The following is a 111,054-nucleotide window of genomic DNA, read 5'->3' as shown; positions in this document are numbered from 1 at the left end:
GGTACGGAGGTGGATGCCGGCCCGTCCGATGAGCCCGGCGCCGACGCCGAGGCGGCGGGCCGAGTCGTGGTTGCCGGAGATCATGACGGTGGGCACGCCGGCCTCGGCGAGGCGGTGCAGAGCGGTGTCGAAGAGCTCGACGGCGGTGAGGGGCGGCACGGCACGGTCGTAGACGTCACCGGCGACGAGGACGGCGTCCACCCGGTGGGCGTGGACGGTGTCCACGAGGTGGTCGAGGAAGGCGGCCTGGGCTTCGAGGAGCGGGACGCGGTGGAAGGACCGGCCGAGGTGCCAGTCCGAGGTGTGCAGGAGCCTCACGATGCCGTCCCACCCCGCATGTGTGCCGCTCCTCGCCGCGTGATTCCCGTCCTGCGCCCACGCGCTCCGGTGCCGTGTGCGCCGTCCACGCTATCCCGAGCGGGGGTGTGAGCGGGGCCATACGACACCGAGCCGGCGCGCGACGCGAGACCGCTGTCCCTCACGCGTCGCCGTACGCCTCTCCGCCGGGCTCGAAGGTCGCCGTGCCCGCCGTCGCGTCGGCGAGCCAGGCGCGGAAGGCGGGGACGTCGGCGTCCGGGAGGCCGATCTCGATCGTGACGGCCTCGGCGTACCGCACGTCGCGGACGGCGCGCCCGGTGGCCCGCAGGTCGTTCTCCAGCTTGCCCGCGCGCTGGTGGTCGACGGTGACGGTGGCGAGCCTGAACCGCTGCCGGGTGATCGTGCCGAGCTCGTCGAGCGCCTCGCCGACGACACCGCCGTACGCCCGGATCAGCCCGCCCGCGCCGAGCTTCACGCCGCCGTAGTAGCGGGTCACGACGGCGGCGACGTAACGCATCTCACGGCGCAGGAGCATCTGGAGCATCGGGACGCCCGCGGTGCCGCCCGGTTCGCCGTCGTCGCTGGCCTTCTGCACGGAGGCGTCGGCGCCGAGCACGTACGCGAAGCAGTTGTGGGTGGCGGTCGGGTGCTCCCTGCGGACGCGCGCGACGAACTCCTGCGCCTCGGCCTCGTCGGCGACGGGCGCGAGCGCGCAGAGGAAGCGCGAGCGGTTGATCTCGGTCTCGTGCACGCCCTCGCGGGCCAGGGTGCGGTACTGCTCCTGCATCCCGCCAGCCTACGTTCCGTCCGGCCCGTACTCCCCGGCGGCCGGTTCGGGGACGCCGCCGCCCGTCCCGTCCTGACCTGCGAAGGGCAGCGCGCGGAGCGCGAGCGCCCAGCCGAGGCGGGCCTCTCCGCACTCGCTGGAGCGGCCGGTGAGCTCGGCGACGCGGCCGATGCGGTTGAGGACGGTGTTGCGGTGGCAGTAGAGGAGTTCGGCGGCCCGGGCGGCCGAGCAGCCGTGGTCGAGCCAGACGCGGAGCGTGGTGAGGAGGGCGGTCCGTTCGCCGCCGGTGGCGAGGACGGGGCCGAGGTGGACGGTGACGATCCGCTCGGCGATGTCGGGGCGTCCGCCGAGGAGCACCTCGGCGAGCCGCTCGTCGAAGACGGCGGCCTCGCCGCTGCCCGCCGGGAGGGTACGGAGGGTCTGCTCGGCGAGCCGCAGGGCGCGGCCGGCGTCGGAGAGCCGTTCGAACTCCGGGGAGATCCCGGCGGTGGCACCGGTCAGCTCGCGCAGGACGTCCCGGAGGGCGTCGGACTCGGCGGACCCGCCGACCCCGCAGGAACCGCCGACCCCGCCGAACCCCTGCCGGACGCCGCCGGAGCCCCCGGCCTCCCCGCCTCCGGCACCCCCCGCGCCCTGCCGGGCGGCGCCGGGGTCCCGGCCGGGAGCGGGTCCGCGGCTCGTGGCGGCTCCCCGGGCGGCGGCGGTGGTGCCGCGGCGGGGCAGGCGGACGATGCCGGCGTACCGGCCGGCCCGCGGGCGCCAGAACGACCACATCCCGCGGGTCTCCAGGACGGGCGCGAGGTGCGGAGGGGCGGCCGGGTCCTGGGCGGCGACCACGACGACGTACCGGTCCATGGCCGGGACGCCGAGCGCGGCGGCGGCCGCCGTGGCCACGGCGGGGTCGTCGGCGCGGCCGTCGAGGAGCGCCTCGAAGAGGGCGACGCGCCGGGTGTCCCGGCGGCTCTGGAGCTCCAGTTGGGCGAGCCGGTACTCGTCGGCCATGGCGACGGAGTACCGGTCGATGGTCTCCCAGACCCCGCCGGCCATGTCGAGTTCCAGGTCCCTGCTGTCGGCCTCGCGGCCGGCCCTGGCCCTGAGGTGTTCGGCCATGACCTGCCAGAGGACCCGGCCGCCGCGCCGGTAGGCCTGGAGGACGGTGTCGAGGGGGACGCCCTGCTCGGCGCGGCGGCGGCCGGTCACGCGGGCCGCTCCCTCCAGGTCCCCGCCGGTCGGGGCGAGGCCGCCGAAGTCCTCCAGGGCGCGCAGCAGGTTGTCGCGGCAGATCTCCCAGAGGTCCCGGCGGGTGACGGGCGCTCCGGAGGCGTACGTACCGGAGTGGGCGCGGATGTCGTCGACGGCCCGGTCCGTGAGCCGGTCGACGTCGGCGCGCAGTGCGGTGGCGAGGGCGCGCCGCAGGGCGGCGGAACCGGTGTCGGTGCCGACGGCGGTGGCGGTGCCGGTGCCGTGAGTGGTGCCGGTGACGGTGGCGGTGCCGTGAGTGGTGCCGGTGGCGGTGCCGAGGGGCGTGGGGCCGCCGTCGGAGGGTGACGCGGCGGCCGGTCGGTGCGTCATGTGCCGCACGGTAGCCCCGGTTTTTGGCGAATGCCACGGGCCGGGCGGGACGGGGTGGCCGCTGCCCAGCTCGGGGCACCGCATGGTGGGCATCTGCACATGGCGTCGGGCGGCGGGTGCGGCGGATTCTGGGCCGGGTCGGAACGGTGTGCGCCGTCCCCCTGTCCCCTGCTCGTCCGTGTGCCCCTCCCTGGAGCGTGTCATGTCCCTGAGCGTCGCCGCCGTCCTGGGCGAGTCCGCCCGCCATTTCCCCGACCGGATCGCGGTCGTCGAGGGCGCGGCCCGGCTCACCTACCGGGAGCTGTGGACGGAGGCCCTGCGCTGCGCCGCCGGGCTGCGGGCGGCGGGCGTGAAGCCGGGCGACCGGCTGGCCGTCCTGCTCCCGAACACGACGGAGTTCCTGCGCGTCTACTACGGCGCCCTCGCGGCGGGGGCGACCGTCGTCCCGGTCCACGCGCTGCTCGTCGCGGACGAGGTGCGGTACGTCCTGGAGCACAGCGGCGCGGTCGGCATCGTGAGCGGCGGGCCGCTGTGGACGGTGGCGGACGAGGCCGCGCGGGCGGCCGGGGTCCGGGCGTTCCAGGGCGCGCCCACGGCGGCGGAGCCCCTGCCGGCCGCGGAGCCCGCCGCTCCGCAGGACATCGCGGTGGTGCTCTACACGAGCGGGACGACGGGCCGTCCGAAGGGCGCCCTCCTGACCCACCTCAACATCGTCATGAACGCGTCCGTGACCTCGCGGGACCTGCTCGGCATCGGCGCGGACGACGTCGTCCTCGGCTGCCTGCCGCTCTTCCACAGTTACGGGCAGACCTGCGCGATGAACGGGACGCTCCGCGCGGGCGCGACGCTCGTGCTCATGCCCCGGTTCAGCGGCCCGGCCGCCCTCGACGTGCTCGCCGACGAGGGCGTGACGGTCTTCATGGGCGTGCCGACCATGTACCACGCGCTCGTGGAGGCGGCCGCGGGCTCCGACCGCCGCCCCGCGGCCCTGCGCGTCGCCGTCTCGGGCGGGGCGGCGCTGCCGGTCGCCGTCCTGGAACGGTTCGAGGAGACGTTCCGCACCCAGGTGCTCGAAGGGTACGGACTGACCGAGACCTCGCCGGTCGCCACGTTCAACCAGTCCCACCTGGGCCGCCGGCCCGGTACGGTCGGGCACCCCGTGTGGGGCGTGGAAGTGGGCGTCGCGGACGCCGCCGTGGAACGGGAGATCGTGTTGCTGGCCCACGGGGAGGTGGGTGAGGTGGTGGTGCGGGGCCACAACGTCTTCGCGGGATACCTCGACGACCCGGAGGCGACCGCCGCCGCGGTCGTGGACGGCTGGTTCCGCACGGGCGACCTGGGCGTCCTGGAGGAGGACGGGGGCTTCCTGCGGATCGTGGACCGGAAGAAGGACCTCGTGATCAGGGGTGGGTTCAACATCTACCCGCGCGAGGTCGAGGAGGTGCTCGTCCGCCACCCCTCGGTCTCGGAGGTCGCGGTGATCGGCGTCCCCGACGCCGCCAGGGGCGAGGAGGTCTGCGCGGTGGTGGTCCGCAGGGAGGGCTCGGCGCCGCTGACCGAGGGGGAGCTCGTCGAGTGGGCCGGGGAGCGGCTCGGCCGCCACAAGTACCCCAGGATCGTCCGCTTCGTGGACGCCCTGCCCCTGGGGCCGACGGGCAAGGTCCTGAAGCGCGCCCTGACGACGGGAACGGCCCTCCCCGGAAGCACCGGAAGCGCCGGAAACGCCGGCAGCACCGGCACCGCCGCCACCCACGACGTACCGACGGAGGGCTGAACCGATGACGACGGACGGATCGACGAGCACGGCGGCGGAGGTCCGCACCCCGTCGGGCGCGCTGCGCGGCACGCTCCGCGACGGCGTGGCCGCTTTCCTCGGCGTGCCCTACGCGCAGGCCCCCGTGGGCCGGTTGCGGTTCCGCGCACCGGAACCGGTCGGGCCCTGGGAGGGCGTGCGGGAGGCGACGGCGTTCGGTCCGACGGCGCCGAAGCGCCCGTACGCGCCGCCGCTCGCCGCGCTCCTGCCCGACCCCGACGTCCCCGGGGACGGCTGCCTCAACCTCAACGTGTGGGCGCCGTGGGAACGCGACCCGGGCGGCCGTCCGGTCATGGTGTGGATCCACGGCGGCTCGCTGCTCCACGGCTCCTCGGCGGTCCCGGTCTACGACGGCACGACCTTCGCCCGCGACGGCGTCGTCCTCGTCTCGCTCAACTACCGGCTGGGGGTGGAGGGGTTCGGGGTCTTCCCCGACGCCCCCGCCAACCTCGGCCTCCGGGACCAGATCGCCGCGCTCACGTGGGTACGCGAGAACATCGCGTCCTTCGGCGGCGATCCGGAGCGGGTGACGGTCTTCGGCGAGTCGGCGGGCGCGATCTCGATCGCCGCCCTCCTGACGTCGCCCCTCGCGGAGGGCCTGTTCCGGCGGGCCGTGCTCCAGAGCGGGCCGCCGGCCGCGCTGCCGCTCGACGCGGCCCGCGGGACCACGGAGGCGGTGGCCGCCGTCCTCGGCGTACCGGCGACGGCGGAGGCCTTCGCGGGCGTGGACCCGGAGCGGCTGCTCGCGGCGCAGACGGAGGCGACCGCGGAGGGATCGCCGCTGACGGACGGTCCGTCGTTCCAGGTGGCGGTGGACGGCGAGGTGGTGCCGCGCGACCCGGTGGAGGCGCTCGACGCCGGCGCGTCGGCGGAGGTGGACCTGCTGCTCGGGACGACCTCGGAGGAGTACCGGCTCTGGTTCGTGCCGGGCGGTCTCACCGACCGGATCGGCCGCCTCGCGCAGCGGTACGTCCTGCGGAAGGCGAAGGTCCCGGGGCGGACGGCGCGGGTGTACCGCGCGGGACGCCCGGACGAGAAGCCCGGCGAGGTACTGGGCGCGATCGTCACGGACAAGCTGATGAGACTCCCCCTCTACCGGGTCGCCGACGCGCGCCGGCGGCAGCGGCCGGGGGCGGACTCCGGCACGTACGTGTACGAGTTCGGCTGGCGCTCCCCCGTCCTCGGCCTCGGCGCCTGCCACGCGCTGGAACTCGGCTTCGTCTTCGACACGCTCGACGTGCCGGAGACGCGGGCGCTGACCGGTCCGGACGCGCCCCGGGACCTGGCGGAGGCGATGCACGCGGCCTGGGTGTCGTTCGCGGCCACCGGCGACCCGGGCTGGCGTCCGTGGGACCCGGCCCGCCCGGTGATGACCTTCGGCCCGGGCCTCCCGGCCGTCGTCGAGTCCCCGCGCGAGGCCGAACGCCGGGCGTGGGAAGGCTGATCGGTCACGGCGGAGCCGTCTTGGAGCCGTGTCGGAGCCGTACGGGAATCAGCCCGACGGGGCCGTACGGGAATCAGCCCGACGGGCCGTACGGGAATCAGCGCGGCGCCCCGCCGGTTCTCCCCGAGGACGATCCGAAACGCGCCGAGGAGAGGCAGCAGAGACGATGAGCGTCGACACCACGACCGCCGAGCCGACCGAGTACTCCGCCGAGGACGCGGTGCGCCGCATCCTGACGTCCACCGGGGACACCTGGGCCGTGGTCGGACTCTCCGACAACCGGCGGCGCGCCGCGTACGGCGTGGCGGAGTTCCTCCAGCGCTCCGGCAAGCGGATCGTGCCGGTTCACCCGAAGGCGGAGACGGTCCACGGCGAGCAGGGCTACGTCTCCCTCGCCGACATCCCGTTCCCCGTGGACGTCGTGGACGTCTTCGTCAACAGCGAGCAGGCGGGCGGCATCGCCGACGAGGCGGTCGCGATCGGCGCGAAGGCGGTCTGGTTCCAGCTGGACGTCGTCGACGAGGCCGCGTTCGCGCGGACGCGCGAGGCGGGCCTGGACATGGTGATGGACCGCTGCCCGGCGATCGAGATCCCGCGCCTGAACCGCGCCTCGGCGACCGACGCGCGGTAGCCGGACGGCGGCTCAGCGAACCGGCGGGATCGAGACGGCCATCGTCATCTCGGCCGGTTCGCCGCCGTCGTTGCGGTAGGTGTGCGGCACGTTGGCCTCGAAGACGGCCGACGTGCCGGCCGGGATGGGGTGTTCCACGCCGTCGACGACGAGCGTGAGGACGCCGGCGGTGACGTGCAGGAGCTCGGTCGTGCCCGGGGGGTGCGGGTCGGAGGCGCTGCCCTCGCCCGGCATGAGGGTCCAGGACCAGAGCTCCAGGGGGCCGCGCGCCTCGGTTCCGACCAGGAGCGTGGTGTGGCTGCCCGTGTCGGTGGACCACATGCGGACGGCCTGGCCCGGCGGGACGAGCCGGACCTGGGGGCCCTGCTCGTGGTCGAGGAGGGTCGTGATCGAGACGCCGAGGGCGTCCGCGAGCTTCACGGTCGTGCCGACGCTGGGGTTCGTCCTGGCCTGCTCGATCTGGATGATCATGCCCCGGCTGACCCCGGCCCGGGCGGCGAGCGCGTCGAGGGTGAAGCCCCGCTCCTTGCGCCAGCGCTTCAGGTTCCGGGCGAGCGACTGCGTGAGCTGATCGAGGTCCGACACGTTCCGTCCAATATTCTGGATGACATAGTTCAATGCAGTGAACTACGGTGGGCTGTACCCGACCGTTCACCGCACTGTACTGCGTCCCGCCGTACGGGACTGCGAGGCTTTCATGACCGCCCTGTTCGCCCTGGCCACCAGCCTGCTCTGGGGCCTCGCCGACTTCGGCGGCGGGCTCCTCACCCGGCGGATCCCCGCCCTCACGGTCGTCGTGGTCTCCCAGGTCCTCGCCGTCCTCGTCCTCGGCGCGGTCGTCCTCGCCACCGGCGCGTGGACCGAGGCCGACCCCCGGCTCTGGTACGCGGTCGGGGCCGGCGTCGTCGGCCCGGCGGCGATGCTCGCCTTCTACAAGGCGCTCGCCCTCGGCCCCATGGGCGTCGTCTCGCCGCTCGGCTCGCTCGGCGTGGTCGTGCCCATCGGCGTGGGACTGCTCGCGGGCGACCTCCCCGGCCTGTGGCAGGTCGCCGGCATGGCCGTCGCGATCCTCGGCGTCGTCCTCGCGGGCGGCCCCGAGCTGCGCGGCGCGCCCGTCCAGCGCCGGGCGGTGCTGCTGACCCTGGTCGCGGCCTTCGGCTTCGGCGCGGTCATGGCCCTGATCGCGGAGGCGTCCACGACGGTCACCGGTCTCTTCCTCGCGCTGTTCGTGCAGCGCGTCACCAACGTCCTCGTCGGCGGTGCCGCGTTGTACGCCTCCGTCCGGCGCGGCGGCCGCGCCCTGCCCGCCGGCGGCCCCTCGGTCATCCGCGCCGCGCTCCCGGCCCTGGCCTTCGTCGGCCTCGCCGACGTCGCCGCCAACGGCACCTACGCGCTGGCCGCGCGATCCGGCCCGGTCGCCCTCGCCGCCGTACTGGCCAGCCTCTACCCGGTGGTGACGGCCCTCGCCGCCCGGGGCGTCCTCAAGGAACGCCTCCGCCCGGTCCAGGCGGCCGGAGCGGGACTCGCCCTCGCGGGCGCGGTCCTCCTCGCGACGGGCTGATCCGCCGCCCGGCGCACCCTGTCCGTGCTCCTGCACGCCGGTGTCCGCTTCCCCATGGGGTGCTGCCGCGGTCCCGGCTACCGGCCCCGCACGCTCGGCGAAGTGCGCGAGCGGATGACGTACGCGCGCAGGACCGGTGAACCGTTCGCCCACGCCCTGGTGCGCCGCGAACCGCCGGAGAACGTACGGGGTGCGGCGCGGGGGGTCAGGAGGAGACGGCGGCCTCGGACGCACCGGACTGCTCGGCCTCCCAGGCGGCGAGCGCCGCGAGCTGCTCCGCCGTCACGCCGTCCGGGAGCGGCACCGGCGCCGGGGTCCGCAGCGGGGGCTGCCAGCCGTTCTCGGCGTCCCAACGGCGGACGACCTTGGCGGGGGCGCCCGCGACCACCGAGTGGTCGGGCACCTCGCCGCGGACGACCGCGCCCGCCGCGACGACGACGTTCCGGCCGATGCGCGCGCCGGGCAGGACGACCGCTCCCGTGCCGAGCCAGCAGCCGGGGCCGATGGAGACGGGTTCGGAGCGGGGCCACTGGCGGCCGATGGGCTCGTCCGGGTCGTCGTAGCTGTGGTTGGTCGAGGTGATGTAGACGTACGGGCCGCAGTACGTGTCCGAGCCGATGGTGACGGTCGTGTCGGCGATGACGTGGCTGCCCCGGCCGAGGACGACGCCGTCGCCGAGGGTCAGGACCGTCTCCGTGCCGAGGTCGAGGCCCGGCAGCATGCCGGCGGTCAGGGTGACCTGCTCGGCGATGATGCAGCACTCGCCGATCTCGATCCACCGCTCCCCGAAGACCGTGCCCTGCGGGAAGGCGAGCCGGGTGCCCGCGCCGAGGCGGCGGAAGCGCAGCCGCCCCGGGTGCTCGGCGGTGACGGAACCGGCCTGCTGCGCCCAGCGCCAGCCGCCCTGCACGGCACGGGCGACGACCCGGCGGCGCCAGGCGGCGAGCGAGGAGAACGTGTTTCTGTTCCTGGGCATCCGGCCACCGTAGTCGGCACCGTCGTGCCTGATCAGTGCGGTGCGCTGTGATGTCCGTCATGGGCACGGCATAGGGTGCGGGCGGGGGCGACCCCCGGGTGCGACCGTACGGCTGACGATCAGGAGCGAACCATGTCAGAGGCGTTGATCAAGGGTGTGGGCGGCAAGGAGCCGAGCGTCGACCCGACCGCGTTCACGGCGCCGACGTCCGTGGTCCTCGGCGAGGTGACGCTCGGCGCCCGCGCCAGCGTCTGGTACCACGCGGTGCTGCGCGCGGACTGCGGCCCCATCGCCGTGGGCGAGGACGCCAACATCCAGGACAACACCACGGTCCACGTCGACCCCGGTTTCCCGGTCTCCATCGGGGCGCGGGTGACGGTCGGGCACAACGCGACCGTGCACGGCTGTGTGATCGAGGACGACGTGCTCGTGGGCATGGGGGCGACGGTCCTCAACGGCGCCCGGATCGGCGCGGGCTCGCTCGTCGCGGCGCAGGCGCTCGTGCCGCAGGGCATGGAGGTCCCGCCGGGGTCGCTGGTCGCGGGTGTCCCTGCGAAGGTCCGCCGGCCGCTGACGGACGAGGAGAAGGAGGGCATCAGGCTGAACGCCGAGATGTACCTGCACCTCGCGAAGGTCCACGCGGAGACCTTCGACGCCTGATCCGGGGCGGTACGGAGAGGAGGGCGGCCCCCGGTCACGGGGCCGCCCTCCTCTCGCGTCGTCGTCCGGGCTCAGTCCGCGACGGGCACCGGCTCGGATGCCGTCTCGACGGCTTCCTTCCCGCGCTCCGCCGCGGCCTTCTTGGCGCGGTTCTTGATGACGAGCATCGACGCGGCGCCGATCAGGACCGCGAGCACGAGGCCCAGCCAGGAGAAGCGCTTGAGCCACGCCTCGGCGACGACGCCGACCGAGTAGATGACGGCCGTCGTGCCGCCGGCCCAGAGGATGCCGCCGAAGACGTTGGCGACGAGGAACTTCCAGTACGGCATGTGCAGGACGCCGGCGAGCGGGCCCGCGAAGATGCGCAGGAGGGCGACGAAGCGGCCGAAGAAGACCGCCCACATGCCCCACTTCTCGAAGGAGCGCTCGGCGAGCCCGATGTTGGCCTCGCTGAAGTGCTTCGGGAACTTGTTGCCGAGCCAGGCGAGCAGCGGCCGGCCGCCCTTGCGTCCGATGGCGTAGCCGATCGAGTCGCCGATGATCGCTCCGGCGCTGGCGCAGGCTCCGAGCACCCACGGGTTGATGTCGCCGTGCTGCGAGGCCAGCAGCGCCGAGCTCACGAGCACGATCTCGCCGGGCAGGGGGATGCCGAGGCTCTCCAGGCCGATCACCACGCCGACGAGCGCGTAGATCGCGACCGCCGGGATCGTCTCCAGCCACTCCTGTACGTGCAACGCGGTTCCTCCCGTGTCGGTGCACCCGGCGTGCACCGCGTCGGGCACGCCGGGGCAGCCTACCCGGTCAGGGTGTACGGACCTCGACTCCGATGCCGAGGCCGGGGTCGGCCGAGGAGGCGGCGACGCGGACGGTCCTGCGGCCGGTGCCGAGGATCCAGGCGTGCCGCGCGGTGTCCCAGGAGGAGAGGGAGCGGGCGGTGACGGGGACGGTCACCCGGCGGCGCTCGCCGGCCGCGAGCTCCAGCCGGCGGTAGCCGGCGAGGGCGGAGCGCGGCTGGTCGACACCGGTCCCGGTGAGGTCCGGGGAGGGGCCGACGTACACCTGGGCGACGTCGACGCCGGGGCGGCGGCCCGTGTTGCGGACGGTGAAGGTGACGTCGAGTCCGCCCGCGGCGCCCGGGGAGGCGGTGAGGTCCTCGTACCGGAAGGTCGTGTACGAGAGCCCGTGGCCGAAGGGGAAGAGGGGCACGACGCCCTTGGCCTCGTACCAGCGGTGGCCGATGTGGACGCCCTCCCCGTACTCCTCCACGCCGTCCTCGCCCGGGTAGCGGCGCGGGTCCCCCGCGGTGGGGTGGTGGTCGTCGGAGGCCGGGAAGGTCTGGGTGAGGCGGCCGCCGGGGTCGGCGTCGCCGAAGAGGACGGCGGCGGTGGCGGCGGCGCCCTCCTGGCCGGGGTAGTACATCTGGAGGACGGCGGCCGTCCGCGCCAGCCACGGCATGGTGACGGCCGAGGAGGTGTTGAGGACGACGGTCGTGCGGGGGTTGGCGGCGGTGACGGCCTCGATCAGGGCCTCCTGGTGGCCGGGGAGCGCGAGCGTCGTCCGGTCCTGGCCCTCGGTGGCGTCCTCGTAGGCGAAGAGGACGACGCTGTGCGCGGCGCGCGCGGTCCGCACGGCCTCGGCGACGTCGGCGGCGCGGCCGGCGCCGGTGACGGCGCGGAGCCGGAAGAGCTGGCCCGTGGGACCGCCGTGGGCGGTGATCCGCAGCTCGTGGGGGCCGGCGGCGAGCCGGAGGGTCGCGCGGCGGACGGTGAGTCCGTCGGGGGCCTGTCCGAGGAGGCCGCCCGCGAAGTACTCGGCGACGCCCTCGCGGACGGGGAAGAGCTCGGTGCCGTCGAGGGTGACCGCGGGGCGGGCGCCGCTGTAGTGGACGAGGAAGGTCCACTCGTCGGGGTCGGTCGTGGTGAGGGTGGTGGTCCGGCTCCAGGTGGCGCCGGAGGCGACCTGGACGCCTTCGAGGTCGGCGGCGGGCCGGAGGGGCGGGAGCGGGCGGCCGAAGAGGTCCTCTCCGACGGCGTGGGTGACGGTGGCGTCCTTTCCGGCCCTCGCGCGGAGGGCGTCGAGCGGGCTCCTGGCGGCGTCGGGGACGACGTGGGCGCTGCCGCCGCCGCTGACGAAGGGGACGGCGGCGGTGGGCCCGAGGACGGCGAGGGATCGGGCGGCGCGGCCCGTGAGGGGCAGGGCGTCCTTCTCGTTGCGCAGGAGGGTGGCTCCGGCGGTGGCGACGCGCAGGGCGAGGCGGGCGCCGGACGCGGCGTCGCGCGCCGGGCGCGGTGCCCTGGCCGCTTCGAGGAGCCCGAACCGTTCGCGTGCGGCGAGGACGCGGCGTACGGAGCGGTCGACGGCGGCCTCGTCGATCCGGCCGTCGCGGACCGCGTCGCGGAGGGCGGCCCCGTAGCGGGAGCCGCCGGGCATCTCCATGTCGAGCCCGGCGGAGAGGGCCCCGGCGGTGGTGTGGACGGCGTCCCAGTCGCTCATGACCCAGCCGTCGAAGCCCCAGCGCTCGCGCAGGATCCCGGTGAGGAGGCCGGCGTTCTCGGCGGCGTGGACCCCGTCGACCTTGTTGTACGCGGCCATGACGGCGCCCGCGCCGGCGGCGACGGCGGCCTCGAACGCGCGCAGTTCGGTCTCGTGCAGGGTCTGTTCGCCGACGCGGACGTCGACGGTGGCACGGTCGCGTTCCTGGTTGTTGAGGGCGAAGTGCTTGACGGTGGCGACGAGGCCCTCGGCCTGGATGCCCCGGATCTCCTCGGCGACGAGGTCGGCGGTGAGGAGCGGGTCCTCGGAGAAGGTCTCGAAGTTCCGTCCGGCGTACGGGGTGCGGATGAGGTTGGCCATGGGGGCGAGCAGCACGTCCTGGCCGAGGGCGCGGCCCTCGCGGCCGACGACCCGGCCGTAGGCGCGGGCGAGGCCGGGGTCGAAGGCGGCGGCCAGCATGACGGGCGCGGGGAGGGCGGTGGCGGTGCGGTGGACGCGGATGCCGGCGGGTCCGTCGGCGAGCCGGAGCGGCGGGATGCCGAGGCGGGGGACGCCGGGGACGTACCCGGCCTGGCCGAGGGTCGCGGGGTCGGCGGCGCCGTGGAGGAGGGAGACCTTCTCGTCCAGGGTGAGCCGGGCGAGGAGCCCGTCGACCCGGCCGCGTGGCACCGGGGCCGTACGCGGCGGCGCACCGGCCCCCGCGGACGAGGCGAGGGCGGGAGAGGCGAGGCTGGCGCCGCCGAGGGCGAGCAGGAGGGCGCGGCGGGAGAGCCGGGGGCCGCGCCGCCGGGTCCTGGGGCCGCCGCGGGGGTTCTCCGGGGCGGGGGTGGCGGGTGACGCTTCGTCGGACACGCGGCGGCTCCTTGGCGCGGGATGCGGGCCCGGCCCGGGTGCGTCCGTGCCCTGTCCGCACTATGCGTGACGGATCGTCCGATCCGGCTCCGGCGGCCCGGAACACGTCGGCCCCCGCACCCGGAAGGGGGTGCGGGGGCCGCGGCCGCTCCGGCTGGTCAGGAGTTCGGGCGCAGGGTCCAGACGACGGTCGTTTGGGCGCTGGGAACACGGGACCTGGGGAGTTGAGTAGCCGCACGGCATCTGACCTGCGAGTATTCGTCCCCGCGCGTCCCGAAGCGTCCCGGACGATCCCGCGCCGATGGGACCTGAGAACTCCCTGGCATAGGGAGGGTTCGCACATGCCGCCGTGATGAGGTCACGGCGGCCCCGCACATGCGAAAGGCCCGGAGTTGGAGCTCCGGGCCTTCCATGAGGCGGGGTTCCGCTGGACCGAAGTCCAGTCAGCGACCGGTGAGGAGCGTCAACTCCAACCCGGTCGAGTCCTTCGAACCAAGGACCCCGGTACCCCCGAATGCCTCGTCAGCATCAGGGGCCCGCCGCCGAGAAGTACCCCAACCATCCCGGCGCGAACGCCCCGATTATTGCAGCTCGCTCCCACGTGCTACAGGACTGGGAGCACCCTCAAGGACTTCTTTCAGCCAATCTCACAACCCCCTCGCGCCTCCCTAATCCCCGGAGCGGAGGCCACACGGTAGTCACGGGGCCACGTCGTGACGCAAACGATGTCCCCCCGACGCGTCGCTTTGCTGATCCGAAAACGGCACGCACGGGCCTTCTAGCCGCGCTGCCGCCCCTGTCCCGGCGTATGACCGCGCTCCTGATCGACGGTGACACCGATGACACGTACGCCTCCTGGTCGCGCCAGCGTGGCGGCAAGGACTCGGTGGCGGCCGATCACGCATGGACCGTCACCCGCGCCATCGCCGCCGCAGCGGCCCGCGCCGACTGGTCCCGCGCCGACTTCCTCCAGGTCATGCTCGACGGCCCGTACAAGGCCGGTGCCCATGCCAGGATGATCGCCCACCGGCGCGGCCACGAGCGCGCCGTGGAGTGGCTCTCCCGGGCCTGGGAGGGCGCCGCCAAGCACGTCGCGGCCACCGACACCATCGCCTCGCGCGCTGACTTCCACGCCTCGCTCGCCGAGCTGCGGGCACAGGTCGAGCGGACCCCGTGGACGGGGATCGCGGGCAAGACCGACATGAAGAACCTTGTGGCGCGCCTCGGCATCTGCGAGGAGGCCGGCGGGTGGGACCACACCGTTTCCGAGCGGGACCTGGCCGAGCGAATGGGGTGCGCCCGGGAGACCGCGCACAAATCCAACGCCCGCGTAGTCGAACTCGGTTTCCTCCGCCAGCTCGACCACGGCTCCTTCACCGATGGCGCCCGCTGGATGCTGCTCAAGCCGGTGCCGAACAGTTCGTCTCAGCGCTGGGCCACTACCCAGGGGCCGAAGGCTGGGGGGGCCTGAGTGGTCCAACCGTGAGACAGACCCAGGCGGACATCGACTCCCGCGCCGCCGCCCGGGTCATGCCGGAAGACGCCTTCGCTCACTTCGGCCTCGGGGGCAGTGGCCTCGCCGTCGTCGCCGCGCTCGCCGAGAACCCGAACCAGACAATCGAACAGCTCCAGGGCACCGCGTCCATCTCGCGCCCGACCGCGTACCGCGCCGTCGGCAAGCTCACCGGCCTCGGCCTGGTCGTGAAGGACGGCGAGACCTACTGCCTGTCCGAGCAGGCCATGGACGGCATCGGCGAGCGGACCGGGGAGTGCGCCGACCCAGTCCAGACATGGGAGGACGCCGCCGAGCGCCTGGGCACCCTCGGGTGCAACGAGCGGCGCAGGAGGCGCCACGCCGCCCAACGCGAGCACTGGATGAAGGTCCAGGCTCGCCGCGCCGAGAACCGCCGCGCCGCCGCTCCCCCGCGTCACCTGCACGCCGTGGACATGGACCTGGTCCGCGAGGACGGACTTGTCGTCGACCCGGTGTCCGGCAAGGTGATCGACGGCCTGCACGTCGCGGATGACGGCGGCTGGATCTGGCACGAGAACGAGCCCGGCCATGCCGAACTCGTCGCCCGTGCACGAGCCGCAGAGGAGGCATGGATGACCGCCTGACCTGCGATGTCTCACCGCTAGGCCACTCCAACCGAACGAGGAACCGGATGTTCAGGCAGCAGAAAGCCCCCGCCGGAGCGGGGGCCTGGATCTTGGGCTCAGGAATCGGCACCGGGCCGGTCGTACGTGACGGGCGGCTCCGGGTCGTCGGGAACCTGCGGTTCGCCGATGGCGGCCACGGCCCGCTCGTACCACTCGATCGGGACCACGGCTGCGACGTCGGTCGTGTACTGCCGGGCGATCACGACCCCGCCGCGCTCGCGGACATACCGCGTCACCTTCGCCCAATGCACCCGTACGTCGTTCGAGGTCAGTCGCCACATGCTCCGCATCGTACGGGCCGGTCGCCAGGATGAAAATGGTTGAGTAGGTTGACTCAACCTACTTTTTGAAGGCAGTCTCTCCTCCGGCACCACCACAGAACTTCAACCCGGCTCGACCGAGCGGGAGTTGAGAAGCACCACCACACCGGCCCGGAGCGCGCCGCCACCAGGCGGAAGGCCCCGGTGACTGGCAGCTCCTTGAGAACTCCATAGGCACCGTCAGCGCCTCCCGACCGGGAGGACAGCCACAGCGGCGGAGAACCTGCCACGGGCGGCCCCAGCGGGGTCTTCGGACGACGGATCGACACCGTCACCGCTCGCGCACCAACGACAAAGCCCCGACCAGTGCTGACACACCGGCCGGGGCAGCCGAACGCCTGACCTGAACAGGAGAACGACGTGAAGAAGGTACCGCCCCACGTCCCGCCCATCGACCGCGAGGGCGCCCGCACGGCCGCCGCGAGGATCGCCCGGCGGTGGTCGAAGTGACCGCGTACACGCCGGAGCGCTTCGCCGAGGTCCAGGAGGATGCCCTGGCCCGGCTCCTCGAATTCCTCTCCGCCGCCGGCGAGCTCGGCGCCGACATCACGATCAAGGTTCACGCCCCCGTCCCGGTCGAGCTCATGCACAGCGTCCGCGAGGCGATCGAGGCCCCCGGCTTCCGCTTCTCCGGTCGCCTCACCGAGGCCGTCGGCCACAGCGGCACGTCCACCGTCACCGTCACGGCCGAGCTCGCGTAATGGGCCTCTTCTCGCGGAAGTCCGAGCCCAGTTCGGCGCCGTCGCCGTCCGGGTTCACGGCCGAGCAGAAGGCCGGTCAGAAGAAGTGGCAGGACGCCTTCGCCGCCACCCGTACCGCCCGGAGCGAGCCCCGCCGATCGACGGAGGAGGACAGGTGGATTCGATGACCGCGACCCAGCTCAAGCTCCCTACCGGCTACGTCGTGACGCTCGACGAACGCCGCCTCCGGGCCGCGAAGATCCGCGCGGACCGGAAGAGGCAGGCGGCGGCGAGGCAGTGGCATCAGGTGGCCGCCGACTTCTTCGAGGGGCGGACGCGATGACGTACAACCCCACCCGCAACCTCTACGCCGACGCGATCTCCGCGCAGCTCCGCCGCCAGCGCGAGCAGGACGCCCGCTTCATCCCGGGCCTCACCGCGCCACTGCATCGGCGGATCAAGAACCTGCACCCCTTCTTCCTGGGGGTGCGCATCGCACGAGAAAGGAGGCCGCAGTGACGGACTCGCGTACGGGCCTCGCCCAGCTCACTGGGGCCCGCCAGAAGCTCGCCCTGGCCGTCGGCGGGGGCGCCCTGATCATCGCCGGAATCGGCTTCACCGGGTCCTACGGGGCCGTGGTCGACCTCGCGGTCACAAAGGGCTTCGGCAACTTCGCCCATGTCTTCCCCATCGGCATCGACGCGGGCATCGCCGTACTCCTGGCGCTCGATCTGCTGCTGACGTGGATCAGGATTCCCTTCCCTCTGCTGCGCCACATGGCGTGGCTGCTGACGGCCGCGACCATCGGCTTCAACTCCGCCGCCGCATGGCCCGACCCGGTGGCCGTCGGGATGCACGCGACGATACCCCTGCTGTTCGTCGCCGTGGTCGAAGCCGTCCGCCACGCCGTCGGCCGCCTCGCCGACATCACCGCCGACAAGCACATGGAAGGCGTCCGGCTCACCCGCTGGCTGCTCTCCCCGGTCCCGACGTTCCGCCTGTGGCGGCGCATGAAGCTGTGGGAGCTGCGCTCCTACCAACAGGCCGTCGACCTGGAACAGGACCGGCTGATCTACCAGGCGCGGCTCCAGGCCAAGTACGGGCGCGGGTGGCGGCGCAAAGCCCCCGTGGAAGCGGTGATGCCGCTGCGGCTGGCCAGGCTCGGTGTCCCGCTCGCCGACAGCGCGCCCGCCGGCCTCAAGGCGGCAGGGATCGAGTTCGAGCGGCGCCCGGCTCCCCCACCGGCGCCCGTCACCATGCCAGAGCTGCCGCCGTTCGAGGAGCACGCCCTGGCCGCGATCGAGGTCGTCGGCCCGGTGCGCGAGTACGCGGACACACCGAGCACGCCCCCGGCCCCCGGCCACGCCGAGGACGACTTCGAGGAGCCGCCTTCACTGCGTGCCCTCGTACCCGCCCGGCCACCGGTCCTCTCTGCGGACACGCCGCGCCAGGAAGTCCACGTCCGCATCCCGCTGGAGGAGACGCCCAAGCACGAGGAGACCGGACAGGCCGAGGAGGGACAGGCCGAAGAACCGGCCGTCGCGCCCGAGCCCGAGTCGCCGGACACGCAGGCGGACGGCGCTGCCGATGAGTCGACAAAGTCGCAGGTGCCGCCCGTCAGTCCGGAGCCGAAGAGTCCACTCGAAGCCCGTAACGCACGGGTGTCTGCGGAAGCGGCCAAGCGGTACACGGTCTACGCGGACGGCTGGGCTCAGATCCAGAAGGACAAGCCCGACATGACCTTCGCCGAGTACGCCGACCAGCTCGGCGTGTCCACCCGCACCCTGCGCCGCGCGCTCGCGGACACGGTCAACGCCTGACCGGCCACCTGGTGGTCGCCCTCGGATCGGACACACGGTTCGAGGACGGCCACGAGGCCGCCGGCCTCACCCCCGAAAACGAAAAGCGGCCCACCGAGACACGCCTGGACAGCAACTCGGTGGGCCTTCCACCTCACGAAGGAGGCACCCCCAGCATGACGCACATAGAGCACGGTCACGACCATTTCTCCGACCTTCTCCGCCATCACCGGGAGAAGGCCGCGCTGTTCGACGAACCCGTGCAGCAGGGGCTCGTCACCGCCGATGAGGCCGCGACCGCGCACGCCGAGCTCGAAGCCCTCTAATCCCTGAACCGACTCGAAGAGGACACCACCACATGACCCGCTGGATTCCTGACGCCTCCCTCGACGCCCCCGATGGCCACACGTGGATGCGTCCCGCGCCGGATGACTGCGCACGCTGCGACTGCCACACCGCCCGCGTCTGCGAGGGATTCCAATGGCACCTCGCCACGCTCCCCACCCAGCCCGACGGGACGCAGTACACCGAGCCGTGCCCGTGCGAGGAGAAGGCCCGGCAGCCCGAGGACCGTACGGTCGCGATCGAGCTGGACGGCATCCTGCGCCACCTCCCCGCGAAGCTCCACCGCACCGGGCTCCTCGCCGGTCGCCTGGTCACCGATCGGCTTTTCCGCGCCCAGTCCGCCATGGCCGGAGAGTGTCCGGTGCCGGTACCCATGGGACTCCATCACCCGACCGAGCAGACCGACCCTCGCCTGATCGTCATCGATAGCACGGGCCAGAAGTGGGTGATGGGCTTCACCGCCCAGCACAACCTCCAGCGCTACCGCATCACGGGATTCGCCCGGGTGCCGTAGCCAAAGACACCTTAGCCGCCAGAGGTGACCCAGCTCACACCCACATCAACTCCATTATCTCCAGGGGGAGTTGGGGTTCGGCAACTCTCTGACCTGCGGAAACGCGATGAATTTCTTGCAAGCTCTCGTCCCGTAGCGCTGCCGGAATGGTCTACCGTTTCCGTGACCGACCCGCTCTGATGGGGCGCGAAGCGCGAGGGCGACCGTTGCGACCGGCCACCCCCGCGCGCCCACTCTGGGCCGGGTCGGGTCCTGGAAGATCCGTTAAAGGCAATGGAGAGGGCTGGTCAAGCATGTCACAGCACGGCGCGAGAGGGCCACGAATCGGCGTGGTCACGGTCGAGGTGCCTGGATTCCTCGGCACGGTGATCGGGTTTGGCGGCGGAGCCGGCGCATGGCTGCTTCCAGATGAGGTCATGCCTCCGGCGCTAGCCGTGGTTCTCACGCTGATGCTCCTGTTCATCCGCATCCGCCGCTGAGCCGAGACGAAGCCCCTGACCCCTCCGGCGGGGGTTCTCGTCGTCTCCAAGACCGGTCAGATCACCGGGCGTGCGTCGGACGCCGGACAGCCCTGGGTCACGGCTCAACATCCAGCGCATGCACACCTACCGCGTTAGTCAGGCGCACGAACTCCATCGTGAGTTCGCCTAGGTCTTCGGCGCTGACCATCCCAATCTTGCCCTTCTCCTGCCGCTGCCCCTTCCTAGGCGGCTTCGCGGGGCGCACCGTAACCAGGGGAGTGGTGCCGTCGAGCTTGCTACCTATCCAGGTGCCGTGGACGTACTGGTTACGCCGCTCGAACGCAATTAGGCACTCGTTCATGAGCGTTTTGCCGTCCCGGGTGACGGAGGCGTCCCGCAAGTACCGAATGTTCGTCGTCACCGAGCGGCCCGCTTCCTCTCCGTGCGGAGGCACGCTAGCAACCTTGGCCGTCAGCCCAGCGATCATAAATTCCAGGCGACCAGCCCAAACGATCATCTCCCCAAGCCGCCGGTGCAGCTCGCTCAGCTCGTCGTCGGTCATCCTGCGAGGGTACGGACGCCAGCCTTCGGAAGACACGGTTTAAAGGACGGCGCCAACTGCCCCATCCGAGGCTCGGATGACCCAGCCGTACCCTCACCACCGCCGCGCCCGCTACGTTCGGCGCAGAACATCCCTGTCGTCGCCACGGTCACCGCGCCGGCCACTGTCATCAAGGACCCGTGAGAACTGGACGTTCGCCGCCCGGTGCCTCTTCTGCACTGGTCAGCACATACACGGCGCGGTCTGGCGAGGTCCCCGAATACGGACCGCGAAGCCCCCGCTGCCGCACCGGAGCCGTGTACTGGGTGATGCCGTCGTAGGTCGCGGTGGACCAGCTGTCTCAGTTCCGGCCCCCGAGCGAGAGGACATGAACATTCTGTGTATGTTGAGCGCCGCACTTCACGTCCCCAGGAGTCCACGATGACGCAACCGCCGCCGCCCGGCTACGGCTACCCTCCGCAGCCCCCGCAGTGGGCGCCGGTCCCTCCGCCGCAGAAGCAGAGCAACGGCTGGAAGATAGCCACCTTCGTCCTCGGCGGCCTGTTCTTCGTCTCCTGCACCGCCAACGTCGTCAACTCCTCCGATAACAGGGACGAGAAGCCCGACGCCAAGCCGAAGGTCACCCAGTCGGCCGACGCCAAGCCCCAGGCCGCCGCGCCCGCAAGCAAGCCGGCCGAGAAGCCGAGGCCGAAGGCCACCGAGCAGCCGCCCGTAACCGTCACGGCGGCCAGGGCCCCGTTCAAGAAGACCGTGCTGCACAAGAGCGACGACTACACCTCGATCAAGGTGACCGTCACCAACAACACCGATGAGAGGATCTCCGTCAACCCGCTGTACTTCGAGGTCAAGGACGCCGACGGCGTGAAGCACAACACCGAGATCTTCGGCGGGGAGACCGACCTGCACGCTGTCGACCTCTACCAGGGGGAGAAGGCCAGCGGCACCATCACCGTCAAGGGCACGATCACGGCAGTGAAGGTGTACTACCGCAAGGACGGCTTCGGCACCTCCTACAGCGCCCCCGTGAAGTAGCAGCCAGGCGCGGCCAGCACAAAGCCCCCACCCCGGGAACACGGACCAACCCGGCGGGGGCTTCGTCGCTGCTTGATCAGCTGAGGAAAGTCTGACGCCACTCCAGCGGCGACATCGTCAGCGCCGCTTCGGCCAGTTCTCGGGCGGACGCCGTCTTGAGGCTGTTCAGCGACGTGTCGATCCAGTCCTGCACCAGCGTGTTGCCCTGGGCCCGGTACTCCACCGCCTGCACCAGGCACTCCAGTTTGTCCGCGTCCTTGGCCACGATCGCCTCAGGGCTGTCGTTGGCCTCGTATTCCTCGACCACACGCTGAACCCCAGCCCTCACCGCTGGATGGGCGCGAGCGACTTGATCGGCGGTAACCGCCTCATTGCGCGCCGCCTCGATATAGCGGCGGCCGATGTGGGGGATGTCCCCGATCCGGGTCTCCTGCGTGTCGTGGAAGAGGCACATCAATGCGACCTTCGCCGGGTCTACGCCTTCCATCATGGCGAGGACGGCGCCGATGACCCCGACGCGGAACGAGTGGTCGGCAATCGACTCAGGGTTGTTGTTGCCAATGAACCACCATCCGGTCCTCTTGGCCTGCTTCATCACGCCCATCTCGAAGATGAAACCGGCCGTGCCGTGCGCCGTGTCGTCCGCCATGTGCTGACCTCCGCTCTCAGGTGTGATCACGCAAAACGTAGTGCACGAAATCGAGTTCGCGGCGAGACCTTTGGGAGATCCCACCCCCGTCCAGCACCCGCTCGGTACGCTCCTCAAGCTCCGCCGCCAGCCCCTTCGCCGCCGCTGGAAGCCACGGGTGCGCGGTCAGCAGTGCCCACAGGGTGTGTGCGTACAGGTCGACGTAGCCGGGTGCGTAGTGGAATCCGCTCACCAGGCCTCGAAGCAGCGTGACCGGGTCCCAGGCGGTGAGCTCGCGGTCCCGCATGAACCGGTCGTCGGACTGCGGCAGACGGACACCGCCGAGCCAGTAGGCCCAGTAGTTCAGGTTCGCGGCCTCGGCGGTGTCATCGCCGGCCAGGGAACGCTCGATGAAGTCCAGGAGTGGTTGCGGATCACCCAGTCGAGCCAACGCCGTCGCCGTCGAACGCGCCTCCGCCCAATGCTCCGACCATCAGCTACTTCAACACCCCTGTTATCCACCCGGACATCCAGCTCGTTCCGCGTGAACTTAGCGGCCATCCCGAGAAAGCCCAGTTCGAGGACGGCCGGGCCGCCGCCATGCGACCATCGGGCAACTACAGCGGCAGCAGCCATTACCACTGAAAAACAGGAAGCCCCTCCTCTCAGCCATGGCCAACAGAGAAGAGGGGCTTCCTTGCGTACAACCTCAAAGTGAGGAAGCGGTCGTACGCGGCTCCATGACCCGCCAGGACTTCGGCAGTGAGCCCGCCGGCCGCTTCACGGTGGTCGATGAAGTCGGCTCCCCCTCGTACTTCCCGTAGGACACATCGACGTACGGCCAGTCCTGATGCAGGGCGGTGATGACGTCGATACTGCGGCCGGGGTCGAAGGTGGCGTAGCCGCCGGTCTCGCTGAACCCGAAGAAGCCGGGCGGGAACTGGGAGACCACGAGAGCAGGGTCGGCGCCCTCGGGGTAGTAGAGGTGTCCCGGGACGCCCTGGTCGGTGGAGAGGAAGACGAACGGCTGCGCGCGCTGCTTGGTACTGGTCATGGGCAACAGCCTTGCGTACACGAATTCGTGGACGATAAAGCGGACCCTGGAGATCAACCCTTATGCTCCCGCCCAGCGCGGTACCCATTCGAGGGCAGCCCTCGCCGCCGCGCTCCCCAGGAGAAGCAGACATGCAGCACAAGACTCGTACCCTCCTCGCGACAGCCGCAGCGCTCGCAGCGTTGGCCACAGTGAGCGCCTGTGGCTCCAGCAGCGCCTGCGCAGAGTACAAGGAATTCGAGCAGAACCCACCGCGCGGACTCGACGCCGGCGAGTATCTCGACAAGGGAAAGGCCCTGGCCGACGCCTGCGCGAAGGAGATAGAGAGTAAGCAGAACCAGCCCTAGGGGTTGCCCCGCACCTGGAGTCATTTTCGCGAAATTTCGGGGGTGCTTAAAGCATCCCTCCACTCCACACAGGTAAGGAGAGAGGCACCCGTAGGACAGCCCCTGACACCCGCACATGCCCAACTGCGGCTCACGCGTAGCTAATGCCTGGCTCCAAGCTCACGCACAGCCCTGTGTAGCCCCTGATGACTCAAGCCATACGTCGCTCGGGCTATGCGTAGCTAAATCCCAGCTCCGGCGCACGCCTGGCTAGAGTCAGGGAGGGCTACCGCGCATAAATCTCAAAAATCAGGCAGTGCCCTGAATCCGCAGGCGTCAAGGACTCCGGCACGTGAACTTTCTCGCAAATAAATACGCAGCAGCGGAAAGGGCCCAGCTCCGAGAAGCAAGGGCCGGCGACGCCGCGTCAGCCTCTGAGGGTGATCTCGCCCCCCAGACTCGTCGAGCAGCGGGATACGTTCTGCACGGCATTGAGGATGAGCTGCCGAATATCGTCCCGCACGGCAGCGGCGGAATCTTCGATGGTGAGGTTCACGGCGATTTTCATGGCGAAGCTTCTTCTCCTGGTGCGGCAGAAATAGCGGTGCGTCAGACGATGCCGAGGAGGGCGTTCTCCTCCCACCCGTCGCCTTCATCGAAGTACCCCTCCATGGCCTTGCTGTCGGGTGCCCAGCCGCCTTGTGCGGCGATGGCGGAGCGGTCGTTGCCCGCCTTCTTGGACTCGGTGGCGAGGCCCCGCCGGGGGCTGTGGCCGGTGGGGCGGATGTCGAGGTCGGCGATCTCGCCGCAGCGGGTGATGACGTCGCCCACGGCTACCGGGGACAGGCCGCCGGACTGGAGCGTGGTGCCCTTCGAGTGGACGCGGCGGAACGCGAAATCGTCGGGGTCGTCGAGACCGGCCGCGTCGCACCAACGGCGCCAGGAGCGCACGGGGCAGATGGAGACGTCCTGGAGAAGGGGAACCTTGACGACGCGGGGCTTCGCCTTGGACACGCGGATATCCACGACCAGACCGCGCTCGTCCTCGTCCTCAGTGATGTCGCGTACGCGGAGGTAGGCGAGCTCGTGTTCACGGCCGGCGACGGCGAAGTGCATGGTCATCAGCGAGCGGTTCCGCACGCCGAGGAGGTTGGTGGGCAGAGCCTTGGAGATGGCCTTCATGTGGCGCACCAGGAGGGCGGGGGCCTTGCCGGTGCCGCGCTGTTCGCCGGCCTTCTCCATTTCCTTCACGAGGGCCTTGAGGAGTTCGCGGGCGAGGGCACCTACGTCGGGGTCGAGCTTGAGGCGGTGCTGCTTGCGTGCGGTCACAACGACACCGGAGATCCGCCGGTCGATCGTGGACGGCGCCGTGAGCGTCCCAGCCTTCTTCCCGGGTTGCTGCCAGAGCCAGTGGACGAACGCGACGAGGGTGCCCTCTTCAACGGCCAGGAGGGGGAGACGCTTTTCCGTCGTGAACTTCCGCCAGACAGTCCAGTCCTGTTCGTATGCGTTCCTCGTGCTCTCGGGCCGCTTGCCGTCTACGACCTTCTTGGCGGCGAGCCCGACACGGGCCAGGAGTTCGCGGGTTTCACTGTCGAAGTCTTCGGGCCTCAACAGATCGTTCGATCGCGGTCCGGGCACCTCCAGCGCACCCGGCATGTCCGCCCATGTCAACAGATATCCCTTTCATTCGATTCGGCAATGCAACCCTATCAATATGGCAGCTTATTTAGGCCCCAAGCTCCCTGAGGGTGAAGCGCTGATCTTGTGGCGCGAGTCACTCCCGGTCGGCGAGCCACTCCCTCAACCAGCGCGCCAACGTCCTGGTCTCCTCGCCGGTCAGAGCCTTCGAGCCGGTTGCGAAGATCTCGCCGGCCTCCACGGCGGACCACGGGATGCGCCACCGTGTAACAGAACCATGAGCGATAGGCACCACGAGCCATTTCGCGAACGGGTCATCGGCCGCAGGATGCGCGAGCAGCATCCCGACCACGGGCCCACAGTCGGGCCGTTCCCAGCGCACGACGCGCTGATGATGCATCTGCTTCCGTGTGAGCGGTCGACTGCGGCGCGCGGTGCGCTTGGACACGGGGGCCGAGTTCTCGGCGGTAATGAGCGTCATGCACTCATGGTCGTTACGGTGATTTTTTGACGCAAGGCAGTACGGGGATGGTCGCGTCCCTGCGGCCGACTACTGAACCTCATCTTCGGGCGCAAAGAGACAGCGGGGGCGGCATGCATCCCAGGGGCAATGCGCCTCGGCCGCTTCACGGAAGCACGCCAGCGCGCGCGGGGGAGCCTGGGAGGCCGGGGAAGCCGGAGGGGGCCCCGGCTCACCGTAGCCAGCACTCAGCCACGCGATACCCGAAAGTGCCACTGTGGTCAAACCGCCCCAAACCAAGGCAATGGCTCGAACTTCTGGTTCTCCGTAGACAACGATGACGGCCAACGGCCCGCCCATCGCGATCAATGCGCACAGCCCCCGCTTTGCAGCGTCTTTGAGCGGCAGTTGATCCGTCAACCAGAACACCAGCGCTGCCCATGGAAACCACAGCAGTACTTCCATCAAATGTCCCCCTCCTGTTCCCTGAACAGCCATTGGACCGGGCGGCGCGGTACCAGCACCGCCCGGCCCCGCCGTTCCTACCTTCTGGGAGCTATCGCGTTGATGCTCTCCGCCCAGGCCGCTGCCCAGTACGCGGCCACCCCCGCCGTCACCGTCAACGCCGTCCTTCCCCGCCGCCGCGTCGGCACCGCCTCCCACGCCACCGGGCCCCAGCCGAGTTCCTCCCGTACGGCCCGCGCTTCCTCGCGGAGTTCGAGAATCTCGGCCGTCCTCAGATCGCGGGCCACCTCCGCCACGACGCGTTCAGCCTCCGCGACCGCGAGGGCCGCCACTTCCGTACCCCAGCTCTCGACGTCCTCGCGCAGTGCCGCGACCTCCGCGCGGAGTTCGGCCAGGACGTCCACCGCTCCCGGCTCCGGCTGCGGGTAGTCCATCCACGAAACCCGAGGGTCCACGGGCTTCTCCTCGACGGCCGGTCGTTCGTACTCGGCCCACGCAACCCGAGGGTCTACAGGTCGCTTCGGCACGGTCAGCGCCACCACTCCGCCGCACACGACCAGCTTCGGCACCTCTGGCACCACGTACGTCTCCAGGGCCTCGCACACCGGGACCGGGGGCAGTTCCTCAGCGACGATCCGGCGCGGCACGCCCAGCGTCACTGGACGCCCGCACACAACCAGCTCGTGTCCGCAGCCGTGGCACCGCGTACCGACCAGCTCCCGGCACCGGCACTTCGGGCACCGCTGCTTCACCGTCTCGGCGGTGACCGCGTCCAGGTCGGCGTACTTCACGTTCTGGGTGCCGCCGTCCTCCCACGCGACAAGCAGCGTCGGCACCTTCTTGAGCGGGTTCACGCTGCGCACCGCACCGCGACGGCCGCCCACACTGACGACCTCACCGGGCATTGGCCGCGACTCGCCCGCTGCCATGCGCCAAGCCGCGCGGCGCTGCTGCCGGGTGAGCGGGCCCTGTCCAGAGGTCTGCGGCTCCTCCGTCTCCTCGGTGAACTCCGGGTCGGCGGAGACTTCCAGCGGCTCCCAGTCGGTGCCGAAGCGCTCCTGAATCGCATTGCCGGGGCGGTCGATGACGAACACCCGGCGGGCGCCCTTCTGTACCCACGTACCGGTGGTCTCGCCCTCCCGCGCGGGCTGGCCGCCGGCTGGGGGCTGCACCTTTTCTTCGGCAGCGTCGGTCTTCTCGTAGACGACCTGGAAGGGTTCGGGCAGCCCATACCAGTCGCACAGCCGCTCTACCGACTCCGTCAGCGTCTCGCCCGCCTGGGACGGTACGGCGTTCTGCTCGTGGTCCTGGAGGTGGAAGGAGGACGCGCCGACCCCGGCAGGGTGGAAGCCGATGCGGCACTCAATCTCCGGGTACCCGTCGAAGGTGACCGCGCGGAGCCGGTAACCGTTGGGGTGCCTCACCCAGTCGTTGACGTCCCGCACGCGCGCGATCGTCTGCGGCTCGGCCGGGACCGGAGCGAAGCCGCGCACCCGGTGGAGATTAGTGCTCACATCGGTGAAGCCCGCGTCCCTCAGGACCTCGGCGAACTCCGCCAGCGCCTCATCCCACCGCTTGCGGTCGGCGAGCTTCCGGGGGCGGCGCGGGTCGTTGTTCAGGACCGGCACCACGTTGACAGCTTGCGACGGGTCGTTGAGGACGAAGAAGCCGTCCGGCTTGGTCGTGTCCTGGTCGTTGTCGTGGTGCCCGGCGGCGGCCAAGACCTCCTTGGTGTGCCGAAGCTCCCAGCGAAGGGCGCGGGGGCGGGGCTCGTACCGCACGGCCGTACTCTCAGGCTCAGACTCTGTGTTCTCACCATCCGGGTGCGGCTGCTGCACCACGTACCCCGGCTGCTCCTCGGGCTCCGGCTCGACGACCTCGACAGACTCGGCGGCGTGCGCGTACCACGCGGCCTCCGCCTCCGCCTGGGTCTTGAACCACCACACCTTGCGGGAATGGGCAGGGTCGATGAGCTCCAAACCGCCCTGACACGAACACGTCGCACGGAACAGGCCCGGCTTGATGATCGGATTTCCCGGGAAGATACCGCCCCGGTGATCGCCCACCTCCAGGCCCACGGGCTTCGCGAGCGCGTCCACCTGTTCCTGGGTGACCTTGACGACACGTTGGCAGTGCTCCGGAAGCGTCTGCCGCTTGCCATTCTTGTCCGTGCGGACGCCCATCACCGACATGTTCCCGTGCTCATAGATCCGCTCGACGGTATACGGGGTGATCTGCTCGAAGAAGCCCGACATGATCAGGTCGCCGGGCAGCAACGGCTTCCCTTTCGCGTCCAAGGGCAGGTTCCAAGGGTTGTCTTCCACGCGGGTCACGTCCCGCTCGTGGACGTCCCGCCGGTCGCCGCCGCCAAGCGGGATCACCTGCCATTCGCTGTGGTTCTGCCCCTTGCACACGATCTGCTGCCTGTCGTCGAGACCGGCGACGATCACGAGCTCACCCGGCTTGAAGTCGCCCCACCCCTCCGGCACCGTTACCGACTCGGGCTGCTCCTCACCCGCGACCGGCGCCCACGCACGGATAGCGTGCTTCGCGTTGGGCCACGACAGGCCCGTGCACACCTCCGCGTCACCGTGGTAGACGCTGTACTTCCCGGCCAGCTTCACGACGCGGAAGACACGGCCGTCAAAGGTCGCCGCACCGCGCCCCTTCGCGTCCTTGGGCATCTCCAGTTCAACCGGCGCGAGCTTGCCCCGGGGCTGCTCCCCCGCCTGCGGTTTCACCTTCGGTGCGCGCCCCGCCGCCTTGGCTTCCGCCTGGGCCTCGCGCTCCGCCCGGGTGAGGGGGCGCACGCCGCCGCCGCCGATCCACCGCGCGTACTGCACCAGCGCCGCGTTCGCCTTGTCGACGTTCAGCCCGTCGGTGTACTCCGCCGGGACGAGGTCCAACACCCCGCCATGGAAGGCACCGTTGCAGACCGCGACATCGTGGCCGCCGACACGTACGCGGAGCTTCGGGGTCTCGCCCCGCCCCCACTGCCAGCCGGGCTCGCACTTGGCGCACCGCACCTTGGTGGTGTCGTACAAGCCCACGAGCTCAAGGGCCGTTTTCGGAATCCGGCCGAACGCACCGCACGGAATCACGTTCTCCAACGCGTGTTCGCGGGTGACGTCCTTCTCTCCGTCCCCGTAGGCAGCGTGGTACAGCTCCACCACCCGCCCGCGCTCCGTCCGGATACGCCATTCGTCGCCCCACTGCACGACCCGCTCATATCCCGGCTCCAACTCCGTGATCTGCTGCTCCGGCGAGAAGGGGAGCGGGCCAACCAATGCCGGGTGACGCTCGAACGGGGTCGACAGCTCCGGCGTCTCTGCGATCCCCTCGGCGACAACCGGCACGTCTTCCCCCAACGCGATCTGATCGGCGCACTCGTGGCGCGCGATGTTTTCGTTCTGGCCGGAGATGCGCTCACGGCCCCGGGCAACAGATTCGGCGTCGACGACCGGCCCACCGTTGTTGGCGAGCACCGCCGACACGACGTCACGCACGCACGTACAGTCGAACTCGCCGCAGTGGTTGCACGCGCACTCGTACATGACCTCATCGCCCCACGCCTTGAGAACGTCGGCAGGGGTGCGGTCCGTCTTGGGAGCGGTACGCGGCTTGAGCTTGAGCTGCCCCTTTCCGAACGGCTTCCACTCAGGCTTGCCCTTGTCGCGCTTGACTACGGCCTTAGCCATTGCGGTACGCGTCTTCTCATGCTTGGCCAGAATTTCCGGCGACGCACAGTCGTCCGGCAGGCGAAAGAGCGAGAACGAGAGTCCCCCATCTTCCGACGTGAACGCTTCCCGCACATCGTCGGACACGTAAGGGGTCCGGCGCGGCTCGCTCGTGGCCTGCTCTTCCTTGCGCTCCGGCAGACCATTCCACTGCGCGGCAGTGCGGACCGGTATTTCGTCCGCGACCGACTCCGGCTCCGGCTCAATGGCAGCGCAGGACCGAATATCGGCGAGCACATCGGAGAGCTTCGGCCGGAATCCCTGCTTCGCCGTCTTGCCCGACAGGTGGTAAGCGCAAGAGCGGTCCGCCTTGAATCCGAGACGGCCCCGGGTCTGCTCCCACGTAAGGAGGTAGTCACGATCCCCGGCAGACGTGTGCGCCATGAGCCGGACGGACAGCGACGGGGCGCCGTACTCGTCGCGTTCGACGCCAGTCGTGTTGAGCATCCAGCCCTGCGACTGCGCGGCAGCGACCAGTTCCATAGCAGTTTTCGGAAAGCCCCCAAAAATGGCAGAGCCCCCCCGGAACGTGAGTCATTTTCGAGAAACCCCTATCGACAAGCGTCGCACTGTCGCCGGGTACCAAACCGGCGCACCCATTTGGGCGCTAGTCGATTATCTCGAAAATCCCCGAAGAGTACCAGAGAAATAGAGCAGACGCGGGGTGAAGAATGCCACGATCCAGAATATGAGAATCGCAAAATTCTGCTTAACCCTAGCCGAATGTCCAGGGTGCTCCAACCTGAGGGAAATGGGGAATATGGGCCACCCCGGCCCTTAAGTCCATTCTTCCCGGAATTCCCTGCCTGGCCTTTCGCAAAGACACCGTAAATTGCATTGTCGGCAGTGGCCCTGAGAGCAGTGTCCGGACAGTATCACCTCGGCCTCTCTGATAGTCTTTTCCGCGAGAAACCCAGTCGCACTGGACTCTCATTGCGGCGCCGGGGTACCAACCCTCCTTCAGGAGCGGCCGGCGTCGCTTCTCTTTGTCCCCGTGGAAGGCGCCCACGACAGCGGCCGGCGCCCGGTGTCAGACCTCTGCGGCATGCTGCCGCGCATGCCTTCGCTCGACGATCTCCCGGAGAACCGCCGCCTCGCGCTGATGTGGGCATACGCCCTCTTCCCCGGCCTCGGCGTACTCCACAAGCAGATGTGGACGCTGCGGTCGGACCCGTGCCAGCCTCCTCGGGTCTCGCTGCCCCCACTCACGGCCCAGCGCGGCGACGACGGCCTGTTCCATCTCCTGCGCAGGGAACGGCTGCTCTGTTCCCGCCCGCTCCCGCCAGGGGCACCACACTGGTACACGCCCGGACACCGACCGAGGGAACTCCGCCTCCTCGCCGATTCGGTGATCGACCCGGTACACGTAGAACTCGATCTGCGGTGCACGGCCGGGATGGACTACTCCGACCAGATGCACAACTGGCCGCCGCCACCAGCGAAGACCCCATCCATCCGCCGCCTGCGCATGGCGCTGATCGAGACCCTCGGACCGGACTGCCACCTCTGCGGCCTGTACCCCGGCAGGATGGTCGACCACGACCACATCACCGGTCGCGTACGCGGACTCCTGTGCGCCCTGTGCAACAAGAGCGCCGACCTCTGCCTCCACCTCGCCGGCTGTCCGCAGGCGAAGTATCTGAACCAGCCGCCGGCCGCCCACCTGATGCTCGACTATCCCAAGAAGGAGGAGTACCGGCAGAAGCATCATGACGCGAAGGTCGCAATCCTCGGCTTCGATCCGTTCGACCGGCCGTGAGCGCGGCGGCCGGCATCACGGCTGGCACACTGCCGCCATGTACTCGACATGGACCGTGTTCGCCGCCGAGAAGGCCGCCAGCTTCGACTGGACACCTGCGTGGGCGCTGGGAGGCGTGTTCCTCACTGGGTTCTTCGGGCTCGCTGTCCAGCGGGGCCAGCGGAAGGCGGCGAAGGAGCAGGCCGAAGTCCAGGCGGCCCGCGACCTCAGCAAGTGGCACCGGGAGTTGCGCCGCACCTCGTACGTGGACTGCGTCGTCACGTACGAGAAGTTCCGCGACATGGTCGAGCCCCTCGGCAAGGCCCTACCCTGGCCCGTCAGCGCGCCTCTGAGCGGCGAGAAGGCGGCGGAACTCGACGCCCTCATCGTCACGCTGGACGAGCGCTATGTGGAGCTGTTCCAGAAGTGCCAGATCGTTCGGCTTGAGGGACCTGCGGCCCTCGCACACACCGCCCAGGGGCTGATCCTCTCCGCAGCGGACTTCCGGCACGCCACGAGGGAGAGATCCGAAGCGGCGCGAGCGGGGACCGGCAACGCCGAGGTGTCCACCTGGAACTCCTCGACCGAGGACATGAGGCGCACCCTGGAGGAGTTCATCGAGACGGCACGAAGCGTGATCGCGGTTGACTGATTCTCTCCGGCTCTGGCACCCGATGCGCCGAGCAGGTGACTTCTTCCCACGTCCGCGAGTCGGAGCCGTGGGCAGCTCGTTGACCGGGTATGGCGAAAACTCCCGCTCCTCCGGGCGCCTTGCGCTCGAAGGGCATCACCGACCGCGTACACATGCCCGTCGAGATGGCCTCCAACATCGCGCGGTTCCTCGCCACCGGGACCTTCCCACCCGACGAGGTCGAGCTGGCCACCGCGCACGCCGCGCAACTGCGGGAGTTGCTGCGACCGCACTGCGGCTTCGGGTACGCCTACAGCCGCTACCCCAGTCAGCGCCAGGAAGGCTGCTCCATCGCCGTCGACGACGCGGGGCAACGCTGCGAGGAGCACTCCACGTGGCCCCGGTGGGATGGCTCCGACCCAGACCCGGAGCGCTGCCCCGGCATCCCTTTGCACGGTGAGGGAACGACCTGGGTCGCGGAGGGTGCTGCGGTGCGTGTGTGGGGCGAGACATTCGAGGCAAACGAATCGACGACGGTGACGACCACGCGGTGCCCGTATCCCCGACGCCCAGATGGTTCCCCATGCCCACTGCACGACCCACGCCCAGAAGACCTATGCGGCTGGGGCGCAGCCGATGGCGAGGAGGCATGCACGGAGATCACCGCCTTGTACGGCTGTCCTCACCATCGCCTCGATCGCCTGGCAGCGGCCGGCGCCGAGATCCGGCTTTCGGTGTCATGCCCGCAATGCAACGCGGCAGCAGGCAGCCCCTGCACTGGACGCCCTGAGGCGTACAACGGGAACGTCCACGCGGCCCGGAGGAAGAAGACCGAGAAGCAGGTCGAGGAGATCCGCCGCTCGCTGCCATCAGCGCCTCCGCTGAATCGCTCCTGACGGCCAGTACAGGCTTCCTCACGCGGGCGCTGCCGGGCTTCGCGCCCTGCGCCGCTGTCTGTTCCCCACCCACACGCCGGAAGGCTGTCATCGTGGCGTCGGCTAGAGCGCATTTCGCCGTGCGGTCAGGTCGCTATCGGAGTAAACGCGCACCGCCTCAGCAAACCGGTTGAGCGCGACGGCCACCTTCTCCAGCGCCCGCTCGGTCTCCTGCCGCTCCTCGTCCGGGTTCGGAAGGATGACGCCCGTCTCGGTACAGCCGGGCGCAGCCGGTACGAGCACTCGCCCGTCGTCCTGCAAGATTCCGCCATCGCGGATCATCGTGATCGCGTTGCGGCGCAGCTTCCGCAGGCGGTTGAACGAGTCGTTGCAGACGTGCCTAACCTCCTGTGCAGCTGACAGCAGCTCATCGGATCCCCCCGATCACCGCCAGCCGTGCGACTACTCGGCGCAAGTCGTTGATTGATGGAGGCTCCGCCGGGATCGTCTCTTGGACGCTCTGATCGCCGTGGTTGTCGGGGGAGAGGAGAGACCTGATCCGGACCAGCACCCTGTGGATGTTGTTGACCCTGATCGACTGAATCACTGCCCATGCCCCATCGAGGTAGTCCAGGGTCAGCGTCAGCAACTCTTCGTAGGCGGCCCTCTGCTCGGCCCGCCGCTCCATGACGTATGCGCCGTCGATCTGCGCGTATGCGGCCTCGGCCCCTGCCGACCGCGTCGCACGCGCCTGAGCCAGTGCACCCTCGACCGCTGCGGCGGCCGTCCTGCGGGCGGCGACCAGCACCAACCAACCGCCGAGTAGAGACGTAGTCACCCCAGCGCCAGCGCCGATCAGCGCCGCGAGTACCGCAGAGTCCATCGCACCATCCTGTACCGACAAGTTCAACCGTCAAGCTGCTTACGGCACTCACACACGCTCGTTTGAGCGTTCCTGGCGGTGAGTGGGAGTCGGCACCTGGTCTCGCGGTTGCCTTGACCGTGAGCAACGAAAACGAGTTGATCACCATCGAGATCCGGGGACGCGAGCAGGTCGCCGTGGAAGCGGCCGAGAAGGTCGCGGCACTGTTCCTCTCCAGCGGTCCGGGCCGGCCGTACCGGATGCCGAGCAAGGACGAGGTCCGGGTCCTGGTTTACGTGAACGCGCAACGCGGTCCCGAAGCGGGTGGAGTCCCCGAGCCCGAGTGAGCTCGGAGCTTGAGTTCTGGGCACTTCACGTATGTGTCGTGACAGTTCGTGGGCCGACATCCAGGCCGACCATACGCGGAGTCAGATCAGGTGGGCGCCCGTACCCTCTCGTCATGAGCGTTGACGAGATTCCGCAGGGCGAAGAGATCCAGTTGATGGCCGTGCCCATCACGGAGGAGTTCGCGGAAGCCGCAGCCGAGGTGCTTCGGGGGTACCGAGAGCTGGTTGAGAAGTGCGTCGGACATCCAGAGCCGACCGAGGGTTCCCCCTTCATGGCGGAGGTCGCCAGGATCAACACCACTCCGGACCCGCTCGGCACGGCGCGAGGATCGCTTCATGCAATGCTGGTGGAGATTGCGGGCATGTCCTTCGACACCGCCATCGACCATATGCGGGCTCTGGAGCACGACATAGTCCGGAAGCCCCCGCCAGTCTGGTCGACCTTGGTCATGGCCCGCGCCGTGTTGGAGAGTGCTCTCCTCGTTGACTACCTCTTCGATCCGTCGATCTCTGGCGCACTTCGGCTGGCCAGGTGTGCCGGGCTGTGGCGCAAGGACACGGACCACAGGACCAATCTCGCGAAGGTGCTGGAGCGGGAGGACGAGGTAACGGAGGTGGATGCCTACGTCACGAAGGCACTGGACGAGTGCAACATCGTTGCTCGCCATAACGCCAAGGGGAAGCTCACCGGGTACAGCGCGGACAGCGAGGTTTCGCCCCTCGATTACAACATCACGGAGCGGGCGAAGGGCCGCCTGCCCTCGTGGATGCCGATGCCCTACGGCTTGCTCTCGGGTGCGGCCCACAGCCGGCCCTGGATGACCAACCGTGCACGGGTCGTCGCGGAAGATGGAAGCGGTCTCGTTGGCGAGGCCGCCACCGTCATGACCGCAGTCATGGTTGCTATGGCGTCGATGGAGATGTGCCTCAGGGCCTTGCAGGGCTACTTCGGCTACGCACTGGACACCGCCCTGGCCGAACTGGACGATTATCGGAAGCTCATGTCATTGCGTCTCATCGGCCTGGCACACGCATCGGGGTAGTTCTGGAGCCTGCCGCAGGATTCACCGTGGCCGAATTGGCGGTACCTGACCCGCTACCAATGTCACGTGGTCAAGGACCTCCGGCGGGGCCTCGTAGCGGCCGCCTTCTTCTGACACGCGACCGGCTGACCGGACGTGACGCTCGCGTACGAGCCCGCCGCCTGACCCTCCACTACGTAGCCCCCGTTCCCGTCGAGCGACGGCTCGTTCGCCGCGAACGCGGCTTCGGTGTCAGCGGCGTACGCCATCCTGGGTCCATGAAGATGCCCCGCATCAACTGCCCCGACTGCGGTCGGGATGTCGCCGCGATCCCCGCCGGCGTCGGACAGTGGAAAGTCATCAGGCACGACCACCCCGGGATGCACCGCGATTTCAAGGGCGCCCTCGTGTCGTGCAGCGCCTCGCTCCGGCCGGTGGAGCTGGCAGACGTCCACCAGCTCCTCCTCCCCGAGCAGAGCACCGAGAAGGAGGACCTGGCGCTCTTCTAGACGCCAGTTGGTCGCAATGGACCGCACTTGGAGGGCATCCGCGACACGAAGGTGCCCCCGGACTGCTGGAGGACCACACACCACTCCCGCAGTGGCAGCGGCTCCACGGCCCGCAGGAACGATCCTCCGCTGACCCACATGTTGCGGTACCTGACGGCACCGCCGCTCGCGGCGATGTCAACCCTGACTCCGTCGAGCACGGGGCGACGCTCGGTGTAGAAGCGCCCGCGCTCGTGGACCCTCACCCGGAACTGGCCGCCGAGGAGGATCAGGTCGTCCTGACGCAGGTATTTCGTCGCCATCACCTCAGCCGCACCTGCGGCCTCCCTGGTGAAGTGGGCGATCCGATCGCGGGCACTGCGGGTTGCCCGGCGGTGGTACCAGTCGAGTACAGCCGCATCGGAGATCTCGTTCGTCATGGCTACTGCTCCTTCGTGTCTTCATCGAGCTGGATCGAGACCATCGCGTCGGCATCGACCAGGAGGTGACCCGGCGGCGGCTGATACGTCCCGGGGTCGATGCCGTCGAGTGCGACCTCGGCGAGAAATGCGCCGGTGTAGAGATCCTCGGGCGGCTGCTCGGGGTAGTCGGTCACCGTCAGGCCGCCGAAGGGAACATCGGGATGAGCTCCGCCACCGGGCCCTCGTAGTACGGGTCTTCCTCGTCAGGGGTGAGCGCGAAGAGATAAGCCGGGTTGATGAGCCACAGACGGCGGTCCTTCTGCCGGACGACGTCCGCCTCCTCCAGCTCCGCCGCAGCGCGGGACACCGTCGCCTGTGACATCCGAATGCCTTTCGCGATCGTCGACTGAGATGGTCCGATCACGGTTCCGTTCTTGCGCCGGTTCTGGTGCCCGAGCAGCCAGAACAGCACTTTGTACGCGGATGGGGTGAGGTCGAACCGGAGGTCGGGGGCAAGGGGGTTGAAGGCCGGGGCAAGCTGGCAGCGAGGTTTCATGCTGCTCTCCTAGAACGATTCGCCTGGGGGCGCCTTCTTGGAGCAATATCGTCCCACGAACTCGGGTTATTGACCTTCCCATACGAGGTCAGATGGAAGAGGTCAGGCACTCCTGGAGGGACCTTCCGGAGCGCTTCCTGGTGTGCCTCTCCGTTCCCGTTGAACATCCAACGCGGATTCAGCATCCAGGCATCACCTGGCAGCGGATAGATGAATCCGCTGCCCTCCAGGACGGCGAATGAGCGGTGCAGCGCCCGCAGACTCATCCCCACGTGCGCCGCGAACCTTTTCTTCGACCCCACACACGTCATGCCGTGCTCGGTGCGCGATCTCCGGCGGATGAGGTGACCCAGAAGCTTCCTGTCGTTATTTGTGAACTTGCAGACGTCCATCAGCTCCCACGCCGCGTCACTCAGGGTTCCGTAGGGAGTGGCACGGTAGTCGATGCGAGAACTGGACATCTTGACCTCGGTGACGCGCTCCTCGCGCATTTCACCGGTCGCCTTGTCGACCGTACTCCGGTCGTAGGACTGCTTCTTCGCGTATCCGAACGTCATGCTCTTCCTCCGGGAAAGGTGACTCTGCCTGACGACCGACCATCCATTAGAGGAACGGCAGCCGTTCCATCTGGCATCACCCTATGCACCGATGCAAGGAATGAGGAAGCCGGTGCAGAAATGGTTTTCCTGCGGAAAATCCCAGCCGACTTACCAGAAGTGCCAGATTTGGCACTGCCAGTTACTCCCTGGTGCCAAATCTGGCACCCTCGAACTGCCGCTCGCCCAGTGTTCCCAAGAGTTCTGTTCGGCGCCCTCTTAAAGCGAAGCTAAATGGGGTGCGGTTCTCACGACATCAAGCGGCTGGCCATCTGCTCCGGCGGGGATGCTCCTCCACTCCCTCCGGTCGTGGCCGTACGCCCCGCTCCCTCCGGTCGCTTCGGGCATCCGGCAGTCGGGTCTTGGAACACGGTGAGGTCCGGGAAGCGACCGGAGGGAGCGGGGACCTCACCCACGACCGGAGGGAGTGAAGGGGCATCATCTCCTCCCAGGAGCCTCACCGAGAGGCCCGACTAGACCCAGCCGAGACTGCGGCAGTGCGTCACGATGGAGCCGTACTCGCCCAGCGCCGGAGGCAGCAACGCCCAAGCGGTTCCCGCTTGCCCGATCCGGCCGGCGACAATGCCTCCCACGGCATCACGGAGCGCTTCAACCAGGTAGCCGTGCCTCACGGTCACCCGCTTCACCCTGGCCTCCTTGACGGGCACCCGAAGGCCCCCGGCGTCGAGGTGGGGCCGATCCCTCTCGACTCGCTCCAGCGCCGCCGCGTCGCACACCACGGCCGGCTGCGGCTTGCCGAACCCGTCGTCCCAGGACTCCAGATACTCCAACGGCCGGAAGGCGACCAGCACCTCGCGGACTCGGGCCGGGCGGAATTCAGGGGCGTCGATTTCGGCACCGGAAGAAAGGGGGGTGGTCGTCGAGGACACGCTAACCTCCGAGGAGTTGGGAGCCGCTACGTCGGTCATGTTGCGGGCTGCGGCCCCCTTACGTGGCACTACCCCGGAGCACACCAAAGGGTGAGACACCTCCGGATTGCAGTCAGCGCAAGGTAAACCCTCCGAGAGTTCACCCGTCTGCCACAGGTGGGGGCGTGTCGCTCCAGGAAGCCCATCGTGCGCTCATCGCACAATCGCCCATTCGGCTCCGCGACAGCTCCCCCGCCCCCGTGATCTGCTCGTCACGGCTCTGCGAGGCGAATAGCCCGGCACAACTGCCGCGAACGTCGTCGAGGCGCAAGTGGTGCGCGCCCTGGGGTCGGAGCGGTAAGGAACCCGCCAATGCCCCAAGACATCAAGCCTGATGGCTTGAATCATTCATCGAGTCGCGCACGTGGTGATCAGGTGTGGACCACTGCCCAGGCCGCCGCCTTCCTGCGGGTCGCGCCGAAGACGCTGCGCAACTGGCGCTGCATCGGTCGCGGACCCGCCTACGAAGTCCACCAAGGGCACAGAGGCGTGCTGTACCGCCCATCCGTCGTGCGGGCGTGGCAGAAGACCAACACGCGGGTCGTCGACCCGGAGAAGCGGCTGCGCGCCGCGAGGAGGGGAATCTGATGGTGGCCGTCTCGGTCTTTGACCGATGGCACAAGGCCCGGCCGAGGCCGGGTGAGAGAACCTGCACCCACCAGGAAAAGGGAAATCGACTGGTCCCGTCCGCCGATCACGGCAAGGGGCGACGATGGCAGGTGCGTTATCGCGATCCCGATGGCGAGCAGCGGCGCCCGGCCTTCGAGACGAAGGGCGAGGCAGACGCGCACCGCGACGCGGTCGCGCACAAACTGCGCTCGGGGACGTACCTGCGGCCAGAGGCGAAAGGGGTCACGCTTGAGGCGTACGGCACGCAGTGGCTCGCAGGCCGCCGTGGCGACATCGCGACGCTGGACACCTACGACCGGCACCTACGTCTGCATGTGCACCCCATCCTCGGCGACCGGATCATCTCGTCGCTGACGCCGAAGGACATCCGGGAGTGGACGAAGTGCCTGATGGCGAATTCCACGCACTCAGAGTCGATCTACAGCACGCTGTCGACGCTGCTGACCGCAGCGGTCGACGACAAGCTCCTGCCATCGAACCCATGCAAGGCGGAGTCGCTCGCGCCACTGCGTCCGAAGAATCGGCAGCGGGCCGCCAATAACGGTCCGGTGAAAGTGTGGGCGGACCCGGTGACGTCGGCGGTGATCCAAGCGCTCCCCCAGCGCTACCGCGCCAAGGGATTCCTGGGTGCGGGAGCCGCGCTGCGGCCGGCGGAGCTGATCGGTTTCTCCCCCGATGATGTGGACTTCGAGGGCGGCTGGGTGGACGTCGTCCGCCAGGTCCAATGGGTCAAGGGGTCCGGCTTGTGCTACAAGCTCCCGAAGTTCGGCAAGGTGCGTCGCGCACCGCTCTCCGGGGGTCTGGCTGACGTCCTGCGGCTGCACGCGGAGGCGTTTCCTCCGGTGGAGGTGCTGCTCCCCTGGTACGACCCACACGCGAAGCCTGGCAAGGAGTTCCGGCCCCGAGTGGTGCGGCTGATGTTCTACACCCCGCAGCTCAAGGTGGTCAGCTCGAAGGTGTTCAACGCGGACCACTGGAAACCCGCTCTGGTGGACGCGGGGGTCATCCCGGACACGCCGGGCCCCGGCGACACCAAGTACATGGCCTCGCCGGAGAACGGCGTGCGGATGCTCCGGCACATCTGTGCAACCCGGTGGGTCGAGTCGGGCGAGTCACCCGTGGACGTAGCGGACTGGCTAGGACACGAGAATCCGCTGATCACGTTTGAGCGTTACGTCCACGGCCGGAACGGAGCCGGCGATCGCGGGTCTCTCGCCACCGACGCCTTCGTGTCCGCTACGCTGCGCGCAACGACACTCAGTCACTGAGAGGAGATGGGACCGGTGCGGGACCTACACCCGCCGTTCGGCTCATTTCCCCAGGTCATTAGGTCGAAGCGTCCACGTCACGGTCATCTCGCCGGTGACGGCGCCGTCCTCGCGGGTGATGTCGATGTGGACCGGGAACTCGGGGCGCTCGCCCGCGTCGAGTTCGGCGACGACCTCGGCGGCGGGGCGGCCGAGGGTGGCGGTGGCGGTGACGACGCCCATGGCCAGCTTCTTGTAGCCGATCTCGGCCCGGACGGCGAGGGGGACGGCGCGGCTGAGCTGGTCGCCGAAGGCGGCGAGGACGATGGCGCCGCTGGCGGACTCGGCCAGGGTGAACATCGCTCCGGCGTGGGGGCCGCCGACGTGGTTGTGGTAGGCGGACTGGTCCGGCAGGCGCACGACGGCGCGCTCGGCGGTGGTCTCCAGGAACTCCAGGTTGAGGGTTCCGGCCATGGGAACCGTGGCGGCGAGCATCTCGCCGACGGTCATCTGGTCTGCGCTCATGGACCGCGATGTTACCCATCGGTAGCAGGCTTGGCCATCCCTCTCGTGGTCCTGCCGCCCCCACACCTCTATCGTTACTGGCCATGTGGCCAGGACAGCAGCCGCCCGGGGGCGAGCAGAACCCGCAGGACCAGAGTCAGAACCCGTACCAGCAGGCGGGATACCAGCAGCCGAACCCGTACCAGCAGCCGCCGGCCCAGCCCGGATACCCGCAGCAGCCGCCGACGCAGCCGGGGTACCCACAGGGGACGTACGGCCAGCAGGGGTACGGGCAGCAGGGCGCCGAGCAACAGGGCTACGGCCAGCAGGGCTACCCGCAGCAACAGCCGTACGGGCAGCCGAACCCGTACCAGCAGCCGACCGTCCCGCAGTACGCGGTCCCGGGTCAGGTGACCGTCCAGCAGGGCGGCCCCGGGGGCCCCGGCGGCAAGAAGAGGACGACCCTCGTGGCGATCGTCGCCGCGACCGCCGTCGTCGTCGCGGCCGGCGTCACCGGCTTCCTCGTCCTCTCGAAGGACGACGAGAAGACCCCGACCGCTGCCGACCAGAAGCCGACCGCGCCGGCGAGCCCCAGCACGCCCGCGTCCGCCGAGCCCTCGGCCGGCACCGAGTCCTCGGCGCCGCCGCTGGACAACCCGCGCGACGGCGCCGCGCTCCAGCCCACGATTCCGGGCTGGAAGGTCGTCATGAACCCCAAGTACGGCACGCTGTTCGACGTACCGCCGGAGTGGGAGGTGCTGAAGCCCGGGATGATCACCGCGTTCGAGGACGAGAAGAAGAACGACGGCAGCCCGCTCATCACGATGACCAGCCCCGGCCGGCTGAAGAGCAAGTGGTGCACCTTCGACGTCGACAAGAACGGCTCGGCGGAGTCCTGGAGCCTGGGCACCGCCGGCACCAAGGGCGGCCAGGGCGCCAAGAGCACCTCGGACGCCGCGTACGGCGAGGCCGGTTCGTGGGCCTGGGGCGGCTACGCGCAGCACATGCCGAAGAGCACCATCAAGATCGCTAAGGCCGTCCCGTACACCACGGCCTCCGGTCTCAAGGGCAGCATGTCCACCGCGGCCGCTCCCGGGGTCAAGAAGCGCAACAAGTGCGAGACCGACGGCAAGGCGACCGCCTTCACCTTCAAGAACGCCGCCGGTGACTTCACGACCTGGGTGTTCTACGGCGTCGACGGCGTCAAGGACGAGGTGCCCGACGCCACCATCCGCAAGATCCTCTCCACGGTCAGGCTCACGCCGAAGTCCTGACCGGGACGGAACCGGACAGATCGAACCGATCAACCGACTATCGGTTTGGCAGGAGGGGGAGGCGGCAGGGATAGTCCCGGAGTGACGACTCCCGCCGCCTCCCCCGAACCGGCCCTCCGGCCCGCGCGCTCCCGACGTCCCGAGTGGGCGGGCCGCAACTACCTCCTGCTCACCGCGGCCACCGTGGTGACCAACCTCGGCGCGCACGGCGCCCTGATCGCCACCACCTGGGCGGTCTTCGAGACCGGCGGCAGCGCGAGCGACGCGGGACTCGTCGCGATGGCCCGCTTCCTGCCGCTCGTCCTCTTCCTGCTCATCGGCGGCGCGGTCGCCGACCGCATACCCCGGCACCGCGTGATGGTCGCCGCCAACGCCCTCAACTGCGTCTCGCAGGCCGTGTTCGCCGCCCTCGTCCTCTCGGGCACGGCGCAGCTCTGGCACATGATGGTCCTCACCGCCCTCTGCGGCACCGGGCAGGCCTTCTTCAACCCGGCCGCCGAGGGCATGCTCATGAGCAGCGTCACCGGGGAACAGGCCGGCCGGGCCTTCGCCGTCTACCGGATGGCCATGCAGGGCGCCACGATCGGCGGCGCCGCCCTCGGCGGCGCCCTCGTCGCCTTCGTCGGCCCCGGCTGGGTCCTCGCGATCGACGCGCTCGCCTTCGCCGTCGCCGGCGGACTGCGCGCCTTCCTCGACGCGAGCGGCACGCCCGAGCGGGCCCCCAGCGGCGGGCTCCTCGCGGACCTGAGGGAAGGCTGGCAGGAGTTCGTCAGCCGGCCCTGGCTCTGGTCGATCGTCGCCCAGTTCTCGGTGGTCGTGGGTCTGATCGGCGCGGTCGAGGCGGTCTTCGGACCGCTCGTCGCCCGCGACGAGCTGGGCGGTTCACGCCCCTGGGGCGTGGCGCTCGCCGCGTTCGGCGTGGGCACGGTCCTGGGCGCGATCCTCATGACCCGGTGGAAGCCCCGCCGGATGCTCTTCGTCGGCAGCCTCTGCGTCTTTCCCATCGCGCTGCCCTCGGCGGCGCTCGCCGTCCCGCTCGACGCGGCCGGGCTCACGGCGGCGATGTTCGTCAGCGGCGTGGCCCTGGAGGTCTTCGGCGTCTCCTGGATGACGGCCCTCCACCAGGAGATCCCGGAGGACAAGCTGTCCCGCGTCTCGGCCTACGACTGGTTCGGCTCGACCGCCCTGCTGCCGGTGACCACCGCGCTCGCGGGCCCCGCCGAGGCCGCGTTCGGACGGAGCGAGGCGCTGTGGGGCGCGGCGACCCTGATGGTCGTCGTCACGGCGCTCGTCCTCCTCGTACCGGACGTACGCAATCTGACCCGGCGTGCGTCCACGGAGCAGGAGCAGAAGGCCGAGGAGGCCGATACGGCGGACGAGGACGAGCCCGCGCCGCTCGTCTCAGCCGATGCCGAAGGCGCCCTCGGGCGGAACGGGTGACGGCACGGCGCCGTCGTCGGTGACCGGCGCGGCGTCGCCGGTGAACCGGTCGAGCGCCAGGCCGTGCTCCACGCGCGCGGGGAAGGCGTCCGCCGCCGCCCTGCGGGCGAGCCGGGCGAGGTCGATCTCGCGGTCCGACGCGACCAGGACCGCGTTCCCGAAGCGCCGCCCGCGCAGCACGGCCGGTTCGGCGACGAGCGCGAGCTCGGGGAAGACGGTGGCGAAGGTGGCGAGCTGCGAGCGGAGGAAGGGGAAGGGCGCGCCGTCGGCCAGGTTGGCGGCGTAGATCCCGCCCGGCCGCAGGACGCGGCGGACCTCGCGGGCGTACTCGACGGAGGTGAGGTGCGCGGGGACCCGCGAGCCGCCGAAGACGTCGCCGACGACGAGGTCGGCGGAGTCGTCCGGGGCCGCCTCCAGCCACGCCCGCGCGTCCGCGCCGTGCACGGTGATCCCCGAGCCCTCGGGCAGCGGCAGGTGCTCGGCGACCAGGTCGAGGAGGCCGAGGTCCGCCTCGACGACGTCCTGGCGGGAGCCGGGCCGGGTGACGGAGACGTACCGGGGCAGCGAGAGCGCGCCGCCACCCAGGTGGAGGACGTCGAGCGGCTCGCCCGACCCGGCGGCCCCGTCGACGACGTGTGCGAGGCGGAGCGCGTACTCGAACTCCAGGTACGAGGGGTCGTCGAGGTCGACGTACGACTGGGGCGCTCCGTCGACCGTCAGGAGCCAGGCCCGCTCGCGGTCCACGTCGGGCATGAGGCGCGCGGTGCCGTGGTCGACCTCGCGCAGTACGGGGATCTGCTCGTTCACGCTCTCATTGTGCGCCGGGCACCGGGAAGGGTCCTCACCCGAGGTTCTTCAGGGCCTCGCGGACGGAGAGCGGGGAGAGCAGGGAGCGGTTGCCGGCGACGAAGGCGCGGACCTCGCCGGGGGCCGTCTTGCCGTACTCGCGCAGGCTCCAGCCGATGGCCTTGCGGACGAAGAAGTCGGGGTGGGCCGCGCGGCGCAGGCAGTAGGCGAAGAGCCGGTCCGCGTCGGTGTCCGCCTTGTAGCGGAGCTGGTGGAGGAGGGCGGTGCGGGCCACCCACAGGTCCTCGTCCTCGATCCACTCGTCCATCCTGGCCGCGAGGGCGGGGTCGGCAGCGACGAGCCCGCCGACGACGTGCGCGGCGAGGTGGTCGACCGTGTCCCACCAGGAGACGGTGGTGACGAGCCGGCGGGCGACCGGGAGGAAGCCCGAGGAGCAGCGCTTCACGTGGCGGCGGAGGTAGTCGACGGCGAAGTAGTGGTACTCGCGCTCGGGCAGGGCGAAGCAGCGCAGGGCGACGGCGGCGCAGTCGTCCTCGTCGGGCCGCGGCGTGCCGTCGAGGACGGTACGGGAGAGGGCACGGCGCTCGGGGGTGCGGACGCCGAGGAAGGGGGCGACGCCCTTCATGTACGCGACCATCTCCTGCGCCCGGAAGGGGTTGCCCGCGGCGGGGTAGACGGTGGTGAGCCGGTCCATGACGGTGTCGGCGAGATCACTCGCCGGCGGCGGGATCGCGGCGGGGATCGGGGACGCTGCGTCGGACATGGGGCACCTCTCGGTCACGGCACGCCCTGTTCCACCGGACCACCGCCCCAACGGACATGACGCACATTACGGCGATCATACGGACCCTTCCGTTACTCTCCCCGAATGCTCGCTCCCGTGCCCCGGCCGCCGGGCTCCCTCGCCGTCCGCGCCTCCCAGGTCCTCCTGTCGCCCCGTTCGCGGCTCTCCGCGCTCGCGCTGCTGCTGCTCACCGCGGCGGGCCTCGTGCTCCTGTACGAGCCGCAGCGCCTGCTGTCCTCGGGCTGGCCGGCGCAGACGAACGGCGCCGGAGCGGTGCTGCTGTTCGGTCTCGCGTACGGCGTGTGCACGGCGGCGTTCGTGCCGCGCCCGGTCCTCAACCTCGCGGCGGGGGCGCTCTTCGGTTCCGCCTTCGGTCTGACGGCGGCGGTGGCGGGGACGGTGCTCGGCGCCGGGATCTCCTTCACGCTCGGCCGCTTCCTCGGCCAGGACGCGCTGCGCCCGTTCGTCCGGGGCCGCTGGCTGACCGCGGCGGACGGGCAGCTGAGCGAGCACGCCTTCCGCTCGATGCTGGCCGTCCGGCTCTTCCCCGGCGTGCCCTTCGCGGCGGCCAACTACTGCGCGGCCGTCTCCCGCATGCGGTACCTGCCGTTCCTCCTCGCGACGGCCATCGGCACGGTCCCCAACACGGCGGCGTACGTGATCGCGGGCGCTCGGGCGGGCGAGCCGGGCTCGCCCGCCTTCCTCTTCTCCGCCGGGTTCATCGTCCTGTCGGGCCTCGGCGCGGCGGTCGTGGCCTGGCGCAAGCGGCACGCCCTGCGCGGGGGCGCTCCGCTGCCCGTCCAGGCCTCCGAACGGTCTCCCGAACCCGTGGGCACGGCCTGATCACGGGCCGGTCATCTCGGGACGGTACGCTGCGCTCGACCTTCTGACGGCACACGTACATAACGGGACGGCATTGGCCCCATGAGTTGGTTCGAATCGTTCATCCTCGGACTCGTACAGGGGCTGACGGAGTTCCTCCCGATCTCGTCCAGCGCGCACCTGCGCCTCACGGCGGCCTTCGCCGGCTGGGAGGACCCGGGAGCGGCGTTCACCGCGATCACCCAGATCGGCACGGAGACCGCCGTCCTCATCTACTTCCGCAAGGACATCGCGCGGATCGTCACGGCCTGGTTCCGGTCGCTCACCGACAAGGCGATGCGCTCGGACCACGACGCCCAGATGGGCTGGCTGGTCATCGTGGGCTCGATCCCGATCGGCGTCCTCGGCGTCACGCTCAAGGACCAGATCGAGGGCCCCTTCCGCGACCTGCGGGTGACCGCCACCATGCTGATCGTCATGGGCATCGTGCTCGGCATCGCCGACCGGCTGGCCGCCCGCGACGAGGCCGGCGGGAAGCACCGCGTGGTCCGCGACCGCAAGACGCTCACCGACCTCAGCGTGAAGGACGGCCTGATCTTCGGGCTCTGCCAGGCGATGGCGCTGGTCCCGGGCGTCTCCCGCTCGGGAGCGACGATCTCCGGCGGTCTGCTCATGGGCTACACGCGCGAGTCCGCCGCACGCTACTCGTTCCTCCTGGCGATCCCGGCCGTCCTCGCCTCGGGTGTCTTCGAGCTGAAGGACGCGACCGAGGGGGGACACGTCTCCTGGGGTCCGACGATCTTCGCGACGGTCATCGCCTTCGGCGTCGGCTACGCGGTGATCGCCTGGTTCATGAAGTTCATCACCACCAAGTCCTTCATGCCCTTCGTCATCTACCGGATCGCGCTCGGCGTCCTGCTCATCGTCCTCGTCGCCACCGGCGTCCTGAGCCCCCACGCGGGCGAGTCCGCCGGCTGACCGGCGTGCGGGGGCGGGGGTCGGCGTTCGGGCTGCTGCAGGCCGCGGGGTTCTGCGGCGGCGTCGCCACCCGCTGTCTGGAGATCGCCGTCGCCTGGTGGGTCCTGGCCGAGACGGGCGACGTGGCGCTCCTCGGTCTGGTGCTCGGCGTCGGGATCGCCGCCGACGTGTTCTCGCGCGGCGCCCTGGGCTGGGTCGGCGACCGGTTCCCCGCGCGTCGGGTGATCCTCGTCTGCTTCCTCGGCTCGGCCGTGGTGAGCGGCGGGCTCGCGGGCCTGGCGTTCTCGGGGGCGTACGCGCTCGGCCCCGTCCTGGCGGGGGTCGCGCTCCTCGGCGTGGGCCTCGGGCTCCGCGAACCGCTCCTGACGTCCACGATCCGCAGCGTGGTGGACGTGTCCTCGGTGGCCGGGGCGGTGCGGGTGCGGAGCGCGATGACCTCGCTGTCGTCGTTCGCCGGTCCCGTCGCCGCGGGCGCCCTGATCGGCCCGCTCGGCCATGCGGCGGTGCTCGCCCTGGCGTGCGCGGTGGTGACGGTCTGCGCGGTGCTGGTCTCCGTACTCCGGCTGCCCGGGGCTCCCTCGGCACGGGACACGGCTTCCGTGGCGGACACGGCTTCCGTACGGGAGACGACTTCCGTACGGGAGACGGCTTCCGTACGGGAGACGGCTTCCGTACGGGACAAGGCGGCGGCCTCGTGGGCGGCGGACGCGCTCGCCGGTTTCCGGGCCATCCGTCGGGTCGTCCCCGAGTGGCGCCTCGCGCTCCTCGCCATGGCGGTGGACTTCGCGCTCTTCCCCGTCTTCGCCGTGGTGATCCCGGCTCTGGTCGCCTCCCACCACCCGTCCGGCACGTGGGTCCTGAGCGTCGTCGAGTCGGCCTTCGCGGTCGGCATGATCCTCGGCAGCGCCTTCTTCGTGCGCCGGGTGAACGAGGCGCTGGGGCGGAACCGCACGGTGCCGCTCGGCTTCGCGGCGCTCGGCGCGGGCTTCGTCGGGACCGGCGCGGCCGCCGCCCTGACCGGCGCGGACGCGCCCCTCGCCTTCACCGTGACCGCCTCGCTGTTCATGGCCGTCTCCGGGACCGGGCTCTGCATGGTGACCGTGAACACGGGGACGGTCCGGCTCCTGGCGACCCCGTCGGAGTTCCGGAACCGGATGGTCGCCGCCGCCTCCTTCCTCTCCGGGATCGTGATGCCGCTGGGATCGCTGGCCAGTGGTCTGATCGCCCGGACCTCGGACGAGTGGCTCGCGCTCGTCGCCCTCGGCGGGATCATCTGCCTGTGCGCGGCGCTCGCCGCGGTGGACCGGGCGGTGACCCGCTTCCTCGGCATGCCGGACGAGGAGCTGGACGACGCGTACGTCCGGGCGTACCCGCACGCCTTCGGCGCCGCCTCCCGTTGATCCGGCTTCGCGCACGCCTCTTGGCGCCACGCGTCCGCTGCCCGAGACTTGGTCGATGACGCAGCGCGTGGACCTCGCGAACGTGATGGACCGGATCGCCGTGGACGACCTCGTCACCGGGTACGCGGCGGCCGTGGACGATGCCGACTGGGACGCCTACCGCGCCCTCTTCACCCCCGACGGCCGGGCGGACTACCGGGGCTCGGGAGGGGTCGAGGGTCCCGCCGGCGAGGTGGCCGACTGGCTCGCCGAGGCGATGACCCTCTTTCCCGTACGCCAGCACCTCATCGTGAACCGGCGGGTCCTCTTCCGTGAGGCGGGCGGGTACCAGGCGCCCGGGGACGCGGCGGAGATCCGGGCCGACTACGTGAACCCGATGCGCTTCGCCACCGGCGAGGACTTCGTCTGCGGGGGCCGCTACGCCTTCGCGGCCCTGCGCACCCCGGACGGCTGGCGCCTGAGCTCCGTCGTCGTGGACGAACGCTGGCGCCGTCACTGACGGACACTGGGGTCATCGAGGCCCAAGGGGGTGTCGTGTCGATGCCGTTCGCGAGACGTGGCCCGGAGCCGGGGCGGCCGGGCGCCCGTCGGCGTGCCTGGGGACGGTCCCTCGCAGCCCTCGTCTGCGGCGCGCTCCCCGTGTTCGCGTTCCCCGCGCCCGGCCTGTGGTGGTGGGCGTACCTCGCGCTCGTCCCCTGGCTCCTGCTGATCCGTACGGCTCCGGGGCCGCGCCGGGCGGCGGTCGACGGCTGGTGCGGCGGCGCCGGTTTCGTCCTCGCCGTCCACCACTGGCTCCTGCCCAGCCTGCACGTCTTCCTCCTTCCGCTCGCCGCGCTGCTCGGGCTCCTCTGGGTCCCGTGGGCCGTGCTCGTCCGGTCGCTGACCGGCGGCGACCGGACGCCCGCGAGGGCCGCCGTCGCCCTGGTCGCGGTCCCGTGCGGGTGGCTGCTGATCGAGCTGGTCCGGTCCTGGGAGGGTCTCGGCGGGCCGTGGGGGCTGCTCGGCGCCAGTCAGTGGGAGGTTCCGGCGGCGCTGCGCCTCGCCTCGGTCGGCGGGGTGTGGCTGGTGACCCTGCTCGTGGTCGCGGTGAACACGGCGGTGGCCCTGCTCGTCGCGGCGCCGGGGCTCCGTGCCGTCGGCGTCGCGGGCCTCGCCGCCTGCGCCCTGGTGGCGGGGGTGGCGGCGTGGGGCGTGGGGGCGCCCGGGACGCGTGGGACGGTGCGCGTGGCATTCGTGCAGCCGGGTGTGGTCGAGGGGGCCGAACGGCGGTTCGACCGGGCGGAGGAGCTGACCCGGTCGCTCGCGGGGCAGCGCGTCGACCTGGTGGTGTGGGGCGAGAGCGGTGTGGGCGCCGACCCGGTCGGGCGGCCGGAGCTCGCGGCCCGGCTGACCGCTCTCGCCCGGGCGGTCGACGCGCCGCTCCTGGTGAACGTGGACGCGCGCGCGGCCGACCGGCCCGGCATCTTCAAGAGCGCCGTGCTCGTCGCGCCGAGCGGGCTCACCGGGCAGCGGTACGACAAGATGCGGCTCGTGCCGTTCGGCGAGTACGTGCCCGCCCGCGCCGTCCTCGGCTGGGTGACCTCGGCGGGGAAGGCGGCCGACGAGGACCGGCGGCGGGGCACCGCCCCGGTCGTGATGACCCTGCCCGCCGCGGGGGACGTCCCGGGGCTTCGGGTCGGGCCGCTGGTCTGCTTCGAGTCGGCCTTCCCCGACATGAGCCGACGGCTCGTCAGGGACGGGTCCGGGCTCCTGGTGGTCCAGTCGGCGACCAGTACGTTCCAGGACAGCTGGGCCCCGGCCCAGCACGCCTCGCTCGCGGCGCTGCGGGCGGCGGAGACGGGCCGTCCCGTCGTGCACGCGACGCTCACCGGCGTCAGCGCCGCGTACGGCCCGGACGGGCGACGGATCGGGCCCGCGCTCGGCACGGAGGCGAGCGCCGTCGCCGTGCGCGAGCTGCCGCTGTCGGCGACGACGACCGGATACGTCCGGTGGGGCGACTGGCCGGTGTACGGGACGCTCCTCGTCCTCGGCGCGGTGTGCGCCGCGGCGGGCGCGGGCGCCCTCAGGCGGAGGCCTGGAGCAGGGAGTCGCGGACCACGCGCTCGCACATCTCGTGGGTGAGGAGCGCGTCGCGGGCGCTGAGCACCTGCCCGTCCCGGACGGCGTCGAGGAAGGCGAGGACGGCCTGCTCGATGCCGCGCTGCCGCGCCACCGGCACCCAGTCGCCGCGGCGGCGGACGGTCGGCTGGCCCTTGTGGTCGATCACGTCGGAGAGGTTGAGGACCTGCCGCTTGGTGTCCTGGCCCGAGACTTCGAGGACCTCCTCGGTGGAGCCGTTCATGCGGTTCATCATGCCGATGGCGGTGAATCCGTCGCCGGACAGCTGGAGCACGACGTGGTGCATGAGGCCCTCGCGCATCCGGGCCCTGACGTCGATGTGCTCGACATCGCCGGGGAGGAGGAAGCGGAGGGTGTCGACGACGTGGATGAAGTCGTCGAGGACGAGTGTGCGCGGGTCCTCGGGGAGGCCGATCCGGTTCTTCTGGAGCAGGATCAGTTCGCGCGGGTGCTCGGCGCACTGGGCGTAGGCGGGGGCGAAGCGCCGGTTGAAACCGACGAAGAGGCCGACGTCCCGCTTCTCGGCGAGCTCGACGATCCGCTCGGAGTCGGCGTACTCGTACGCGAGGGGCTTGTCGACGTACGTGGGGACGCCCGCGTCCAGGAGTCGGCCGACGATCTCCGCGTGGACGGAGGTCGGGGCGTGGACGAAGGCGGCGTCCAGCCCGGTGGCGAGCAGCGAGTCGAGGTCGTGGTGGCGCTGCGCGGCCGGCAGGTGGAGGGAGTCGGCGACGCGCTCCAGGGTGGCGGCGGTCCGCGTCTGGAGGTGGAGTTCGGTCCCGGGGAGGGTGGCCAGGACGGGCAGGTACGCCTTCTGCGCGATGTCGCCGAGTCCGATGCAGCCGATCTTCACGGGGTCTCTCCCTAGCGGTCGTCCACCGGCCCCCGAGGCGGGGGCCGTTCGCGCGGGTCAGCTTACGCCGGGTGGGCCGCGCGGGACGGGTCGGCTGCGACTGGCGGCCGCCAGTCGCAGACGCCGTCGAAGCCGCGCAGCGCGAGGCCGGGCCCGAAGCGGGAGACGGAGCGCACGAGCGCGGAGCGCAGGGCGACGGCGGGGCGGGCGGAGAGGAGGGTGACCGCTCCGGTGCGGGCGGCCTTGCGGACGATCGCGGTGGTACGGGGCAGGCGCTCGGCGGTGTACGCGGCGAGGGCGGCGCTCGGGACGAACGCGGGCGCGGAGCCGGATGGGTGGGTGGGGACGGCGGTGTGCCGGGTGGGGACGGAGGCGTGGTGGGCGAGGACGACGGCGTCCTCGATGGCCTGGTTCCCGCCCTGGCCGAGGCTCGGCATCATCGCGTGCGCGGCGTCGCCGACCAGGGCGACCCGGCCCCGGTGGAAGGCCGGCAGCGGGTCGGGCAGGTGGTGGACGTCGTGGCGCAGGACCTGCGCGGGGTCGACGGCGGCGAGGATCTCGGGGACGGGGTGGTGCCAGTCGCCGAAGAGGCGCAGGAGTTCGGCCTTCTCGTCGTCGGGTGCCCGGCCTCCGGCGGGGGCGGCGGCCATGGCGTACGCGTAGATCCGGCCGTCCTTGAGGGGCTGGGTGCCCCAGAGCCGTCCGGCGCCCCAGGTCTCGTGCGGGGCGAAGGGGCGGGCGGGGGCGGGGACGACGACCCGCCAGGTGGTGCAGCCGGCGTAGCGGGGCCCGGGGTGGTCGGGGAAGAGGGTGTGGCGGGTCGCCGACCTGATGCCGTCGGAGGCGACGACGAGTTCGGCTTCGACCGTCCCGTCCGGGGTGGTGATCCGGGCGGGGCGGTGGTCGTCGCCGGGGTCGGCGAGGGCGGCGGCGACGCCGGTGCGGACGGCGCCGGCGGGGAGGGCCGAGGTGAGGATCTCGACGAGGGTCGCGCGGTGGAGGAGGACGAGGGGGCCGCCGAAGCGGTCGGCCGCGGCCTGCGCGTCGGTGCGGGCGAGCCAGCGGCCGTCCGGGGTGCGCAGGCCGCCGTCGCCCTGCCAGGCGGCGAGCTCGCGGACGCGGTCGCCGAGGCCGATGACGTCGAGGGCGCGCTGGGCGTTGGGGGCGAGGCCGATGCCGGCGCCGACGGGGGCGAGGTCGCGGGCGCGCTCCAGGACGGTGACGTGCCAGCCGGACCGGTGGAGGGCGACGGCGGCGGTGAGTCCGCCGATCCCGGCTCCGACGACGACGGCGCGGTGCTGTTCCATGGCTGCTCCCTGGATCCCGAACTACAGGTGTAGTGAGTCCGACGCCCTGACCGTACTACAGGTGTAGTCCGCCCGGTAGTGCCCGGTAGTACGGTGTCCCCATGAGCGCTCCCCTCCCGTCGACCGTCACCGACGCCCCGGCCGCCGCCTCCCGCGCCGACCGGATCGGGGACGCCGCCCTCGACCTGCTCGTCGAGCGCGGCATGCGCGGACTGACCCACCGGGCGGTTGACGAACGGGCCGGGCTGCCCCAGGGATCGACGTCCAACCACGCCCGCACCCGGCAGGCACTCCTGGAGGCGGCCGTCCGCCGCCAGGTCCACCGGGAGGCGCGGGTCCTGACGCCGGACGCGATGCCCGGCACCGGCGGCGCGCCCGTCACCGCCGACGCGCTGGTCGACGCCCTCTCGCTCGCCCTGCACCGCTACCTGACGGACCATCGCGGGCTGCTCGTCTCCCGCTACGAGCTGGCCCTCGAAGCCACCCGGCGCCCCGAGCTCCGGGCCTTCTTCGACGCGGCCGGCTCGGCGTTCCACGGACCGGTGGTCGCGATGATGACGGCGGCCGGATCACCGGCGCCCGAGCGGCACGCGCTCTCGCTCGTCGCCTGGTGCGAGGGGCTGATGTTCTCCTGCGCCGCCGGGTCGTTCCACGCGGCCGTCCCGACCCGCGCGGAACTGCGCACCGGCTTCGAGGAGTTGCTGCGCGGGATGCTGGGCGGCTGAGCCGGAGGGTGGTGCGACCGCCTCCTCTCCGGCACGATGCCGTGCATGATCATCGAGCAGAACGAACCGACCGTTCCCCGCGTCGACCCCTCGACCACCTCCGGCGAGCGCGAGGCGCTCGAGCAGTGGCTCGACTTCCACCGGGCGACGCTCGCCCGGAAGTGCGAGGGGCTCGACGACGCCCAGCTGCGCACCCCGTCCGCCCCGCCCTCCGACCTCAGCCTCCTGGGCCTCGTCCGCCACATGGCCGAGGTCGAGCGCGGCTGGTTCCGCCGGACCCTGGCCGGCGAGACCGTGCCCCCGGCATACCCCCGGGACGAGGACCCCGACAGCGACCTCCACCCGTCCGAGGACGACACGTACGAGGCGGCGTTCGCGGCCTGGCAGGCGGAGATCGCGCGCGCCCGGGAGCTCGCGGCGGCCCACACGCTCGACGACCTGAGCGTGCGCAGGGACGGGGCCGAGCCGTACAACCTCCGCTGGATATACCTCCACATGATCGAGGAGTACGCCCGCCACAACGGCCACGCCGACCTGCTCAGGGAGCGCATCGACGGCGCGACCGGCGACTGAGACGGCCCGCAGGGGGCACACCGGTCAAGGCGGCTCCTCTCGTGGCACCCGTGCGGGGCATTCCCCGCGGGTAGGGGCGCGAAGATCGCCACGGGACGAGCAGAGTGGCGCGGTGCAAGGAACCCGAACCACAGCGAAGATCCTGGTCGGGGCGGCCGTCGCCGCCCTGACCGGGTGCATCTCGGTGGACACGCCCCCGACGGTGCCCGCCCCCTCCCCCGCCCCGGCGGCCGAGTCGTCCGTCCTGCCCGCCCACGAGGTGGCGCCCCAGATCGTCGAGGGTCCGGCCCGCGAGGCCCTCGAAGCGGCGCTGCCCGACACTCCCCCGCCGGCCGCCGCGCCCCGCGTGACCCCCGCGCCCGAACCCGGGCCGCCCGTCGCCGCACCCGAAGCGCCCCGGCGGAAGGCCGCCCCTCCGGCGCCGCAGCGGGCGCCGCGCCCCGCTGCCGTACCCCAGCGGCACGAGAAGAAGCCGCACCCGGCGCCGCGGGCCTCCGTGCCCGAGCTGGAGGAGCTGGCGAAGCTGCCCAAGGAGGCCCCGGTCTCCCGGGCGGACGTCTGCGACCTGGGCGAACGGTACGGGGGCTGGGCCCCCGGCAGCGATCAGGCCAGAATCTGCCACGGCACGTACGGCCGCAGGTGAGCGCCCCGGCCGGGCGCACCGCGCGTCCGGCGGCGCCGGCCGTCGGTCACATGGCCCGCAGCCGGATCTCCAGGCGCTCGATCGCGGCCCGGACCCCGTTCCCGTAGCCGTCGTCGTCGAGCGTGTCCGACGCCGTGCGGGCCCGGTCCAGATGGACCCGCGCGGCGTCCGGGCGCTGGAGTTTGACGTAGTCGGCGGCGAGGTTGAGGTGGAGCGAGGGGTAGAGCGCGCGGAGGGCCACCGCCGAGCCGTGCGCGGCGAGCCGCTCCTCCGCGAGCCCCTCGGCCGCGCTCAGCGCCCGCAGGTCCCAGGCCAGCTCCGTGTCGGGATCGTCCTGGGCGTCGGCCATGTAGTGGGCGAGGGTGCAGCGGTGCAGGGGGTCCCCGTCGGGCCCGATCTCCTGCCACAGCACCCCGAAGCGGTTCCGTGCCTCCTCGCGGTCCCCGCCGTGGAGCAGCATCATGGCCTGCCCGATCCTGGTCATGACGCCGTCTTCCGACACCTGCTGCCGCTCGGTCACCGCGTACTCCGCCCGCCGCTCATCCACTGGGACACTCGACGCTAACCGCACCCGGCCCGGATCGGGCCGAGGCTCAGCCGAGGTCGGGGATGCGCCAGTCGATCGGCTCGTGTCCCTGGGCCTTCACGGCCGCGTCGATCCGGGTGAAGGGCTGCGAGCCGAAGAACTTCTTCGCCGACAGCGGCGAGGGGTGGGCGCCCTTCACGACGACGTGCCGCTCCTCGTCGATGAGGGGGAGCTTCTTCTGCGCGTAGTTGCCCCAGAGGACGAAGACGGCGGGGTCGGGGCGCGAGGCGACGGCGGTGATCACGGCGTCGGTGAACTTCTCCCAGCCCTTGCCCTTGTGCGAGTTCGCCTCGCCGGAGCGGACCGTGAGGACCGCGTTGAGCAGGAGGACGCCCTGGCGGGCCCACGGCATCAGGTAGCCGTTGTCGGGGATCGGGTGGCCGAGCTCGGCCTGCATCTCCTTGTAGATGTTCCGCAGGGACGGCGGGGTCTTCACGCCGGGGCGGACGGAGAAGCAGAGGCCGTGCCCCTGGCCCTCGCCGTGGTACGGGTCCTGGCCGAGGATCAGGACCTTCACCCGGTCGTACGGGGTGGCGTCGAGCGCCGCGAAGACCTCGTCCTTCGGAGGGAAGACCGGTCCCCTGGCGCGCTCCTCCTCGACGAACTCGGTGAGCTGCGCGAAGTACGGCTTGCGCAGCTCCTCGCCGAGAACACCCCGCCAGGACTCGGGCAGCATGCTGGTGTCGGTCACGGTCAACAACCTCCGGTGGACGTTCCTGTCTACGTCCACGAACCTACCGGGGGCCACTGACAGTGACCCCCGGCGGGCGCGGCTACCAGCTGGCGAGGCGGTTCAGTTCCCAGAGCTGCATGACGGTCTGGGGGTCGAGGGCGCGTTCGGCGCCGCCGATGTCCTCGCCGGCCGCGATGTACAGCTTGCCCTGCCAGAGCGGCAGCAGCCGCACGTCCTGGACCATGATCTCCTGCGCCTCGACGAACTCGTCCGTGACGGTCCCGCGGTCGCTCTCGCGCCGGGACTTGGGGAGCAGCTCGTCGGTGATGCGGGGGCTGAGGTACGGCGTGCCGAGGACGTTCTCCTTGCCGACGAAGGGGGCGACGAAGTTGTCCGGGTCCGGGAAGTCGGGGAACCAGCCGCGGCCGAAGACCGGGTACTCGCCCTTCTGGTAGCCCGCCTGGAACTCCTTCCAGGGCTTGCCCTGGATCTCGACCTGGAAGAGGCCGGAGTCCTCCAGCTGGCGCTTCAGCTCCGTGAACTCGGCGGCCGTCGAGGAGCCGTACCGGTCGGTGGTGTACCAGAAGTCCAGCTTCACGGGCTGGGTGATGCCCGCGTCCGTGAGGAGCTTCTTGGCCGCCTTGACGTCCGGCATGCCGAACCGGTCGAAGAACTTGGTGGTGTGGGCGGCGACGCCCTTGGGGACCATCGAGTACAGGGGCTCGGCGGTGCCCTGGTAGACCGAGTTGACCAGTTCGTCGCGGTCGACGAGCTGGGCGACGGCCTTGCGGACCGCCAGCTTCGCGACGGTCGGGTCCTGGGTGTTGAAGACCAGGTAGCGGATGTCGGCGCCGGTCGACTCGACGATCTGGAGGCCCTTGTTCTCGGGCTTGTCCTCCTGGAGGTTGACGACCTCCTCGGCGGTGAGACCGCGGTAGGTGGCGTCGATCTCGTTCTTCCTGAGCGCTTCGACCATCGCCTCGGAGGCGTCGAAGTACCGGATCGTCACGCCGCCGTTCTTGCGCTCGGCGAAGCCCTTGTAGGTGGGGTTCTTGGTGAGCTCGGCGGTCTTCCGCTCGGCGTACGAGTCGAGGACGTAGGGGCCCGAGCCGACGAGCTTGCCGTCGGCGCGGAGCTTGTCCGCCGGGTACTCGGCCGGGTCCACGATCGACATCGCGGGGGTCGCGAGGACGAAGGGGAAGGTGGCGTCGGACTTCTTCAGCTTGAAGACGACCGTCTGGCCGCCGACGGTCTCGATCTTGTCGAGCGAGCCGAGGAGTCCGTTGGGTCCGCCCTTGTAGTTGATCGTGCGGATGCGCTCGATCGAGTACCGCACGGCCTCGGCGTCCAGCCTGTGCCCGTTGGAGAACTTCAGGTCGTCCAGGAGCTTGCATTCGAAGACGCGGCTGTTCGTGTCCGTGAACTTGCAGTCGGCGGCGTCCGCCTGCGGGGACGTACTGCCCGTGGGGAAACTCACCAGCGTCTGGAAGACATTCCGGAAAAGCTCCCAGGAATTGTCCCAGGCGGCAGCGGGATCAAGCGTGGTCGGAGAACTCATCGTACCGACGACGATTCTCTGTTCCCCGGCGGATTCGCTGTCCGAAAACACACCGCATCCCGATACCAGGGATATGGACGCAAGGGCTGCAGCGGCCTGCAGACTGGTCCGGTTGAACACGTGCACGCTCCTCGTTCAGCCACGGGTCGGCCGACGATACCGCAGCACCCCGCCAGGTCAATCGTTCAGCCTGGCGGGGCACTTGAGGCATTCGACGTATAACCGGGGCCAATCCGGACACGAATTCCGGAAAGTGTCCGATTATCGGTCACCCGACCCCGGCGTTCAGGAAAATGCCGCCGTCGACGACGAGGGTCTGACCGGTGATCCACTCCGCTTGTGCCGAGGTGAGGAACGCCGCGGCGCCCCCGATGTCCTCGGGCAGGCCGAGCCGGCCGAGCGGATAGGAGGCGGCCGCCTCCGCCTCCCGGCCCTCGTAGAGCGCCTGCGCGAATTTCGTCTTCACCACGGCGGGGGCGATCGCGTTGACCCGCACCAGTGGCGCGTATTCGTGCGCCAGCTGGAGGGTCAGGTTCACCATCGCGGCCTTGCTCATTCCGTACGCGCCGATGAAAGGCGAGGCGGAGACGCCGGCAATGGAGGCGATGTTCACGATGGCGCCGCCGTGGTCCTTCTGCCAGGCGTGCCAGCTCCGCTGGGCGAAGCCGAGCGCGGAGATCACGTTGGTCTCGAAGACCTTGCGGGCCACCCCGAGGTCCAGGTCGGCCAGCGGACCGAAGACCGGGTTCGTACCGGCGTTGTTGACCAGGAAGTCCAGCCGGCCGAAGCCGTCCATCGCCGCCTCGACGGCCGCGGCCTGGTGGTCCAGGTCGTGGGCCTTGCCGGGGACGGCGATCACCCGGTCGGCGCCGAGGCGCTCGACGGCCTCCTTGAGGGCCTCCTCGCCGCGCCCCGTGATGACGACCCGGTCCCCCCGGGCGACGAGCGCCTCGGCGATGCCGTAGCCGATGCCCCGGCTCGCGCCGGTGACGAGGGCGACCTTGCCGGAGAGCTCCGGCCGTTCGTTCACTGCCATGCCCGCCTCTTCCTCTCGCTGCACTCGCTGCTGTGGATGCCGTCGGCGCGTCAGTTGAGCGGGCCGCCGGCGACGTACATGACCTGACCGGAGACGAAGCCGGCCTCGTCGCCCGCGAAGAAGGCGATGGCGTTGGCGACGTCCTCGGGGCGGCCGACGCGCTGGACCGGGATCATCGAGGCGGCGGCGGCCTGGAAGTCCTCGAAGCCCATGCCGACGCGCTCGGCGGTCTGCGCGGTCATCTCGGTGGCGATGAAGCCGGGGGCGACGGCGTTGGCGGTGATGCCGAACTTGCCGAGCTCCTTGGCCAGCGTCTTGGTCAGGCCCTGGAGGCCGGCCTTGACGGCGGAGTAGTTGGCCTGGCCGCGGTTGCCCAGCGCCGAGGAGGAGGAGAGCGAGACGATCCGGCCGAAGCCCGCGTCCACCATGTGCTTCTGACAGGCCTTCGCCATCAGGAAGGCGCCCTTGAGGTGCACGTTCATGACGACGTCCCAGTCGGACTCCGACATCTTGAACAGCAGGTTGTCGCGGAGCACGCCCGCGTTGTTGACCAGGATGGTCGGCGCGCCCAGCTCGGCGGCGACGCGCGCGACGGCGGCCTCGACCTGCGCGGCGTCGGAGACGTCGCAGCCGACCGCGAGGGCGGTGCCGCCGGCGGCGGTGATCTTCTCGACCGTGTCCTTGCAGGCCGCCTCGTCGAGGTCGAGTACGGCGACGGCGCGGCCCTCGGCCGCGAGCCGGATCGCGGTGGCGGCGCCGATGCCCCGTGCGGCACCCGTGACGACGGCTACGCGCTGCTCGGTGGTGGTCATGCTTGGTTCTCCTCGCCCTTGGATCGTCCGTGACCGCGGCCGTTCCCGGTCGCCGCTCCTGCGTCCCGCACATGAGCGACCGCTTAGTATCGACCGCAGGACGAGACGCTAGAAGCGATGGCACCCGGTGTCAACGGCCCACCGGGTGCACCATGTCACTCCCCGTCCCGGGGCGGGTGCGCTCAGCGCACGAGGAGGTCGAGCAGGCGGTCCACCTCGGCCGCCGGGTCGGCGGTGAGACCCGTGTGGACCGGTCCCGGCTGCACGACCGTGGAGCGCGGCGCGATCAGCCAGCGGAACCGGCGCCCCGCGTCGTCGCGCGCCGCCTGACCGGCGTCCTCGCCGCCCAGGCAGACCCCCTCGACCGCGCGGAGCGCGGCCCGGACCCCGGCCACGTCGGCGGCCGGGTCGAGGGCCGCGAGCTTGGCCTCGTCCAGGTGGGTGCGGGCGGCCACGTACGACCGGGCGCGGCAGTAGACGACCACGCCCGCGTTGAAGCACTCGCCGCGCTCGACCCGCGGCACCACGCGCAGCAGCGCGTACTCGAAGACATCGCGGTCGGTCACGTGGTGCTGTCCTTCTGGGTGGGGTGCTCGGCCGGGTGCGGCCGGGGGGCGAGACGCTCGGCGAGCCAGCCGGGCGGCTGCTGCGGCCGGTTCTCGGTACGGGGGCCGAGGGTGATCCGCTCGTGGATGGTGGCCGCGCGGGGCAGCAGCGCCTCGACGTAGGCCGCGCGCAGCTCGTCGGTGCTCGCGAACCCCGGCTCGTCGACGAGCCACTCGTCGGGCACGTCGGCGGCCACCTCGTCGAGCAGCTCGCGGGTGACGAGCGGCGCGAGCTCGGCCGCCGCGGCGGCGATGTCCGGGCCGAATGGCGCGAGGGCGTGGTCGGAGGCGTCGTACGGCTTCGCCGCGGAGGCCTGGGCACCCGGCCAGTTGTGGTGCCAGATCATGGTGGCGCCGTGGTCGATGAGCCACAGGTCGCCGTGCCAGACCAGCATGTTCGGGTTCCGCCAGGACCGGTCGACGTTGTTGATCACCGCGTCGAACCAGACGACCTTGCCGGCCTCCCCGGGGTCCACCTCGTAGGCCAGCGGGTCGAAGCCCAGCGAGCCGGGGAGGAAGTCCATGCCCAGGTTGAGCCCGCCACTCGCCTTGAGCAGCTCCTGCACCTCCTGGTCGGGCTCGGAGAGACCGATCACCGGGTCCAGCTGAATCGTCACGAGCTCGGGCACCCGCAGCCCGAGCCGCCGGGCCAGCTGCCCGCAGATGACCTCGGCGACCAGGGTCTTGCGCCCCTGTCCCGCCCCGGTGAACTTCATGACGTACGTTCCGAGATCGTCGGCCTCGACGATCCCCGGGAGCGATCCACCCTCACGCAGGGGCGTGACATAGCGGGTCGCTACGACCTCTTGCAACACTTTCCCAGGTCACCCATCTCTTCAACCTTGCAATCCACGGAAGGCTTCTCCGGAGCGTAGAGGCCGGGAACACGGGTCGACAGCGCTGGGGAGAAACTGGGGAGTTTCGACTAGCAAGCTGATCTCCTGCGCTCCCCAAGCAGACCGTCGATGGTGCCGCGCCCCTTGCTGCCGGCCTCCGGCATGAAGTGAGCATAGTAACCGAGAGTGATCGCAGGCGAGGAGTGTCCGAGCCACCGAGCCAGGGTCACGACAGACTCTCCGGCTTCCAACATGATCGAGGCGTAGGTGTGCCGGAGCACATGGAAACCGTCCTTCGGAGCCGCCGCCCACTGCCAGGCTTTCGCCCCCTCGGCGCGCGGAGGGATGACGCCCGCCTTGGCCAAGGCGGGCTTCCAGGTGTAGGTGTTCCATGTGTTCACCGCGACAGCGTTGCCGAAGCGCGTGGTGAGCAGCAGGGAGAACTTCTTCCTCTCCCCCTCCGGCTTCCCCCACGGCAGCTCCACTTCTACCGGCGGGAACGCTTCGATGTGACGCTTGAGTTCCTCGGCTACCGAAGGGGGCAGATCCACCGTGCGGATCTTCTTCCCCTTCGGCAAGGCGAGGCACAGCCTTCCGTGAATCGCCTGCACTTGGCGCCGAACGTGCAGCAGGCCGCGCCCGTGGTCGATGTCCTCGGGACTGAGCCCGAAGACCTCCCCCTGGCGGAGTCCGCACCCCAGGCCGACTACGACGGCGATCCTGTTCCGCTCGCTGATGGCATCGCGGACGGATGGAGGAAAGCTCGGACAGGATGCCGCGCTGGTAGTCGACTGACGAGACCGTCGACTCCAACTTGGTTATGAACGCCCGCAGATCGGTTGCGGCGATGCTCCTGAGCGGAAGCTGGCCCAGGTGCGGGACGATGTGGAGACGCCACCTCCGCTCCTGACTGTCCTGGGTTTTCGGAGCACCGCCTCGCCCTGGTGCCCAGTGCGTCTCGATGTACTCGGCCAGCGTGACGGACCCGTCGCGCGGGTCTACAAACTCGCCTCGCTCCTCATCAGTGGCCGCCCGGCGAAGCCACGCCTTGGCGTCCTCCAGCACGTCAAAGGATCGGCCTCGCACCCCAGGTATGCCGACAACCTTGTACCGCTTACCCGTACCGTGGCGAGCGGTCCTCCACGACCCTCACCGGTCCGGGGACCCGCACGCGAAGCGAGCTCAGCCAACGGCCCTCGGCCCCGGACAGAGCGAAAGCCGAGGGAAGCCCGAACCCCCACCTCGCCGACGTCGCCGTACAGCTCGCCGAAGCCGCCACCGGCCGGCGCACGCCTATCACCGCCGCCGAACTCGCCGAGCGCTTCGAGGTCAGCGTCCGCACCGCCGAACGGCTCCTCACCCAGGCCCGCGCCCTCCTCGGCCAGGCCTAGGACCAGCCGCCCTGACGGATCCGCGTAGCCCGACCGGGTGACATCACCCTCCGCAGAGGGCAACCCACTTGCCCCTGCCTCACTATCGCCGCAATCTAGCGACCGTCCCTGGTGGCACCCTCGCCACGCACACCAGAGGGGCCGCCACCACGCGACGGCCCCTCCAGAATCTGCGGGCGGTTCGCCTGCGCGACGCTAGGGCCTCACGAGGTCCTATGCCGTGTCAACGCCTACAGCGGCCGCGACGGCGAGCCCGGCGTCGGAGGGGAGCGGAAGCGAGGTGCGCGGCGCGGCCCCGTGCAGGTGCGTGTCCGGAGGAACCGGCCATCGCCGGAGTCGGCGACCAGCTGGCGGAGCAGGTGGGGGTGGATCGCCTCCCCACGAGCTGTCTCCCGCTGCTTGCGTTCCGGTGCCTCAGCCGAACAGGTCCGCGAGGAGCTCCGGGCCGATCGGGATCGGTGCGGGGCGGTAGGCGGGGGGCTGCTCGCCCATCAGCTCGCGCACCAGGAAGTCCCAGCAGCGGGTGCGGACGTAGGCCAGGTGGTCGATGAACGTGTGCTCGGCACCTGGCACGACGAACAGCTCGAAGTCCTTGCCCACGGAGATCAGGCGGTCGGCCAGGCGGAGCGTCTGATCCGGGTGGACCTGGTCGTCCATTTCGCCGTGGATCAGCAGGAGCTTGCCCGCCAGGCAGTCGGCGAGGTCCAGGCTGGAGGTGCGGGCCCAGGTCTCGGGGTCGTCCGCGCCGTCGTAGCTCTCCACAAAGCCAGCGTTGAAGCAGCGGGCGTCGTGCGAGCCGGAGAGGGCGACGCCGGCCTTGTAGACCTCGGGGAAGTCCAGCATCGCGCGGGCTGCGGCGAACCCGCCGCCGGAGTGGCCGAACACGCCGAGCCGGTCCAGGTCCATCCACGGGCGGGTACCTGCCAGCTGCCGCAACGCGGCGACGTGGTCGGCCAGGTTGCCCGCGTCGGCCAGGCGGCCGTAGGAGGCGTCGTGGAAGGTCTTGCTCCGCCCCGGGGTGCCCCGCCCGTCCAGCGCCACCACAACGAAGCCCAGGGCGGCGAGGGGCTCCGCGTCGAGGCCCATCCCTCCGGGGTCGAAGCACGGGGTGACGCGGTTGACCTGCGGGCCCGGGTAGACGTTGTCGACGACCGGGTAGCGCCGGGCAGGGTCGAAGCCCCGCGGCCGGTACAGCACCCCGTAGATGTCGGTCTCCCCGTCGGCGGCCTTGACGCGGAACCGCTCCGGCGGCGTCCAGCCGGTGGCGGCGAGCTTGGTGGTGTCGGCGCGCTCCAGCTCGACCAGCACGTTCCCGGACCAGTCGCGGACCGTGGTCACGGGCGGGGTGTCCACCGTGGACGCGGAGTCGATGAAGTACGCCCGGTCACCCGGCAGGGTGGCGACGTGGTCCAGGGCGTCGTCCGTGACCCTCGCGAAACCGGAACCGTCGAGACCGGCCCGGCACACCGTGCGCCGGTACGGGTCCTCGTCGACCAGGCCGGAGGCGGTGAAGTACACCGCCCGCTCGGCCTCGTCGACGTGCAGGATCTGCCGCACCGCCCATTCACCCGAGGTGACCTGACCGAGCAGGGCGCCGGTGCGCAGGTCGTACCGGTACAGGTGGCCCCAGCCGTCCCGCTGCGAGTACCACAGCACCTCGTCGGTCAGCACCCGTACGATCGGCGGCTCGTACGCCCACTGGTTGGGCTCCACCCGGGTGGAGCCGGTCTCGCTGAGCACGGTGGTGACCTCGCCGGTGGCGGGGTCCAGCCGGTGCAGGGTGAGCGTGCGCTGGTCGCGGGGCCGACCGAGGTAGTACACGGCCGAGCCGTCCGGGGCCCACCACGCCCACTGCGCGGCGACGGGCGACATCACCGGCATGAGCAGCGGCTCGGCCTGCGCGTGGACCACGGTGCCCGCGGTGACGTCCAGCACGACCAGTTCGGCCCGCGGTACGTGCTCGTCGCCGGGGTGGGCAAACCGCTGGGTGTGAGTACGGGGTGCGCCGCCGTCGGCGGGCCTGGCCTCGATCAGGTGCGTCTCGCGGACCTCGCGCTCGTCGGTGCGGTGGGTGAGGACCTTGGTGGAGTCGGGCGACCAGGCAACCGCGGGCGGCAGGTGCGGCAGGCCTATCTTGCGGAGCAAGGTGCTGTTGGCCGTGCATTCCGGGCCAGTGGCGTACTGGTGGCCGGGCGCGCCGTCGGCGGTCAGTGCCCACACGCTGCCGTCGGACAAGGAGCGGGCCCACAGGTCGTGGCCGTGGCGGTAGACAGCTGTCTTCCCGTCGGGCGACGTCACCTCCAGCGGGCTGCCGGGCGGCGTGAACTCGGCCCGCTCGCAAATGTATTCCGCCAGGTCGCAGCGCCAGTACTCGCCGAACGCGTCGAATTCGACGGCGTTCGCCGACAGTGCAATGCCCGTGAAGGGCAGGGCCTCGGGGTCGGCGTGCTGTCCGCAGGCGGCGGCCAGCGCGGCGGTGAGCCGCGCGTGGTCGAAGGCCGGCTCGCGGGTGCCCGCCACCGGGTCGACCAGGACGAACCGCTTGCCGGTGCCGTTGCTCACCGCGTACCAGAAGCGGGTGCCCCCGTCGGTCCACTGCGGGCGGACCTTGTCGCCGACGACGAGCGCGCCGGGGCGGGCGGGCCGCTGGAGGAGCTGTTCCGCGGCCTGGTAGTCCTGTGTGGTGCTCATTGTTCGTGTTCCTTCGTCGGTTCCGGTGTCGGGGATGGCGGGGCGGGTCAAAGGCTGCGGGCGGTGATGTCGCCGTAGGAGGTGGTCGCGTGGATCTTCAGGCCGGCGTCGGCACCGCCGGTGTTGTCGAGCGAGTTGTGGATCCGGCCGTGACCGGTGCCGGCGTCCAGGGAGGCGGACACACCGTGGGCGGCGCCGACGGAGATCTCGCCGTGCTCCGTGGTCAGGGTGAGCGTGCCGGTCACGGCCTCGGTGATGCGGATGTCGCCCTTCTGTGTCGTGATGTGGGCGGAGCCGCCCAGGCGGCCGACGGAGACGTCGCCGGCCCGGAGCACGAGGCGGGCGCCCGCGGTCTCGGCGAGGTCGACCGTGCCCTGCGCGCTTTCGAGGTTGACGTCGCCGAGCCGTCCGACGGCGTGGAACTCGGCGGCGGCCGTCTTCGCCTCGATGCGGGAGCCGGCGGGCAGGTGGACGGTCACCTCGATGGATCCGGAGTTGCCGAGGACCTGGTTCTTCGTCGTGGGGGCTGTGATCCGCAGGACGTCAGCGCCGTATGCGACCGCGGTCTGCTCCGCCGCCCGCACGTCGCGGGCCTTCGACGGGTCCGTGGGCAGGACCTCGACGGTGGTGTCGGTCCGGTCGGCGGCGATGAACCGGATGCGTCCCGCGGCGACGTCCAGGACGGCGGTTGGGGCGCTGGGGGTGTCGAACTTGCGCATGGTGCTCTCCTGGAGCTCGTTGTTGCTGATGACGGTCGGGCGTCAGGCTGGGTCAGGGCCCGGCGACTGGGGCGAACTGGTCCTGGGTCGGCGCGGCTCGGCCGGCGTCGGCGGCGGCTCCCTGCGCGGCGGCCTCGTTCGCGGCGGCTTCGGCCTTGTGGCTCCGCATGAGGAAGAGCGCCAGGAGTGCAGCGCCCAGTACTCCGCAGACGCCGACCGTGAAGGTGGCGGACATCGCGGAGGTGAAGGCTTCGCGGGCGGCGGCGGCCAGCCCCGCGTCCCCGGTGCGGGCAGCAACGACGAGCGCCTCGGAGACGGCGCCGCGGGCTGCCTCGGGTGCGCCCTGCCGCATCTCGGAGGTGTACGTGCTCGACAGGACCGCGCCCAGCACCGCCACCCCGAGGGCGGCGCCGGCCTGCTGGATGGTGTCGTTGACCGCGGACCCCACACCGGCGTGCTCGGCCGGGACGGCCCCCATCAGGGCGCTGGTGGCCGCGGGCATCACCATTCCGGCACCCGCTCCGATCAGGACCATCGCGCAGGTCAGCAGCCCCCATCCGTCACCGGAGGACAGTCCGGTGAGGGCGGCGGACCCGGCCGCGATCAGCAGCAGCCCGAGGACCACCATGATCCTGGTGCCGGTCCTGGCCAGCAGGCTGGCGCCGATGCCGTTGAAGGCGAGGGCGGCGACGGCGAGCGGAGTGAAGGCCAGGCCGGTCTCGGTGGGCGTGTAGCCGAGGACGAACTGCAGGTACTGGGTCAGCACCAGCAGCAGGCCGCCGTTGGCGAAGGTCAGCAGCACCAGCGACAGGCTGGAGCCGGTGAAGACCCGGTTGCGGAACAGCGACACCGGGACCATCGGGTGCGTCGTGCGGGTCTCCCAGACGGCGAATCCGACCAGGGCCAGCACCGCCACGGCGAGCGTGACCTGGGTGCTCGTACGCTCCAGGCCCTGCTTGGGCAGCTCGGTGATCGTCCACACCAGCGCGGTCATCCCGGCCACCGACAGCAGCATGCCCAGCGGGTCGGCCTTGCGCCAGGGCCCCTTCGACTCCGGCATCAGGGCCAGTGCCGCGATGATGGCCAGGGCCGCGATCGGAATGTTGATCAGGAAGACCGCACCCCACCAGTAGGCGGAGATCAGCCAGCCGCCGAGCAGCGGGCCGCCCACCACGCCGAGCATGGACACGGACCCCCAGGCCGCGATCGCCCTGGGCCGCTCGGCCTCGTCGAAGACGGTGATGAGGATGGACAGCGTGCTCGGCATGACCAGCGCACCGCCGACGCCCATCAGCACCCGGGCAAGGATGAGCTGACCGGGGCTGTCGGCGAGGGTGCCGAGCGCCGAGGCTGCGCCGAACAGCGCGAGGCCGATGACCATCACGCGGCGCCGGCCGAACCGGTCGGACAGGCTGCCCGCGGTGAGGAGCAGTCCGGCGAAGACCAGGATGTAGGAGTCGATGACCCACTGGATGTCCTGCGCACTCGCCCCCAGGTCCTCGGCGAGCGGCGGGATGGCCACGGTGAGCACCATGTTGTCGATGACCAGGACCAGTGTGCTCAGGCACAGCACGACCAGGATGAGCCAGCGGCGTGGATCCGCCTGCTGCGGCCTTCTTGTCTCGTCCATGAACTGAAACCTTTCGGCTAAGTGCGTTCGGGAGCGCCGGCCGGTGGCACCCATTCGGTGAGCTGGACCACGACGCCATTGGGATCGGTGAGCTGTAACAGCTGCTCGCCCCACGGCTCCTGGCGGATGCGGCCATGTACGGCGGCTCCCTCGCGGCGCAGCCGTTCGTACTCGCCGGCGAGGTCCGTGACGGTCAGGGTCACGGCCAGATCGGCCAGCCCCTGGCCCCGCCAGGTCTGCGGCGGCAGCTCGGGGTCGCGCTCGGACAGGGCGATCTCGGCGGAGGTGTCGTCTCGGCGCAGGCAGACGTAGCCCTCCGCCGACTCGACTTCGCGGAAGCCCAGATGGGAGGTGAAGAACCGGATGGAGGCGCTTATGTCATCCACGGTCAGCGACACCTTGGTGGTGACGACGTTCATGAACCGAGCATCCGTGTGGACAAGATGACGATCAACAGTTGATCATGCAACGCTGGTTAAGCCTGGGGTTAACGAACATGCGGGGGCGTGGGGGCGCGTGGAGCTGCGCGACATCGAGATCTTCCTGACGTTGTCGGAGGAGCTGCACTTCGGACGGACGGCCGAACGGCTGCACGTATCGGCGGCCAGGGTCAGTCAGGCGATCAAGAAACAGGAACGGTCGATCGGGGCCGAACTCTTCGAGCGCACCAGCCGCCAGGTCCGGCTCACACCGGTCGGCGAGCAGCTACGCCACGACCTGCTCCCCGTCTTCCAAGGGCTCAAAGCAAGCGTGGACCGGGCCCGGCTCACCGCCCAGGGCAAGACAGACATCCTGCGGATCGGCCTCATGGTCACCAACGGCCACGAACTGCGGCCCTTCTGGGACGCCTTCCGCTCGCTGCATCCGCAGTGGGGCCTGCGCCTGAGCCACAACGGCTACATGGACCCATTCGCCCCGCTGCGGCGCGGTGAGGTCGACCTGCTGCTCTCGTGGCTCCCGGTCGAAGAGCCCGATCTGACGGTGGGGCCGGTACTCTTCGACGAGCCCAGGGTCGCCCTGGTGGCCAACGAGCACCGGCTGGCCGGCTGCTCGTCGGTGACTCTGGAAGCTCTCGCGGACCACGGAATCGTGGGGCCGGACGGGCCGCAACCCGACTACTTCGAGGATGCCTTCGTTCCGTTCACCGCACCCAGCGGCCGTGCCATCGAACGGAAGTTCCTGGTCACGACGCTGGACGAGCTGTACACGCTTGTCGCCGACGGGGAGGTCATCCACCTCCTGGGCAATCAGGTCACCCGCTTCTACGTCCGGCCCGACGTCACCTACATCCCCGTCCGCGACACGCCCCTCCTGCGCTGGGGGCTGGTCTGGCGCTCGGACAACGACAACCCGATGGTCCGGGCCTTCGTACGCATCGCCCACGAGCTCGGGACGATGTCGCTGTAACCACCGGCAGCCGTCGCGAACCGTGGGTTCGCGCCGCGCGCACCAGGTGTGGACAAGTTGGTGATCAACGCCTGATCATGCACCGCTGATCGGGACGAAGTTCGTGAGCAAACGGGGGCGTGGGAGCGCGTGGAGCTGCGCGACATCGAGATCTTCCTGACGTTGTCGGAGGAGCTGCACTTCGGACGGACGGCCGAACGGCTGCACGTATCGGCGGCCAGGGTCAGTCAGGCGATCAAGAAACAGGAACGGTCGATCGGGGCCGAACTCTTCGAGCGCACCAGCCGCCAGGTCCGGCTCACACCGGTCGGCGAGCAGCTACGCCACGACCTGCTCCCCGTCTTCCAAGGGCTCAAAGCAAGCGTGGACCGGGCCCGGCTCACCGCGCAGGGCAAGACAGACATCCTGCGGATCGGCGTGTTGGTGTCCAACGCACACGAGCTGAGGCCCTTCTGGGACGCCTTCCGCTCGCTGCATCCGCAGTGGGGCGTACGAATCCGCTACAACGGCTTCATCGACCCCTTCGGGCCGTTGCGCAGAGGCGAGATAGACGTGCTGCTGTGCTGGCTGCCCGTCGAGGAACCCGATCTCACGGTGGGTCCGGTGCTGTTCCAGGAGACCCGGGTCGCGGCGGTGGCGTGTGACCACCGACTCGCGGACCGGCGGTCGGTGTCGACGGAGGTGTTCGCCGACCACGGCGTGATCGGCGACGCGTCGCCTCTGCCCGAATACTGGGACGACGCGTTCATGCCCTTCTACGCGCCCAGCGGCCGCAAAATCGAACGGAGCTTCATGGCCACGGATCTGGACCAGATGTTCGCGATCATTTCCTCGGGCGACGCCATCCATTCCCTGGGCGCCCAGGTAACCCGCTTCCACCTCCGCCCCGACGTCACCTATCTGCACCTCCACGACGCCCCGCCGCTGCGTTGGGGCCTGGTCTGGCGGTCGGGCACCGACAACCCGATGGTCCGGTCCCTCGTGAGCATCGCCCGCGAACTCGGCACCATGTCCTTGTGAGCGTCCTTCCACCGGGCGCCCCAGGGCAGGCAGACCATGCTCGGGGCGCAGGTGGCCGAGGTGCCGCCGCGGTCAGCCCCCGACCAGAATCTCTGCAGGCATTACCGCGGCAATGACCCGGCTGGCCGACAGGATGTACTCGCCGGCGTCAAGTACGTACTGCGGACGGGTGTCCAACGCGCAGCCCTCCCAAGGCTCAGCGTCCACTGCACCGCCACGTGAGTCGGGACGTCCGGGCCACCGGGCGCGAGAACCTAGCGCCACCGCTGGAAAGAGGCGAGCTGCCAGTCTTGAGACGTCGCTTCTTCTGGCGTGATCGTTCGTTGATCCGAGCATGGCGGATCTCGTGGAGCGACTGGTGCCGGACGAGTTGTGGGTGCTGTTCCGGCGGGTGGGCTCGACAAGGGCCGGATCCTCGCATGGGACCGGTTCACCGCTTGCTGACACGCGGAGAGGGCTTCCCACCGTCCCCAGCACGGGATGCGGACCGTGCCACCAGCGCCACGGTATGCCTTGTCGGCCCAGCACGGGATGTCTGCCTCGGTGAGGGCGTCGATGATGCCGTGTTCGCGGGCCGCGCGGATGTCGTGGACGGCGCCGGGCAGGGCCGGTGAAGCCCACAGCAGCCGACCGAAGGGGTCGGCGAGAACCTGCACGTTCATCCCGTGCTTCCTGTGCTTGCCGGAGTCGAACGGCCGGTCCGCGGCGATGCGGTCGGTCGGTACGAGGGTGCCGTCCAGGATCAGATACGCCTTCGCCGACGCGATCCGCACCGCGTCGGCCAAGCTCGGGGCAAGGGCAGCCAGGAGCTCGACCGCCTCGGTGACGTAGCGGTGGGCCGTCGTGGTGCCGATGTTGAACCCGGCCGCGAGTTGGGCACAGGTGTGTCCTCTCCGCAGATGGGCGAAGGTGAGCAGGGCCTGGCGGCCGGCGCTCAAACGACGCCACAGGGAGCCGATTGTGCGCGGTGCCGCAGGAACTGCTGCGCGAGGTGGCGAAGCGGGGAACTGGACATCGACACCCGACGGGTAGACAAGCATGTGAAGCCCCTGGCGGAGACGGTTCTCTTGGCCGATAACTCATCTACCAGGGGCTTCAGCATGCTGTCAGCCCAACTGCTGTGCTTCTTGGCTGGATCGGGGAAGGCTCGGTGTTTAGTGAGAGCGGAGCATCGAGCTGCCGCGCCGGCGAAGCCGCCATCTGATCAAGGCTGTCCCCGCGGTTGTCATCGCCGCAGCGGCCAGAAGCATCAAGGGCCCGTGACTGTCCCCGGCCTGTGCGAGTTGCTCGCCGTACCCACCACCTTCATTCCCATAACCTCCATCGTCCCCATAGCCCCCTGGCACGTCGGTCGGCGTTGGCGTCGGGTCCGTGGGCGTCGGCGTGGGATCGGTCGGCGTCGGCGTCGGGTCCGTGGGCGTCGGCGTGGGGTTGGGGGCGGGGCGGTTGTGGACGACGCAGCTGACTGCGGCCAGGCGTGGTACGTCCACGGTGAAGGCGGGGGCGGAGGCTGCGCCGGTGTTGGTGACCTCGACGGGCTGGCCGTTGTCGAGGTTGGTGCAGACGGCGTTCTTGGCGTTCTGGGTGACCAGTTCGTAGCCGGGCTGCTGTGTCTCGGTGACGGTGATGTCCGCGTCTGCCGCCCCGGTGGGGAAGGTGGGCGTGAAGACGACGCCGCCGGTTCCGTCGTCCACCGTGGTCTGCGTGTCGGGCAGTCCTCCGACTCCTGCTGTGGTGGTTGTGGCGCCGAACTGCCAGCCCGCGCCCGCCGGCGCGGCGCCGGTGACGTCTTCGCCCTCGGTTTCCTCGGGAACGAGCTGCTTGATGACCGACAACGTTCCTTCGCACTGGGTGAGGGCCATGTTGCGCAGGGCCTCGCCCGCCGCGGCGAAGTCGGTGGTCTGGTAGTAGTCGGCCGTTTCGGGGGCGGGGTTGGCGGGGTCGAACGCCTCTTGGCCCGAGATCGCCTTGAGGTTGATCCCGGAGATGCCCTCCACGCCGTTGCCGACGCCGACGGCGACGACTCTGGAGCCCTTGGCCTTGACCGCGTTCGCGGCGAAGATCCCGCCTTCCACGTCGGCGAAGTGGGTGTTGGTGCCGTCGCCAGAGTACGGTTTGCTGAAGCGGGTCGGGTTGCCGTCAGTGAGAACGATCACCAGGTCGTAGACCGGTCCGGCCTGCGCCACGGCGTTCAGGCCCTGGTCCCAGTTCGTGCCGGACCCCAGCGCCCAGTCCGCGTAGAGGTCCTTGAAGGCGCTCGCACCGTCCCTGGTCGAGACCGGAACGAGGTCGGGGTGGTTGGCGGTTCCGGCGCTGGGCGAGTTGCGGTCGAAGGAGAACAGGGCGAGCCGCGAGGGCGTTCCGGTCAGCGTGTCCGTCAGCTGGTCGGTGGCCGCTTTCAGCTGAGGCAGTGCACTGCCCACCGAGGCTGACAGGTCCAGCACCACCGCGACGTCCAGACCGCAGGCCGCCGGCAGTGCGGGATTCACCCGGGACTGCTGCCAGATGCCAGTCGAAGCGACGTACGGCACGGCCGACCAGGCGGTGCTGCGCATGAAGTCCGACAGCGAGGAGTAGGTGTTGCCCTCCTCCAGAGCCGGGGTGCGGAAGCGGTAGTCCGACTCGACCGATCCGCTTCCACTGCCCTTGCCCGTGCGCAGCGAGGGATTCACGAACCACCCCGGCGGTACTCCGTCGGGCTCCTGGCCCACCCAGAAACGCTCGCCCTCGTTGATCTGGCCGCTTGCGGTGGAGGGCACGGTGAAGCTGCAGTCACCGTCGGCATCCGAGGTGCACCGCGCCCAGTCCTCCGCGATCGGGTCGGGGTCGTTCTCCCCCGCGTACAGGGCCAGCCGCACCCCGGCCAGTGGCGCGACCGAGGCGTCACCGCTGCGGTCCCCGCCCGTCCGGACCGTCACCACGGACGTGCCCGGGGCCGGATCCGGCACCTCGGCCGCCGCTCCGGACGGACAGATGCCTACGAGGGTCAGAACAGCGGCGGCGCCCAGGGCGAACGGGCGTGGTTGCGGTCTCACACGGAGCTCCCGAAGCAGAAGAGATCAGGAGTCGCAATGTATAGATATCGTCTGCAACTAATTCTTTTCTGGCGTTAGTGGGCATGTCGCAGAGAATCATTCCTGGGCGAGGTGGGGTGCGCACAGGGCGGCGCCGAGCGCGCTGTGCCGGTAGCGGATGTGGCGCCCGTGACGGGTTCGTTCCAGGAGGTGGGCTGCTGTGAGGATGGACAGGTGCTGGCTGACGGCGGCGGGGGTGACGCCGAGGCGGTGGGCGAGTTCGGTGGTGGAGGCGGGTTCGGCCAGGAGGGTCAGCAGGCGGGCGCGGGGGGCGCCCAGGAGCCGTTCCAGCGCCTGGGAAGTGGCTGGTGGTTCGGGGCGTTCGGCGAGGGTGGCCAGGCCGCGTGTGCCGTAGACGATGTGCGGCAGGGCCTGGGAGCTGAGCATGGTGGAGACGCCGTCCGCGAAGCAGCTGGGGGTGAGCAGCAGCCGGCGGCCGTCGATCGGGATGTCGGTGGGCGCAGAGGGCCGGGGGCCATTGCGTTCGACGGCGACCATGCCCTCTGTCCAGGACAACTGGGAGCTGATTCCGGTGAAGAGGGCGTCTGCGCCGCCTTCGACCAGGACGCGGGCGCGGTGGGCGATGTCGGCTTCCAGCACGGCTCTGGCGCGGGGCCACCAGAGGGGGCGCAGGCACTGCTCCCAGTATTCCTCCAGGGCGTCGGCGATGTCGGCGAGCAGGCGGGACGGGGCGTCCCACGCGTCGGTCAGCCTGGCCGGGACCGGCTCGCCCAGCGGCAGGAACGTCTGCTCCAGCCCGGGCCGCACCACGGCCGGGTCGGTGGCCCGCAGCACGTCGAGCTCGCGGCGGATGTCCGGCGCCGAGGTGTGCGGCCGGGGGGTGAGGAAATCGGGCACCCAGTAGCGGCGGCGGGCCACCAGCGAGGTCAGCAGGGTGTGGTCGAGGCGGTCGAAGACGGGCCGCAGGCCCGCGAAGGTGTCGCGCAGGGCGGGGAAGCGCCGTGCATGGCCGGTCCACATCCGCAGGCTGAGGACGGTCTCCTGCAGGGGGGAGTAGGCGAAGGAGGTTGCTGCCAGGTCGGACAGCTCCAGGCGGAAACGAATCATTAAGCCCCAGAGTAAATCCATTCCGTGCGCGCCGGGCCGAAGGTGTGCTGGCGGTCATGAACTCCAGGACCACCCCGGTGCCCAAACCGGCTCCTCCCGCCCCGTCTCTCCGGCTGGGCAGCGACCCGGCCGTGCGGGGGCTCGCCGCGCTGCTTCTCGTCAACGCCGTCGGCAACGGGCTCTTCCTGACCGTCAGCACCCTGTGGTTCACCCGGGGACTGGGCTACTCCGTCGAGCAGGTCGGGCTGGTGCTGACGGTGGCGGGACTGTGCGCGATCCCCGCCGCCCTGCCCGCCGGGCGCGCGTGCGACCGCTGGAACGCGAAAAAGGTCCTGGTCCTCCTGCACCTGCTGCAAGCAGCCGCGATCGCCCTGTACGCGGTCGCCGGGTCCTTTTTCCTTTTCCTCGTCCTGGCCTGCCTGGCCACGGCCGGCAACCGCGCCAACGCCGCCGCACGCGGCGCCCTGTACGCCCACGTCCTTCCGCCCGACCGGCGCACCCGCGCCCTGGCACTGCTGCGGGCGGTCAACAACGTGGGCATCGGAGCGGGCGCCGCCCTCGGCTCCGCCGTCCTCGCCTTCGACACCCACACGGCATACCGGGGAGCGATCTGCCTGAGCGCCGCCGCGTTCCTCCTCGCGCTGATCCCCCTGCACCTGATCCCCGCCCCCCACCCCCAGGCGCCCGCCCAGACACCCGGGACAGCCGGCACGGCTGCCTCCCGCCAGGACACCTCTGCATCCAGGGCCGAGCGCCACTCGCCCCACCCGCTTCGCGACGTGCCCTACCTCGCCGTCACCGCACTCAACGCGGTCGTCAACACGCTCTACGTCGTCCTCGAAGTAGCCCTGCCTCTGTGGCTCCTCACCCGCACCAGCGCGCCGCAGGCCATGGTCGGCTGGCTTCTCGTCGTCAACACCGCCCTGGTCATCGCCCTGCAGGTCCGGGCCGCCCGCGGCATCACGGGAACGGTCCAGGCCGCACGGGCCTTCCGCCGCGGCGGACTGTTCGTCGCGGCCGCCTGCATCGCGATCGCGTGTGCGGCCGGCCGTACACCGGGCACAGCCGCCGTGATCCTCGTGGGCGCCGTCGTCGTGCTGACCCTCGGCGAGGTCACCTCCCAAGCGGGCAGCTGGACCCTGTCCTACGACCTCGCCCCCGAACACGCACAAGGCACCTACCAGGGCATCTACCAGACCGGGATCTCCGTCAGCCAGGCCCTCGGCCCCGGCCTGCTGACCGCGCTCGTCCTCCCCAACGGCACCGCCGGCTGGAGCACCCTGGCCGCTCTCTTCGCCACGGCGGCACTTACCCTGCCCGCCACCGCCCGCTGGGCCGCACAACGACGCCGGGAAGCCCGATGACTCCTCCCCGGCAGAACATGCTCGCGACCGGGACGTGCGAAAGCGCGATAGTACGCCGCTTTCCAGCGGCCTCGGCGCTGATTGACGGCGTACCGGTGAGTGATCTTGTCAGCCGGTAGCAGGTCGGTGCCGGGCAGAAGTGCAATCGGCCGCCGCGCTGCGAACGCTCCACCGGGCCTGTTCCGTGGGTCTGGCCGTCAGGTTGGAAGAGGCTCAGTGAGCTGTTTCAGAGTGGCCACTGATCGAGTGAGCTCTTTTCAACCTGCCGGCGGTCTGGCGGTTGGCGGGCTCTGCGCACCAATGAAGCTTCTGGTGGACGGGTTCACGACCGAGGTCGCCTGGGCCGACCAGGAGCCACCCCGCCGGGCATCTCACGGTTCGACGCCGCGCGATCGGCACCCGGTGGCGCCGCCTCACGCCGGTCCGTCAGGCTCCGCCGGCCCTGGCCCATCTGTGGTGCGGCGACACCTATGCCCAGCCGCCGCCGGGTTCGGCATCGGGATTCCTACAGTCTGCCGTCACGTCTGCGAGGCGGTAGAGGTTCTGGCCGCGCTGACTCCCACTCTGGCTGAGGCGATGCGGACCGCGGGCCATGGGACCGCAGCGGCCAGGTCATCGATGCGATCGGCCTGGTGTGTGCCCTCCAGCAGAGCGTCGCCTGTCACGGCCGTGGACGCCCGGAGCGAGGTCGTTCCGGTAGGTGAACTGAGATCGGGGAGCGGTTCGGCAAAGGCGTCGACGTCACCTCTTGTCGTGGGCGAGGCATATGCAGCTTGACGGTCCGCATCCCCACCGGGACAGGCGCCTTCCGGACACCGCCGCGAATCGGTGCCCCAACGCCGGATCCATGAGCCCCATGGGCCCACAGCGGGTGTGTCAGAGGCACGTGACATGCAGGAGCATCAACGATCTCGCTCCACCACATCTATATCGTCCTGAATTCTGCCTGTACGTGCTCCTTTCGGTGCTGCCAGGCTGCGAGGGACCTTCACATCACGCCGCGGACGGGAGGCCCCGCCGTGGCACGCAGTCCGAGGAGTTCACCCATGAGAATGACCCGAAATGCGGCGCGCATCGCGGCTCTGGGGGCCGCGTGCGCGCTCGGCTCGCTGGGACTCAGCCCCGCTTCCGCTGCCCCTTCGTCGGCCTTGGTCGAGTGCACGGGCCAGTCGGTGAGCCAGTACTCGCCGCCCCTGACCAACACCCCGCAGGCGACGACGATCGTCAACCAGGGCCTGCTCGGCCTGGCCGCCTCCCCCGGGCTCTGTACCGCCGTCGGGACGACGGTGCTTTCCGCGCAGTACAGCGAGACCATCAACAACCCCTCCCAGTCCTGCAACACGACTCCCTCCTCCGGCAGCGGGAACCGGGTCTTCACCTGGGACAACGGGCAGACGAGCACGTTCACCTACACCTCGACCATCACCGTCATCAACGGCACGAGCGCCTCCGTCCGCACCGGGACGATCACCGCCGGCCGGTTCTCCGGCCATCAGGCGGAACAGATCACCTTCTTCCCCACGCTCGATCCCACCGCCTGTGCCACCACCGGAGTCGCGACGGCGTCGTCGCAGACCACCCTCACCATCCAGCCCTGACCCCGCCGCCCCCGCCGCACCAGACTCCCGTCGGAGGAACGCTCATGACGCCTCGCACGACCTCTCGCCCGCGCAGGCGCCACGCTGCTGTGGCCGCGGCAGCAGCCGGCCTGCTGACGGCCGGGCTGTCCGCGCCCGCCGCGAACGCCCAGCCGGCCTCAGCCGCTCTGCTCTGCACCGGCTACGAAACCGCCACCTACCAGCCCGGCCTGACCCTGACGCAGCGGCAGACAGCCGTGACCGCCACCGGAGCCGTCGGGCCCTGCACTGGAACCGACACGCAGCACACCGGCGGAAGCATCAGCTTCCAGGGAGAAGGACAGCTGTCGTGCACCGGCGGCAACTCGTCCGGCTCCGGCCTCATCACCTGGTCGAACCCCCAGACGACCGCCTCCGCGTTCACCTTCACCGGCGGGGTCAGCCTGCGCCCCGGCGGCGTCTCCGTACTCGTCCTCACCGGCCAGGTGCAGTCCGGAGACTTCCAGGGATCGCAGATCACCGTCGAGATCGCCCTCGTCCCGGCCCTGACGGAAACCCTCCAGTGCACCACCGCCAACGGGCTCAGCACCTCGTCCGGCCCGCTGACCGTCCAGCTCCTCTGACCTCCCGCCGACCAGCGCACCGTGCGAAATGGTTCGGCAGGTGAGACAGGGAGCGAATTTGCTGATCAGAGGCGGTGTGCCACCGTAGACGCAATGGACAATGATCACGACAAGGCCGAGGCGCTGGCACGAGCGGTCCGGCTGCGAGAGCAGGGCCAGACCGAGCAGGCCCGGGAACAGCTGGTGGAACTGGTCGAGAAGTACCCGGCAGACGGCGAGATCGCCCATCAGACCGCCTGGGTGCACGATGTCCTCGGCCTGGAGCGCGAAGCCGTCCCGTTCTACGAACGTGCCCTGAGCGGCGCGGGCCTGTCCCCGGAAGACCGGCACGGAGCCTTCCTCAACCGGGGTGAGAACCGTAAGGCGGTACGGCTGCTGCTGAAGACGCTCGCCGCTACCAGCAGCGACCGCCGGGTGCAGGACTACCGGCGGGCCATCGAGCACTACGCCGACGACCTGGACAGCATCCAGCACGACGAGGAACCGCAGCACGCCGTGACACCACGGACAGCGGCTTCTGTCCCTGCTCGACGGCGAGGTGGATTTTGCTGGTCAGCCCACCGCGGGAACGTCCGAGCCCGTGGTCGGCCGGTTCCACGAAGACGCCGCCGGGCGGCTCCTTTTGGAGGTCCCCTGTTTCGCCGCGCCAGCGGCGTGCTGGTGGGCCCGGCAGACGGTGGAGTCGACGTTCACGTCCCAGGTGATCAGGTTCCTCGCGTCGGCCTCGGCCTGGAGCTGGGTGAGAATCCGGGCCCAGGTCCCGTCTCGCTGCCAGCGGCGGAACAGGTCGTAGACCCGGTCCCACGGTCCGTAGCGTTCGGGCACGACCCGCCAGGGGGAGCCGGTCCGGGTCCGCCACCGTATGACGTCTGTCAGCTGCCGCCGCGTCCACACCTGCGGACGGTGCCCGGCTTGATGCCCGTCGGCAGCAACGGTTCAAGCCGGACCCACTGGCCGTTCGTCAGATCACCGCGTCCCACGACAGGTGATCATCAACGAACAAGATCCACTTTCGCAACAGGCCCCAGGCGACCACACTGACCTCGTCGTGCTTGGGGCCGCCCAGCACCACCTTGAGCGCTCCGGTGCGGGACGCACCGGCGAAGACGTCGTACGCCTCCTCCATCTGCTCAAGCTCGAAGCGGTGCGTAACCATCGCCGACGCCGCGGGAAGTCGCCCGGCCGCCATCATGCGCAGCAGCAGCGGAGTGGTATGCGTGTCCACGGGCCCCGTGGTGATCGTCACGTCCTTGATCCACAGGTCTTCCAAGTGGAGCGCCGCGGGCTTGCCGTGCACGCCGACGTTGGCGACGTGGCCTCCCGGTCGGACCATGCGCGTCCACTGTTCGAATGCCTCGGGGGCGCCGACAGCCTCGATGACGACGTCGGCGCCCATGGAGCGCGCGGCGTCGAGCCGGGACTCGGCGAGATCGACCGCGATGATGCGGCCGGGGGTGTCCAGCTGAGCGGTCGCGATGGTGGCGAGCCCGATCGGGCCGGCTCCCACCACGACGACCGTGTCGCCCGGCCGTACCCGGCCGTTGAGCAAGCCGACCTCGTAGCCCGTGGGGAAGATGTCGGACAGGAGAACCGCGACTTCGCTGGACCGTCGTTCGGCAGAGGATGAACCGAGAGGTCGGCGAAGGGAAACCGGACGTATTCGGCCTGGGTGCCGTCGATGAGGTGTCCGAGCACCCAGCCGCCGCCGCGGCACTGGCCGTAGCGGTTCCCCACCCGGGCGCCTGGCCCAGATCGGTCTCCACGGGTGGGGAACGGACGGGCTCGTCCCTGACCGGGAGGGCATTGTCACCGTGGAAGTGACAGGCAGCAGCCGGAGGTGACCCGATCACGGGTGAGGCCCTGCTCGACCGTGGTCCCTTCCAGGGTCTCGCCGACCCGCGACGGCGCAACCGGCGCCCACGTGCCACCGTCGGCACGGCGGCGGTGGTCACCGGTGCGATGCCCACCGCTCACGGCCGGCCCAACGCGAGCACGGCCGAGTCTCCCGGCTCCACCGAAACGGCACGGTCGGGCAGCCGGACATCGATCGGGGACATGTCCGAAGGCGGCACGCTGATCTGCAGGCTGCCGGGACGCACCCGGAGCTGGACGCCCCAATGGCCCTGGTAGCGGATGGAGAAGCCGTACTCGGTGAACCGCGGGGAGGCCACGGGGTCCAGCCACAGGGCGCCGCCCCGGGTCTCCAGGCCGGTGAGTCCGCGCTGTACGAGGTCGATCGTGCCGGCCATAGCGCCCAGGTGGATGCCCTCTTCCGTGGTCCCGCCCTGAAGGTCGGCGACATCGCCTTCGAGCGCTTCCTGGACGTAGGTCCACGCCTCCTCGCGGCGGACCCGTGACAGCACCCAGCCGTGGACCAGCCCGCTCAGGGTCGAGCCGTGGCTGGTGCGGTGCAGGTAGTGGTCGACGGTGCGGCTCCAGGTCGCGTCGTCCAGCTCGTATCCCAGGCGGCTGAAGATGCCGGCGAGCTCGGGCGGTGAGAAGAGGTAGCCGAGCATGAGGACATCGGCCTGCTTCGACGCCTGGTAGCGGTTGACCGTGTCGCCCTCCGCCTCCAGGATCCGGTCGAGTCGGCGGATGTCGCCGTACCGGGCGCGGTAGCCCTCCCAGTCCAGTTCCGCCAGATCGCCGTAGCCCTCGAACTGGCTGATGACGCCGCCGTGGAAGGGCACGCGGAGCTTGCGCGACACCTCCTCCCACAGAGCGAGCTCCGCGTCGTCGAGGCCCGTCCGCTCGCACAGCTCCACGCGACGCGGTGCGGGAAGCTCCCGCAGCACGTGCAGGGCGCGCGTGAGCACCCAGGACGCGCAGACGTTGGTGTAGGCGTTGTCGTCGAGCCCCGGGGTGAGTGCCCCGGGGTAGGAGTCGTGGTACTCGTCCGGTCCGACCACACCGAGGATCCGATAGCGCCCGGTGCCCGTGTCGTAGGTCGCCGAGTCGGCCCAGAAGCGGGCGATCTGCGTCAGCATCTCGGCCCCCTTGGTGTGCAGGAACTCGCTGTCCCCGCTCGCCTCGTAGTACTTCCACACGTTGTACGCGATGGCCGAGCCCACATGGTGCTGGAGGTGCGAGTGATCGGGGAGCCAGCGCCCGGACCGTGGGTTGAGGTGCAGCTGCTGGGTCTCCTCCCGCCCGTCGCTGCCGCTCTGCCACGGATAGAGAGCGCCCCTCCTGCCCGCGTCGCGGGCCGCGTTCAGGGCGCGCGGCAGTCGCCGGTGCCGGTAGAGGAGCAGGGCACGGGACACCTCGGGAAGGTGCAGGTTCAGGTACTGCAGGACGAACAGCTCGTCCCAGAAGACGTGCCCGCGGTACGCCTCGCCGTGGAGGCCCCGGGCAGGGACGCCGACGTCCAGTTCGGCGGTGTGCGGTGACAGGGTCTGGAGCACGTGGAAGAGGTGCAGCCGCAGGATCCGGCCGGGGTCGCCCGGCACGTCCAGGTCCGCCCGGCGCCACAGCTGGCGCCAGGCTGCGCGGTGGGACTCCAGGAGCGCCGGAAAGGAGGGCGCCCGCCCGACCGCGTCGATCGCCGCGTGCAGCGGATCGCTGATGGCGGGATCCCGGGACGTGTACAGGGCGATGACCTTGTCGACCGTACGAGAGCCCTCCGAGGCGGACAGCCGGAGGCGCAGGCGCTGCACGGCCCGCAACGGCTCGTGCGCCGTGCCGGCCTCGACCACGCCGGTGTCGGCCGTCGTACGGGCGGCCAGGCCGATGCGGACGTCGGAGGTGCTGGTCCTGCACCGCAGCCACGTGGTGTCGGATGTCCCGTCGCCCGCGTTCACGTGGACGAGGTGGCGCCCGTCGAGCTGCTGGTAGCGGGGCACACCGGAGTTGGTCACCGCACCGTCGAGGGCGGCCTCCACCTCGATGTCGCCGGACCAGCCGCCTTCGGCCGTGAACTCGGTTCGCAGTGCCGCGAGATGGGGGTCCCCCATGTGTACGAGGCGGAGCTGGCGTACGGCGAGCACACGCCCGTCGGCCTCGTACTTCGTCGTGCGCTCCAGCGTGCCGGTGCGCAGGTCGAGATGCTGGCGGTGCTCACGCAGGGCTCCGCCGTCGGGCGTGAACCATGGCGTGTCGCCCTCGGGGCTGTACATACGGAAACGCAGCGGCAGCCAGTTGGGCAGGTTGACCATGTCCTCGTTCTCGACCTGCCGGCCGGCGACGGTGGACGTCAGCCGGTTGTAGCAGCCGGCGGCGTACGTTCCCGGATAGTGCACCGCATCGGCCACGCACTCAGGAGCCGCGCCCCGGGTGGCCATGTAACCGTTGCCGAGCGTGCACAGCGCCTCCCGCAAGCGCTCCCGACCGGGCTCGTACCCCTCGTACTCCCAGGTGTGGTTCGTCTCCGGGATGTGCTCCGTCATCAGCGGTCCTCGGTGGCTTCGGTGAGCAGTTCGGAAAGGTCGTCGACCACGATGTCGGCGCCGCGGTCGAGGAGCGCGGCGCGCGTGTCCGGCCGCGCGCTCCGGTCCACTCCGACCACGAGCCGGAATGCGCCACGCCGGCCTGCCTCCACACCGGCCAGGGCGTCCTCGACCACGGCCGTGCGCGCGGGCGGCAGTCCCAGCCGTCGGGCGGCTTCGAGGAAGAGGTCGGGGGCGGGTTTGCCCTCCAGGCCCAGGCGGGCCGCCTCGGCTCCGTCCACCACGGCGGTGAAGTACGGCAGGGCTCCGGACCGGCTGAGCAGTTCTCCGGCGTGTCGGGAGGCGGACGCGGCCGCCATCGGCACCCCTCGCTCGCACAACCTCCTCAGCAGGAGCAGGGTGCCCGGGTACGCCTCGATCCCGTATGTCCGCAGCCGGTCGGTGAAGAGCTGCTCCTTGTAGGCGGCCACGGCCGCCACGGTGTCCGTTCCGGGCGGATCGGCGAGCCTGCCGGGAGGAAGCGTGAGGCCACGGGATGCGAGGAAGGAGGCGGCGCCCTCCATGCGGGATCTGCCGTCGACGTACCGCAGGTAGTCGTCCCTGCCGAACGGCCGCCTCTCGTGCGGGTCCGTGGGAGGGTGGGACCGCAGGCAGGCGTCGAAGGCGGTCTTCCACGCCGCGGCGTGAACACGGGCCGAGTCGGTGATCACGCCGTCCGTGTCGAAGACGACACCCTCCACGCGCTGCAAGCAGCCCGAGGACCTCCCCTCCTGCCCTGGGGGGTGTCCGGCGTTCACTGACGACCGCAGCTGTGCCGGGAGCCTGTGTTACGTCCTGTGCTCACGTCCAACCTCCAGGCCATCGCTGCCGGAAACCCGTCTTCCCGCCAGGTGCTCGGTCCTCCATAGTGCCAAGACCGCACCGGTCGGCGAGCGAGGACACAACGCGGGAGCGGGAGCGGCGCGCCCGGGTGAGGTCGCCCCGTGAGCATCCCCTCGCCGACGGCACGTCCGGTTCACCTTCGCGGTACCGCGTCATTCGGTGACGCGGACCGCGAGAGCCGGGCGCCTGTCCTTCTCGGTGCCGGACGGCACACGCGTCGTTCACCCCGGCCGACCGGTTCATTGCGCCCGCAGGCCGTGCGCTCGGAACTGCTCACGCACGCGCTCGACCAGTGCGACGCCGGGGACGGGATGGTCGCGGAGGGGGAAGGGGATGCCGAGCGCGTCGTACTTGGCGGCACCGAGCTTGTGGAAGGGAAGGACGTCGACGCGGTCGATGTTGTCCAGATCGGCGAGGAGGCGAGCGAGGCCGTCGATGGCCGCGGGGTCGTCGTTCCAGCCGGGGACGAGGACGTAGCGGATCCAGGCCGGGACGCCGAGGCGGTTCAGCCGAGCGGCGAAGCCGAGGGTGGGCGCGAGGTGGCCGCCGGTCAGGCGTCGGTAGACGCCGGCGTCGAAGGACTTGATGTCGAGCAGGACGAGATCGGTATCGGCCAGGAGGGTGTCGTCGGCCCGAGCGCCCAGAGCACCGGAGGTGTCCAGGGCCGTGTGCAGGCCGAGCTCCTTGCACCGCCGTAGGACCTCGGCCGTGAAGGCGGGTTGGAGCAGGGGCTCGCCTCCGGTGAGGGTCACTCCCCCGCCGGCCAGGTCGGTGAACCGCTGGTACCGCTCGATGCGGGCCAGCACGTCGTCCACGGTGGCCTGCTCCCCGTCGCGCATGTGCCAGGTGTCGGGGTTGGCGCAGTACAGGCAGCGCAGCGGGCAGCCGCTGAGGAAGAGGACGAAACGGGTCCCGGGCCCGTCCACGCCGGTGGACAGGTCCCAGGAGTGGATGCGGCCGGCGGTCATCGCGCGCCGTGGAAGGTGCGGTTGATGACGTCGAGCTGCTGCTCGCGGGTGAGCCGGACGAAGTTGACGGCGTAGCCGGAGACGCGGATGGTCAGCTCCGGGTAGTCGTCCGGGTGTTCCATGGCGTCCTCCAGTGTGGCGCGGTCGAGGACGTTGACGTTCATGTGGAAGCCGCCTTCGGCGGTGTAGGCGTCGAGGATTCCGACGAGGTGTCCTGCGCGTTCGGCCGGCTCGTGCCCGAGGCCCTCGGGGGTGATGGTGGACGTCAGGGAGATGCCGTCGCGGGCCTGGTCGTACGGGATCTTCGCGACCGACAGCGCCGAGGCCGCCATTCCGCGGTGGTCGCGGCCGTTCATCGGGTTCGCGCCGGGTTCCGGCGGGGGGCTGGACGGTCACGGTCATGTCGTCATCTCCAAGGGACGGCGGCCTGCGAGGCGGGCGAGGCGGCCCGGCCTCACCTTCGATGTTCGTCGGTCGTCTGCCACCGGCCGAGGGCCGCAACGGGCGTGCGAAGCCGCTGACCGGCCTTGTCGTTCCGGGTGGAAAGGGCCGGTGGTCCCGGCGGTGCGAGGGACCTTGCGCTCTCCCTCGCGGGCCGCGCGGAGTCGTCGCTGGGAAAGGGGAGGCAGCCGCTCGGGCGGCACGGCTGCTCGAACCGTCCGGGGCCGATGCCGGACGGGCCACATCGGTGCGCGCCGCTCTGCGGTCGGGTCCGTTCAGTCGTGCGGTACGACCGCGACCGGCGCCAGGCAGTGGTGCAGGACCGCGTGGGTGACGGCCCCGATGTGGGTGCCGAGCCGTGCCCGGCGGACCTTGCGGCCGACGACGACGAGCCGGGCGTCGTGCGACAGCTCCATCAGGTCCTGCGCAGGTCGGCCCTGGCGGCAGTCGCGCTCCACCGCCACGTCCGGGAACTTCTCGGTCCAGGGGGCCAGCGCCTCGTCGAGCGCCCGTCGCGTGTCTTCGGCGACCTCCGTCAGGAGCAGTGGCAGTGCGCCGAGCATGTCGGGTCCGTAGAGCGCCGGAACGGCCCACCGGTGCACCACGCGCAGTCCGCAGCCGTACCGGTCCGCGGCGGCGAAGCCGAAGGCGAGCAGCTCGTCGCTGGCGGCGGCGGACACGTCCAGACCGATGACCACCTCCCCCGTACGTTCCTCCTGGGGCTCCAGGGGGGCGTGCGGGCGGACGAGGACGACCGGGCGCCGCGTGCGGGCGAGCACGGCCAGGGAGACCGACCCGGCGAGGAATCCGGCCAGGCCACCGAGACCGCGGGAGCCGAGCACCAGCAGTTCCGCTTCCCCGGCAGCACCGCACAGCTCCTCCACCGGGTCGCCGGCCACCCACGCCGGCTCGATGTCCACGCTCGGGTGGCGGCGCCGTAGCCGCCTTTCGGCGATGGCGAGCGTGCGCTCGCCCCATTTCCGTGCCGTCACCGGGTCGACCACACGGGTACGGGGATCCTCGTCGATGCTCCAGACACGGAGCAGTCGCAGCGGCACGGCACGTCGCAATGCCTCGTGGGCGGCCCACTGCGCGGCGGCGAGGCTTTCCGGGGATCCATCGAGGCCGGCGGTGATGGCACGGGACATGGGGACTCCATAGGTCGGCGGCCGGGCGGACCGGACGCGGCACACGCGGGCTGACTGGGCCCGAAGATCGCCGTCCGGGCGATCCGGGGGCGCTGCTGGGCGGGCCTGTCCGTCCACAGTGATCGGCCGGGGCGACGCGCGCAGGGGGCCGGAGGTCCCTGCTGTGGGCCAGGAGGCCTCGCGGCCGCACGCCCTCGGGCGGACGGCCACGGCGGCGTGACCCGAACGGCCGGGAGACAGGGCCGATGGGCCCTCGGCGGACCACCGCCTCCTCACGGAGGCTGAGGACAGGAAGCACGGCCGAAGCGGCCATGCCTGTCGAACCGCATGGAGGCACCCTCATGACCAGCGCCATCACCGTAGGAGTGGACGGCTCCGCGGAAAGCTTCGCAGCGGCGGACTGGGCGGCACGCGAAGCCGAACTGCGCGGGGTGCCGCTGCGCATCGTGCACGCCTGGCTCTGGCAGCCCCTCGACGTCCCCGTCGTCCAGGACAGGGAGACGCAGGCCAAGTCCGCCCGCGCCGTGCTGCGCGAGGCAGAGACACGCGTCGCCGGCCGCCACCCGGCCCTCCCGGTCACCGCCGAGGTGGTCCAGGACACCGCGGTCGCCGCTCTCCTGAAGGAGGCCGAAGCGGCCGAGATGCTGGTGCTGGGTTCGCGGGGGCACGGGGCGTTCGTCGGCTTCCTCCTCGGCTCCTACGGTCAGCAGGTGATCGCCACGGCGAAACGACCCGTGGTGTCCGTGCGCGCCCGCGACGGGCAGACACCCCGGACAGAGGGCGGCGAGATCGTCGTGGGCCAGCAGGGCACGCCGGAGGACAGCGACACGGTGCTCGGCTTCGCCTTCGAGGAGGCGGCCGCACGCGGCGCGGCCCTGCGGGCGGTACGGGCCTGGAGCCTGCCGCCGGTCTTCGCCTACAGCCCGGGCTCGATGCTCCTCGCGGACGAGGCCGGAGGGCTGGAGCCGTTCGAGAGGAAGGCCCTGGCGGAGGCACTCGCCCCGTGGCGAACACGGTTCCCGGACGTCCCGGTGACCGAGCACGTCGAGATCGGCAGCGCGGGACAGGTACTGCTGTCCACCGTGCCGGACGCGCAGCTGCTCGTGGTCGGCCGACGAACGCGCCGCGCGCCCGTCGGTACCCGCATCGGTTCGGTCGCCCACGCCGCCCTGCACCATGCCCCCTGCCCCGTCGCCGTCGTACCGCACGACTGACAGCCTCCTCGTGGTGGGGACCGGTTACACGGCCGGCCCCGCCACGGGAGCGGCACCACCCGGACCGCCGAAGCAGCGACCGCACGGTGAGGAACACGTGCCGGGCGGGCCGGCCGAGACCGGCGCCCAGTCCTACCGCCTTGTTCACACGACAGCGGAAGCCGGACGAGCTGCCGTCGACTGAGCTGTGGGATCGCGCGGGAGGGGCGCTCGACAGCGGCTCGCACCCGGGACCGGATCGCGCAGTTGGTCAAGGGCGATCGAAAGGAGTCACCGCAGGCTCCAACGGCATGATCCAGGCCTCTTTGTCACCATGCGGCGCGGTGACCGCGTCGGCGAGGACGATCAGGTCAAGCCCATCAGGCGATCTCGTGAGGGCGTGCCCCAGTTCAACGAGCGTGCCTGATACGGCAGTCTGCACAAGTACTCTCACACGGTCGTCGCTCGCAGCACGACATGCCTGTTCACGGGTCAGCGAGGTGAAACCGTCCGAGGGCCGCCAACGAACCAAGGCGCCCTCGGCCGCCTGGGTCACATACAGCCCCGGGATGTCGGCGTCATCGTCGCCCAGTACATCGAAGCCGGCCCGGACGAGGGCAGAACTCATCGGCAGAACGAGCTCAGCAGGAGACCAGGGCACGGCAGCCGCCTGCCCCGAGGAACGCGGATCATTCCACCCGATTCCTCATGGCACCGAAGACCGCCACGATGGCCGGGCGAGATCTTGAGAAAGCACTGGCATCGATCACGAAGACACACGGCAGGTGACTTCCGTACCCGGGTCGAAGAGACATTCACGGCAAGTGGCCGTCCGGACGTCGCCGGGGTCGAAGCGCGAAGGGGCCCGGCAGCCTGTTGCCGGGCCCCTTCGCGCTCTTCGTACCACGGGAGATGCAGACCGCGGCCCCTGCTCAGCTCCGGCGGAGCACCAGGCAGCGGCTGCCTCACCGGTTCGCATCCGCGTGTGCTACCTCCGCGTGTGCTACCGACGTCAGCCCCGTGGGCCGCCTTCCCGTTCGACCGGACCGCCCTGGCCCTCACGGGCAGCCAGTGCCTGGGTGGCGATGACGGCGGCCTGCACCCGGCGCTCCACGCCCAGCTTGGCCAGCAGCCGGGAGATGTTGTTCTTGACCGTCTTCTCCGCCAAGTACAGCCTCTTGCCGATCTCCCGGTTGGTCAGTCCTTCCCCGACCAGGGCGAGGATCTCGCGCTCCCGGTCCGTCAGGCCTGGCAGGCCCTGCGGCTGCTCTTCATGGGGCGCTCCGCCACGAAGCCGGGCCATCACCCGTGCCGTGGCGCCGGGGTCCAGCATGGACTGACCGGACGCCACCGTACGCACGGCGGTGACCAGGTCGGTGCCCGTGATCTGCTTGAGGACGTAGCCGGACGCACCGGCCATGATCGCGTCGAGCAGCGCCTCCTCGTCGTCGAATGACGTCAGCATCAGACAGGCCAGGTCGGGCATACGGGAGCGCAGCTCCCGGCACACGCTCACTCCGTCCCCGTCCGGCAGCCGCACGTCGAGAACGGCGACCTGCGGGCGCAGGGCGGGCACCCGTACCAGCGCCTGCTCCACCGTGCCCGCCTCACCGACCACTGTCAGATCGGGCTCGGCGTCCAGGAGGTCGTGCACACCGCGACGCACCACCTCGTGGTCGTCGAGAAGGAAGACCCTGACCGGCTCCTTCTCGGTGAGGCCGCCGCTGCTGTCCGTCATCACACACTCCGTGTTCGCCGAGTTCTCCGCCGGTAAGGGCTCCATGCATTCTGCGGCGCGAGCGGGACCATCGCCCAGGGCCGGATGGCCCTCATACCTGGCCAGCGTCCCGGAAATGCCAGTACCCGGTGTCCCAGATTCCCACTCCACCTCCTGTGGCCGACGATCACGAGTCGGATGAACGGCGCCCGTCGCGCTCTTCCCGTCCGGCCACGTGCTCCCGCTGTGCGGGGGCACCGCCGGCGAGGGACGTTCGGCCCTCTGAGTAAGGGCCCGCTGGACCTGCTGTCCGGGCTCGCGCTCTGATGGACTTCCGGCGCCGGCACGGCTGGGGCGCTCAGGGCCCCGGGACACCGCCTGGATCAAGAAAGTAGGGCAGACGCCATGACGACGCCCCCGATCAGCCTGACCACGGCCCAGCTGGATCACAGCACGACGGCAGTCGCCGTGGCCGGGGAGCTGGACCTGTACACCGCTGCGCACATCGAGGCGGAACTGACCCACCTGGCACGGCAGGCCGAGTGTGACCTGCTGCTCGACCTGGCAGACGTCACCTTCTGCGACAGTTCCGGCGTGGCGCTGTTCCTGCGCGTGCACCGCTGGTGCGCAGCGGCCGGCGTGCGTCTGCGCCTGTGTCACATCCAGCGACTTCCCGCTCGCGTCATCCGCACCCTGGGCGTGGACCGTGCCGTGCCCTGCTCCTTCGCTTGACCCGTCGCGGAGATCCGCCTTCGGAACCACCGGCAACCGGCACGGCCGAGAAGGCCCGTTCGGCCCTACCGAGCAAATGTGTGAAGGGAGACGCTGGCCGGAGGTGGCGAAGCTGTTCGGGGCCGAGCCGCAGCAGAAGGCGAGCACGATGAAGGACGAAGCCACGCGTGCCACGGCGGACGACCACCGTGAGGCGGTGGCGCCCCGGCGGATGGGACAGCTGGGCCGTGCCGAGGCCCTGCGGCTGCTCGGCAGCATCTCGCTCGGGCGCATCGTCTTCACTCAGCAGGCCCTGCCGGCCATCCGCCCGGTCAACCACCTCATGGACGGCGAGGACATCATCGTCCAGTTGCACGACGGCGCGACGCTCGCCTCCATCGTGACGCCTACCCAGGCCGAAGGTGTCGTGGTGGCTTACGAGGCTGACGTCATCGACCCCGAGACGCACCTCGGCTGGAGCGTGGTCGTCACCGGGTACGCCTGCCGGGTCACTGACGAGAGCGAAGTCGCGCGTTTCGCCGCCCGTCTGCGTCCATGGGCGCAACACCCCGCCACGAATGCCGCGTTGCGTATCCGGCCGGACCTGGTGACGGGCTTGCGGCTCACCGCATAGGGCCCGCCGGTCACACCTACAGCCGAGTCCCGCGACGGCATACCCCCCCCCCGGGGGCTGCGGGAACCGCCGCACGGCACCCCCAGAACGGCAGGAGGCCCGCAGAGGTGTCACCGGCCCCGGTCCATCCGTAAGGATCGGACGTGCTCCGACCGAGGAACCTGCGGTCACTCAGCGGGGCCGATGGCGAGCGGCGCCCGCCACACGAGTCGGCTGCCCCCCTCGTCCGGGCGCTCGATCGTCAGGGTGCCGCCGACGCCGTGGGCCCGTTCCCGCAGGTTGGCCAGTCCGCTGCGCCTGCCGTCGACGGGGATCCCTCTGCCGTTGTCCGTCACGGTGAGGACGACCTCGTCGGAGGTGGCCCGCAGGGCGACCTCGACCCTGGTGGCGTGCGCGTGCCGGGCCGCGTTGCTCAGCGTCTCGGTGAGGGCCGCCATGATGTGATCGGCCACCTGCGGGGGGACGTCCGTGTCGAGTAGGCCCTCCATGCTCAGGTGGGGCGGAAATCCGAGCGTGGTCGCCGTCTCGCCCACGGTGCGTGCGACCCGTGCGCGCAGGCTGGGCCCCGTGTCCTCTTCTCGGGCGCGCAGGCCGAAGATCGTGGATCGGATGATCTTGATCGTCTCGTCGAGGTCGGCGACAGCGCGTGAGACGCGTTCGGCGGCGCCCTCGTGCTGGACGAGGCGCGCGGCGCTCTGCAGGGTCATGCCGGTCGCGAACAGCCGCTGGATGGCCAGGTCGTGGAGGTCACGAGCGATGCGGTCACGGTCCTCGAGAATGGCCAGCTGTTCGGCGTCGTCGCGGCGCTCGGCCAGCTCGAGGGCGAGCGCGGCCTGTCCGGCGAAGGCCAGCAGCGGCTCCAGTTCCGCTTCGGTGAAAACCGGGTCTCCTTGGTGCCGGGCCAGCAGGAGGACACCGCGGGTGTCCTTGGCGGCGGTGCCCAGGGGGACGGCGACCGCCGGGCCCAGTCCCTCGAAGCGGCGGGGGCCGGCGGTGTAGCGGTCGTCCTCCGCGAGGCCGACGGTGGTCACGGGCGCGCCGGAGGCGTAGGCGGCTCCGGACAGGGTGCCTTCGACCGGGACCACCAGGCCGTTGCGGGTGGTGTCGTCCGCGCCGACGGCCAGTTCCACGACGAGGTCGTCCGTCCCGGCGACGGGCACGGAGACGTCGGCGAGTCCGGCCCCGGTGATCTCCCGGGCGCGGCGGGCGATGAGCTCCAGGACCGCCAGTCGCGGGCTGCCGGAGAGCAGGCTGTTGGTGATCTCCGCACTTGCCCGGAGCCAGCGCTGCTGGCGCTGCGAGGCTTCGTAGAGCCGGGCGTTGTCAATGGCGACCCCGGCGGCGACGGACAGCGTGGAAATGACCGACTCGTCCTCGGCGTCGAAGTCCATGCCCCCGTGTTTGTCGGTCAGGTAGAGGTTGCCGAAGACCTCGTCGCGCACCCGGATGGGCACACCCAGGAAGGTCCGCATGGGCGGGTGGTGGGCGGGGAAACCGTAAGACGCCTCGTGGGCGCCGAGGTCGGTCAGGCGGAGCGGTTCGGGTTTGCGGATGAGCTCGCCCAGGATGCCGTGCCCGGCCGGCAGGGGCCCGATCCTGGTGATCTCTTCCTCGGTCAGGCCGACGGTGAGGAACTGCGACAGGGTCCGGCCGTCGGGCCCGATCACTCCAAGCGCCGCGTACTGGGCGTCGACGAGCAGTGCGGCGGCTTCCACGATGCGCCGCAGCACCTGCGAGAGGTCCAGCTCGCGGCCGACCGAGACGACCGCCTCCAGCAGGCTGTGCACCCGGTCCCGTGTGCCGCGGGCGGCGTTGATGCGCGCCTGCAGTTCCTCCAGCAGCTCGTCGAGCCGCATCTGGGGCATCCGCGACAGCGGCTCCTCCACGCCCACTGGGCCTCCTCCGTCGGTCACCCGCCCGTGCCGTGACAGCCTAACGGCCGAGCGGGTGGCCCGGAGCGTCAGCTCAAGGGCAGTGGCCGGGGCCCGGCGCAGTAGGCGGCTCGCATGATGTCCTCCATGTCGTCCAGCATCGGCATGCGCGGGTTGGCCGGGGCGCACTGATCCTCGTAGGCGTTCAGCGCCTGCTCGGGAAGAGCCGTGATGAAGGCCGCCTCGCCGATGCCCAGTGCTCGGAAGGAGGGTTCGATTCCGACGGCGTCACGCAGGCGTTCCACGGCGGCGGCGTACGAGGCGACGCCTTCGGCGGGGGTCGAGGCCGGCAGTCCCAGAGCGCGGGCGATGTCCTGGAAGCGCTCGGGCGCCCGGTAGCTCTCGTACTTGGGCCAGCCCGTCAGTTTGGCGGGAACCGTGCCGTTGTAGCGGATCACGTGCGGCAGGAGGACCGCATTGGTGCGCCCGTGGGCGATGTGGAAGGTGGCGCCCAGGGTGTGGGACATGGCGTGGACGATGCCGAGGAAGGCGTTGCCGAAGGCCATGCCGGCGATGGTGCCCGCGTTGTGCATCTTCTCCCGGGCGCGGGATCGCTGTGCGTCCTGGCCGGTGACGGCGGCTTCGAGGTTCTCGAAGATCAGCTTGATGGCGTGCAGTGCAAGGCCGTCGGTGAAGTCGTTGGCGTAGACCGAGACGTACGCCTCGGTGGCGTGGGTGAGGGCGTCGAAGCCGCTGTCGGCGGCGAGCGTCGCCGGCAGGTCGGCGGTGAGTACCGGGTCGACGATCGCGACGCTGGGGGTGAGGGCGTAGTCGGCCAGCGGGTACTTCTTGCCGGTCGCCGGGTCGGAGATCACCGCGAAGGGGGTGACCTCGGCGCCGGTGCCCGAGGTGGTGGGGACGCAGACCAGCCGGGCCTGCTTGCCCAGCACCGGGAAGCGGAAGGCGCGCTTGCGGATGTCGGAGAACTTCTGCCGCATGTCGGCGAAGTCGATGTCCGGCTGCTCGTACAGCAGCCACATCACCTTGGCCGCGTCCATGGGCGACCCGCCACCGAGGGCGATGATGGTGTCCGGCCGGAAGTCGCGCATGAGGGCGGCTCCGCGTCGTACGGAATCGATGCTCGGCTCCGGTTCGACGTCGTCGATGACCTGGATGGTTACGGGCCGCTCCCGCTGCTGCAGGACGCGATTGACGCGGTCGACGTATCCGAGACGGGTCATGGTGGCGTCGGTGACGACAGTGACGCGGTGGACCTCCGGCATCGCTGTCAGATAGCGGATGGCCTGCGGCTCGAAGTAGGTCTTCGGGGGCACCTTGAACCACTGGAGGTTGTTCTGCCGCGTCGTCACCCGCTTGATGTTGAGCAGCTGGGCGGCCGAGACGTTGTCGGAGACCGATGTGCTCCCCCACGAGCCGCAGCCAAGGGTCAGCGAGGGCAGGAGGCGGTTGTAGACGCCGCCGATCGCGCCCTGGGACGACGGCGAGTTGACGATGATCCGCACGGTCTTCATGCGGCGCCCGTAGCGCTCGGCAAGGGCCGGATCGCCGGTGTGGATCACGGCGCTGTGTCCCTGCCCGTGGAAGGCGACCATGTCGGCCGCGAGGTCGAAGCCCTCCTCGGTCGAGCCGGCCCGCAGCACGGCGAGGACCGGGCAGAGCTTCTCCCGCGTCAGCGGCTCGTCGGGACCGACGCGGCTCGCCTCGGCCAGGATGAGCGATGTCTCCGCGGGGACCGCGAACCCCGCCCGCTCGGCGATCCAGGCGGGGCTCTGGCCAACGGCTGCCGGGTTGACGCGGCCCTGTCGGCCGGCCGGGTCCGGCGGGAAGAGGTAGGTCTCCAGCTTCCTCTTCTCCTCGGCCGTCGCGAGGTACGCGTGCAGGCGCTGGAACTCGGTCAGGGCCTCGTCGTAGATGTCGGTGTCGAGGATGACCGCCTGTTCGGACGCGCAGATCATGCCGTTGTCGAAGGACTTGGACAGGACGAGGTCGTTGACCGCCCTGCGCAGGTCCGCGCTGCGGTGCACATAGGCCGGTACGTTGCCGGCGCCGACGCCCACGGCGGGCTTGCCCGCCGAGTAGGCGGCCTTGACCATGCTGTTCCCGCCGGTCGCGAGGATCAGGGCCACGCCAGGATGGCGCATGAGGAGGCCGGTGGCCTCGATCGAGGGCTCCTCGATCCACTGCACGCAGTACTCGGGGGCCCCGGCGGCGACGGCGGCGTCCCGCACGACACGGGCGGCCTCGGCGCTGCATTCCTGGGCGGACGGGTGGAAGGCGAACACGACCGGGTTGCGCGTCTTCAGCGCCAGCAGGGCCTTGAAGACGGTGGTGGACGTCGGATTGGTGACCGGGGTGACCGCGCACAGCACGCCGACGGGTTCGGCTATCTCGATGATGCCCTCGATGTCGTCACGGGCGATGACGCCGACCGTCTTCGTCCGGGACATGCTGTGGGTGACGTGCTCGCAGGCGAACATGTTCTTCGCTGCCTTGTCCTCGAAGACGCCCCGGCCGGTCTCCTCCACCGCCAGCCGAGCGAGGGCGGTGTGCTGGTCGAGGGCGGCCACCGAGGCCTTGGCGACGATGTGGTCGACCTGCTCCTGGGTGAGGGACTCGAAGTCGGCGAGCGCCTTGGAGGCGTTGTCGACGAGTCCGTCCACGGCGATCCGCGCGTCGGAGGGGGTGTCCCCGTCGGGGGTGTCGCGGCGGTCACTGGTCACCTGAGTCATGGATAGCTCCCTGGATGCGGGGGGATCGGCCGTCACGGAGTGTCCGCTCGTCCTGTCAGCTACAGCCTTCCGCCGGAGAGGCCCGGGGCGGAGGTCCCGAAGGTCCCGGTGAGGGGCCCGATGGTCTCCTGGGGCTCCCGGTCAGGCGTTCTTCCGGACCCACTCGGGAGCGACCCTGGCCCATTCCCGGCACCACTGGTCAGCGCGGCGCCGTTCGCAGTGCCGTCGCACGAGCCGGTGCGCGGCGAGCACCAAGAAACCGAAGCTCACCGTGACGGCGAGTGCGGCTACCGCGGCATCGAACCGTGTGGCGGCCAGGCCGACCGGCGCGGTGGTCATCGCCCCGTCCTCGTCCGTCCACACCGGGACATGCGCTCCGCGCTTCAGGTGGCTTCCGACCGGCACTCGGCCTGTGTGCGCGGTGCCGTCGGGCGCGGTCCACCCGACGGTGGCCCGGGTCCGTACGCTGCCCCTGGCCGCGGGGACGGGGTCCTCCACCAGCACCGCATCGGTGAGGTGGCGCTCGTTCCGCTGCTGGGCCCGCCCCTCCAGCACGGCCTCCCCTGCCACCGCGCCGCCCAGCGGCGCACCGATGAACCCGGTCATGCCCAGGACCAGGAGGATCCAGCCCTCCACCGCGTGGGAACGGTGCCGCAGCTCATTACGGCGCCACCGCCACAGCCTCACCCTCCTGGCACGCGCCGTGGCACCTTCCTCTTCCCGGTCGACCGGGCGTCCGGTGTTCATCGGGGGTCGAGAAGGGCCGCGACGTACTGGGTCAGGTCGGCGAGACGGTTGGTGTAGCCCCACTCGTTGTCGTACCAGCCGAACACCTTGACCAGGTTCCCGTGCGCCTGGGTCAGCGGGGCGTCCACGATGCAGGAGGCGGGGTCGCCGACGATGTCACGCGAGACGATCGGGGCGTCACTGACCCGCAGGATGCCCTTCAGGGGTCCGTCCGCGGCGTCGAGGAAGGCGTAGTTGACGTCTTCCGCGGACACCGGCTGCTCCAGGACGAGGGTGAGGTCCGTCAGCGAACCGTCCTCGACCGGCACGCGTACGGCGATGCCGTCCAGGGTGCCGGCGAGCTCCGGGAGCACGAGACCGACGGCGCGGGCGGCACCGGTGCTGGTCGGGATGATGTTCACGGCGGCCGTACGCCCCCGGCGCAGATCCTTGTGCGGACCGTCGAGCACGACCTGGTCGTTGGTGTAGCCGTGGATGGTGGTCATCAGTCCCTTGACGATCCCGAAGCGCTCGTCGAGGACCTTCACCATCGGGGCCACGCAGTTGGTGGTGCAGGACGCGTTGGAGATCACGTGATGCGCGTACGGGTCGTACGCGTACTCGTTGACGCCCATGACGAGGGTGGCGTCCACGTCCTTGCCGGGTACCGAGAGCAGCACCTTGCGTGCACCCGCCCGCAGGTGCCGGCCGGCGCCCTCCCTGGTGCGGAGGCGGCCCGTGGCCTCGATGACCACGTCCACGCCCAGGGCCTCCCAGGGCAGGTCGGCCGGGTCCCGCTCGGACGTGACGGCGATGCGGTGCCCGCCGACCGTGAGCGATTCGTCGTCATGCTCGACGGTGCGACCGAGCCTGCCGTAGGTGGAGTCGTAGGTGAGCAGGTGGGCCAGCGTGGCCGGAGAGGCGAGGTCGTTGACGGCCACCACCTCCACCGGGGTGCCGCAGGCGGCCTCCGCACGTTCCATGACGCAGCGCAGGTAGTTGCGCCCGATGCGCCCGAAGCCGTTGATGCCTATGCGTACGGTCATGTCCGTCGCCCTCCCGAGGGGTGCCGATGCAGGTGGTGTCAGCGTGCGGGCGCCCGCCTGCCCCGCGGCAGGGGTCGAACGGAGATGTCCCAGGGCCGTTGGGCCCTCGTCTCCCGCCCGTGCCGAGCGGCCCGGCGGATCATGGGACGAACGGCCCGCCATACAGGTCCTGACCGGTTCTGTCCTCTCCTGGCGCCTCGCACCACTCTGGAAGCAGCGACGAACAAGAGGAGCAGGCGATGAAGGCAGCGGTGGTGAAGGCCCTGGGAGAACCGCTGGTGATCGAGGAGCGGCCCGATCCCGTACCCGGCCCCGGAGAAGTACGCATCCGTGTCGAAGCGTCCGGGCTGTGCCACACGGACATCCACGCGGCGCACGGCGACTGGCCGGTCAAGCCCACGCCCCCGTTCGTCCCCGGACACGAGGGCGTCGGCGTCGTCGAGGAACTCGGCAAGGGCGTCACGCATCTGTCGGTCGGGCAGCGCGTGGCCGTGCCGTGGCTTGGCTGGGCCTGCGGACGGTGCGAGCACTGTCTCACCGGCTGGGAGACGCTGTGCGAACAGCAGGTCAACACCGGATACGGCACCGACGGCGCCTACGCCGAGAAGATGCTCGCCTACGCCGACTTCGCGCAGCCCGTGCCCGACGGCGTCGACCCGCGCGAGGCGGCACCCCTGACCTGCGCGGGAGTCACCACGTACAAGGCCCTGAAGGTGGCCGGCGTCGGACCGGCCGACCTCGTGGCGATCTCCGGTATCGGCGGTCTCGGGCACCTGGCCGTGCAGTACGCCAAGATCGCCGGCGCGACGGTCGCCGCGATCGACGTCTCCGACGAGAAGCTCCGGCTCGCCGCCGACCTCGGCGCGGACATCCTCATCGACGCCCGCAAGGAGGACCCGGCGGCGGTGCTCCGGCGACACGGCGGAGCCCACGCGGCCCTGGCACTGGCAGTGAGCGAAGAAGCCTTCTCGACCGCCCTGGCCGGTCTGCGCCGTGGCGGCAGGCTGGTCATGGTGGCCCTGCCCGCGGACGGCGTCGCCCAAGTGCCGATCTTCTCCACCGTCCTCGGCGGCAGGTCCGTCATCGGCTCGATCGTGGGAACCCGCCAGGACCTGGCCGAGGTGTTCCAGCTGCACGCCGCCGGACGCACCCGCGTGATCTACGAGACCCGGCCGCTGTCGTCCGTCAACGAGTGCATCGACGAGGTACTCGACGGCCGGGTCAAGGCACGCATCGTCTTCGACATGTGAAGTCCCCCCGAACTGGGCGCCCTCACATCCGCGCCCCCGACACCCGTTCCCCGCTGCTGGGGACGAAGACCGTGACGCCGTGGGCAGCGGGCAAGAGCTGATCAGGCGAATGGAGATGAGAACCATGGTGAAGCACCGAACGGTGGGCGAGGTGATGACCGGCGAAGTGGTCCAGGCACACCCCGACACCTCCTTCAAGGAGCTGGCCCGCCTGCTTACTTCCCACCACATCAGCGGTCTGCCGGTGGTGGACGACGACGACAAGGTCATGGGCGTGGTCTCGCAGACCGACCTCACCCGGCGACAGGCGGCGCGCGGCCGGACCGGCTCCGGCCGGGACCGCGTGCTGCGGACCCTGCGGCGGATCGCGCACGCGCGACCCACCGCAGGACCGGCCCTGACGGCCGGCGGGCTGATGACCAGTCCCGCGGTCACCGTGCATCCCGAACAGCGCGTGATCGACGCGGCGCGCATCATGGAACGCCGCCACATCGACCGGCTGCCCGTGGTGGACGAGGAGGACCGCCTCATCGGCATCACCACACGCCGCGACCTCCTGCGCGTCTTCCTGCGCACCGACGAGGAGATCCACGAAGCCGTGACCGGCGTCGTGTACTCTCACGGTCCCGCGCACGACGCCGGCAGGTTTCACATCGATGTGCGGGACGGGATCGTCACCATCGCGGGCGTCGCCGGACCGGAGATCAACACCACGGCTCTGGTCCGGGCCGCCTGGCGGGTCGACGGCGTCGTCGGCGTGGTCAACCGGCTGACGGCCGGCAGTCGGGACGACTCGCCTGCGCCACTCGTGCCCCCTTCTTCTTGAAGACGCCCGGGAGGCGGACGGAGGGGTACGGGGCCGTTTGTCGCGCAGCCGGCCGAGCGGCACTACACGCGTACCGCGCCCGCCATTCGGGCGCGCGGCATCTGACGGCGGGTCTGCTGGGCTGTACGCGGGCAGGGCGGCGACGGCTCCGTCCGTGCCGCGGGCCGGGTGACCTGCGGACGGTGGGATCATGCCGATTGCCGGCCGTTGCTCCAGCTCCAGTCGGTGACTTCGGGCAGGTCGGTGCCGTGTTCACGGATGAAGGCGTGGTGGCGGGTGCGGGCGTCGGCCATGGCCTGGCGCACGCCCACGGCTCGCACGGCAAGGCCGGGCACGCGGTCGATCACGTCCATGACGAGGCGGTAGCGGTCGAGGTCGTTGCGCACGACCATGTCGAAGGGGGTCGTGGTAGTGCCCACCTCCTTGTAGCCGCGTACGTGCAGGTTCGGGTGGCCGGTGCGGCGGTAGGCGAGACGGTGCACGAGCCAGGGATATCCGTGGTAGGCGAAGATCACCGGCTTGTCCCGGGTGAACAGGGCGTCGTATTCCGGGTCGGTCAGGCCGTGCGGGTGTTCCTCGTGGGGCATGAGCCGGGTCATGTCGACGACGTTCACCACACGGACGACGAGCTGGGGGAGATGGTGCCGCAGGAGGCCGGCCGCGGCGAGGACCTCCTGGGTGGGGACGTCACCGGCGCAGGCCAGGACGACGTCCGGGTCGCGGGTCCCGCCCTCGGTACCCGCCCATTCCCACACTCCGGCCCCGCGGGCGCAGTGGGCGCGGGCGTCGTCGAGGGAGAGCCAGTCGAAGCAGGGCTGTTTGCCGGCGACGATCACGTTGACCTGGTCGCGGCTGCGCAGCGCGTGGTCGGCGACGGTCAGCAGGGTGTTGGCGTCCGGCGGGAGGTAGACGCGGACGACCTGGGGGCTCTTGTTGAGGACGTGGTCGACGAATCCTGGGTCCTGGTGGGAGAAGCCGTTGTGGTCCTGGCGCCACACGTGGGACGTGAGCAGGTAGTTGAGTGAGGCGACGGGTGCGCGCCAGTGAAGGGCGCGGGAAGTCTTGAGCCACTTGATGTGCTGGTTGACCATGGAGTCGACGATGTGGACGAAGGCTTCGTAGCAGGAGAACAGGCCGTGTCGACCGGTCAGCAGGTAGCCCTCCAGCCAGCCCTGGCAGGTGTGTTCGGAGAGGATCTCCATGACCCGGCCGTGCCGGTCGAGGTGTTCGTCGGTGTCCAGGAGCGGTTCCTGCCAGGCCTTGCCGCTCGCTCCGTACACGGCCTGGAGGCGGTTGGAGGCGGTCTCGTCGGGGCCGACGAGGCGGAAGTCGCGGCGCTCGTCGGTGGCGGCCATGACGTTCTCCAGTAGTTCTCCGAGTACCCCGGTCGGCTCGTGTTGGGTCTCGCCGGGCCGGTCCACCGGGACGGCGAAGCGTTCGAGCCGGGGCAGAGGCAGGTCCCGCAGGAGCAGGCCGCCGTTGGCGTGGCGGGTCGCACCCAGCCTCCGTACGCCCTCCGGCACGCACTCCAGCACCTGAGGGCTCGGCCGGCCGTTCTCGTCGAAGAGCTCCTCGGGACGGTACGAACGCAGCCACGCTTGCAGTTGGGCCCGGTGGCCGTCGTCGTCGCGGACACCCGCCAGGGGCACCTGGTGGGCACGCCAGGTGCCCTCGACGGGGACGCCGTCGACCGTTTCGGGGCCCGTCCAGCCCTTCGGCGTGCGCAGGACGATCACCGGCCAGCGCGGCCGTCCGACGGGGGCGCCGGTCCGGGCTTGCTCCTGGATGTGCCGGATGCGGCCGAGGGTCGTGTCCATAGCGGCGGCCATGGCCCGGTGGACCTGGAGCGGATCGTCTCCGGTGACGTGCAGGGGGTCGTGGCCGTAGCCCCGAAGCAGCTCGTCGAGTTCCGCCTCCGGGAGACGGGCGAGCACCGTGGGGTTCGCGATCTTGTAGCCGTTGAGGTGGAGAACGGGCAGGACCGCTCCGTCGTGGACGGGGTCGAGGAACTTGTTGGAATGCCAGGAGGCGGCGAGCGGCCCCGTCTCCGCCTCGCCGTCTCCGATGACGCACGCCACCAGCAGGTCCGGGTTGTCCAGGGCGGCGCCGTAGGCGTGCGACAGGGAGTAGCCCAGTTCGCCGCCCTCGTGGATCGAGCCGGGGGTCTCGGGCGCCACGTGGCTCGGCACCCCGCCGGGGAAGGAGAACTGCCGGAACAGCCGGGCCATACCGTCCTCGTCGCGGCTCACATCGGGGTAGGTCTCGCTGTAGCTGCCCTCCAGCCAGGAGTTGGCGAGGACGGCCGGCCCGCCGTGTCCGGGCCCCCAGACGCACAGCGCGTCGATGCCGTGCCGCTTGATGACACGATTGAGGTGGGTGTGCACGAGGTTGAGGCCCGGGGAGGTGCCCCAGTGTCCGAGCAGCCGCGGCTTGATGTGCGCCGGTTCCAGCGGCTTCCTCAGCAGCGGGTTGTCCATCAGGTAGATCTGGCCGACCGACAGGTAGTTGGCGGCCCTCCAGTGCGCGTCGAGCGCACCGAGCTCCTCGTCGGTCAGCGGTACGCCTTCAGAGCGCTCGTCCTCGCGCATGCTTCCTCCGTCGTGTGTGGTCGCGGGCGGCAAGCGGGGCGCAGGGTCGGCATGGCCGAAGCGTGCGACGTCCCGCGTCACGGGAACGCGAACCGCCTCAGGACCGCCCGAGGGCACGCGCCCCTCGCAATTCCCCGGGTTCCTGGACCCCATGGCCGTAAACACGCCTGCCGTCCAAGACGCTGACACAGCAGCGGCGTCGCAGTAAGGGCCGGATGGGTCAGTTCAGCAGTTCCCTTGCGCTGTCCTGGCCGGCCACGGCCACATGCCTGTCCTGAACTTGCCCCTGGCTCCACATCCTGGCCTGGCCATGGACCGAACGGCCCTTCGCGGATGCCCGTGCGTCCCGGATGGACGGGCGGTGAGGGGGCTGGTCGCCCCGCGGCGACGGCCCCGTCGACTCTGCCGGGAACGGTCGGCGCCGGACAGGCTGAGAGCGATCAAGGAGGAGTTCCCATGAGCCGCCTCAAGAGCGCGGCAGTCGACGTCCAGGCCCGCAGCCGAGGACAGGTGCCCCAAGGCGCGGCCACCTACGGGCGGGAGAAGGTGCTCGCGACCCTCGAGCACGTGAGCGGGCCGGTACTGGCCGCCCGGGTGAAGCTCACCCAAGCGGTCCGTTGCTCGGCGGCTCGCCCCGCCACGGCCCAGGCCGTGGTCGACGTGAGCGGTCCGCCGGTACGTGCCCACGTGGCCGCGAGCACCGTGTTCGAGGCGGACGACCTTCTGCAGGAGCGTCTGACCGCGAAGCCGAGGGTGGCCGCGCCCGCATCGACCGCGGTGACGACACGGCTTCTGAGTTTCGGTGCGGCGCCTGGGGTGTCGTGTTCCCGGAGCCCGAAGAGGGTCGAACGGATGATCTTGATGGTGGCGTCGAGGTCGTCGATCGCCCTGGTCAGCCGGTCCACCGCCTCCGGATGCTCGATGAGGCGCCGGGCGCTCTGGAGGGTGATGCCGGTGGCGAAGAGGCGCTGGATCGCCAGGTCGTGCAGATCGAGGGCGATGCGGTCGCGGTCCTCCAGCAGTGTGGCCTGTTCGGCGTCGCGGCGGCGGTCGGCCAGTTCGAGTGCCCGGGCCGCCTGGCCCGTCGCATCGTCCCGGGCGCTGCCGGTTCGGCGCCCATGGCGACCCCGGTGAGGCCGTGGGTTGATCCAGAGGATCTGTCCGGCGCGCAGCGGCAGGGGCAGCCCGAGGAGGGGGCCGGCCAGCATCACGAGGATCTCCGCGGCCCCGCCGGCCACCCATGTGAGGACGAGGTCGGCGTCCTGGCGCGCGACCTCGGTGCCGGGCGCAGCGTGGCGTCGTTGCAGAGGACGGTCGTCCTCAACAGCTCCCGTACCGGTGCGAGCTCGTCCGGGGCGGCGGGTCTCCCGGCGACCAGTGCCTCCCCCTCCGGTTCGTAGCCGACGCCCGTGAGCTCGCCGCACACCTCGGGCGTCCAGACCCGCTGGACGGCCATGCGGCCCTCCGTGAGGGTGCCGGTCTTGTCGGTGGCGAGGACGGACACCGAGCCCAGGGTCTCCACGGCCGGCAGTCGTCTCACGAGCGCGTGGCGGGCGGCCATCCGGCGGGCACCGAGGGCGAGAGCGAGGGTGACGACGGCGGGGAGCGATTCGGGTACGGCGGCCACGGCCAGACTGATGGCGGTGACCGCCATGGTGCCGAGCGGGAGACCGCGGACGAGCCCGAGGACGAACACCAGGACGCACAGGGCGAGCGTCACCGCGGCGAGGATCCGGCCGAGAGCGGCGAGGAGGTGTTGCAGGGGTGTCGCCTCGCGCCGGTCGTCGAGCAGGGCGGCGATGCGGCCGAGGCCGCTCCACGCGCGCGTGCGGGGCGCTACGACGCCGACCGTGGTTTCACGAGGACGACCAGGCCGATGACGATCGCGTCCGGGTGGTCCCGGATCGCCAGGGTCAGCGCGGCGGCACCGAGCAGGACCATGATCAGCGGATCTCGGAGCTGGGCGAGAACACGGCTGTACAGCCGTACGGGCCGGCGGGCGGCCACCTCGTTGGGACCGTCGGCGGCGAGCCGTCGGGCCGCCTCCGCCGGGGTGAGTCCTGTCGCCGGGGAGGTTCGGACCGCTTCGGCTTCGGCCGGCGTCGTCATGGCGCGCGCTCACCCCGCGGGGACGGTGATCACGGGGCAGTGGGCCCGGTGCAGCAGTCCGTGGACCACCGAGCCGACGCGCATGCCGGTGTAGCCGCCCCGGCCCCGGCGTCCCACGACGACGGCCAGGGCGTGCTCGGCGGCGTCGGCGAGCAGTTCGACGGGCGAGCCGATGAGCACTTCGTGGGTGAGGCGGACGCCGGGGTACTTCTCCGCCCAGCCCGCGGTGGTCTCCGAGAGGAGCCGGCGCTCGGCGTGGAAGAGGGTGTCCCCGGTGTGGAGGGTGAAGACGGGCGGCTGCCAGACCGCGACGGCCCGCACGGCGCAGCGCCGCAGGTCGGCCTCCTCGAGAGCGAAGGAGAGGGCCGACCGGGACGATTCGCTGCCGTCGACGCCGACGACGAGGTAGGCCGGGTCCTGGGTGATGTGCTCGGCGTCGCCCACCACGACCACCGGGCAGCGGGCCTGGGCGGTGACCGGGACGACGAGGGAGCCGGCACTGAGGAACTCCTCGGTGCGGCTCAGGTGCCGGGAGCCGAGGACGGCCATGGCGGCCCGCTGTGCCCTTCCCGCGATCACAGCCGCCGGGACGCCGTCGACGAGCGCGGAGCCGACGTGCACGTCCGGTTGTCTGGCCCTGACCCAGTCGGTCGCGGCGCGCAGGGCGTCCTTGCCGCGCTGGGTCCTGGCCTGGTGGCGGGGTGTGTCGTCGACGTGCTGGGTGTCGTGCGGGGGCGGTACGGCGACGACGAGGCGGAGGGCGAGCCGGCGGCGGTGGGCCTCGTCGGCGGCCCAGGCCAGGGCGAGGCACCCTTCGCGCACGGGGTCGACGCCGACGACGATCTCGCGGTGTTCCGGGATGGTGCTCATGAGGTGCTCCCGTGTCCGGGTCCGTGCCGGGGGACGAGTTCCACCGGGCAGTGGGCGTGTTGCAGCAGGGCGAGCGTGGTCCGGCCCAGGGTCGGCCCCAGGTATCCGGGACCACGGCGTCCGCCGACGAGCAGGACGGCGGCGTCCCGGCTCGCCTCGACGAGGGCTCCGGGCACGCTGGGACTCTTCACGCCCTCGGTCTCGATCTTCAGATCGGGGAACTCCTCCCGCAGGAGTTCGGTCGACCAGGACTGCACACACACGTGGTCGGCGGCCTGGTCGCAGGGGCGGTCGCGCGTTGCCGTCCGCTCGCCCCGTGGCCGGGCCGTTCGCCATACGTGCAGAAGCCGGAGCGGCTGCCCTCGCAGCAGGGCCTCGTGTGCGGCCACTCGCGCGCAGCCGAGGTCGTGGGCGTCCCGTATCCCCGCCAGGACGACGCCCGGGTGTGCTGTCCCGGCGTACCCCCGGACCACCACCACCGGTGTGCTCGCGGTCGCCGTGGTCCGCCGGCCGACCGAGCCGAGGAGCAGCGAGGCGAACCCGCCGCGGCCCCGGTGGCCGACGACGATCGTGCCGGTCAGGGCGGCGGCGTGCCGCAGCGCCTCGGAGGGCGGGCGGTCGCTCAGCTCCTCGACGACGGCCACCTCCGGGTGGTGCGCGGAAACGGTCTCGGCCGTACGGTCGAGGACTTCGCGCCCGGTCCTGCGGCTCTCGTCGATCTCGCCCTGGAAGAGGTACCGGACGGGGGCGTCCGTGTCCGTCGCGTGGACGAGGAAGAGGACCGATCCCCGAAGAAGCGCCTCCTCGGCAGCCCCCAGGGCGGCGGACTTCGCCTCCTCGGATCCGTCGACACCGGCGACGACGCTTCCGGGCTGCCGGAGTCGCGGGGCTGCGGCCATGGCTCCTCCTTGCCGGGTGCGTGAGGACTGCCCTTCGACCCTCGCACCCCGCGCCGGAGGACCGGAGGGCCGCTGGGGGCAGAGGTGGGGCCAAAGGTCCCACGCGACGGCGCCGCGAACCGGCAGGGCCCGGTCGGGCCCGTAGGCGAGGGACCGTTCGGCCCCTCGCCGACGCGTGACGGCTCGGTGGACGGTGGTGGCGTGAAGACCCATCTGCCGTCTGTCCGAACGGGAGGGACCGCGCTGAAGCACCTCAAGGTCGGCGGCCTGATGACCGACGACGTCGTCTCCGCCGTCCCCGACACGTCGATGCGGCTCCCTGGACGTTCATCCGGCACCCGTGGCCGGCGCGGTGTCGACGGCCGTGTGCTGCGGCCCACCGAGCGCGACCTTGATCGCACCGGTCCGGGCGGCGCTGCCGAAGACGTCGTACGCCTCCTCCATCTGCCCAAGTTCGAAGCGGTGGGTGACCAGCTCCGTGGTGGGGAGCCGGCCGGCGGCCATCATCCGCAGCAGCATCGGCGTCGAGGAGGTGTCGACGAGGCCGGTGGTGAGGGTGACGTCCTTGATCCACAGGTCTTCCAGGTGGAGGGCGGCGGGCTTGCCGTGGACGCCGATGTTGGCGACGCGGCCCCCGGGGCGGACCATACGGGTGCACATCTCGAAGGTCTGCGGCACTCCCACGGCCTCCATGACGACGTCGGCGCCGAGGCCGTCGGTGAGGTCGGCGACGAGCTGTTCCGGTTCCTCCCCGGCTGCTGCGGTGGCGTCGGCGCCGAGCCTGCGGGCGGCGGAGAGGCGGGATTCGTCCAGATCCACAGCGATGATCCGGCCGGGGCTGTAGAGGCGTGCGGTGGTGATCGCGGCGAGACCGATGGGGCCCGCGCCGACCACGACGACGGTGTCGCCGGGCTGGACCGCGCCGTTGAGGACGCCGACCTCGTAGGCGGTGGGGAAGATGTCGGCGAGGAGCACGGCGTCGAAGCTGTCGACGCCGCTGGGGACCGGGTGGACGGAGAGGTCGGCGAAGGGCACGCGGACGTACTCGGCCTGGGTGCCGTCGATCAGGTGGCCGAGGACCCAGCCGCCTCCGCCCCGGCACTGGCCGTATCGCTGCTCGCGGCAGAAGCGGCAGCGTCCGCAGGAGGAGATGCAGGAGATCAGGACCCGGTCGCCGGGCCGCACCGCCCGGACGTCGCCGCCCGTCTCCATCACGGTGCCGACCGCCTCGTGACCGAGGACACGCCCGGGTTCGACCTCGGGCACGTCCCCCCTGACGATGTGCAGGTCGGTGCCGCAGAGGGTGACGGCGTCGACGCGCACGATCGCGTCCGCCGCGTCCTTCACCGCGGGATCGGGCACGTCCTGCCACGCGACCCGGCCCGTTCCCTGGAACACGAGAGCCTTCATGACGACCGCCTTCCCGGCCGGTCCGCGGGTCTGCTCCCACGGATCCCACCGTCAGGCTCGCCCCGCGTCACCTCCGCGCGCATGGGCCGGTCGGTCCCCGGTCCGGGCCCCTCGGACCCCTGGCACACCGCACCGGGCGGCGCGAGGGTGGAGTCGGACCGGTGCGGCCGGCCCCCGGCGCGAAGGAGGGCCCTCCCATGTCCGAGGCAACAGCGCACACCGCCCCGTCGGTGCCGCGCCCCGCCCTGCTCAACTGCCTGGGCGGCGTGGGGACGGTCACCGGCAGCGGGTTCCTGGTCGAGAGCGACCATGGCCGGAACCTCCTCGACTGCGGTCTCTTCCAGGGTTTCGCGAAGTTGCGGCGGCGCAACTGGGACCGGTTCGCCCGGGACGCGGCCGACGTCCGTGCGGTGGTCGTCACCCACGCCCATCTGGACCACTGCAGCCATCTGCCGCTCCTGGTCCGGCAGGACTTCCGCGGCCCGATCCTCACGACGCCGCACACGGCCCGGACACCCGCTGCTCCTGCCTCCGGAGCCGTTCTCCGGCGCCGACGTGCTGCTGGTGGAGTCGACGTACGGCGACCGCCGCCACGACCAGGAATCCGCCCGCTCGGAGTTCGCCTCGGTGATCGAGCGGACCCTCGCCCGGGGCGGCTACCGCGACGCCGTGCGCGAGCGCTCTCCCGAGCTGCGGCCCGAGATCCTCGCCCGGGGCGAGGCCGCGCTGAGCCCGGCCCCGTTCCTCGCCGCGCGTACGGTCCAGGAGTCCATCGACATCAACAGCGCGCACGGCCCCGCCGTCATCGTCTCCTCGGCCGGCATGGCCACCGGCGGCCGCGTCCTGCACCACTTGCACCGCCTCCTGCCTGACCCGCGCAACGCCGTCGTCGTGGTCGGCTTCGCCGCCGCCGGCATTCGCGCCCGGGACCTGGTCGACGGGGTCCGCACGCTGAAGATGTTCGGCGAGTACGTACCCGTACGGGCCGAGGTCGCCGACGTCCCCCGTTTCTCCGCCCACGCCGACGCGGACCAGATCGTCGGCTGGCTCCGAGGAGAGACCGTCCCGGTCCGTTGACACGGGCCCTTCGGCCCGCGGAGCGGGACCCGCGCGGCCCTGTCGGCCACGGCGTCTTCCGCGGGACGCTGAGCGAAGCGGGCTGGAGGGCACCATGACCACCACGCGGCCCCTGCTGGACGAACTCCCGCCGGAGGCACGGGCACGACTCCTGGAACGCTTTCCTCCGGCCCGCTTCGCCCCCGGCACCCGCGTCTTCCGACAGCGCCGGCGCGCCGACCGCTTCTGGATCGTCCAGACCAGCCGGGTGGAGCTCGACGTCCACGTCCCGGGCCATCGTGACGCCGCCGTGGACACCCTCACCAGCGGCGCGCTCCCCGGCTGTTCCTGGATCGTGCCGCCCTGTCTCCGACACCTCGGCGCCACCGCCGTCGGAGGTGCCTGCGCTGGAGTTCGACGCCCCGGCCGTACGGGAGCCGTGCGCCGGCGATCCGTCCGTGGGCGAGACGGTCTTCGCCCGTGTCGCGGCCCCGATGGCCCGCGGGCTGCCGGCGGCCCGCGGCCGCCTCCTCGACGGCCTCGTCTCCCCTCGCCCTCCCGAGCTCCTGTCCCACGGCCGTTGAAGGAGACAGCCATGACCACACGGACGTTCACCGTCGCCGACGTGATGACCAAGAAGGTCGTCGCCGTCCGGCCCGACGCCTCCTTCAAGGAGATCGTCACCGCGATGGAGCGCTGGAAGGTGACCGCGCTGCCCGTCCTTGAGGGAGAAGGACGGGTCGTCGGTGTCGTGTCCGAGGCGGACCTGCTCCTCAAGGAGGAGTTCCACGACCACCGCCTGGGCATGATCGAGCAACTGCGGCGACGCGACGCCACATCCAAGGCCGGTTCCGACCGGGCGGCGGAGCTGATGACCACGCCCGCCGTCACCGTACGACCGGAGGCATCCCTGCCCCGAGCGGCCCGGCTCATGGCCACGCACAGGGTGAAACGACTTCCCGTCGTCGACGCCGACGGGATGATCCAGGGCGTCGTCAGCCGCTCCGACCTGCTGAAGGTCTTCCTCCGGCCGGACGAGGAACTCGCCGACGAGGTCGGCCGCGACGTCGTGGCGCATCTGTTCCCGCTCTCCCGGGACCGGATCGAGGTCCGCGTCGACGCCGGTGTGGTGACCCTGACCGGCGACGTGCGCGACAGCACGCTCATCCCGCTCGCGGAGCGCCTGGCCCGGGCCGTCGAGGGCGTGGTGGACGTACGGTGCGCGCTCACCCTCGCCGCCGGGGCGTGACCCCGGCGGCAGCTCCCGTACGGGGCGGCGCCTCCCCGTGCCTGCTCGAAGCGACGTCCCGGAGGGCAGGTTCGTCATCGGCAGAGAGCCGCTGCCGGAGGTCAACGCGCCGCTGCCGCAGACCCGGCCGGTGGAGACGTATCTGCTGTCCCCGCTCTGCCACCAGGCAGTCCCCACCACGGCCGCCCGTGGGGGCCGGACGGCCCTCCCCCCGCCGGTCGACACGGGCAATCCTGAGAGGCGGGGTGCGGAATCCGTGCACGGAAGGTGACCGGTGATGAGGCACCGAAGCGTGGCCGAGCTGATGACGCCCACGGCCGTCAGCGTCGGGCGGCAGACGCCGTTCAAGGAGATCGCCCGGCTTCTGGACGAGTTCGACATCACCGCCGTCTGCGTGGTGGACGAGGAGAACCGCCCGCTGGGCGTCGTCTCGGAAGCCGACCTCGTCCGCCGCCACGCGGTCGGCTCCGGCATCGACACGGCCGGCGCGCTCATGTCGAGCCCCGCCGTGGTCGCCCACCCCGACTGGAGTGTGGTGCGCGCGGCCCGGGTGATGGACAGGGCCGGAGTGAAGCGGCTGCCGGTGAACGGCGACGACGGGCGGGTCGTGGGGGTTCTGAGCCCCAGCGACCTGGTTCAGCTGTTCCTCCGCAGGGACCGGGCGATCCGGGAGGAGATCGTCGAGGACGTCATGACCCGGACGCTCGGTCTGCACCCCTCCGATGTCTCCGTGGAGGTCGAGGACGGCCGGGTCACCCTCAGCGGCACGGTGCGGCGTCCCGGACTCGTGCCCGTCCTCCTCGGGCTCTGCAACAGCGTCGACGGGGTGGTGGGGGTCGTGGACCGGCTCCGGCGCGACGACCGCACCTCCAGCACAGGGAAGTAGCGACATGGACGCTCCTCGAACCCCCCGCCCGCCCGTCCGCGTGACGGCCACGCTCGACGCCCCGCTCTCCCGTTGGCTGTGGCTGGTCAAATGGATTCTCGCGATCCCGCACTGGATCGTGCTGTTCTTCCTGTGGATCGCCTTCCTCGTCGTGACGGTGATCGCCTTCTTCGCGATCCTGTTCACCGAGCGGTACCCGCGGCCCCTGTTCGACTTCGGCCTCGGCGTGCTGCGCTGGTCCTGGCGGGTCTCGTACTACTCCTACGGCGCTCTCGGCACCGACCGTTACCCGCCCTTCAGCCTCGGCCCCGAACCCGGCTACCCGGCCCGGCTCGACATCGCCTACCCGGACCGGCTCTCCCGCTCGCAGGTGCTCGTCAAGTGGTGGCTGCTCGCCATACCCCACTACCTGATCCTGGCGTTCTTCACCGGCGGCATGCGCGCCGGCTGGTGGAGCGGCGGCCTGATCACCCTGCTCGCGGTCATCGCCGGCTTCGCCCTCGCCTTCACCTCGTGCTATCCCCGGGACCTGTTCGACCTGGTCGTCGGCCTCAACCGCTGGGTCCTCCGGGTCGCCGCCTACGCGAGCCTGATGACGGACGTCTATCCGCCCTTCCGCCTCGACCAGGGCGGGGACGAGCCGGCGCCGGCGGAGAAGTCTCTCTGACGCCGCCGGGCACGGCGCGCCTCGTCCACGCCCCAGACCAGCAGCGGGAAGGTACCGATGAACCGGACGACGTCCCAGGGGAGCGGTGCAGTGCCGAAGAGCTGCTGCAGTGGCGGCGCGTAGACGAGCGCGGCGGTGAAGCAGAGTTCGAAGGCGATGCCCGCGAGCAGCAGCGGGTCGGACAGGACCTCGATCTCGCGGAGCGCGGCGTGGTCGGTGCGGGCGGCGAAGGCGGTGCCGACCTGGCAGGAGACGATGCCGGCGAACGTGGCCGTCGTCGCCGTCACGTACGCGCCGTGCAGAGGGGTCCCCTTGTCGGTGGGGTCGCCGGGCTGCCAGCCGGCGCGCCACAGGACGTAGATGTAGACGATGAACTTGGGGACGTTGTCGTAGACGCGGCGACCGGATTCGATCGCGGTGACGATGGTGGCGAAGTCGTCGTCGGTGAGCACCATGGCCGCCGCCTCGCGGGCCACGTCCGTGCCGGAGCGGCCCATCGCCACCCCGATGTGGGCGCGGTGCAGGGCGGGGGCGTCGTTGACGCCGTCGCCCGTCATGGCGACGATCCGGCCGTGGGCCCGCAGGGTGTCGGCGATCTTGAGTTTCGTCTCGGGCGAGGAGCGCGCGAAGACGATCTCGGCGTCGTCCTCGACGAGGAGCCGGTCCGGTTCGCCGTCGTCCAGGGATTCGGAGGTGGCGACGACCTCCAGTCGGGGCACCCCGATGCCGACCTCCCGTGCGATCGCGGCGGCTGTGGCACCGTTGTCCCCCGTCACCACGTGCACGCGCACACCGGCCTCGTGGCAGCGGCGGACGGCGGACGCCACCTCGGCACTCGGCGGGTCGTACAGACCGACCAGGCCCAGCAGGGTCAGGCCGACTTCGGCGTCCTGTCGCCGGACGGGCCTCTCCTCGTCCGGCCCGAGGTCGCGGAAGGCGACCGCCAGGACGCGCGTGCCAGCTTCGGCGAGTCGCTGCGCCGCTGTTCGGGCCGCCTCTCCATCGGGCCCGGGCGGCACGCGCTCCAGAACCGCTTCGGGGGCTCCCTTGACCACCACCCGGGCGGTCCCGGAGCCTTCCGGGCCCTGGACCACGGACATCGTCCTGAGCCGTGGGCCGAACCGGAAGAGGGCCTGCCGCCGCCCGTCGCGCCGGTCGAGGTCCACCGGTGCTCCGAGGTCGGCGGCTCCCTCCACGAGGGCGGACTCGGTGGGGGGTCGCCGTGCAGCTCGCCGTCCGTGTCCCGAGCGACCGTGGTGCACTCGGCGGCGGCCCGCAGCGGGGCCTGGGCCCAGGGCCCCGCGTCCGTTCCGTGACCGGGGGTCCAATGCGCACGCAGGCGCATGCGGTTGCGGGTGAGGGTGCCGGTCTTGTCCGTGCAGATGACGCTGGTGGAGCCGAGGGTCCCGACCGCGCTGAGCCGCTTGACCAGGGCGCCCTGCCGGGCCGCCTTCTTGACCTGTCGCTCCAGGGGACTCGGCTCGCGGCGCGTCCGTTGGCTGAGGGCGGCGATCCGTCCCAGCTCGGTGCGGTCCCCGGTGGCGAAGACGACGGCCCGGGCCTGTCCCTCGACACAGGTGGTCCCGCTGAAGACGATGTTGGGCTCCTCCAGGAGGGGAGCACCGAGCAATCCGGCCACCGCCACCCGTTCCGCCGGCACCGACTCCCCAGTCAGCATCGACAGGTCCACCTCCACACCGCCCTCGGTGACCCGGCCGTCCGCCGGAACCTTGTCCCCCTCCTCCAGGACGATGACGTCGCCCGGCACGAGGTCACGGGCCTCCACGGTGAGCGGCCGCCCGTCGCGTACCACGAGGGCGTGCTCGGGCAGGTAGCGGGCGAGGGTCTCCACCGCGCGTTCCGCCTGGCGTTCCTGGAGCGGGGCGAAACCCGCGTTGACGACGATGACCGCGAGGACGGCCTGGCCGAGCACGGCCAGGTCCGCCACGAAGGCCAGGGCGGCCGCGGCCCACAGCAGCAGGGCCAAGGGGTGGGCCAGCTGGGTGGCCACCTCCCGCCAGAACGGGGCGCTCGCCTTGCGGCGTACCTCGTTCGGGCCGTGCACCGCGAGACGGCGGGCCGCCTCGCGGGCGGACAGCCGTCCGGGCCCGTGTCCAGCTCACGGCGGAGGCGGGGAAGGGGCTCGCTCGGATCGAAAGGAAGGGCCTCGGCCGACGGACGGACGATGCGCGGGCGCCGACCGGACCGGGACCGGGCGCCCGCCCGTGGGCGCCGAGGTC

The 111,054-nt window shown here is 70.9% G+C and carries 111 protein-coding genes and 8 pseudogenes (1 of these 119 only partly in view); 53 read left to right on the top strand and 66 right to left on the bottom strand.

Annotated elements, in window-relative coordinates:
• From AB0G79_RS20360 to AB0G79_RS20350, 3 genes are all read right to left on the bottom strand, one after another.
• Positions 1-318, bottom strand: partial view of an exonuclease SbcCD subunit D gene (locus AB0G79_RS20360; protein WP_360808277.1) — the 5' portion only. It extends 861 nt beyond the left edge of the window; only the first 318 of its 1,179 coding nucleotides appear in the window; its start codon is at positions 316-318; its stop codon lies off the left edge, out of view.
• Between the two features lie 160 nt (positions 319-478).
• On the bottom strand, positions 479-1,105 hold the full coding sequence (locus AB0G79_RS20355; RefSeq protein ID WP_360808275.1) for a YigZ family protein: 627 nt from the start codon (positions 1,103-1,105) through the stop codon (positions 479-481).
• 9 nt (positions 1,106-1,114) lie between these two features.
• The gene (locus AB0G79_RS20350; RefSeq protein WP_360808273.1) at positions 1,115-2,677 is read right to left on the bottom strand and encodes a helix-turn-helix domain-containing protein; all 1,563 of its coding nucleotides are present in this window, start codon (positions 2,675-2,677) and stop codon (positions 1,115-1,117) included.
• Positions 2,678-2,879: 202 nt separating this feature from the next.
• On the opposite strand from AB0G79_RS20350, the gene AB0G79_RS20345 reads away from it, so the two are divergent.
• From AB0G79_RS20345 to AB0G79_RS20335, 3 genes are all read left to right on the top strand, one after another.
• Positions 2,880-4,451: a long-chain fatty acid--CoA ligase gene (locus AB0G79_RS20345; protein ID WP_360808271.1), complete on the top strand. Its 1,572-nt coding sequence runs from the start codon at positions 2,880-2,882 to the stop codon at positions 4,449-4,451.
• A gap of 4 nt (positions 4,452-4,455) precedes the next feature.
• Positions 4,456-5,934 (top strand): carboxylesterase family protein, encoded by a 1,479-nt coding sequence (locus tag AB0G79_RS20340; protein WP_360808269.1) that lies wholly within the window; start codon positions 4,456-4,458, stop codon positions 5,932-5,934.
• Between the two features lie 166 nt (positions 5,935-6,100).
• The gene (locus AB0G79_RS20335) at positions 6,101-6,565 is read left to right on the top strand and encodes a CoA-binding protein (RefSeq protein WP_360808267.1); all 465 of its coding nucleotides are present in this window, start codon (positions 6,101-6,103) and stop codon (positions 6,563-6,565) included.
• 12 nt (positions 6,566-6,577) lie between these two features.
• Here AB0G79_RS20335 and AB0G79_RS20330 read toward each other — a convergent pair whose 3' ends face one another.
• Positions 6,578-7,150 (bottom strand): XRE family transcriptional regulator, encoded by a 573-nt coding sequence (locus AB0G79_RS20330; RefSeq protein WP_360808265.1) that lies wholly within the window; start codon positions 7,148-7,150, stop codon positions 6,578-6,580.
• 112 nt (positions 7,151-7,262) lie between these two features.
• Here AB0G79_RS20330 and AB0G79_RS20325 point away from each other — a divergent pair, with 112 nt between their 5' ends.
• Positions 7,263-8,126, top strand: coding sequence for a DMT family transporter (locus tag AB0G79_RS20325; RefSeq protein ID WP_360808263.1), 864 nt, complete (start codon positions 7,263-7,265; stop codon positions 8,124-8,126).
• Positions 8,127-8,303 (top strand): annotated as a pseudogene (locus AB0G79_RS20320) (deoxyxylulose-5-phosphate synthase); the annotation flags it as partial.
• Between the two features lie 28 nt (positions 8,304-8,331).
• Here the strand turns inward: AB0G79_RS20320 and AB0G79_RS20315 are convergent.
• Entirely contained in the window at positions 8,332-9,102 is a 771-nt protein-coding gene (locus tag AB0G79_RS20315; RefSeq protein ID WP_360808261.1) for an acyltransferase, read from the bottom strand.
• A 132-nt stretch (positions 9,103-9,234) separates the two neighbouring features.
• Between AB0G79_RS20315 and AB0G79_RS20310 the strand changes: the two genes are divergently transcribed.
• Positions 9,235-9,762, top strand: a complete 528-nt coding sequence (locus AB0G79_RS20310; RefSeq protein WP_360808259.1) for a gamma carbonic anhydrase family protein — start codon at positions 9,235-9,237, stop codon at positions 9,760-9,762.
• A gap of 71 nt (positions 9,763-9,833) precedes the next feature.
• On the opposite strand, the gene AB0G79_RS20305 is transcribed toward AB0G79_RS20310, so the two are convergent.
• Positions 9,834-10,496: a DedA family protein gene (locus AB0G79_RS20305; RefSeq protein ID WP_360808257.1), complete on the bottom strand. Its 663-nt coding sequence runs from the start codon at positions 10,494-10,496 to the stop codon at positions 9,834-9,836.
• Positions 10,497-10,563: 67 nt separating this feature from the next.
• A complete protein-coding gene (locus tag AB0G79_RS20300) occupies positions 10,564-13,107 on the bottom strand; it encodes a glycoside hydrolase family 3 C-terminal domain-containing protein (protein WP_360808255.1) in 2,544 nt (847 codons plus the stop codon).
• 808 nt (positions 13,108-13,915) lie between these two features.
• On the opposite strand from AB0G79_RS20300, the gene AB0G79_RS20295 reads away from it, so the two are divergent.
• Complete coding sequence (locus AB0G79_RS20295; protein ID WP_360808253.1) at positions 13,916-14,578, top strand: hypothetical protein; 663 nt, start codon at positions 13,916-13,918, stop codon at positions 14,576-14,578.
• 11 nt (positions 14,579-14,589) lie between these two features.
• Complete coding sequence (locus tag AB0G79_RS20290) at positions 14,590-15,225, top strand: helix-turn-helix domain-containing protein (RefSeq protein ID WP_360808251.1); 636 nt, start codon at positions 14,590-14,592, stop codon at positions 15,223-15,225.
• Between the two features lie 98 nt (positions 15,226-15,323).
• Here the strand turns inward: AB0G79_RS20290 and AB0G79_RS20285 are convergent, their stop codons facing one another.
• Entirely contained in the window at positions 15,324-15,548 is a 225-nt protein-coding gene (locus AB0G79_RS20285) for a hypothetical protein (protein ID WP_360808249.1), read from the bottom strand.
• 476 nt (positions 15,549-16,024) lie between these two features.
• On the opposite strand from AB0G79_RS20285, the gene AB0G79_RS20280 reads away from it, so the two are divergent.
• From AB0G79_RS20280 to AB0G79_RS20250, 7 genes are all read left to right on the top strand, one after another.
• On the top strand, positions 16,025-16,288 hold the full coding sequence (locus tag AB0G79_RS20280) for a hypothetical protein (RefSeq protein WP_360808247.1): 264 nt from the start codon (positions 16,025-16,027) through the stop codon (positions 16,286-16,288).
• A gap of 163 nt (positions 16,289-16,451) precedes the next feature.
• Entirely contained in the window at positions 16,452-16,610 is a 159-nt protein-coding gene (locus tag AB0G79_RS20275; protein ID WP_360808245.1) for a hypothetical protein, read from the top strand.
• Positions 16,607-16,786, top strand: coding sequence for a hypothetical protein (locus AB0G79_RS20270; RefSeq protein WP_360808243.1), 180 nt, complete (start codon positions 16,607-16,609; stop codon positions 16,784-16,786). Before AB0G79_RS20275 ends, AB0G79_RS20270 begins: the two co-directional genes overlap by 4 nt.
• A 53-nt stretch (positions 16,787-16,839) precedes the next feature.
• Positions 16,840-18,087, top strand: coding sequence for a DUF2637 domain-containing protein (locus AB0G79_RS20265; RefSeq protein ID WP_360808382.1), 1,248 nt, complete (start codon positions 16,840-16,842; stop codon positions 18,085-18,087).
• 155 nt (positions 18,088-18,242) lie between these two features.
• Positions 18,243-18,392, top strand: coding sequence for a hypothetical protein (locus tag AB0G79_RS20260; RefSeq protein WP_360808241.1), 150 nt, complete (start codon positions 18,243-18,245; stop codon positions 18,390-18,392).
• Between the two features lie 32 nt (positions 18,393-18,424).
• Positions 18,425-18,925 (top strand): hypothetical protein, encoded by a 501-nt coding sequence (locus AB0G79_RS20255; RefSeq protein WP_360808239.1) that lies wholly within the window; start codon positions 18,425-18,427, stop codon positions 18,923-18,925.
• Positions 18,926-19,254: 329 nt separating this feature from the next.
• Positions 19,255-19,404: a hypothetical protein gene (locus AB0G79_RS20250; RefSeq protein ID WP_360808237.1), complete on the top strand. Its 150-nt coding sequence runs from the start codon at positions 19,255-19,257 to the stop codon at positions 19,402-19,404.
• A 97-nt stretch (positions 19,405-19,501) separates the two neighbouring features.
• On the opposite strand, the gene AB0G79_RS20245 is transcribed toward AB0G79_RS20250, so the two are convergent.
• Positions 19,502-19,948 carry a hypothetical protein gene (locus tag AB0G79_RS20245; RefSeq protein ID WP_360808236.1) on the bottom strand — a complete coding sequence of 149 codons (447 nt, stop codon included), beginning with the start codon at positions 19,946-19,948 and terminating at the stop codon, positions 19,502-19,504.
• Positions 19,949-20,368: 420 nt separating this feature from the next.
• On the opposite strand from AB0G79_RS20245, the gene AB0G79_RS20240 reads away from it, so the two are divergent.
• A complete protein-coding gene (locus tag AB0G79_RS20240) occupies positions 20,369-20,980 on the top strand; it encodes a DUF4352 domain-containing protein (protein WP_360808234.1) in 612 nt (203 codons plus the stop codon).
• 76 nt (positions 20,981-21,056) lie between these two features.
• On the opposite strand, the gene AB0G79_RS20235 is transcribed toward AB0G79_RS20240, so the two are convergent.
• The 3 genes from AB0G79_RS20235 to AB0G79_RS20225 form a co-directional block, all read right to left on the bottom strand.
• On the bottom strand, positions 21,057-21,629 hold the full coding sequence (locus tag AB0G79_RS20235; RefSeq protein WP_360808231.1) for an HD domain-containing protein: 573 nt from the start codon (positions 21,627-21,629) through the stop codon (positions 21,057-21,059).
• A gap of 16 nt (positions 21,630-21,645) precedes the next feature.
• Positions 21,646-22,059: a hypothetical protein gene (locus tag AB0G79_RS20230; protein ID WP_360808229.1), complete on the bottom strand. Its 414-nt coding sequence runs from the start codon at positions 22,057-22,059 to the stop codon at positions 21,646-21,648.
• A 258-nt stretch (positions 22,060-22,317) separates the two neighbouring features.
• Positions 22,318-22,662 carry a hypothetical protein gene (locus AB0G79_RS20225; protein WP_360808227.1) on the bottom strand — a complete coding sequence of 115 codons (345 nt, stop codon included), beginning with the start codon at positions 22,660-22,662 and terminating at the stop codon, positions 22,318-22,320.
• Between the two features lie 131 nt (positions 22,663-22,793).
• On the opposite strand from AB0G79_RS20225, the gene AB0G79_RS20220 reads away from it, so the two are divergent.
• Complete coding sequence (locus AB0G79_RS20220) at positions 22,794-23,009, top strand: hypothetical protein (protein ID WP_360808225.1); 216 nt, start codon at positions 22,794-22,796, stop codon at positions 23,007-23,009.
• Positions 23,010-23,415: 406 nt separating this feature from the next.
• Here the strand turns inward: AB0G79_RS20220 and AB0G79_RS20215 are convergent, their stop codons facing one another.
• The 5 genes from AB0G79_RS20215 to AB0G79_RS20195 all read right to left on the bottom strand — a co-directional run bounded on the left by AB0G79_RS20215 (position 23,416) and on the right by AB0G79_RS20195 (position 29,774).
• Positions 23,416-23,556, bottom strand: a complete 141-nt coding sequence (locus tag AB0G79_RS20215; RefSeq protein WP_360808223.1) for a hypothetical protein — start codon at positions 23,554-23,556, stop codon at positions 23,416-23,418.
• A gap of 41 nt (positions 23,557-23,597) precedes the next feature.
• The gene (locus tag AB0G79_RS20210; RefSeq protein ID WP_360808221.1) at positions 23,598-24,602 is read right to left on the bottom strand and encodes a tyrosine-type recombinase/integrase; all 1,005 of its coding nucleotides are present in this window, start codon (positions 24,600-24,602) and stop codon (positions 23,598-23,600) included.
• A 163-nt stretch (positions 24,603-24,765) separates the two neighbouring features.
• Positions 24,766-25,110, bottom strand: coding sequence for a hypothetical protein (locus AB0G79_RS20205; RefSeq protein ID WP_360808219.1), 345 nt, complete (start codon positions 25,108-25,110; stop codon positions 24,766-24,768).
• Positions 25,111-25,179: 69 nt separating this feature from the next.
• Entirely contained in the window at positions 25,180-25,554 is a 375-nt protein-coding gene (locus AB0G79_RS20200; RefSeq protein ID WP_360808217.1) for a hypothetical protein, read from the bottom strand.
• A 77-nt stretch (positions 25,555-25,631) separates the two neighbouring features.
• Positions 25,632-29,774, bottom strand: coding sequence for a hypothetical protein (locus AB0G79_RS20195; RefSeq protein ID WP_360808215.1), 4,143 nt, complete (start codon positions 29,772-29,774; stop codon positions 25,632-25,634).
• A gap of 574 nt (positions 29,775-30,348) precedes the next feature.
• Here AB0G79_RS20195 and AB0G79_RS20190 point away from each other — a divergent pair.
• The 3 genes from AB0G79_RS20190 to AB0G79_RS20180 all read left to right on the top strand — a co-directional run bounded on the left by AB0G79_RS20190 (position 30,349) and on the right by AB0G79_RS20180 (position 32,556).
• Positions 30,349-31,050, top strand: a complete 702-nt coding sequence (locus AB0G79_RS20190) for an endonuclease domain-containing protein (protein ID WP_360808213.1) — start codon at positions 30,349-30,351, stop codon at positions 31,048-31,050.
• 37 nt (positions 31,051-31,087) lie between these two features.
• Positions 31,088-31,681 (top strand): hypothetical protein, encoded by a 594-nt coding sequence (locus AB0G79_RS20185; RefSeq protein ID WP_360808211.1) that lies wholly within the window; start codon positions 31,088-31,090, stop codon positions 31,679-31,681.
• A 152-nt stretch (positions 31,682-31,833) separates the two neighbouring features.
• Positions 31,834-32,556 carry a hypothetical protein gene (locus AB0G79_RS20180; RefSeq protein ID WP_360808209.1) on the top strand — a complete coding sequence of 241 codons (723 nt, stop codon included), beginning with the start codon at positions 31,834-31,836 and terminating at the stop codon, positions 32,554-32,556.
• A 102-nt stretch (positions 32,557-32,658) separates the two neighbouring features.
• Here AB0G79_RS20180 and AB0G79_RS20175 read toward each other — a convergent pair whose 3' ends face one another.
• Both AB0G79_RS20175 and AB0G79_RS20170 read right to left on the bottom strand, forming a co-directional pair.
• Positions 32,659-32,877: a hypothetical protein gene (locus AB0G79_RS20175; protein WP_360808205.1), complete on the bottom strand. Its 219-nt coding sequence runs from the start codon at positions 32,875-32,877 to the stop codon at positions 32,659-32,661.
• A gap of 85 nt (positions 32,878-32,962) precedes the next feature.
• Entirely contained in the window at positions 32,963-33,418 is a 456-nt protein-coding gene (locus AB0G79_RS20170; RefSeq protein WP_360808203.1) for a hypothetical protein, read from the bottom strand.
• A gap of 119 nt (positions 33,419-33,537) precedes the next feature.
• Between AB0G79_RS20170 and AB0G79_RS20165 the strand changes: the two genes are divergently transcribed.
• The 3 genes from AB0G79_RS20165 to AB0G79_RS20155 all read left to right on the top strand — a co-directional run bounded on the left by AB0G79_RS20165 (position 33,538) and on the right by AB0G79_RS20155 (position 35,275).
• A complete protein-coding gene (locus tag AB0G79_RS20165) occupies positions 33,538-33,744 on the top strand; it encodes a hypothetical protein (RefSeq protein ID WP_360808201.1) in 207 nt (68 codons plus the stop codon).
• A gap of 113 nt (positions 33,745-33,857) precedes the next feature.
• Complete coding sequence (locus AB0G79_RS20160; protein ID WP_360808199.1) at positions 33,858-34,787, top strand: hypothetical protein; 930 nt, start codon at positions 33,858-33,860, stop codon at positions 34,785-34,787.
• A gap of 257 nt (positions 34,788-35,044) precedes the next feature.
• A complete protein-coding gene (locus AB0G79_RS20155) occupies positions 35,045-35,275 on the top strand; it encodes a hypothetical protein (protein ID WP_360808197.1) in 231 nt (76 codons plus the stop codon).
• On the opposite strand, the gene AB0G79_RS20150 is transcribed toward AB0G79_RS20155, so the two are convergent.
• The 5 genes from AB0G79_RS20150 to AB0G79_RS20130 all read right to left on the bottom strand — a co-directional run bounded on the left by AB0G79_RS20150 (position 35,272) and on the right by AB0G79_RS20130 (position 37,718).
• Entirely contained in the window at positions 35,272-35,694 is a 423-nt protein-coding gene (locus tag AB0G79_RS20150) for a hypothetical protein (protein ID WP_360808195.1), read from the bottom strand. The genes AB0G79_RS20155 and AB0G79_RS20150 overlap by 4 nt on opposite strands.
• 2 nt (positions 35,695-35,696) lie before the next feature.
• Positions 35,697-35,870, bottom strand: coding sequence for a hypothetical protein (locus tag AB0G79_RS20145; protein WP_360808193.1), 174 nt, complete (start codon positions 35,868-35,870; stop codon positions 35,697-35,699).
• Between the two features lie 2 nt (positions 35,871-35,872).
• Positions 35,873-36,232 carry a helix-turn-helix domain-containing protein gene (locus tag AB0G79_RS20140; RefSeq protein WP_360808191.1) on the bottom strand — a complete coding sequence of 120 codons (360 nt, stop codon included), beginning with the start codon at positions 36,230-36,232 and terminating at the stop codon, positions 35,873-35,875.
• Entirely contained in the window at positions 36,229-36,789 is a 561-nt protein-coding gene (locus AB0G79_RS20135) for a hypothetical protein (protein ID WP_360808189.1), read from the bottom strand. The genes AB0G79_RS20140 and AB0G79_RS20135 overlap by 4 nt, the downstream gene beginning before the upstream one ends.
• 512 nt (positions 36,790-37,301) lie before the next feature.
• Entirely contained in the window at positions 37,302-37,718 is a 417-nt protein-coding gene (locus tag AB0G79_RS20130) for a hypothetical protein (RefSeq protein ID WP_360808187.1), read from the bottom strand.
• A gap of 351 nt (positions 37,719-38,069) precedes the next feature.
• Here AB0G79_RS20130 and AB0G79_RS20125 point away from each other — a divergent pair, with 351 nt between their 5' ends.
• Complete coding sequence (locus AB0G79_RS20125) at positions 38,070-38,345, top strand: helix-turn-helix domain-containing protein (RefSeq protein ID WP_360808185.1); 276 nt, start codon at positions 38,070-38,072, stop codon at positions 38,343-38,345.
• Positions 38,345-39,655: a site-specific integrase gene (locus tag AB0G79_RS20120; protein WP_360808183.1), complete on the top strand. Its 1,311-nt coding sequence runs from the start codon at positions 38,345-38,347 to the stop codon at positions 39,653-39,655. The genes AB0G79_RS20125 and AB0G79_RS20120 overlap by 1 nt, the downstream gene beginning before the upstream one ends.
• Before the next feature lie 42 nt (positions 39,656-39,697).
• On the opposite strand, the gene AB0G79_RS20115 is transcribed toward AB0G79_RS20120, so the two are convergent.
• Positions 39,698-40,159, bottom strand: coding sequence for a DUF4442 domain-containing protein (locus AB0G79_RS20115; protein ID WP_360808181.1), 462 nt, complete (start codon positions 40,157-40,159; stop codon positions 39,698-39,700).
• Positions 40,160-40,242: 83 nt separating this feature from the next.
• Between AB0G79_RS20115 and AB0G79_RS20110 the strand changes: the two genes are divergently transcribed.
• On the top strand, positions 40,243-41,412 hold the full coding sequence (locus tag AB0G79_RS20110; RefSeq protein ID WP_360808179.1) for a hypothetical protein: 1,170 nt from the start codon (positions 40,243-40,245) through the stop codon (positions 41,410-41,412).
• Positions 41,413-41,493: 81 nt separating this feature from the next.
• Positions 41,494-42,852, top strand: a complete 1,359-nt coding sequence (locus AB0G79_RS20105; protein ID WP_360808177.1) for an MFS transporter — start codon at positions 41,494-41,496, stop codon at positions 42,850-42,852.
• Here AB0G79_RS20105 and AB0G79_RS20100 read toward each other — a convergent pair.
• A complete protein-coding gene (locus tag AB0G79_RS20100) occupies positions 42,814-43,659 on the bottom strand; it encodes a fused MFS/spermidine synthase (RefSeq protein ID WP_360808175.1) in 846 nt (281 codons plus the stop codon). The two genes, AB0G79_RS20105 and AB0G79_RS20100, sit on opposite strands and share 39 nt — an antisense overlap.
• 34 nt (positions 43,660-43,693) lie before the next feature.
• A complete protein-coding gene (locus AB0G79_RS20095; RefSeq protein WP_360808173.1) occupies positions 43,694-44,422 on the bottom strand; it encodes a DNA alkylation repair protein in 729 nt (242 codons plus the stop codon).
• A 105-nt stretch (positions 44,423-44,527) separates the two neighbouring features.
• On the opposite strand from AB0G79_RS20095, the gene AB0G79_RS20090 reads away from it, so the two are divergent.
• The 5 genes from AB0G79_RS20090 (at position 44,528) to lnt (ending at position 49,764) form a co-directional block, all read left to right on the top strand.
• Positions 44,528-45,286, top strand: a complete 759-nt coding sequence (locus AB0G79_RS20090) for a TVP38/TMEM64 family protein (protein ID WP_360808171.1) — start codon at positions 44,528-44,530, stop codon at positions 45,284-45,286.
• Between the two features lie 81 nt (positions 45,287-45,367).
• Positions 45,368-46,243, top strand: a complete 876-nt coding sequence (locus AB0G79_RS20085; RefSeq protein WP_360808169.1) for an undecaprenyl-diphosphate phosphatase — start codon at positions 45,368-45,370, stop codon at positions 46,241-46,243.
• Between the two features lie 5 nt (positions 46,244-46,248).
• Complete coding sequence (locus tag AB0G79_RS20080) at positions 46,249-47,643, top strand: MFS transporter (protein ID WP_360808167.1); 1,395 nt, start codon at positions 46,249-46,251, stop codon at positions 47,641-47,643.
• A gap of 55 nt (positions 47,644-47,698) precedes the next feature.
• On the top strand, positions 47,699-48,142 hold the full coding sequence (locus AB0G79_RS20075) for a nuclear transport factor 2 family protein (protein WP_360808165.1): 444 nt from the start codon (positions 47,699-47,701) through the stop codon (positions 48,140-48,142).
• A gap of 41 nt (positions 48,143-48,183) precedes the next feature.
• Positions 48,184-49,764, top strand: a complete 1,581-nt coding sequence (gene lnt, locus AB0G79_RS20070) for an apolipoprotein N-acyltransferase (protein WP_360808163.1) — start codon at positions 48,184-48,186, stop codon at positions 49,762-49,764.
• Here the strand turns inward: lnt and AB0G79_RS20065 are convergent.
• Together AB0G79_RS20065 and AB0G79_RS20060 are read right to left on the bottom strand one after the other, a co-directional pair.
• Positions 49,706-50,614 carry a Gfo/Idh/MocA family oxidoreductase gene (locus AB0G79_RS20065; RefSeq protein ID WP_360808161.1) on the bottom strand — a complete coding sequence of 303 codons (909 nt, stop codon included), beginning with the start codon at positions 50,612-50,614 and terminating at the stop codon, positions 49,706-49,708. The two genes, lnt and AB0G79_RS20065, sit on opposite strands and share 59 nt — an antisense overlap.
• Before the next feature lie 62 nt (positions 50,615-50,676).
• Positions 50,677-51,921: an FAD-dependent monooxygenase gene (locus AB0G79_RS20060; protein WP_360808159.1), complete on the bottom strand. Its 1,245-nt coding sequence runs from the start codon at positions 51,919-51,921 to the stop codon at positions 50,677-50,679.
• A gap of 101 nt (positions 51,922-52,022) precedes the next feature.
• Between AB0G79_RS20060 and AB0G79_RS20055 the strand changes: the two genes are divergently transcribed.
• From AB0G79_RS20055 to AB0G79_RS20045, 3 genes are all read left to right on the top strand, one after another.
• Entirely contained in the window at positions 52,023-52,646 is a 624-nt protein-coding gene (locus AB0G79_RS20055) for a TetR family transcriptional regulator (protein WP_360808157.1), read from the top strand.
• 36 nt (positions 52,647-52,682) lie between these two features.
• On the top strand, positions 52,683-53,219 hold the full coding sequence (locus AB0G79_RS20050; protein WP_360808155.1) for a DinB family protein: 537 nt from the start codon (positions 52,683-52,685) through the stop codon (positions 53,217-53,219).
• Positions 53,220-53,331: 112 nt separating this feature from the next.
• Entirely contained in the window at positions 53,332-53,862 is a 531-nt protein-coding gene (locus tag AB0G79_RS20045; protein WP_360808153.1) for a hypothetical protein, read from the top strand.
• 46 nt (positions 53,863-53,908) lie between these two features.
• On the opposite strand, the gene AB0G79_RS20040 is transcribed toward AB0G79_RS20045, so the two are convergent.
• The 8 genes from AB0G79_RS20040 to AB0G79_RS20005 all read right to left on the bottom strand — a co-directional run bounded on the left by AB0G79_RS20040 (position 53,909) and on the right by AB0G79_RS20005 (position 60,669).
• Complete coding sequence (locus AB0G79_RS20040; RefSeq protein ID WP_360808151.1) at positions 53,909-54,382, bottom strand: hypothetical protein; 474 nt, start codon at positions 54,380-54,382, stop codon at positions 53,909-53,911.
• Between the two features lie 73 nt (positions 54,383-54,455).
• On the bottom strand, positions 54,456-55,139 hold the full coding sequence (gene ung, locus AB0G79_RS20035) for a uracil-DNA glycosylase (protein WP_360808149.1): 684 nt from the start codon (positions 55,137-55,139) through the stop codon (positions 54,456-54,458).
• An 82-nt stretch (positions 55,140-55,221) separates the two neighbouring features.
• Positions 55,222-56,799 carry an ABC transporter substrate-binding protein gene (locus tag AB0G79_RS20030; protein ID WP_360808147.1) on the bottom strand — a complete coding sequence of 526 codons (1,578 nt, stop codon included), beginning with the start codon at positions 56,797-56,799 and terminating at the stop codon, positions 55,222-55,224.
• 148 nt (positions 56,800-56,947) lie between these two features.
• Entirely contained in the window at positions 56,948-57,715 is a 768-nt protein-coding gene (locus AB0G79_RS20025; protein ID WP_360808145.1) for an SDR family oxidoreductase, read from the bottom strand.
• Positions 57,716-57,765: 50 nt separating this feature from the next.
• The gene (fabG, locus tag AB0G79_RS20020; RefSeq protein WP_360808143.1) at positions 57,766-58,527 is read right to left on the bottom strand and encodes a 3-oxoacyl-ACP reductase FabG; all 762 of its coding nucleotides are present in this window, start codon (positions 58,525-58,527) and stop codon (positions 57,766-57,768) included.
• Positions 58,528-58,709: 182 nt separating this feature from the next.
• Positions 58,710-59,093, bottom strand: coding sequence for a DUF3037 domain-containing protein (locus AB0G79_RS20015; RefSeq protein WP_360808141.1), 384 nt, complete (start codon positions 59,091-59,093; stop codon positions 58,710-58,712).
• Complete coding sequence (locus AB0G79_RS20010; RefSeq protein ID WP_360808139.1) at positions 59,090-59,944, bottom strand: HipA family kinase; 855 nt, start codon at positions 59,942-59,944, stop codon at positions 59,090-59,092. The genes AB0G79_RS20015 and AB0G79_RS20010 overlap by 4 nt, the downstream gene beginning before the upstream one ends.
• Positions 59,945-60,057: 113 nt before the next feature.
• Positions 60,058-60,669, bottom strand: coding sequence for a site-specific integrase (locus tag AB0G79_RS20005; protein ID WP_360808380.1), 612 nt, complete (start codon positions 60,667-60,669; stop codon positions 60,058-60,060).
• A gap of 372 nt (positions 60,670-61,041) precedes the next feature.
• Between AB0G79_RS20005 and AB0G79_RS20000 the strand changes: the two genes are divergently transcribed.
• A complete protein-coding gene (locus tag AB0G79_RS20000; RefSeq protein WP_360808378.1) occupies positions 61,042-61,359 on the top strand; it encodes an HTH domain-containing protein in 318 nt (105 codons plus the stop codon).
• Positions 61,360-61,773: 414 nt separating this feature from the next.
• On the opposite strand, the gene AB0G79_RS19995 is transcribed toward AB0G79_RS20000, so the two are convergent.
• The 4 genes from AB0G79_RS19995 to AB0G79_RS19980 are packed head-to-tail and all read right to left on the bottom strand — an operon-like array spanning position 61,774 to position 66,818.
• On the bottom strand, positions 61,774-64,050 hold the full coding sequence (locus tag AB0G79_RS19995; RefSeq protein ID WP_360808137.1) for a DPP IV N-terminal domain-containing protein: 2,277 nt from the start codon (positions 64,048-64,050) through the stop codon (positions 61,774-61,776).
• Positions 64,051-64,097: 47 nt separating this feature from the next.
• Positions 64,098-64,769, bottom strand: coding sequence for a DUF4097 family beta strand repeat-containing protein (locus AB0G79_RS19990; protein WP_360808135.1), 672 nt, complete (start codon positions 64,767-64,769; stop codon positions 64,098-64,100).
• 52 nt (positions 64,770-64,821) lie between these two features.
• Positions 64,822-66,399, bottom strand: coding sequence for an MFS transporter (locus AB0G79_RS19985; RefSeq protein ID WP_360808133.1), 1,578 nt, complete (start codon positions 66,397-66,399; stop codon positions 64,822-64,824).
• A gap of 17 nt (positions 66,400-66,416) precedes the next feature.
• On the bottom strand, positions 66,417-66,818 hold the full coding sequence (locus AB0G79_RS19980) for a VOC family protein (RefSeq protein WP_360808131.1): 402 nt from the start codon (positions 66,816-66,818) through the stop codon (positions 66,417-66,419).
• Positions 66,819-66,915: 97 nt separating this feature from the next.
• Between AB0G79_RS19980 and AB0G79_RS19975 the strand changes: the two genes are divergently transcribed.
• Complete coding sequence (locus AB0G79_RS19975) at positions 66,916-67,806, top strand: LysR family transcriptional regulator (RefSeq protein WP_360808129.1); 891 nt, start codon at positions 66,916-66,918, stop codon at positions 67,804-67,806.
• Between the two features lie 129 nt (positions 67,807-67,935).
• Positions 67,936-68,826, top strand: coding sequence for a LysR family transcriptional regulator (locus AB0G79_RS19970; RefSeq protein ID WP_360808127.1), 891 nt, complete (start codon positions 67,936-67,938; stop codon positions 68,824-68,826).
• 401 nt (positions 68,827-69,227) lie between these two features.
• On the opposite strand, the pseudogene AB0G79_RS19965 reads toward AB0G79_RS19970, so the two are convergent.
• The 3 genes and pseudogenes from AB0G79_RS19965 to AB0G79_RS19955 all read right to left on the bottom strand — a co-directional run.
• Positions 69,228-69,866: pseudogene (locus AB0G79_RS19965) on the bottom strand (transposase family protein); the annotation flags it as partial.
• A 114-nt stretch (positions 69,867-69,980) separates the two neighbouring features.
• Positions 69,981-71,774 carry a vWA domain-containing protein gene (locus tag AB0G79_RS19960; protein WP_360808125.1) on the bottom strand — a complete coding sequence of 598 codons (1,794 nt, stop codon included), beginning with the start codon at positions 71,772-71,774 and terminating at the stop codon, positions 69,981-69,983.
• Positions 71,775-71,957: 183 nt separating this feature from the next.
• Positions 71,958-72,968, bottom strand: a complete 1,011-nt coding sequence (locus AB0G79_RS19955; RefSeq protein WP_360808123.1) for a winged helix-turn-helix domain-containing protein — start codon at positions 72,966-72,968, stop codon at positions 71,958-71,960.
• 56 nt (positions 72,969-73,024) lie between these two features.
• Here AB0G79_RS19955 and AB0G79_RS19950 point away from each other — a divergent pair, with 56 nt between their 5' ends.
• The 4 genes and pseudogenes from AB0G79_RS19950 (at position 73,025) to AB0G79_RS19935 (ending at position 76,532) form a co-directional block, all read left to right on the top strand.
• Positions 73,025-74,332 carry an MFS transporter gene (locus AB0G79_RS19950; protein ID WP_360808121.1) on the top strand — a complete coding sequence of 436 codons (1,308 nt, stop codon included), beginning with the start codon at positions 73,025-73,027 and terminating at the stop codon, positions 74,330-74,332.
• A 379-nt stretch (positions 74,333-74,711) separates the two neighbouring features.
• Positions 74,712-74,920, top strand: a pseudogene (locus tag AB0G79_RS19945) (transposase family protein); the annotation flags it as partial.
• 458 nt (positions 74,921-75,378) lie between these two features.
• The gene (locus tag AB0G79_RS19940; RefSeq protein WP_360808119.1) at positions 75,379-75,930 is read left to right on the top strand and encodes a hypothetical protein; all 552 of its coding nucleotides are present in this window, start codon (positions 75,379-75,381) and stop codon (positions 75,928-75,930) included.
• Between the two features lie 89 nt (positions 75,931-76,019).
• Entirely contained in the window at positions 76,020-76,532 is a 513-nt protein-coding gene (locus AB0G79_RS19935) for a hypothetical protein (RefSeq protein WP_360808117.1), read from the top strand.
• A 552-nt stretch (positions 76,533-77,084) separates the two neighbouring features.
• Here the strand turns inward: AB0G79_RS19935 and AB0G79_RS19930 are convergent.
• The 7 genes and pseudogenes from AB0G79_RS19930 to AB0G79_RS19900 all read right to left on the bottom strand — a co-directional run bounded on the left by AB0G79_RS19930 (position 77,085) and on the right by AB0G79_RS19900 (position 84,356).
• Positions 77,085-77,426, bottom strand: coding sequence for a transposase (locus AB0G79_RS19930; RefSeq protein WP_360808115.1), 342 nt, complete (start codon positions 77,424-77,426; stop codon positions 77,085-77,087).
• 67 nt (positions 77,427-77,493) lie between these two features.
• Positions 77,494-78,254, bottom strand: a pseudogene (locus AB0G79_RS19925) (zinc-binding dehydrogenase); the annotation flags it as partial.
• A gap of 248 nt (positions 78,255-78,502) precedes the next feature.
• Positions 78,503-80,917, bottom strand: a complete 2,415-nt coding sequence (locus AB0G79_RS19920; protein WP_360808113.1) for a glycosyl hydrolase family 65 protein — start codon at positions 80,915-80,917, stop codon at positions 78,503-78,505.
• Positions 80,917-81,666 (bottom strand): HAD-IA family hydrolase, encoded by a 750-nt coding sequence (locus AB0G79_RS19915; RefSeq protein ID WP_360808111.1) that lies wholly within the window; start codon positions 81,664-81,666, stop codon positions 80,917-80,919. Before AB0G79_RS19915 ends, AB0G79_RS19920 begins: the two co-directional genes overlap by 1 nt.
• Before the next feature lie 372 nt (positions 81,667-82,038).
• Positions 82,039-82,767 (bottom strand): pyruvate formate-lyase-activating protein, encoded by a 729-nt coding sequence (gene pflA / locus AB0G79_RS19910; RefSeq protein WP_360808109.1) that lies wholly within the window; start codon positions 82,765-82,767, stop codon positions 82,039-82,041.
• A pseudogene (locus tag AB0G79_RS19905) lies at positions 82,764-83,138 on the bottom strand (glycine radical domain-containing protein); the annotation flags it as partial. The gene pflA and the pseudogene AB0G79_RS19905, both read right to left, overlap by 4 nt.
• A 345-nt stretch (positions 83,139-83,483) precedes the next feature.
• Entirely contained in the window at positions 83,484-84,356 is an 873-nt protein-coding gene (locus tag AB0G79_RS19900) for a universal stress protein (protein WP_360808108.1), read from the bottom strand.
• A gap of 341 nt (positions 84,357-84,697) precedes the next feature.
• Between AB0G79_RS19900 and AB0G79_RS19895 the strand changes: the two genes are divergently transcribed.
• Positions 84,698-85,570 (top strand): universal stress protein, encoded by an 873-nt coding sequence (locus AB0G79_RS19895; RefSeq protein WP_360808106.1) that lies wholly within the window; start codon positions 84,698-84,700, stop codon positions 85,568-85,570.
• A gap of 250 nt (positions 85,571-85,820) precedes the next feature.
• On the opposite strand, the gene AB0G79_RS19890 is transcribed toward AB0G79_RS19895, so the two are convergent.
• Together AB0G79_RS19890 and AB0G79_RS19885 are read right to left on the bottom strand one after the other, a co-directional pair.
• A complete protein-coding gene (locus AB0G79_RS19890) occupies positions 85,821-86,177 on the bottom strand; it encodes a hypothetical protein (protein ID WP_360808104.1) in 357 nt (118 codons plus the stop codon).
• A gap of 384 nt (positions 86,178-86,561) precedes the next feature.
• Entirely contained in the window at positions 86,562-87,287 is a 726-nt protein-coding gene (locus AB0G79_RS19885) for a response regulator transcription factor (protein WP_360808102.1), read from the bottom strand.
• Positions 87,288-87,671: 384 nt separating this feature from the next.
• Between AB0G79_RS19885 and AB0G79_RS19880 the strand changes: the two genes are divergently transcribed.
• Positions 87,672-87,998, top strand: a complete 327-nt coding sequence (locus AB0G79_RS19880) for an STAS domain-containing protein (protein ID WP_360808100.1) — start codon at positions 87,672-87,674, stop codon at positions 87,996-87,998.
• A 211-nt stretch (positions 87,999-88,209) separates the two neighbouring features.
• On the top strand, positions 88,210-88,611 hold the full coding sequence (locus AB0G79_RS19875; RefSeq protein WP_360808376.1) for a pyridoxamine 5'-phosphate oxidase family protein: 402 nt from the start codon (positions 88,210-88,212) through the stop codon (positions 88,609-88,611).
• Between the two features lie 167 nt (positions 88,612-88,778).
• Here the strand turns inward: AB0G79_RS19875 and AB0G79_RS19870 are convergent, their stop codons facing one another.
• The 4 genes from AB0G79_RS19870 to gap form a co-directional block, all read right to left on the bottom strand.
• The gene (locus tag AB0G79_RS19870) at positions 88,779-90,467 is read right to left on the bottom strand and encodes a GAF domain-containing sensor histidine kinase (RefSeq protein ID WP_360808374.1); all 1,689 of its coding nucleotides are present in this window, start codon (positions 90,465-90,467) and stop codon (positions 88,779-88,781) included.
• A gap of 104 nt (positions 90,468-90,571) precedes the next feature.
• Positions 90,572-93,232 (bottom strand): bifunctional acetaldehyde-CoA/alcohol dehydrogenase, encoded by a 2,661-nt coding sequence (gene adhE / locus AB0G79_RS19865; protein ID WP_360808098.1) that lies wholly within the window; start codon positions 93,230-93,232, stop codon positions 90,572-90,574.
• Between the two features lie 141 nt (positions 93,233-93,373).
• Positions 93,374-93,979, bottom strand: coding sequence for a hypothetical protein (locus AB0G79_RS19860; protein WP_360808096.1), 606 nt, complete (start codon positions 93,977-93,979; stop codon positions 93,374-93,376).
• Entirely contained in the window at positions 93,976-95,004 is a 1,029-nt protein-coding gene (gene gap / locus AB0G79_RS19855; protein WP_360808095.1) for a type I glyceraldehyde-3-phosphate dehydrogenase, read from the bottom strand. Before gap ends, AB0G79_RS19860 begins: the two co-directional genes overlap by 4 nt.
• Before the next feature lie 239 nt (positions 95,005-95,243).
• On the opposite strand from gap, the gene adhP reads away from it, so the two are divergent.
• Together adhP and AB0G79_RS19845 are read left to right on the top strand one after the other, a co-directional pair.
• A complete protein-coding gene (gene adhP, locus AB0G79_RS19850; RefSeq protein WP_360808093.1) occupies positions 95,244-96,254 on the top strand; it encodes an alcohol dehydrogenase AdhP in 1,011 nt (336 codons plus the stop codon).
• Between the two features lie 124 nt (positions 96,255-96,378).
• Positions 96,379-97,080, top strand: a complete 702-nt coding sequence (locus AB0G79_RS19845; protein WP_360808091.1) for a CBS domain-containing protein — start codon at positions 96,379-96,381, stop codon at positions 97,078-97,080.
• 188 nt (positions 97,081-97,268) lie between these two features.
• Here the strand turns inward: AB0G79_RS19845 and AB0G79_RS19840 are convergent, their stop codons facing one another.
• From AB0G79_RS19840 to AB0G79_RS19810, 7 genes and pseudogenes are all read right to left on the bottom strand, one after another.
• A complete protein-coding gene (locus tag AB0G79_RS19840) occupies positions 97,269-99,668 on the bottom strand; it encodes a phosphoketolase family protein (protein ID WP_360808089.1) in 2,400 nt (799 codons plus the stop codon).
• A gap of 743 nt (positions 99,669-100,411) precedes the next feature.
• A pseudogene (locus AB0G79_RS19835) lies at positions 100,412-100,750 on the bottom strand (histidine kinase); the annotation flags it as partial.
• 125 nt (positions 100,751-100,875) lie between these two features.
• Positions 100,876-101,460: an HAD-IC family P-type ATPase gene (locus AB0G79_RS19830; protein ID WP_360808372.1), complete on the bottom strand. Its 585-nt coding sequence runs from the start codon at positions 101,458-101,460 to the stop codon at positions 100,876-100,878.
• A 44-nt stretch (positions 101,461-101,504) separates the two neighbouring features.
• Positions 101,505-101,777 carry a cation-transporting P-type ATPase gene (locus tag AB0G79_RS19825; RefSeq protein WP_360808087.1) on the bottom strand — a complete coding sequence of 91 codons (273 nt, stop codon included), beginning with the start codon at positions 101,775-101,777 and terminating at the stop codon, positions 101,505-101,507.
• 9 nt (positions 101,778-101,786) lie between these two features.
• The gene (locus AB0G79_RS19820) at positions 101,787-102,647 is read right to left on the bottom strand and encodes a universal stress protein (protein WP_360808085.1); all 861 of its coding nucleotides are present in this window, start codon (positions 102,645-102,647) and stop codon (positions 101,787-101,789) included.
• Positions 102,644-103,546, bottom strand: a complete 903-nt coding sequence (locus AB0G79_RS19815; RefSeq protein WP_360808083.1) for a universal stress protein — start codon at positions 103,544-103,546, stop codon at positions 102,644-102,646. Before AB0G79_RS19815 ends, AB0G79_RS19820 begins: the two co-directional genes overlap by 4 nt.
• Positions 103,547-103,873: 327 nt before the next feature.
• The gene (locus AB0G79_RS19810) at positions 103,874-104,956 is read right to left on the bottom strand and encodes a zinc-dependent alcohol dehydrogenase family protein (RefSeq protein ID WP_360808081.1); all 1,083 of its coding nucleotides are present in this window, start codon (positions 104,954-104,956) and stop codon (positions 103,874-103,876) included.
• 197 nt (positions 104,957-105,153) lie between these two features.
• Here AB0G79_RS19810 and AB0G79_RS19805 point away from each other — a divergent pair.
• From AB0G79_RS19805 to AB0G79_RS19780, 6 genes and pseudogenes are all read left to right on the top strand, one after another.
• Positions 105,154-105,417: pseudogene (locus AB0G79_RS19805) on the top strand (MBL fold metallo-hydrolase); the annotation flags it as partial.
• Between the two features lie 94 nt (positions 105,418-105,511).
• A complete protein-coding gene (locus AB0G79_RS19800) occupies positions 105,512-106,033 on the top strand; it encodes an MBL fold metallo-hydrolase RNA specificity domain-containing protein (RefSeq protein ID WP_360808079.1) in 522 nt (173 codons plus the stop codon).
• Between the two features lie 377 nt (positions 106,034-106,410).
• Complete coding sequence (locus AB0G79_RS19795; RefSeq protein ID WP_360808078.1) at positions 106,411-106,596, top strand: hypothetical protein; 186 nt, start codon at positions 106,411-106,413, stop codon at positions 106,594-106,596.
• A gap of 11 nt (positions 106,597-106,607) precedes the next feature.
• The gene (locus tag AB0G79_RS19790; protein WP_360808077.1) at positions 106,608-107,261 is read left to right on the top strand and encodes a CBS domain-containing protein; all 654 of its coding nucleotides are present in this window, start codon (positions 106,608-106,610) and stop codon (positions 107,259-107,261) included.
• Positions 107,262-107,538: 277 nt separating this feature from the next.
• Positions 107,539-108,147, top strand: a complete 609-nt coding sequence (locus tag AB0G79_RS19785; protein ID WP_360808075.1) for a CBS domain-containing protein — start codon at positions 107,539-107,541, stop codon at positions 108,145-108,147.
• Between the two features lie 4 nt (positions 108,148-108,151).
• Positions 108,152-108,814 (top strand): DUF4389 domain-containing protein, encoded by a 663-nt coding sequence (locus tag AB0G79_RS19780; RefSeq protein WP_360808073.1) that lies wholly within the window; start codon positions 108,152-108,154, stop codon positions 108,812-108,814.
• Here the strand turns inward: AB0G79_RS19780 and AB0G79_RS19775 are convergent.
• Together AB0G79_RS19775 and AB0G79_RS19770 are read right to left on the bottom strand one after the other, a co-directional pair.
• The gene (locus tag AB0G79_RS19775) at positions 108,751-110,010 is read right to left on the bottom strand and encodes an HAD-IC family P-type ATPase (protein WP_360808071.1); all 1,260 of its coding nucleotides are present in this window, start codon (positions 110,008-110,010) and stop codon (positions 108,751-108,753) included. The two genes, AB0G79_RS19780 and AB0G79_RS19775, sit on opposite strands and share 64 nt — an antisense overlap.
• 272 nt (positions 110,011-110,282) lie before the next feature.
• Positions 110,283-110,879: pseudogene (locus AB0G79_RS19770) on the bottom strand (cation-transporting P-type ATPase); the annotation flags it as partial.
• Between the last annotated feature and the right edge of the window lie 175 nt (positions 110,880-111,054).

Origin of the sequence: Streptomyces sp. NPDC020807 (genome assembly GCF_040641575.1) — a bacterium.
In the GTDB taxonomy this organism is placed as follows: domain Bacteria; phylum Actinomycetota; class Actinomycetes; order Streptomycetales; family Streptomycetaceae; genus Streptomyces.
Note: the sequence above shows the minus strand (reverse complement) of the source record. Positions and strands in the feature narration are given on the sequence as shown.

Bases quoted from the DNA above. Each gene is read 5' to 3' on its own strand.
- AB0G79_RS20355 (WP_360808275.1), bottom strand. From the start codon at position 1,105: ATGCAGGAGCAGTACCGCACCCTGGCCCGCGAGGGCGTGCACGAGACC.
- AB0G79_RS20350 (WP_360808273.1), bottom strand. From the start codon at position 2,677: ATGACGCACCGACCGGCCGCCGCGTCACCCTCCGACGGCGGCCCCACG.
- AB0G79_RS20345 (WP_360808271.1), top strand. From the start codon at position 2,880: ATGTCCCTGAGCGTCGCCGCCGTCCTGGGCGAGTCCGCCCGCCATTTC.
- AB0G79_RS20340 (WP_360808269.1), top strand. From the start codon at position 4,456: ATGACGACGGACGGATCGACGAGCACGGCGGCGGAGGTCCGCACCCCG.
- AB0G79_RS20335 (WP_360808267.1), top strand. From the start codon at position 6,101: ATGAGCGTCGACACCACGACCGCCGAGCCGACCGAGTACTCCGCCGAG.
- AB0G79_RS20325 (WP_360808263.1), top strand. From the start codon at position 7,263: ATGACCGCCCTGTTCGCCCTGGCCACCAGCCTGCTCTGGGGCCTCGCC.
- AB0G79_RS20315 (WP_360808261.1), bottom strand. From the start codon at position 9,102: ATGCCCAGGAACAGAAACACGTTCTCCTCGCTCGCCGCCTGGCGCCGC.
- AB0G79_RS20310 (WP_360808259.1), top strand. From the start codon at position 9,235: ATGTCAGAGGCGTTGATCAAGGGTGTGGGCGGCAAGGAGCCGAGCGTC.
- AB0G79_RS20295 (WP_360808253.1), top strand. From the start codon at position 13,916: ATGACCGCGCTCCTGATCGACGGTGACACCGATGACACGTACGCCTCC.
- AB0G79_RS20285 (WP_360808249.1), bottom strand. From the start codon at position 15,548: ATGTGGCGACTGACCTCGAACGACGTACGGGTGCATTGGGCGAAGGTG.
- AB0G79_RS20275 (WP_360808245.1), top strand. From the start codon at position 16,452: ATGACCGCGACCCAGCTCAAGCTCCCTACCGGCTACGTCGTGACGCTC.
- AB0G79_RS20270 (WP_360808243.1), top strand. From the start codon at position 16,607: ATGACGTACAACCCCACCCGCAACCTCTACGCCGACGCGATCTCCGCG.
- AB0G79_RS20260 (WP_360808241.1), top strand. From the start codon at position 18,243: ATGACGCACATAGAGCACGGTCACGACCATTTCTCCGACCTTCTCCGC.
- AB0G79_RS20255 (WP_360808239.1), top strand. From the start codon at position 18,425: ATGACCCGCTGGATTCCTGACGCCTCCCTCGACGCCCCCGATGGCCAC.
- AB0G79_RS20245 (WP_360808236.1), bottom strand. From the start codon at position 19,948: ATGACCGACGACGAGCTGAGCGAGCTGCACCGGCGGCTTGGGGAGATG.
- AB0G79_RS20240 (WP_360808234.1), top strand. From the start codon at position 20,369: ATGACGCAACCGCCGCCGCCCGGCTACGGCTACCCTCCGCAGCCCCCG.
- AB0G79_RS20235 (WP_360808231.1), bottom strand. From the start codon at position 21,629: ATGGCGGACGACACGGCGCACGGCACGGCCGGTTTCATCTTCGAGATG.
- AB0G79_RS20225 (WP_360808227.1), bottom strand. From the start codon at position 22,662: ATGACCAGTACCAAGCAGCGCGCGCAGCCGTTCGTCTTCCTCTCCACC.
- AB0G79_RS20220 (WP_360808225.1), top strand. From the start codon at position 22,794: ATGCAGCACAAGACTCGTACCCTCCTCGCGACAGCCGCAGCGCTCGCA.
- AB0G79_RS20215 (WP_360808223.1), bottom strand. From the start codon at position 23,556: ATGAAAATCGCCGTGAACCTCACCATCGAAGATTCCGCCGCTGCCGTG.
- AB0G79_RS20205 (WP_360808219.1), bottom strand. From the start codon at position 25,110: ATGACGCTCATTACCGCCGAGAACTCGGCCCCCGTGTCCAAGCGCACC.
- AB0G79_RS20200 (WP_360808217.1), bottom strand. From the start codon at position 25,554: ATGGAAGTACTGCTGTGGTTTCCATGGGCAGCGCTGGTGTTCTGGTTG.
- AB0G79_RS20195 (WP_360808215.1), bottom strand. From the start codon at position 29,774: ATGGAACTGGTCGCTGCCGCGCAGTCGCAGGGCTGGATGCTCAACACG.
- AB0G79_RS20190 (WP_360808213.1), top strand. From the start codon at position 30,349: ATGCCTTCGCTCGACGATCTCCCGGAGAACCGCCGCCTCGCGCTGATG.
- AB0G79_RS20185 (WP_360808211.1), top strand. From the start codon at position 31,088: ATGTACTCGACATGGACCGTGTTCGCCGCCGAGAAGGCCGCCAGCTTC.
- AB0G79_RS20180 (WP_360808209.1), top strand. From the start codon at position 31,834: ATGCCCGTCGAGATGGCCTCCAACATCGCGCGGTTCCTCGCCACCGGG.
- AB0G79_RS20175 (WP_360808205.1), bottom strand. From the start codon at position 32,877: ATGATCCGCGATGGCGGAATCTTGCAGGACGACGGGCGAGTGCTCGTA.
- AB0G79_RS20170 (WP_360808203.1), bottom strand. From the start codon at position 33,418: ATGGACTCTGCGGTACTCGCGGCGCTGATCGGCGCTGGCGCTGGGGTG.
- AB0G79_RS20160 (WP_360808199.1), top strand. From the start codon at position 33,858: ATGAGCGTTGACGAGATTCCGCAGGGCGAAGAGATCCAGTTGATGGCC.
- AB0G79_RS20155 (WP_360808197.1), top strand. From the start codon at position 35,045: ATGAAGATGCCCCGCATCAACTGCCCCGACTGCGGTCGGGATGTCGCC.
- AB0G79_RS20150 (WP_360808195.1), bottom strand. From the start codon at position 35,694: ATGACGAACGAGATCTCCGATGCGGCTGTACTCGACTGGTACCACCGC.
- AB0G79_RS20140 (WP_360808191.1), bottom strand. From the start codon at position 36,232: ATGAAACCTCGCTGCCAGCTTGCCCCGGCCTTCAACCCCCTTGCCCCC.
- AB0G79_RS20135 (WP_360808189.1), bottom strand. From the start codon at position 36,789: ATGACGTTCGGATACGCGAAGAAGCAGTCCTACGACCGGAGTACGGTC.
- AB0G79_RS20125 (WP_360808185.1), top strand. From the start codon at position 38,070: ATGCCCCAAGACATCAAGCCTGATGGCTTGAATCATTCATCGAGTCGC.
- AB0G79_RS20120 (WP_360808183.1), top strand. From the start codon at position 38,345: ATGGTGGCCGTCTCGGTCTTTGACCGATGGCACAAGGCCCGGCCGAGG.
- AB0G79_RS20115 (WP_360808181.1), bottom strand. From the start codon at position 40,159: ATGAGCGCAGACCAGATGACCGTCGGCGAGATGCTCGCCGCCACGGTT.
- AB0G79_RS20110 (WP_360808179.1), top strand. From the start codon at position 40,243: ATGTGGCCAGGACAGCAGCCGCCCGGGGGCGAGCAGAACCCGCAGGAC.
- AB0G79_RS20095 (WP_360808173.1), bottom strand. From the start codon at position 44,422: ATGTCCGACGCAGCGTCCCCGATCCCCGCCGCGATCCCGCCGCCGGCG.
- AB0G79_RS20090 (WP_360808171.1), top strand. From the start codon at position 44,528: ATGCTCGCTCCCGTGCCCCGGCCGCCGGGCTCCCTCGCCGTCCGCGCC.
- AB0G79_RS20085 (WP_360808169.1), top strand. From the start codon at position 45,368: ATGAGTTGGTTCGAATCGTTCATCCTCGGACTCGTACAGGGGCTGACG.
- AB0G79_RS20075 (WP_360808165.1), top strand. From the start codon at position 47,699: ATGACGCAGCGCGTGGACCTCGCGAACGTGATGGACCGGATCGCCGTG.
- lnt (WP_360808163.1), top strand. From the start codon at position 48,184: ATGCCGTTCGCGAGACGTGGCCCGGAGCCGGGGCGGCCGGGCGCCCGT.
- AB0G79_RS20060 (WP_360808159.1), bottom strand. From the start codon at position 51,921: ATGGAACAGCACCGCGCCGTCGTCGTCGGAGCCGGGATCGGCGGACTC.
- AB0G79_RS20055 (WP_360808157.1), top strand. From the start codon at position 52,023: ATGAGCGCTCCCCTCCCGTCGACCGTCACCGACGCCCCGGCCGCCGCC.
- AB0G79_RS20050 (WP_360808155.1), top strand. From the start codon at position 52,683: ATGCCGTGCATGATCATCGAGCAGAACGAACCGACCGTTCCCCGCGTC.
- AB0G79_RS20025 (WP_360808145.1), bottom strand. From the start codon at position 57,715: ATGGCAGTGAACGAACGGCCGGAGCTCTCCGGCAAGGTCGCCCTCGTC.
- fabG (WP_360808143.1), bottom strand. From the start codon at position 58,527: ATGACCACCACCGAGCAGCGCGTAGCCGTCGTCACGGGTGCCGCACGG.
- AB0G79_RS19995 (WP_360808137.1), bottom strand. From the start codon at position 64,050: ATGAGCACCACACAGGACTACCAGGCCGCGGAACAGCTCCTCCAGCGG.
- AB0G79_RS19990 (WP_360808135.1), bottom strand. From the start codon at position 64,769: ATGCGCAAGTTCGACACCCCCAGCGCCCCAACCGCCGTCCTGGACGTC.
- AB0G79_RS19985 (WP_360808133.1), bottom strand. From the start codon at position 66,399: ATGGACGAGACAAGAAGGCCGCAGCAGGCGGATCCACGCCGCTGGCTC.
- AB0G79_RS19980 (WP_360808131.1), bottom strand. From the start codon at position 66,818: ATGAACGTCGTCACCACCAAGGTGTCGCTGACCGTGGATGACATAAGC.
- AB0G79_RS19955 (WP_360808123.1), bottom strand. From the start codon at position 72,968: ATGATTCGTTTCCGCCTGGAGCTGTCCGACCTGGCAGCAACCTCCTTC.
- AB0G79_RS19950 (WP_360808121.1), top strand. From the start codon at position 73,025: ATGAACTCCAGGACCACCCCGGTGCCCAAACCGGCTCCTCCCGCCCCG.
- AB0G79_RS19940 (WP_360808119.1), top strand. From the start codon at position 75,379: ATGAGAATGACCCGAAATGCGGCGCGCATCGCGGCTCTGGGGGCCGCG.
- AB0G79_RS19920 (WP_360808113.1), bottom strand. From the start codon at position 80,917: ATGACGGAGCACATCCCGGAGACGAACCACACCTGGGAGTACGAGGGG.
- pflA (WP_360808109.1), bottom strand. From the start codon at position 82,767: ATGACCGCCGGCCGCATCCACTCCTGGGACCTGTCCACCGGCGTGGAC.
- AB0G79_RS19900 (WP_360808108.1), bottom strand. From the start codon at position 84,356: ATGTCCCGTGCCATCACCGCCGGCCTCGATGGATCCCCGGAAAGCCTC.
- AB0G79_RS19895 (WP_360808106.1), top strand. From the start codon at position 84,698: ATGACCAGCGCCATCACCGTAGGAGTGGACGGCTCCGCGGAAAGCTTC.
- AB0G79_RS19890 (WP_360808104.1), bottom strand. From the start codon at position 86,177: ATGAGTTCTGCCCTCGTCCGGGCCGGCTTCGATGTACTGGGCGACGAT.
- AB0G79_RS19885 (WP_360808102.1), bottom strand. From the start codon at position 87,287: ATGACGGACAGCAGCGGCGGCCTCACCGAGAAGGAGCCGGTCAGGGTC.
- AB0G79_RS19880 (WP_360808100.1), top strand. From the start codon at position 87,672: ATGACGACGCCCCCGATCAGCCTGACCACGGCCCAGCTGGATCACAGC.
- AB0G79_RS19875 (WP_360808376.1), top strand. From the start codon at position 88,210: ATGGGACAGCTGGGCCGTGCCGAGGCCCTGCGGCTGCTCGGCAGCATC.
- AB0G79_RS19870 (WP_360808374.1), bottom strand. From the start codon at position 90,467: ATGCGGCTCGACGAGCTGCTGGAGGAACTGCAGGCGCGCATCAACGCC.
- adhE (WP_360808098.1), bottom strand. From the start codon at position 93,232: ATGACTCAGGTGACCAGTGACCGCCGCGACACCCCCGACGGGGACACC.
- AB0G79_RS19860 (WP_360808096.1), bottom strand. From the start codon at position 93,979: ATGAACACCGGACGCCCGGTCGACCGGGAAGAGGAAGGTGCCACGGCG.
- gap (WP_360808095.1), bottom strand. From the start codon at position 95,004: ATGACCGTACGCATAGGCATCAACGGCTTCGGGCGCATCGGGCGCAAC.
- adhP (WP_360808093.1), top strand. From the start codon at position 95,244: ATGAAGGCAGCGGTGGTGAAGGCCCTGGGAGAACCGCTGGTGATCGAG.
- AB0G79_RS19845 (WP_360808091.1), top strand. From the start codon at position 96,379: ATGGTGAAGCACCGAACGGTGGGCGAGGTGATGACCGGCGAAGTGGTC.
- AB0G79_RS19840 (WP_360808089.1), bottom strand. From the start codon at position 99,668: ATGCGCGAGGACGAGCGCTCTGAAGGCGTACCGCTGACCGACGAGGAG.
- AB0G79_RS19825 (WP_360808087.1), bottom strand. From the start codon at position 101,777: ATGACGACGCCGGCCGAAGCCGAAGCGGTCCGAACCTCCCCGGCGACA.
- AB0G79_RS19820 (WP_360808085.1), bottom strand. From the start codon at position 102,647: ATGAGCACCATCCCGGAACACCGCGAGATCGTCGTCGGCGTCGACCCC.
- AB0G79_RS19815 (WP_360808083.1), bottom strand. From the start codon at position 103,546: ATGGCCGCAGCCCCGCGACTCCGGCAGCCCGGAAGCGTCGTCGCCGGT.
- AB0G79_RS19810 (WP_360808081.1), bottom strand. From the start codon at position 104,956: ATGAAGGCTCTCGTGTTCCAGGGAACGGGCCGGGTCGCGTGGCAGGAC.
- AB0G79_RS19790 (WP_360808077.1), top strand. From the start codon at position 106,608: ATGACCACACGGACGTTCACCGTCGCCGACGTGATGACCAAGAAGGTC.
- AB0G79_RS19785 (WP_360808075.1), top strand. From the start codon at position 107,539: ATGAGGCACCGAAGCGTGGCCGAGCTGATGACGCCCACGGCCGTCAGC.
- AB0G79_RS19780 (WP_360808073.1), top strand. From the start codon at position 108,152: ATGGACGCTCCTCGAACCCCCCGCCCGCCCGTCCGCGTGACGGCCACG.